A 96948-nucleotide genomic window follows, 5' to 3' on the forward strand; every position below is an offset into this window, starting at 1 on the left:
TTTATCATGATCATTTACCACCATGCAGCAAATGTCATTGTATTCAGGTAATTCATGAAAAACCTCTCCTTACAATTTAGCATTTTTTTTTCATCTTTTTCACTTATCAATTATTTTTTTATTTTTGTAAAGATTGACAGACCAATAGCATAAAACACCCAGACTAAAGAAGAAAACGAGTTCCCTTGCAGTTTTTTCTTAAAAAGTGATCAGTTGATTTCAGAAATCCGCTCCCTTTCCGCCGACTGTCTTCCAATCCTCCTCACCGCAAGCGCCGAGGAGCTCCCGGACCGCCCGCGGAAAGCGAGTGCCTGGAGAGGAAATCAACATTCTATATGAACAACCCCTAAAAAAAAATTCAGTTCATTTCTTCCATCCCATGAAACAGTATTTTATCGACAAACTGAAAAAAACACCCAAAGGGTGTTTTTTAAAAAAATTCAATTAAAGAGCACATTCTTCAATTTCAAATCCCAGGTCTTCGATGATTCCCCAATCGGCTGTGGGCTCTTGACCGGCCGTCGTTAAATAATCGCCGACGAAGATGGAATTGGCTGCATAAAGTGCCATGGGCTGCATGGAACGGAGATTGACCTCACGACCGCCGGCCAGACGGATTTCTTTACTCGGATTAACGAATCTCATCATCGAAATCAATTTCAGGCATTTAGTGGGGGTCAACTCGGAAGTTCCCTCTAGCGGCGTTCCGTCAATTGCATTGAGAAAATTACAAGGAATGGAATCTGCATCAAGGCTTCTTAAGGATAGGGCGATTTCCACCGCTTCCGCCTCAGATTCCCCCATGCCGAAAATGGCACCAGAACATGGGGACATTCCGGCATCCTTCACAGCTTCCACTGTATCTACCCGGTCTTCATATGTATGTGTCGATGTAATTTTGCTGTAGTTTTCCTGTGACGTATTCAAGTTGTGGTTGTAGCGATGAACGCCTGCTTCCGCCAGTTTGCCGGCATGTTCCTCATTCAGGAAACCTAAACAGCAGCAGATTTTAAGATCAGTCGTTTCGCGGATTTCTTTTACCGCTTCAATGACATGATCGATTTCCCTGTTGGTAGGACGCCGGCCGGACGCAACGATGCAATAAGTACCCGCTTTGCGACGAATTGATTCTTGCGCTCCCTCGACAATCTTTTCTTTAGTCAGCCAAGCATATTTATCGATCGGGGCTTCCGAAACGATCGACTGTGAGCAGTAGCCGCAATCTTCGGGACATAATCCTGACTTCGTATTGATGATCATATTCAATTTAACCTTTTTCCCATAATGGTGCTTACGTATGAGATAGGCTGCATTCAGAATTTCCAAAACCTCTTCGTCTGGGGCTTGTACAATGGATAATGCCTCTTCCTCCGTCACTTTATATCCTTTGATAACGTTTTCCGCTAACATCTTCCAATCCCTAACCAATGTTTCCAAACCTAATCCCTCTTTTCTTTTATTGTTCTATGTTCCTTCCCATGAATCATCCGCGATTAATTAGCTGAATCCTTGGACCGGATTGGATCATTTTGCACACTCAAGACATTAAAAAACAATGTGTTAACTTATATTATTTTAAGTTAACATATCGATTGAATAATAACATACAAACAAAATATTATTCAATGGTCTTTTTTCAATATTTTCCTAGTCTGCCCTTTAAATCCTAAGAAAGCTGGTATTTTATATGTTAACCGATTATATAAAATAGTTGACATATAAAATAAGATTCAGGCAAACTAATAGTGGGCATTCTGCCAGCCATTTCTAAAAAGGAGGTTAAAAACTTGAAAGCAAGGACGATTTCTTATGTGGCCCTTTTTACCGCGTTAACTGCCATTGGCGCCTTTATTAAGATACCTATCCCTTACATACCATTCACACTGCAAATTCTGGCAGTCTATTTGGCAGGCGCATTATTGGGGCCCCGGCTTGGGATGCTCAGTCAGTTATGCTACGTCTTGATCGGGCTTATCGGGGTTCCCGTTTTTGCTGAAGGCGGGGGGTTCGGCTATATATTCAAACCCACTTTCGGCTATTTGCTCGGATATATACTGGGAGCCTATGTAAATGGATGGCTGATCAACCGGTTTTCCCTCTCCACGATTCGTTCCATATTCTTTGCTAATGCCGCCTCTTTGCTGACAGTTTACTTTTTCGGCTGCATCTGGCTGTATGGTGCAATGAAATGGATTGTGGAAACGCCGCTTTCAATCAACCAAACGATTCTTTACGGCTTCTTATTACCTGTACCCGGTGATTTAATGCTATGCATTCTATGTGCTGCCATCATTCAACAAGTTCGTCCGCGCATTGCAAAATATATAAACGTAAAGGAGCTGAATCATCCATGGGCCAAGCCTACTTTATAACCGGAACTGGCACCGATATCGGAAAGACCATCGTCACGAGTGCGCTCTATCTGTCTCTTCAAACTTTGGGAAAAAGCGTCACGATATTCAAGCCATTTCAAACTGGAATCAATGAGGAGAATAATACATACCCGGATATATCTTGGTTTGAGCAAGAACTCGGTGTAAAGGAATCAGGGTTTTACACATTGGAACCTGAAACCTCCCCACATTTGGCGATTAAATTGACTGGCAGTCAAATCGATGAGAAGAAAGTCGTGGAAAGGGTTCATGAACTTGAGGAAATGTATGACATCGTATTAGTCGAGGGAGCTGGCGGATTGGCTGTGCCGCTCATTGAACGAACGGAAGGTTTCTATATGACGGCAGATTTCATTAGGGATTGCGGCATGCCTGTCCTCTTCGTATCCACAAGCGGCTTAGGCGCGATTCATGATGTCGTGACGACCCATTCTTATGCCCAAGTCCATGATATGAACGTGAAAACCATTTTATTTAATCATTACCGGCCAGAAGATCGGATTCATCAAGATAATATCGAAACCATCGAAAAGCTGACTGGACTGAATGGCCTCGCCTGCATCCCGACACTGGAAGATGCAAGAAAAGACTTGAGGAACTGCATCCTTGATTTGCTTGGTGATCAAAATTATACCCAACAACTGAAAGAGGTGTTCAAAGCATGAACAGTCAGGATTTAGAACAATGGGATAAGGAATATGTATGGCATCCGTTCACCCAAATGAAAACGTATCGGGAAAGTAAACCGCTGATCATCGAGCGCGGCGAAGGCAGCTACCTGATTGATGTGGATGGCAAACGCTACCTTGACGGCTATGCTTCTTTATGGGTGAATGTGCACGGGCATAACGAGCCGGAATTGAACGGCGCCCTGATTGAACAAGTAAATAAAGTCGCGCACTCCACGCTTCTTGGATCTGCGAATGTACCATCGATCTTACTGGCAAAAAAACTGGCAGAGATCACTCCTGGCTCTTTATCGAAAGTCTTCTATTCCGACACGGGATCTGCAGCTGTTGAAATCGCCCTTAAAGTCGCTTATCAATATTGGCAGAATATCGATCCCATCAAGCATCAGAATAAAAACAAATTCGTCTCACTTGACGAAGCATACCACGGCGATACTGTCGGAGCTGTGAGTGTGGGCGGAATGGATCTATTCCATAGAATCTTTAAGCCCCTCTTATTTCAACGGATTTCCGCCCCTTCCCCATATGCCTATCACATGACTGAATATGGGGATCAAGAAGCCGTGAAAAACCATTGCTTGAAGGAACTGGAGAAGTTACTGCAAGAACAATCAGAGGAAATTGCAGGATTAATCATCGAACCGCTGGTGCAGGGAGCAGCAGGCATCATAACTCATCCCGAGGGCTTTTTGAAAGAGGTCGAACAATTATGCAAAAAGTACAATATCCTCTTAATTTGCGACGAGGTGGCCGTAGGATTCGGCCGCACCGGTACCATGTTTGCCTGCGAACAGGAAGATGTCGTCCCTGATATCATGTGTATGGGCAAAGGGATCACTGGGGGATACATGCCACTCGCAGCCACCATCATGAACGAGCAAATCTTTCAATCCTTCTTGGGAGAACGGGAAGAACATAAAACTTTCTATCACGGCCACACCTATACAGGAAACCAGCTAGCCTGTGCACTGGCCCTGAAAAATATCGAACTGATGGAAAGCCGCACTCTCATTAAAGACATCCAGAAAAAATCTAACTATCTATCACAAAGACTGCAAGCGCTATACGAACTTCCGATCGTCGGCGATATTCGCCAGCGCGGCTTCATGATTGGAGTGGAAATCGTTAAAGACCGTGAGACAAAAGAAACGTTCACACTCCAAGAAAACGTCGTTTCCGCAATCATCCATACCGCACGGGAAAATGGCCTGATCATCCGGGAACTTGGTCCAGTCATCACGATGATGCCGATCCTTTCCATGTCAGAAAAGGAACTTGATTTCATGGTCGAAACCGTCTACCGTGCCATCCAGGAAGTTTCCATTCATAAAGGATTGATTCCAGCAGCAAACTGATTCAAAAGGAACCGGAAGAGCAGGGCTCATCCGGTTTCTTCCTTTTCCTTTCCCTTTCCGCCGACTGTCTGCCAAGCCTCATCAAAGCAAGAGTGCCGAGGGTGGTCTCCTGCGGAAAGCTAGAGGCTGGAGGCAACGTTCGACTTTTTTGTTTTCCTCCCTTACACATCGAGAAAGGCAGCTACCCCCGGCTTTCTTTTCCAATCTTTAAATAAAAGGCTATGTTAAATAATATAGTTGTTTTTTAGTCAAAAAAATGAGACCTTCTCTTATCAGGGGTCTCATAATCATTTTACTTTTTAAATTACTCGTACTCACATAGCTTTGAAACTACAAAATCGGGAAAAGTCTCGTTCTATAGCTAGAAGGAATGAAATAATACTAAAAAAGATGACCCCGTTTAATTCGGAGGTCATCTTTTTTTTGCTGCTGGCTAAGTGTTAGCGAATGCCTTTCATGTAACCTTGAATTTTTGGTGATAAGACCATAAGGATCAGTCCAAGGACCATTGAAGCAACGCCGATCACGCCAAAATAAGCCATTTCAGTTTGAGGTGTGTAGAATCTGACGATTTGTGCGTTCAGTGCTTGTGCTGCTGCACTTGCCAGGAACCAGAGGCTCATCGTTTGTGCCGAGAATGCTGCCGGAGCCAATTTTGTTGTTGCTGAAAGTCCAACAGGAGATAAACAAAGTTCTCCAAGCACTACAAGGAAATAGCTAAGTACAAGCCATAGCGGATTGACCAATGCGTCCGATCCACCGAAATAAACTGGAAGCAGGATCACCAGGAATGATAAACCGGCGAACAATAAACCTATTGAAAATTTTTGAGGAATGGTCGGCTGACGCTTTCCAAGTTTAATCCATAACCATGCGAATACTGGTGCAAGGGTAATGATGAACAAAGGGTTCAAAGATTGGAACCATGCCGGGTTTATTTCGATTCCAGCAAAATTCAACTGTGTCCGTTTGTCTGCATAGCTTGCTAATATAGTTGCACCTTGCTCTTGAATCGCCCAGAACATGACAGCTGCTATAAACAAAGGTATATAGGCAATCAAGCGTGAACGTTCAACAGAAGTTGTTTTAGGGCTGCGATACATGAAAATGAAATAAAGGGTCGGAATAACGATCCCCAGGATACCTACAAGATTAATAAAGGTTTCAATCGTTAAGATGCCTTTAGCGGCAGTGATGCCGATGATGGCAGCTAAGATAAGTGTAGCTATACCCAATTTCGTAAATACGCTTTTCTTTTCATTCTGTGATAATGGGTTCGCAGGAAGAGTTCCAGCAAGGCCCAAGTTCTTTTTCTTAGTTGCAACAAAGACGATGAGTCCAATTAACATTCCAATTGCCGCAAGTCCAAAACCAAGATGGAAGCTGTAGTCCATTCCGACTGTACCGACAACAAACGGTGAAAGGAATGCACCCATGTTAATACCCATATAGAATATACTGAAACCGGAATCCCGGCGTTCGTCATTTTCTGCGTAAATTTCACCGACAATGCTGGAAACATTCGGTTTTAATAAACCAGTACCAAGTACAATGAGTACCATGGAAACAAAGAACATGGAGAGACTGCCTGGTACAGCAAGGACAATATGCCCAAGCATGATCAAGATACCACCGTAAAATACGGCTTTGGAAGTCCCGAAGATCCTGTCGGCAAGCCATCCGCCAATTATACCTGACATATATACTAAAGATCCGTAAATGGATACAAGGGCAAGGGCTGTGGTTTCATCAAGACCTAGTCCCCCTTTAGAAACTTCGTAATACATATAGTAAACAAGAATGGCCTTCATGCCATAATACGAGAAACGCTCCCAGAACTCAGTAAAGAAAAGGGTGAATAATCCCTTTGGGTTACCAAAGAAACCTTTTTGAGGTACACTATCCACAATTTTCTGTTTATTTATTGTTGCCATACCTAGCCCTCCTTTATTATTGTATAATAACTTTTATTTTCTATATTGTAAATAAATATTTAGTATATTTAAATAATTAATTTCAAAATAAATAGAATAGGTTAACGCCCTACATGACAAATCCCGTATTTCGCAGTAAAAAACAACCCTTATAGTCTAATAGGGAGCTGCCATCAATGATATATTGCCCTAACTTCACCAATGGTATTACGTTTCATATCACTTTGGTTGCCCTGCACATGCAATGAGAATCGGAAAAATGGGGAGATCCATTTTGAAAATAAATCACTTCAACCGTTACATACACCGTATAATAGGTATTAAAAATGAGGAGGTACGATAATGTTCGGGATCATAACGGTTGTGCTGATTTTTTCCATCCCTATAATCGGCATACTGACAAGCCATTTAGAAAAACAGTCAAAGACCAAATACAATATGCTAAAGGTTGAATTGGAACTTGAAAAACTGAAGCATGAAAACTTTCTTATGGAGACGGAAAAAATGAGGCTGGAACTGGACCAGATGAAATTCGAACAAAAAAGAGACGAGCCAAGGTTACTGTAATCAAGTAACATTGGTTCGTCTTTTTAATTGGGCATTTTCCGTGTTAAAAGCTTCCCGCCCGTCATAAGAATGACAAGTAGGGCCGTTTTAATGGATATATTGATCGCCGACAAGTAGTTCTGACAGCACCTTTGTCGGGATGACGAACTCGACGGCCCCCATATATCCCGGTGCTGCTTCATAGCTGTTAAAGGCGATGACTAGCTTGCCATCTTCGTTTATATAAAAGTTTTGGTTTTCATCAATGCCTTTAAATGCAGTAAGATCATCATCTTCGACCCAATATATCTTTTCCGGATCTTCTGCCATCTGCTTCTTCATCTGTTCTTTGATGTTCTCACTGATCACCTGAAGATAACGATCATCTTTAAATAAGCTATTTAGCGTTAATAGCACTTCATTTTTCTTGTCGACTGTATCGAATTGACTTTCTGTAGAACTGGAAGCAGCAATCTTATCCGTATAACGCTGTACGGATAAGATCGTTTCATTATCCGTCAATATCACATATCCGCTTTCCACCGACATATTGCCCTTTTCCCCTTCCTTCAGTTTTGACATGGAGTCCGTGAATTCCTTATAAAGCTGCTTGCTTTCCGATAAATATTTTTCATTCAAGCTATCTTCGAGCTGTTTATTCTCCAGGCCGGATATCGCAGGTGTTTTGATTACTGCCGAGGAATTATTCGCTTCCTCATTCCATTCGACGAAGGTAATCACTTTGATGACCTTATCGACTATCGGGATTTCACTCATGGCTTTTGCCGCTGCCGGACTGATGTTTACGGAAGCTGTCACAATCAGAAGCGCTGCAGCCGCTGACATGAGGATATTCCTGCCAACCCTTGGCTTCTTCCTGGGCTTTTCATTCAAGGCCGCTTGAACGACATCATTCAATTCCTTTGGTATAGGTGTTTTAAGATATTCTTCCCGCAGATCTTTTAGTTTTTTTTCCATCTTTTTGTTTCCTCCCGTTCAGTCATGTTGATCCGCAATAGTTGCAGCGCTTTATATAATCTCGTTTTAATCGTGCTTACATTCTCTTCCAGCACTTCCGCTATCTCATCCAGCTTCAGGTCCTCGAAGAAACGGAGAACGACTACCGTTTTGTACTTGACCGAAAGTCCTTCAAGTGCCTTTTGCAAATCCAGGTCAGGGTAGTGATCTTCCTCACCGCTGCGTAAATATTCTATTGTTTCGTCATCGGTGATGGTCAGTTTCTTTTTCTTCCGCAAAACATCCAATGCAGTTCGGACGATGATCTTATATAACCAGCTATCTATAGAAGCAGCGTCTTTGATTTTACTGCTGGACGCCAGTGCTTTCCTGATTGATTCCTGCACGATATCAAGCGCATCCTCTTGGTTTTTAACATAGTAAAAAGCAAGTCTGTACAAATTTTCTTGCCGTTCGGTTATCCGGGCCGCGATTAATTGATTCATATCTTGATTTTTCATTGCATGAAAGAGCTCCTTACATTTAAATTACGTATCCTGGGTACAAAGGATAGACGTTTGTGCAGCCATAAAAGTTTGAAAATGAACAAGGAAATATATAAAAATAAAAAAATGAAATTTTTAACAAACTTTTAAGGCTTTTGGCGCGTCTATATAGTAGAATGATTATCGAGGTGGAGTACATCATGAGTAAATTAAATTATAAAAAAGTCTTTATTTTTCTATTTTGTCTAACAGCTGCTGTGGGAACGTTGGGGTTAGCCATCAAAAGCCTTGCTTTTGATAAGAAAAGAACCGTTTCGGCCTATACAACTGATAAAAATTACCCAGAAGCCGATATTCAAACGTATGTGAAAGATAATACGAAAGGCGGGTATTCAGCCAGCAGGCCCGTTCTGCATTTGGAAAATATCGACAAGCAGCTAGAAGCCTACATAAAGAAAGAAATTAAGGATTATGAACAGAAATGGAAAGCATCCGACGGAAAAGCATCCGAGCTTAACCTCACTTATACGATCCTCCATTTCAGCAACCAGACCATAACGATTTCCTTCGATAAATATGAGCAAGTGGAAGGAAAGAAGCAGTCTGGATCCCAGATCTTCACTTATGATATTCCATCTCAGCAAAAGCTCTCCATAGAAGACATCTTTGCCACGGATACTGATTATTTATCCGTTTTATCCGATATTGTTTTTGAAGAGTTAACGGAGAAGGAAGAAGAAGGCATTTCAAACAGTCTCATTAAAAAGGAAAACAAACTGAAGGCAGCCAACTTCAATTCTTTTTCAGTCTTGAAAGATACGCTTGTATTCTACGTTAAGACTGATCATTCACCTAAGATCCATACAATAGCCATCAAGAAGGAACTTTTTAAAGATAGTTTGCTAGATTCATATCAAAGTCAAGATTTGAATGCGGATCGTGTAAAGGAATGGCAGCCGAAGCATATCGTCGCCAAACTGCCCGTTCAAAATGAATGGATCGACCCTTCAAAAAAGGTGATTGCCCTGACGTTCGATGACGGGCCGCATCCAAATCATACCATGTCCATTCTTAAAGACTTGAACAAGTATGGTGGACACGCGACGTTTTTCGTGCTTGGAAGCCGCGTACAGCATTATCCGGAAGTTCTGCAAAAAATGCTGCAGCAAGGAAATGAGATTGGCAACCATTCATGGGATCATCCGCAGCTGACGCGCTTAAGCAAGAACAAAATCAAAAATCAAATCGAAAAGACCCAAGACGCTGTAGAAAAAGCTACAGGTGCTGAGCCAAATCTCGTCCGTCCCCCATATGGAGCGATTAACAATAATGTGCGTGAATACATGGAGGATATGAAAGTCACGCTTTGGGATGTCGATCCCGAAGATTGGAAAGTACGGAATGAAAAGAAAATCGTAAACAAAGTGATGAGCAAAGCCAAAGATGGCAGAATCATATTAATGCATGATATCTATCAAACTAGCGCCCAGGCTGCAGGAAAAATCATCAAACAACTGCATGACCAAGGTTATCAACTGGTCACAATTTCGGAATTGGAAAAGGTACAGAAAGAGCGTGAACTTTCCGGAATCACCATGAGTGAATAATCAAAAGAAAAGAACCTGTTCCGTGTTTCGGAACAGGCTCTTTTGCATTCAAATAAAATAAGCAGACCTTTGATCTATAGCAAAGGTCTGCTCATTTTATCATTCACCAAGATCTACATTATGATAAACTTGTTGAACATCTTCCAAATCTTCCAATGCATCAATCATTTTTTCGAATTGTGCTTGTGCATCTTCTGGAAGGGTTAAGTCATTTTGTGCAAGCATCGTAAGCTCGGCCACTGTAAAATCGCTGATTCCTGCATCCTTGAATGCTTGTTGTACAGCATGGAACTGTTCAGGTTCAGCATAAACGATGACACTTTCTTCTTCTTCAATGATGTCACGTACATCAACATCCGCTTCCATCAACAGTTCAAGAACATCATCAGCCGTCTTGCCTTCAATCCCGATGACAGCCGTTGCATCGAACATATAAGCAACAGATCCGCTTACCCCCATATTCCCGCCATTTTTCCCAAATGCGGCACGCACATCAGATGCCGTCCGGTTCACATTGTTTGTCAATGCATCCACGATGACCATTGAACCATTCGGACCGAATCCTTCGTAACGAAGTTCGTCATAGTTTTCTTCCGAGCCGCCTTTGGCTTTTTCAATCGCACGGTCAATGATCGCTCTTGGCACATTGTACGTTTTCGCACGCTCAAGTACGACCCTTAATGCCTGGTTGGACTCTGGATCTGGTTCACCTTGTTTTGCCACAACATATATTTCCCGTCCGAATTTAGCATAAATCCGACTAGTATTAGCATCTTTTGACGCTTTTTTTTCTTTAATGTTATTCCACTTACGACCCATTATATTCCACTCTCTTTCATCATTGATATATACGAATAAATTATTTAGATACGGCCCTATGAGAAAACCCACCAGGGGAATTCCTTTGAAGATAGGCTATACGATTACTAGATTATATTATACATCAATTGTATAATTTTGAAAAAGTCCTGCACATCCCTCACTGGCATTTATCGGAGCCTTGGGTATTTTCTATGAAATACTTTGGAAAACATCAGCAGTGGTATAGTATGAAGTGATTGGAAAGGAGAGATGATCCATGAAGGACAATCAAATCATTATCGGGATACCCGGTAAATGGAAGGACCGGAAAGAATTGATTCAAACGGTCGCTTCCCAAAGCGAAGGGTATCTATTAGCCGGGAACGTTTTTCATAATAGCGATAAGAACATTACTTTTCAGGCGGAGATCCACGATTATGAACCCACTTTGAAAGAGAGCTTTTCCTACGCCAGTAAAGACGCCTTTTCGGAGAAAGCATTAGAGGAGATCAATGACCATACCTTTACCGTTTATATAATAGCCGATGTATCCGATACCGGAACGGTTATCGATTTGATCGATGCCGGGGCAGCGATCCTAAGGGCAGGCGGAATGGCAGTGAAAATAGAAACGGCTGGAATTGCCCATTCAAAGGAAGATTGGCAGCATCTTCATCATAGCCCCGATATTCTCTCGGTATATGCCCATTTTGTCACGATCATCGGGGAGGAAGATTATTATTGTTCATTCGGAATGAAAGCTTTTGGTCTTCCGGATGCCGTGACACTTAACACCATGAGTCCGAAAGAGGCGGCTGCCCTGCTAAACACATTTAATTATTACCATGTAGGCGAACGTCCTCTCTTTAAAAATGGCGAAACCTTCAGCATTCAACAAGATGCACCCGACTTTATATTGACGGGCCTTCAGGACTTTAGATATGAAGAAGACCATCCCTTCTACAACCCGTTTGGATTATGGAATTTAGGGACAAGTAAATAGAGGAGCGATTTGCTCCCCCCAGACTGCAGGCAAATTCGCATAAAGCGAGTTTGCCTGCAGTTTTTTTATTTAAAATGCGATCCAGATGATATCAGAAACCCGCTCCCATGCCGCCGACTGTCTGCCAAGCCTCATCAAAGCGAGTGCCTGGAGAGGAAATCAACGGCCTGGTATGTGACCATCCCGCCCACCTTTTTGCCGATAAACTGAGTGAAGCGATTCGCTCCTCCATTTTTATTTTTCAGCCGAGTTTTTCGCGCTTTTCTTCTTCATGTTCCTTTTTCACAAGGGACATGCCGCTCGCTTGGTATTTGAGGATCTTTTGAATGACCGTGCCGAGATGCGCTCCAGCTTCAACCGGGGGAATTCCCCCTTTATGGATGTTGGAGATGACCATCCTCTCTGCTTCAATGGTGCCCAAACGTGGTTTATAACAAATATAAGCGCTCAATGATTCAGCACTGACTAGACCAGGCCGTTCACCGATCAACAAGACAATGACCTCAGGTCCAAGGATTTCACCGATATCATCCATCACGGCAACCCGGCCCTTTTCAATATAAAAAGGTGTACCCGTATCCAGACCTGCCACTGCCAAAGATTGTTTGAAAGATAAATAGACATCTTCCACATTTTCTTCGATCGCCTTGGCACTTAAGCCATCGGAAATGATGATTTGAACCGTTGGGGCCTTTATGCATTTGGCTTCTATCACCCGCTTTGCTTCATCCGAAAGCTTCCTGCCATAATCCGGACGCCGTAAATAAACTTCCTTATCATCGGCCTTCGTTTTCACCTTGAATAAATCCAAGCGTTTCAAAAGAATTTCACTGACTTCACCATATACAGCATCGACGGCCGCCGCATGGTCAAAACGGAATTTCAGCCAAGAATCCGTTTTCGGCCGGGTCCCCGACCTGCCCACCCCTATCCGCGCAGGGGTTTTGGCCATCAAGGCATCCAAATCTTCCTTTTTATTCATTCCCATATCATCCACTCCTAATGGTTAAATATCGTTGGATCACCGGCACGCTTCGTTAATTTTCCATTCTCCATAATCCCCATCTTCTCCAGCCAGGCTTCATATAATGGGGCAGGCCGCTTATCCATCGTTTGCCTCAATGTCGCTATATCGTGGTAACTCAAAGACTGGTAGTTTAACATGCAGTCATCCCCCATCGGAGTTGCGATGATGAAATTCACGCCAGCTGCCGTTAAAAGCACACCCAAATCCTCGATATCATTTTGATCCGCCTTCATATGATTCGTATAGCAAATATCCACACCCATCGGCAATCCATGCATTTTTCCCATGAAATGATCTTCTAACCCGGCGCGGATGACCTGCTTGCTGTTATATAGATATTCAGGTCCGATGAAACCGACGACCGTATTGACAATGTACGGATCAAAATAGCGGGCAAATCCATAATTCCTGGCTTCAAGCGTCACCTGATCGATTCCGAAATGCGCTTCCGCCGATAACTCGGAGCCTTGCCCCGTTTCAAAATACAGATGCTGCGGGCCAGTGCCGGTCCCATATGCCTTTGCGACCTCATTAGCTTCTTCGAGCAATTGTACGTTAATTCCAAAAGAGCGATTGGCCGCTTCCGTTCCGGCGATGCTTTGAAAAATCATATCGGCAGGCGCCCCTTGCTGTACGGCCTTGATTTGCGTGGTCACATGCGCAAGCACACAATTTTGGGTCGGGATGTTCCACTTCTGGATGACATCCTGTGTCGCATGAAGCAGCCGCTTTACGCTTTCGACCGAATCATCGACAGGGTTGATTCCAATGAGTGCATCCCCGACTCCATAGGAGAGGCCTTCTTTTAAAGAAGCCAGCATGCCATCGACATTGTCGGTCGGGTGGTTAGGCTGAAGGCGCGAAGCAAGCGTTCCTTTGTATCCGATCGTGCTATTATTCTTGGTGAGCACTTCGATTTTATTAGCTGCATGGATAAGGTCAAGGTTCGACATTAACTTGGCTGCCGCAGCAATCATTTCACTATTCAATCCCCTGCTTAATCGTTTTAAATCCTCGCCGGTCGTTTCATCACTCAAAATATATTCACGCAGCTCGGCAACGCTCCAGTTCTTCACGGATTGATAGATGGTTCCATTGATGAGACCATCTATGATCCGCGACACCTCATCCTCTTCCGGGGAGAGCAGGGGATAGTTCCTGATGTCCGACAAAGTCAATTCGCTAAGCACCGCTTTCGCCGCAATCCGTTCTTGGACCGAATCCGCTGCAATTCCCGCAAGCCTATCTCCTGATTTCTCCTCATTCGCTTTGGCCATGACTTCTTTCAACGATTTGAATTGATGGATTTCCCCAAAGTATCGAGTGGATAATTTCATCGTATGATCCTCCTTTTCCTAACTGTGAAAGGTTAGCGTTTTTACTACAACCGGAACGACCCCTGTCCGCAGCAGCCTTCCTATATCTAAATAATCACCATGTTCCACTTCTGTTTGATCGATGCAGATGACCGGCAGATCCGGTTCGTTCGCTAGAATGGCTTGACCAAGTGCCTTCCCATAATCACTATCCATGACAATGACCAGGGGCTGCTGCCGATTCGGTTTTTGCATCAAAGCCTCGGTAAAAGCGACTGCGAGCTGATGAATGTCCCGAAATGATTGATAAGGTAAATTCGTTAAATAAAAGGCAAAATTCAGCCCCTCCTTTAAAGGGTCGTATATCGTGATCGCATCCTGAACAGCTTGTGCCATTCTCACGGTCACATCATCAATTACGTCATGAAAGTCGACCCGATAGACCGGGATATTGCGAACGGGCAGATGAGAATCATTCACCTCGATGGTCGCACCGCTTATTTCAGTCGTATGTGCGCCTGCTCCTAGGACAGTCGCCCGAACTGTTTCAACTGGCTGTTCCCACTCCCATGCAGCCAATTCTTCATTTTCCTTAATAGAGGAGGCAAGCATCATGCCTATATCCCGGAAGCTTTTGTCCTCCCGTTCTTGATGATAAATGCAATCACTGACACCTCCCGAGAACATCAACACATCGATTCGTCCTGTCCATGATGGCTCCTTCCCCACTAAAAGTAGTTCATCTTCTTTTGTGAATGAACCAGCCAAAAACCTCGAAAGTACCTTCGCCATTTCATTTGTGATGATCGCCCCATCACCATTCAAAGGAGAGTGCCCCGTTGATTTCATCCATTTCCTTATTGAAGGGGCCACTTTCACCCTCGCTCCCTCCCACTCCACCAGACGGCCTCCTATATGCAGTGTGCAAGTTCCGCAAAGCATGCCGGAACGGTATACGGCAATATTCGCCGTTCCCCCGCCAATGTCTATGTTCGCTACAGTCTTTCCTGTCTTTATGGAATGTTGATGGGCACCCGATCCCTTGGCGGCAATGATTCCCTCCAAGTCCGGACCGGCTGCCGCCACAAGGAATTCCCCCGCAGCTTTAGATAACCGGTAAACCATTTCTTCCGCATTTTGTTTCGTTGCCGTTTCCCCGGTAATGATGACAGCCCCAGTTTGTATGATATCGATCGTGATCCCGGCTTGATGGTATTCACTTTCCACCAATCTTTGAACAGCAGGTATATCAATTACCGTATCGGATAAAAGCGGGGTCCTGAAAATGGGACTTCGATACAGAATTTCCTTATCGGTAATTTCGATTTTAGGCACCTGTCCGCCACCCGCCACATTCCTAAGCGAAAGCTCGCTGATGACCAGTTTCGTCGTACTGGTGCCAATATCAATTCCTGCACTGATGATTCGTTCCACCTGTTCAATCATTAAAAATCACACCCCAGTTTTACACCACTTGGATTTCATTGCCGTTTTCTTCTCCGTTTTTCGTTTTATATTCATTTACGCCGATAACTCCTGCTTCACGATCCTTTTCCTCCAATTCCAAAGCTTTCGGAACAGACAGCCAGTAAGCAAGACCGATTCCAATCGCTCCGGCAGATAGCTTGCCGACAATGATCGGCAATATCAAGGAGGGCTGAAAGTTTGCTGTGAATGATAAATGATCCCCTAATAGGAAGGCCGCACACACGGCAAAGGAAATGTTAATGACCTTATCCTTCGGCGGCATATCTTTCACAAGTTTGAACATCGCTAATATATTGGCCACCGTGGCTAATATCCCTGCACTCCCCGCTTTGCTCAGCCCGATTTTTCCGCCCATCGCTTCAAGCGGCTTGCCTGCATATTTTTGAATCAGGTAAATCATCGGAAAAGCACCTGCCAGCATGATTCCGATATACCCCGCCGTTTCCAGGGCACGGAACTGGTCCGCCTTATCGGCCATGATCGGATGGAACCCCCAAGCACCAAATACATTGGAAAACAGTCCGGTGAAAATTTCCACGATCGAAAACACGAGTACAAGTTTGATTGCGGCATCCAATATTTTTCCAAACCACATGAAACCTTTGATCATCAAATCCGGCAGGAAATAAAGACCTAACGCAAGCAAGATCACAAAAATAAGAAGAGGAGAAAGATTCAGGGCAATTTTCAAATAACTCAATGCGAATTCATATGTAGAATCCGCATTCGTGGAAATCACTTCACGGATTTTCGAATTCGTGGCCACCACCAGCACGCTTGAGATAAAAGCCCCAATCGGAATCGTCAGGATTCCTGACATGACACCAAGTGCCATGTATTTATGATCACGCTTCTCCAGCATCGCAAGCCCCATCGGAATCGAAAACACAATCGTTGCCCCAGACATGAATCCAACAATCATCGCCATGATCCAGCCTTCATAGGATTCCTGCAGCTCGGCCGCCAATTGGTACCCTCCCATATCCGTTGCCAAAATCGTTGTTGCAGCGAGGGCGGGATCTGCACCGATCGCAGCGAAAACCGGGCCGCATACTGTATCGATGAACCATGATAAATAAGGAATCGATGCCATGATTCCAGCTGCCGGGATAAATATATGGCCAACTGTATGCAGACCTTCCATGAACTGTTTGCCCAAGCCTTGTTCACTGTCCTTAATCGATGCAATTGCACCGGCAACGGCACACACCATGATGATATAAATTACGAATTTACCAACCATCTCCATACATATTCCCCCTGAATTCCGATTTGATTTGGCCTATCGTCTTTTAAAAAAGGGTATAAAAAAAGACGCCTCTTATAGCCCAAACGTAGGTTGCCCGGCAGAAATGCCTGCCTATAACCAATTTGGTCCATCAAAGCGCCATTGCTTCATCTATTTACTTGTTTTTGATCATTTGCAATGATTCGACGTGCCACCGTCTCCATGGAAAGCTGCTTATCCATACTTAATCTTCTCAACTTATTGTAAGCGATTTCTTCGGTTACATTCTTCCTTTTCATGATGATTCCTTTTGCCTTTTCAATGACTTTACGATTTGTGAGCGTTTCATCCAATTGAGCATTTCGTTCCTGATGCTTTTTTGTATTGGCTGCTTGCTGCAAAGCTATCTCCACCGCCGGAATCAAATTCGCCTCCGTAATTGGCTTCACAAGATATCCGACGATATTCGCGCGCTTCGCCTCATCGATATATTCACGCTGGCTGAATGCAGTCAAAAGCAGGACCGGAATCTGAAAGGTATTGGATATTACATCGCTAGCCTTAAGCCCATTCATTTTTGGCATTTTGATATCCATCAAAACGAGATCCGGCTGCAGTGCATGTGCCAATTCAATCGCCTTCTCGCCGTTACGGGCATGTCCTACCACATCGAATCCTGCATCCTTGAGCATGATCGTTATATCAAGCAGAACAATCGATTCATCCTCCACGACCAAAATCCTCTTGACCACTTCTCCCACCTACCTCTTGTATGGAAATCTTACAGAAGCCAGGGTACCTTCTTTAATCCGATGAATCGAAAACTCCCCATCCAAATCATTTTCCACCGTCATCCGGATGATATCCAGCCCTAAAGTCGGTTTCACTGCCGGTGAATATCCGATGCCATCATCTTTAACTTGAATTTCCAATTCAGGACCATCCTTTTGAAAGCATACGGTAATCTTCCCTTCCGTCCCTTCCTTGAAAGCATGCTTCACACAATTATGAATGAGCTCATTCACAACCAGCGCGACAGAAATGCCAATGTCGGAATCAATGGAATGAAGCTCACCGCCGCCATATTCAATGCTCAGGCTTTGACGGGCATGACCCTCCGTATGAACGATCATATCGCCAATTTTCCTAATAAGCTCCAGCAGGTCCACATGATCGACCTGACTGCTTGCCAAAATGATTTCATAAACCGACGATATGCTTAACACCCGGTTCAAACTGACCAATAAATGGGGCTTGCTCTCTTCAGGGGCGCCAATCCTCATTTGCAGCCGAAGTAAACTGGCGACTGTCTGCAAATTATTCTTCACCCTATGATGAATTTCACGAATCGCCACTGACTTGCTAATCAGCTCTCTCTCTTTATCCCGCAGTTCTGTCAGGTCCCGGATGATGATGAACGTTTCATCGGAATTCCTGTTGCCCAAATGGAATTTCTTTATTTGGAAAATCTTTTTACCAATGTTCATTTCCTTCATTAAAATGTCCTCTTTTGAAGCAAGGACATCGGTTAAGCCAGGAAAATAATCGAAAATGGTTTCACCTAAAACACATTCCGTCATACAAATATCCGATACTAGATTAATGGCAGCAGGATTCGTATAGACAAGCCGGTTTTGGTTATTAATCAGGAAAATGGACTCCTCGATAAATTCAGGAACTAAGGAATTTTGTTGATCTTGCCTGTCAAACTGTCTTGAAGTTTCAGGTTCTTCATGAATCACCTTTTCCATGATCAAAACGGCGATGACCCTATTGCATTCCCCCTTGATTGGAACGACACTTTGCTGGACCATTGCTCCCTCTTGAGTCAATGCCCGATTCACGAACATATCCTTTCCGGTCCGCAATACATAAAATACAGCCGGTTCAAAAGCCTCATAGGCAAATTTCCCGACAACCGGATGATCATAAACCGATTTCACGGAATGACCGCATGCCTCTGCGACGACAATGGCATGCTTCCTTTCGAGCACCGGACAATCAATAAACACATTCGCTTTATTCAAATCGGCTATCAACGATAAATTCGTTGATAAGTTTTCAAGAACCTGAATATCCTTGTCCAATAACTGAGTATGCACCTTACATAATTCTCGGACAGTCATTGTCCGTTCCATAGGCAAAACCCCAATAAATGTTTATTCATGGATATTATTATTGATTATTATAGATATCGTCCCTATTTTTGTCAATATTCAAAATATTCTAATGTAATGTATTCTAACATTAGATGGTGATACTTAAAGGGATATTTTCCAAACAATAAAACTGTATCGTCTGAATCCTATAGGTAGTAGGTCTGCTTCACTTTTTTGAATTCAGTTTAATTGAGTACAGGTTTTATTACTCAATTCAATCAGCTGAATCGAATCTTGACATTTCATTTTTGAAATCCAATATCTTAAAAAAATATATCCAGTGTATCGGCAAAGGGTGTCCATCTTAGAAAGGCGTAAGGAATCCTTTTTGGTTTAATTTCCGCGTTATATTTAACAGAAATTTTTGAACAGTATTTCTGAGCGATAAAAAAATGTCCTCTTTTTATAAGAGGACATTTTTCCCTTGCCATTAAATTCCTAACATTGGGTACGCTTTTATATACTTTTTATTATTTATTTGAATGACTAACTCTCTATAATCTTTATCCTCAACTCGTATTGCTGATTCGAAGATTTTTGTTCCTTTTTCTAAAACATTGGATTCCCCATGGGTATTAGGAGTGCTAGTGCTACTTATTTTCCGAATAACTTCCCCTAGATTATTTCCTATATCTTGAATCTCAACAGGTTCATCAGTAATTCTATAAGATTGTCCTTCCCAAACAATTGAAGGTGGTATATTTTCCAATAATCTCCATTTATTACTGCTAACAAAACCAACAACTAATAATATTCCAACTAGACAAAGTAAAGATATTTTTTTGGAAATTTTACCTCAATCCTTTTTACTAATACAAAATTTTTATATATGTTTTTGTAGTATGATAGTACGTTACATAAGTAGTACTTATTAGTTTTCCAGCGCCTGTATATGACTTCACTAGATATTTGGTAGCTATTAAATCTCCATAGATAGCAGGTCTACTCCATTTTTTTGCATTAGCTTTAATGGAGTAACCCGAACCTTTGGGACTATATGAAACTGAAACACTCCCATATGCCCCTCCTAAACCTACAGAAATCGAGGTACTCGAATTAGAAAAATTATAATAACTTACATTGTAATTTTTACCAGAAAAAGCTGGATGCCAACGTAAAAAAACTTTACTCTTTTCTGTCCAGCTTGACACTTTTGTATGATCCTTCCACCCAATACTGGATCGAGACGATATTTTACCATTAGTTGGTTGTATTAACTCACTATACTCAACTTTAGGTTCTTCGGTGAATAATAGTGGCGATTCAATATCCTCATAATCAAAAGTTCCAAATAAATCCTCGGACGAATAATCTAATGCATTTTCCCCTTCATTTTCAGCAGCAAAAATAAATGTTGGAATAATAGTTAAGCATATTAAAAAACCAACTAAAACTGCTAATAATTGTTTTTTCATATAGCCCCTCCTAATCTAAACCCAAAACACGCAACGTGTTTTTCTATATTTCAATTAAATCATCTGAATTGAATCATGGAGTTTCATTTTTGAAATTCAAATTCCAAAATTTGAGACACGTATATGGCGTATTTGCAAAGGTGTGTCCGTGTCCACCTTAGAAAGGGGTAAGGATCCTTTTCGGTTTAATTTCCGCGTTATATTTAACAGAAATTTTTGAAGGGTATTAATGAAGGGCTTCGAGGCGTTTCGGGTGGTGCAATGCTAGTGGTCGTGCAGGAGCAATTGATGGAATATGGTTGTGTAATGGATACATCATTCATAACTTCGTCCAGATGCTTCCTTTTTTGCATGTAGTGTCCATGCTTCTTATGATAGTTAGTCTTTTCTCCCCGTTAATGAAGTCAGATCACATGCATTACTCATGAATTTCACCTCTTCTGGTTATAGTAAAGAAGAAAATATCGGAGGAGGTACATTCCATGAAAAGTTCAAAGGAATTTGTTGAAAGCATTCAAGAGCAGCAGAAAAAGGAAGAAGGCAATTTCCGCCGTCAAGGCAATGGGAATCCCGCTCAGAAATTACCGAATAAAAAACATTAGTGGGACCCATCATCAAAAGATCCCAGCCTTAACAAAGGGCTGGGATTCTTTTCAATCCGATGTACTTTTTTTCTTCTTCATCTCTTCGATTTCTTTTGAGAATATGTCTTCTATTTCTTTTTTATTTCCATATAAAAAGAGGTTATCGCCTAATTTGATTTTGTACTCATATAACTCTTTCCTGATTTTCACTTCTCCGCTTTCAATAAATAAGATATTGATGTCCGCTCCCTGTGATATGACATCATCAGCTTTAACATCTATGAATTCAGAGTTCTCATAAATATCGATTTCCATGACCACATCTTCCTCTTCTAAAAAGAGGACCTCCTCTATCGGGTGTTCCCATAATTCATAATGATTGTACATTTCACTTTTCATCTTATTCGATATTCTATTATGCAGGAATGGAGATTTCACTAGTACGACTAAGACCAGCAGTATCCCTATAATGATGCTTAACTCCATCAAGCGCAAATCATCCGTAAGCAATGTACTGATCGATGAAATGATGACAGCAAGTGAGAAAGCGCCAAATAAAATTAAGAACATGCTTATTTTCCTTCGTACGGGATGATCAATGATGGATTTTGACTCGTCCGTTGTAAAACCAGTACCCGTCAGCATGGAGATAACCTGAAATCTGGCCACTGTGCTTTTTAATCCAGTCAATTTCATCAAGGTAACCGATATTTCAATAACAAGAACAATGATTATAAGATAAAGCAACATAAAAAGTAAATTCATCAAAATGATCACTTCCTCATCTATGGTTTACCCCAATCCCGCCAAAAGAAATCGCATTCGTCATCTTTTCAAGTTTCCATCCATATATTCGCTTACTGAAACTGCCATGACAAACAAAAAACGCAGTAAGATCCATTGGATCCTATTGCGTTTTTCACTAATATTCTAATCAAATGCATTTACCCGTTTTAAATGATGGGTGGGGGAACTTCGTTTCTCATATGGACTTCAGCAGCAGTTTTTTTAACAGCGGTGTAAATTGTTCTGGCAATTCAGCTACACTCGGAATCATTAGGCGCTCTTTTCCATAGATGTTTTTCATCGTCAATTCTTCGCTTTCCTCGATGCCTCCATCCGCTAAAAACAGGCCGATGACTTCTATGCCCTTTTTCCTGGCTTCCGAAACAGCAAGATGTGTATCAACAATGCCATTTTGGTCATAATCGCTTGCTGCCGGCTCACCATCGGAAAACACGAGCAAGAACCGGTTCTTCTCCCGCCTTTTTTCCAATTCCATTGCGGCAACCCTGATGCTGTAACCGTCCCTGTTGTCTTCCTCTGGTTCAAGCTGCATGATTTTAGCTCCTGAGTTTAGATAAAGAGAATCGGAATGGGACTGGATCACATGGAAGTAGTTCGGCTGATATCCTTCTCTCACTTCATTTGCATCTTCCCAAAATCCAACGATCGAGTGGGGGATCTTTAACTTTTTCAGTACTTCATGAAACAGGACGACCCCTCGTTTCGTTTCATCCATTTTATTATGCATGGAAGCGGAGCAATCGATCAGCAATGTGAATACGGCATCCATTTCATTTGAATCCTGGTTCTTTTTATAAAAGACCCGGGGATTTTCCTCAAAAACAAGCGGCAGTAATTTCTTCGATAAGCGGCCAAAAACCAAATCTTTTCTTGGTGCGTTCTTTTTATTTTCCAGTGTCTTTTCAATTGTACTGGAGAGTTTTCTCTTGAACGGTTCGATATCCGCAACAAATTCACGGTAGCGTTTCTCTTCCGTAAGTGTAGGTATTTTGGCTTCCTTGATTACTTGGACGACGTCTTTGTTTTCTTCACCAAATGGATGTTCACCGCTTTTGCCCATATTCGTTTGTTTCTTCTCCAGCGTTTCCTGCTGATTGTATTCCTTTTGTTTACTTTCCCCTGATGAACCCTGGATGGAAGCCAGTGCTTGGTCGGCATCTTCCGCTTCCCGTGCACCTCCGCCCATCAGACTTGTTTTCGTTCCCTGCTCCAATTCAAATTGAAGAAAAGTCGAATTACTCTCGCCGTTCTTATTCTCCCGGTGCCATGTCGAGAATTTTTCATCAATGAACTCACTTTTTTCTTCGTCGACATCTTCTGTATCATCGTTCAACAGTTCATCATTTCTTGTCAGTTCATCAAATAAGGTATTTGCCTTATACTTTTCCACATTTGCAATGGGAAAGATGAAATATTCATTCATCGTATCCTCGTATCCATCGTTCACACGGAAAACGATCTGCTCGCAAATCCTCGTGATGTCACTCGTTTTAGTGGCTTCAAAGACAGAATGGATGAACGGTTTGAGTTTCTCCAATTCTTCCAGCTGCCTTTCATTGGCCCTTGGGAAAATCGGGTCCGGCCTGTCAGATTGAAGCAGTAAATAGATGAGGCAGTATAATTCATCCAGTGCAAAACTTCTTGTGACATTCGTCGTCAATTGGCTTTCGAAATATTGTTTAAGGTAAGCCCCCCTTACCGAAAACCATTTTTTCGTGCCCGGCCTTTCCTTCTTCACCAATTCTTCCAATCGCAAGTCTTCCAGTATAGCGAATAATTGGGCTGCAAACTTCGGAAGCGAACTTTCCCCGATGATATCCTGGTACTCCTTCATGCTCTGGATCGTTGAATGATGCAGCGTACCTATCGTCCTAAGGAGCACGTCCGTTTTCAGTCCCGCTTCCTTCACTTCCTTATTGCCATTTTCCCAAAAATGGCTGGCTGTGACCTTATTCTCGATCAGATCAATGAAGGAACCATAATTGTATTCGAATTCCAGCTCAGGAATGCCGGATAAAACCGTCGAGAGATCCTGAAGCTGTAAAAAAAGAGCCGTATCTATTATTGAATCATTGAAACGGATATACTTCATGAGGCATTCTCCTAGTTAGAATAATGTGTCAGCCAAGTTCTTCACAAACTCACGCTCCCGCTCCTCGTCCAACTTATCCACTATGGAACGAAGAATCGCCCGTTTCGGCGGGATCAACACACTCAGATCGCAGGCATCAAGCAATGCCCTGATCGATGCCGCATCTTCAGCCACCTTCCCTTGATTCACGGCATTTATCAAATCACTCGACAGTTTAACGAACAATTCTATGCTTCTTGGTTCCTTCAACTTTGTATTGGTTTCTATCAATTGCTTTAACTGCTCCCCTTCGATATAAGGAACTTCAATTACGACAAACCTATTTTTTAGCGCTTCATTCAGCGGCACTGTACCGACATACCCTTCGTTGATTGCAGCAATCACATTAAAGCCATCTTTTGCCGTTATGACTTCATTCGTGAACGGATTCGTTATCGTCCTTCTGTAATCAAGCACACCATTGATAAGCGGCAGAGTTTCCGGTTTTGCCATGTTGATTTCATCTATATATAAGAAGTGACCGTGATTCATCGAATTGGTCACTGGTCCAGGTACGAATTCTATCACTTGTTTTTCCTCTTTGTAAGCCAACGTCTTGAAGCCCAATAAGCTTTCGGCATCCAAGTCGACTGAGCAGTTGACACTGAACATCGGCTGGTTGAATAAATTCGATAATGTCTCGGCAAATTTTGTCTTTCCAGCCCCTGTCGGACCCTTCAAAAGGATATTCTTCCCCATGCTTAAGGCCGTGATGGCATCCACCATCAACTCCATCTCGGGAGGCAGATATCCTCCGCTCCTGATCAATTCCTCGAATTGAACAGGATTTTTTTTGCTTGCTTGCAATATATTTGCGATTTCTATTGGTAATCGATTGATCATTGTGTTCCTACACCCCTTTCTGAACATTTTAAGGCTCTTTCCCATTAAAAACAAACACTAAGAAAAGGAGCTGTCATCAAGACAGCTCCCAGACTGCAGGCAAACTAGAAGAAAAGCTACTTTGCCTGCAGTTTTTTATTTTAATAGACGCTCCAGTTGATTGGAACGGTAGGTACGAGTCTCCTGCTTAGAAAAGCGCGTCCAAGGGAGAGACCGCGGAAAGCGATTGCCTGGAGCAACGTTATTCGAAGTTCATTCTGATGATCCTTAATAGGCTTCTTTAGGGCCACCTTTCATAAGGTATACGATATAGCCCAATACACCGCCGATGATGGCAGGAATCACCCATCCCACCCCTACACTATATAGTGGGAGGTATTGAGTGAAAAGGTCTGAAACAGCTTCCAATTTAATGCCTGATGCCACTATTCCATCCATTATGCTGATGACCGCCGTTAATAATAAGCTTCCTAAATATACCTCCGATTTTCCTTTGAAAAAGGAATGGAAGAATGTTAGAACAATCAAAACGATCGCTACGGGATAAAGAGCCGTTAACACAGGCACTGTAATGGAAATGAGCTTGGTCAAACCTACATTGGCAACAGCTGCACTAAAAACAGAGAAGATGACGACATATGATTTATACGATACAGCAGGCAGTATTTTATTGAAATACGTAGCACAAGCCGTTATCAAACCGATGCTTGTCGTTAGGCATGCAGCAATCACAATCAGCCCTAATAACACGGCGCCAGCCGATCCGAAAAAATGATTCGAGGCTTGGGCCAAAACGTCTCCTCCATTACTGAGCTGACCGAGCTTTTCCACACTTGTTGCCCCGACATAAGTTATGGACGCATAAACGATCACCAACAAAGTGGCAGCTATTAAGCCGGCCTTCATACAAAATCCTAACACTTCTTTTCTTGATGTTATCCCTTTATCTTTGATTGCGTTGATGACTATGATACCGAATGCAAATCCGGCCAGCGTATCCATAGTCAAATATCCTTCTTTGAATCCCTTAAAGAAAGAATTATCTGAATAATCAACCGATGGTGACTGGATTTCACCCATTGGATTGATGATGGCGACCACAATGAGGATCCCGATGAAAATCAATAATAATGGTGTTAATATTTTCCCGACGATATCCAGCATTTTTGATGGATTAATGGATAATAAACAGGCAATTCCAAAGTAAATGATCGTGAATATCAGCAATGGCAAAAAGCTGACATCATTAGAAAGGAAAGGTTTAATCCCTATTTCATAGGATACACTCCCCGTTCTGGGAAGCGCGAAAAGCGGTCCCAAAGACAAATAAAGAACGACTGTGAAAATGATGCCGAATAACGGGTGTGCCCGGCTTGCAAGCGATTGAACATCATTTTTTCCCGAAAAACCAAATGCCAATATTGTAATGAATGGCAAACCCACCCCAGTAATGATGAATCCTAAACTGGCTGACCATAAATTAGTCCCGGCTGATTGTCCGAGCATGGCAGGGAAAATTAAGTTACCTGCACCAAAAAACAAAGCAAAAAGCATTAACCCTGTTACAATGATAAAAGAAAGTGGTGCTTTCTGTGTCATATAGAGCCCTCCATTGTGTTGATTATCTTAACGAAGAAAAGAGTTGTCCATCAATTTCCCGTAAAAAAGTGACAAGAACTGAGGAACGCATTCTACCTATCTGTTAACATGTACCTTCATGAAACTATCAATCATCTATAACTCTCCTTACTATAAAATCAGGCGGAAAGTTTGTCAAAGTTATTTCATTAATTATTCGGAAAAATCTTTCTTTTCTTACTTCTTTTTTTAGAAAATAAGCTAGGCATCCTGATTTAATAGAAATGTTGAGTAAAAAGTACTGCAATTTATTTTGCAGGAAAAATATTTTAATATCAGATAAAATCTTCTAAAAACCAAGAAAATAGGAGGAATTAACATGAATACGGAAAAAGAAAAAATGGTGAGCGGGGAACCCTACATGGCCGCTGATCCGGAATTAGTTCGAGATAGGGAAAATGCCAGAAGGTTGACCCGGTTATACAACCAGACAACGGAAACCGAAGGAGATGTACGAACTGCCCTGCTGAAACAGCTTTTAGGTTCCACTGGGCTAAATGTATATATGGAACCCACTTTCCGTTGTGATTATGGATACAACATTTCTGTCGGGGAAAATTTTTATGCTAATTTCGATTGTGTCATTTTGGATGTTTGTGAAGTGAAAATTGGCAGGGACTGCATGTTGGCTCCAGGAGTGCATATCTATACAGCCACACATCCGCTGGATCCCTTTGAACGCAGTTCTGGAGTGGAATATGGAAAACCGGTTACGATCGGTGATCATGTTTGGATTGGCGGCGGGGCCATCATCAATCCTGGCGTAACGATTGGGAATCATTCCGTCGTCGCTTCTGGGGCAGTCGTAACAAAGGATGTTCCTGAAGGCGTTGTTGTCGGTGGAAACCCAGCGAAGGTCATCAAGCATATTGAAGGACTTAAATAAGGCAGGACCCACTCCCCCCTGAGTGGCCCTGCCTCCTTTTTTCGTTAAATTTTCCTTAATGCTTCCTCGATTGCAGTTTCACCAGAGATTAAATCAAATGAACGCTTGTAGGTACTTTCTTCGCTTAAGGAAGCAAGGATCGTCCGAGCCACATCTTCACGTGCGATCTGACCCCTTTCCAATTCTTCGGCGGCGGCCACTTTGCCCGTCCCCGGTTCATTCACCAAACCGCCTGGCCTAATGATCGTATAATTTAAATCGCTTTGTAACAATGCCCTGTCCGCATAGTGCTTGGCCACATAATACGGTTTGATGGCTTCATTCCAGTTTTCACGATTATTGGCCTGAAATGCGCTTACCATGATGAATCGGTTGATTCCCAAGTTTTCTGCCGCTTCGACCGTTTTGACAGCACCATCCAAATCGATCAACAGCGTTTGATCAGCACCTGTGCTTCCTCCGGATCCTGCTGTAAACACGATGGCATCGCAGCCTTTTGCCGCACTCGCAATCTCTTCCACCGATCCAGTTAAGCTCACGACGGCAGATTCAATTCCATTTTTCTCTAAATGCTTACTTTGTTCCTCTTTACGAACCATTGCCCGTACACTATGTTCCGGACTATCTTTTAATAAATCCACAAGATATTTACCGATCTGCCCATTTGCCCCAACTACGAATACTTTCATAAAGGTCAGCTCCCATAATGGTTAGTTTGGTTTCCATTCAAATTATTTCATGGACTCTGTACATTATCAAACAATCAGCCCGCCGAGTCTTCTTTAACATTGGAAAAAGTTTGGCAACCACCCTTATATATTTTATAATAAGAACAATACCTGTTCTTCAGGGACACAACGGGGAGGTGTAAAAGATGGCAATAAGAATGTTAATGCCACCTTCTGCAGCATCTCATGCAAAGCCTAGTATTGGAGGCGATACTTTGCATGGGGTTGAATTAAGCTAAACTAATCGCCCGCCTTATCATTTCTAATATTCGGCTTTGCACCTTATTTCATTTAAAAAAGAATAAGGGGCTGGCAGAAATGAAATATGTAAAAGCGACGTCCGTTTTGCCTGAAAAACTGATCGTTGAAATTCAAAAGTATGTGCAAGGTGAAACCATATATATCCCTAAACCTGAAAAGGCCCATCACAAATGGGGAACCCGTTCGGGATCAAGGGAATTGATCGATGACCGCAATGCCTCTATAAAGTATGCATTCAAAGACGGTCATACCATCCATCAATTAGCCGAGGAACATTTTCTCTCTGCGGAAACCATCAAGAAAATCGTTTATTCCAAATAAGATTTCATGGGTAGCACTGATAATGATATCAGTGCTATTTGTATGCCGAGTATGTTTCTTAGTCGTTTTCCCCCTTTTAAAGCAGATGCGATTTCTGTAAAGTAAAGAGAAACGGTATCATGTGACAAGTAACGAGCAACAGAAACAGGAGTGAAGAAAATGGAACCTTTTATCAGGAGCGAGCAGTATAACTTCATAAAATCCCAAACACAGATCCTCATAAATGGACACGCGACGGCCAACGATAAGGATGTGATCAACACCCTGAAAACAGTCGCCAAAGAACGAGTATTAAGCTTGTTCAGTGACTTGAGCGAAGAGCAAAAACAACTGCTTGACCCAGTGGATACCATTAAAGAGCCCGCACAAGCCGAGGTCTTTCTCTTACAGGTGAAGCCATTTGTGATCCCATTTAAGGAAGTAAACGAAAAAACGATAAAAAAATTATTTCCTAAAGCAAAGAAATTAAAAGCCCCTTTGCTGGAAAACATTGATTTGAGGGAGATTTCATACCTGGGATGGGATGATGTCGGTTCCGGAAAGAAATTCATCATTGCACCCCATCATAATAAACTCACCGGATTGCATGGAACCATTAAACCTGCCAACAAAAAAGGGATCTGTGCCATCTGCAGCCGCTTTGAAGAAGTAGGGATGTTCATGTCTGAAACAAAAGGAACCGTCCAAGGGACATTCATTAAAAAAGGGAATTATATTTGTCTGGACAGTATGAAATGCAACCAGAACGTAACCACCTTGGATAAAATGACCGACCTAATCGAGCGGCTGAAATAATAAGGAAAAGCACCGAAGCGGTCCTTTTAAAAAATTATCATTTCTTTGAACAATACTTGCCATCTGGTATGAAATAATAAACAACACGCTTATGATTTCTCCTAAGCGTGTTGTTTTCCTTTGCATTTATATCATGAATCCCTCATGTATTTATACGGCAGTAATTCACCGATTTTCACCTTGACCGTTTTCCCATTAACATTCAGTATGACAAAGCACTCATTTGCATAATCCGAAATTAATTCCCGGCACATCCTACACGGGCTAACCACTTTTAAAATTCCGTCTTCATCATCGGAATAGGGATGCTTCCCGCCACGATGGTATCGAATCCCTTCTCTTCCAATATTTCATTCAGGGATTTTTTTTAACACTTCTAAAGCCAATAAGCGGAAATAAGATGCAGCTGAAAAAAGTGCCGTTTCATCAACTATAAACTTAGGATGATGCAGGTCATACGGACCGCCAGACCCTATCATTACGAATGCACCTGGTATTTTTTCTTGGTAAAATGCGAAGTCTTCCCCTATGGAGCTAGCTTCCAGGATCTTTGTCGTGTAACCTGCTGTTTCTCCAACCTGAAGCGCCAAATCTGCCCATTCAGGCGTATTATCAACTGATGGGGGGCCGGGATGCCAGGATAATTCAACATTTGCATTGAAAGTTTCACTTATACCATGCAGGACCTGTTCCATACGTTTCTGGATGAACTCTCGTTGAATTTTACTGAAAGTGCGGACGGTTCCTTCCAAATATGCACGATCCGGGATAACATTCCACGTTGAGCCGCTATGAATTTGAGTGATGCTCAAAACCGCGGACTCTTTTGGTGCCACATTGCGGCTGATGATGGTTTGCAACGTTGAGATAATATGTCCCGTTATGATAATCGGATCATTTCCCTCTTCCGGTTTGGCCGCATGTGAACCAGTTGCTTTTACATGCACTTCAAAGCGATCGACTCCCGCTGTCAGTGCGCCATGTTTTGTCCCTAATTCCCCAACTTGCAATGTCGGATCATTATGAAGGCCAAAAATCACATCCACATCATTCAGCACACCGGTTTCCATTAAAGCACTTGCACCATGTCCCGTTTCCTCCGCAGGCTGAAAAATCAAGAGAATCGTACCGGAAAGGTCCCTTTCTTCTTTTTTTAATAAAAAAGCAGTCCCCAAAATGACGGAAGTGTGAAAGTCATGACCACATGCATGCATCACGCCGATGTGCCTTGAAGGAAAGTCCACTTCAGATTGCTCTAAAATCGGTAAAGCATCAATGTCGGAGCGAAGTGCTATCGTAGGCCCCGGCTTACTCCCTTTTATCTCAGCTACGACACCAGTTTCCAATGGAAAATCAAGTATTTTAATATCTTGCGATTGAAGCGCTTCTTTAATTTTTTTAGTCGTTTCAAATTCTTGGTTTGATAATTCAGGTGTCATATGAAGATCGCGCCTGAATTCCAATAGATATTTTTCCAATTCTGCATTGCTTATGTTCAACGGTTGTCCATCTCCTTAAAAATCCGAATAGTGAAGCGGCTATCAAATAAGCTATTCGATAAACGTATAAAGAATGCGTTCCATTTCAGGTAGATTCATGGCATCATAACAATGAATGAAGAGTGTGTTTATTCCGAATATTTAACATTGACAAATTATTATATTAGATGCTACCATTTGATTTAATTTCTATATTCTATTAACGTACCAATCCAACAAAGGATTCAATTTCTAATAGAAAAAGTACGGAAATACATGGTCGGAAGGAACCCTCTTCTTAACTGGAAGCGGGTTTTATTTCAGCATTAATTCATAGTAAACCAGTAAGGATATTTACATTATAAATCCCCTGCGTTTAAAAGTGAAGACATAAAGGAGCAATTGACACATGAAAAAGAAAACAGTAAAGCTTGGTGTATTTTTGGCCGGAACGGGACATCACGTTGCTTCTTGGAGGCATCCTAACGCCAATCCTAAAGCTAATATGAGCATCGATTATTTTAAGGGGTTGGCCCGAACTGCCGAAAAAGGTTTATTTGATTTATTATTTTTGGCAGATAGTTTGTCAGTTGCAAAGGACTCGCATCCTAATATTCTGACTCGCTTCGAGCCATTGACCTTGTTATCTTACCTAGCCTCGGCGACTTCCAATATTGGTTTGGTTTCAACGGCCTCCACCACTTACGAAGAACCCTTTAATGTTGCTAGGAAATTCGCTTCTTTAGATCATATTACCTCCGGCCGTGCTGGCTGGAACGTAGTCACGACGTCCCTTGCCTCCACTGCAGTAAACTTCAATAAATCAGAACATTTAGAACATGGTCTACGTTATAAAAGGGCTACTGAATTTGTTGAAGTTACCAAGAAGTTGTGGGACTCATGGGAAGACGATACATTGGTCATCGATAAAGGAACAGGCCAATTCATTGATGAAAGCAAGTTTCATGAAATCAATCATCAAGGTGAGTTTTTCAACGTAAAAGGACCATTGAATATTTCCCGCTCCCCTCAGGGGCATCCGGTCATTGTACAAGCAGGCTCTTCTGGTGCTGGGCAATTGCTTGCAGCAAAGCACGCAGAGGTTGTCTTTACTGCCCAGGAGAACAAGGAGGACGCGGTTTCCTTTTACCATGAGTTAAAAGGGCAATTGGCCGCTTATAACCGGGAGAAAAGCAGCTTGAGCATCATGCCTGGTTTGTTCCCGATTGTGGGACAGACCGAGAAGGAAGCCCAAGAAAAGTACGAGGCATTGCAGGAGCTGATCATTCCCGAAATAGGATTGGCTGTTATGGGTAGGTATTTTGGAAATGTGGATTTTTCGAACATTCCTTTGGATACGCCGTTTGCTGATATTTCGCTACCAGAACAAGTAGATGGCATCCAAAGTAAATATGATTTGATCGTTAAACGGGCGATCAATGAAAATTTGACGTTACGTCAGACATATCAGTGGGTTGCAGGATCACGCGGACATCATATCGCAATTGGAACACCTACGCAGATTGCCGATAAGATTGAAGATTGGGTGAATGGAAATGCGGCTGACGGCTTTAATATCATGCCGGCCCTCCTGCCTGATTCTTTAACGGATTTTGTAGAACTGGTTGTCCCTGAACTGCAATCAAAAGGAATTTTCCGTACGAAATATGAAAGTAACACATTACGAGGGAACCTTGGCCTTAATAAACCGGCCAACCAATATTCCCATAAGCTTTAAACACCTTACAACTGGCTGATAGTTTTCAAAAACGGAATCACCATCCGATGATGAATGAACTCGATAGAGTATAGGAGGCGCAAGATGAGTCAAATATTTCGTGAAGTATGTATAGAAGATGTGGATAAATTCCTCCAATTAACATTGGATGCTTATGCGAGTATAAGAGAGCTGGATATTCACTTCTCTGCGGCAACCGCCACGAGAGAGGAAGCGATTAAGCATATATCCGAAAATAAGGTATATGTCCTGGAGGAAAATGGAACATTCATTTCGACCGTATCGATTCGGTTGCCTTGGGGCCCTAATCCTGGCCCGCTCGTATTGCCACACATAGGCTGGTTCGCTACAAATCCTGCATATAAACGCCAAGGCATCGGCAAAAAAGTGCTGTCATGGCTCGAAGAAGAAATTTTGAAGAAGCAGCTGAGAGCCCCCGCTGTGACGCTCGGAACCGCGGATAATCATCCATGGCTAAAGGAAATGTACGAAAAAAGTGGCTTTGAAGTGATCGGGCAAAAAGATTTAGGCAAAGGTCATCTCACAATCTATTTGAGGAAAGTCTTACAGCCTGGACAATATCAAGCTTGGACTGAAAAACATAAACAAACCATTTAATAATAGGAGGAAAATAATGATGAAAAAAATTCTATCACTTGGACTCTCTTTACTTTTCATATTAGTGCTTGCAGCATGTGGCAATTCAAAACAAGAGAATGCTGCCAATGATTCCGAACAAAAAACAATTAAAGTGGGGTCCACTGGCCAAAGCTATCCAAATGGTTATCAAGAGGATGGTAAATTAATAGGTTTTGACGTAGAACTTACAGAACGCATCGCCAAGAATTTAGGATACAAGGTAGAGTGGGTCACTTCTGATTTCAGCGGGATAATGGGGCAATTGGGATCAGGTAAATTGGACACCGTTGCGAATGCCGTTGCAATAACACCGGAACGCCAAGAGCAATTTAATTTTACAGAGCCGTATAGTTATTATGGTGCACAAATTGTATCAAGCACAAAAAACGAGGATATTAAAAGTTTGGATGATCTTAAAGGCAAAACCGTTTCCGGTGTGCTTGGGTCAAATAACGTAGCAAACCTAGAAAAATATGATAAAAACGGCGATATCAAAATACGAACTTATGAAACCCGGGATGGCGCGATGCAAGATGCCATTAACAATCGTGTAGATGGATATATCAATTCCCGCCCAATCCTAGTTGCAGAAATAAAGAAAAATGATCTTCCGTTAAAACTAGTTGGTGATCCAGTGGCCTATGAAAATGTAGGATATCCATTTCCCAAAACAGAAAAAGGCAAAAAATTAAATGATGAATTCACGGCAGAAATCAAAAAACTTAAAGAAGATGGTACATTGGCGAAGCTGTCCAAAAAATATTTTGGTGAAGATATCACCACGAATTCCGGCGAATAAGCATAGCGGAGGTTTTAAAGCATTATGAATTTTGATTTACAATATATGTTGGAAATTTCCCTGCAAATCGCAAAATTTATTCCAATCACTCTGGTTTTAGCCATCATTTCGATGGCTTTAGCCATTATTATCGGACTTGTAGTAGCCTTAATAAGGAATAGCAATATTTTTGGAATCACCCAATTGGCAGGTTTATATATCTCTTTATTCCGGGGCATGCCAACATTGGTACAATTATTCATCATTTATTACGGTTTACCACAGTTATTCCCGTCGTTGTCAACGATGGAAGCAATGACGGCGGCGATCATTGGATTCAGTTTGAAAGAATCCTCTTATTTAGCAGAAATTTTCCGGGCTGGATTGAATTCCGTGGACAAAGGGCAGATGGAAGCGGGCCTTGCAACAGGCATGAAAAGAGTGCAGATTTACTCGCGAATCATATTACCCCAGGCTGCTTTAAATGCATTGCCAGCAACAGGGAATACATTCATATCTTTGATTAAAGAAACGTCCCTTGCCTTTACGTTAGGAATTACGGAACTATTTGCAGAGGGAAAAATTATTGCATCCGCTAACATGCGCTTTTTCGAGACGTATTTGGTGGTTGGCTTGATTTACTGGCTATTGGTTATTCTTTATTCTTGGATACAACAATACCTGGAAATTTGGCTCAGCAAACCACTTAGAAGGTGATCATATGATAAAAGTTAGAAACTTATCTAAATATTTTGGTGATAAACAAGTGTTGAACGATATTAACTTGGATATAAGAACCGGGGAAGTTGTCGCCATAATCGGCCCTTCAGGTTCTGGAAAATCAACGTTATTACGCTGTCTGAATCTGTTGGAAAAGCCCAACAGCGGCACCATCGAAATCAAGGATGTAAAATTGGATACCCAAAAATATAAAGAGAAAGACGCATACCAATTAAGGCAGCAAACAGCGATGGTATTCCAACACTATAACCTTTTTAAAAATAAAACGGCCCTAAAAAACGTGATTGAAGCTTTGCTTGTCAGCAAAAAGATGAAAAAAGAAGAAGCCATTCAAATCGGCATGGATCTATTGAAACGGGTTGGCTTGGAAACACAAGCCAAACAATACCCCGTTACCTTATCCGGCGGACAACAGCAGCGTGTCAGCATCGCTAGAGCATTAGCTGTGAAACCACATGCCATTTTATTCGATGAACCTACCTCCGCTCTAGATCCCGAATTGGTTAATGAGGTTTTACAAGTAATACGGGAGTTAGCGAAAGAGGATACCACAATGGTGATCGTGACGCACGAAATGCAATTTGCGAAGGAAGTTGCTGACCATGTCATATTCATGGCAGACGGACATATTATCGAACAAGGCACCCCAGAACAAGTGATTGAGCATTCCCTTAATCCGCGAACTCAGCGTTTTTTACGGCAAATGGGAGATGAAACGGACGGACCTGCTGGGCAAAAAAGGAAGTGAAGTGCATGAACACGGAAAGGTTATCCGAAATGATTTATCATTCCAATCCGTTGGTAAATGAAAAGGTATTACAGGCTGCAATCGAAGGTCTTCTTGATTATCTTGCTGTTTCCTATCAAACGAAATCCGAAAAGGAAATTACGATTTTAAAGCAAATCATTTTGGAAGAAGGCGGAAATGGGACGAGTTACTTGATTGGGAGTCACATACATGCAACAAGATCCCAAGCAGCCCTCTTCAATGGCTTTCAAGCTCATTTACTAGATTATGATGATGTACATTCAGATGTAAGAGGTCATCCAAGCGCAGTCATTTTGTCAGCATTGTTAGCAGTTGGAGAACCTGAAATGACCGGGAAACGTTTTTTAGCTGCATATGTGGTTGGTGTGGAAATCATGGCTCGTTTTGGGGAAGCTATGAATCCCTATCATTATACAAAAGGTTGGCATAATACGGCTACACTTGGCGTAATAGCTGCAGCTGGTGCGGTTGCGTATTTACGTGAATACTCACCACGCTTAATAGCTGAAACCATGAGTCTTGCCGCTACCCAATCGGCTGGTTTACGACTCCAATTCGGCACTGTCATAAAGCCGCTCCATGCAGGGATTGCCGCTAAAAACGCTGTGGATTCCGCAGATTGGATTCGGATGGGATTACATAGCAACCCCGACTTTTTAAATGATAAGAATGGGTTCTTTGAGGTATATGCAGAAAATGGAGTTCCCGATTTGACAGTGAATTGGGGAAAGACATGGCGGATCGAAACCCCAGGATTATGGTTTAAACAGTACCCTTTCTGTTCTGCTGCGGCACATGGCGCTGATGCAGCTGTCTTTTTGCATAAGACGTACGATTTGTCGGAAGAAGATATTGAATCGGTGAATGTTTGCTTTCCTCCAAATGGTGATTCCGCTTTGATTCACCTTAACCCCTCGACTGGTGAAGAAGGAAGATTTTCGATTGAGTATATTGTATGGCTCGCGCTTACTGGCAAACCCCTGACCTTTTCTTCTTTTGAATCGAAACCCATTCCCCATTCATGGAGGGAATCCTTTCAAAAAGTAACTAGGGAGACGGATGCAACGATCAAGCCTTCCAAAGCGGCACTCCCAGTGGGACGATTTACCATTGTGACGGTGACCACAACGAGCGGGGATGTACTATCGAAACGAATCGATACACCTAAAGGAAGTCCTGGGAATCCATTAACAAAATCCCAGCTAATAGAAAAATTGCATAAAGCCGTAGGAGATGAAATAGAGACAGAGAAAGTATTAGCAGCTGTCTATAAACTGCATCACACATCACTCGGCGTTCTTCAAGAAGCTGACTATAGAAGCTGACAAATTAGGCGAACAGTACTTATATACTGCTCGCCTAATTTGTTTACCAGTATCTTTACACTTGAATATGGGTCATTTACTCGTGAGTTTCGGACATTTACTCTGGATTCGGCGCTTTACTCGTGAGTTCGGGCCATTTACTCGTGAATTCCATTTTTCCCACCATAAAAAAAGGAAGTGCCATTATGGCACTTCCTTTTCTTGCTATTAAGGCAATACCGTTGCGCCCATCAAGTAGCGGTCCACTTCCCGCGCCACTTCACGGCCTTCATTGATTGCCCAAACGATGAGGCTTTGCCCTCTCCTTGCATCTCCGGCAGCAAAGACCCCTTCGACATTCGTTTTGTATTCGCCATAGACGGCATCAATTTTTTGATTTACTGTTTCTACGCCAAATTGAGTTAATAGCGGCATTTCAGTTCCTTCAAATCCGATTGCGATGAAAACGAATTGTGCAGGCCATACTTTTTCAGTTCCTGGAACTTCCCTGAAAATGTACATTCCGTCTTCGCCTTTGATTTTTTCCATTGAGATTGTGTGCAGTTCTTTAACGTTGCCATTTTCATCGGCTACGATTTTTTTTGTTTGGATTGAATATTGACGCGGATCTGCACCGAATTTCGCTTCCGCTTCTTCATAGGCATAATCAAGGGAAAATACATTCGGGTAGGCTGGCCACATATTATCAGATGTACGGGCCGTCGGAAGAATTGGATGCTTCCCGAATTGCACGACGCTCTTACATTCCTGACGAAGGGCAGTTGCGACACAGTCAGCTCCTGTATCCCCGCCGCCGATGACGATGACGTCCTTCCCCTTAGTGTCTATAAACTTGCCGTCTTCAAAATTGGAGTCCAACAGGCTTTTAGTCGAAGTCGTCAAGTAATCCATTGCAAGGTGAATGCCTGTTGCCCCGCGTCCTTCAATTACCAAGTCACGCTGCTTTTGGGCACCTGTGCAAAGGATGACTGCATCATATTGATCTTGCAGTTCTTCGGCTGTTATATCCTTGCCTACTTCTGTATTGGTAATGAAATCGATGCCTTCCTGGGTCAATAATTTAATTCGGCGGGCAACGACATCCTTTTCAAGCTTCATGTTCGGGATGCCGTATGTCAACAGCCCGCCTGCACGGTCTGAGCGCTCATAAACCGTGACCGAATGACCTGCTTGATTCAACTGGTCGGCACTCGCCAATCCTGCAGGGCCTGAACCGATGATAGCAATTTTCTTGCCGGTCCTGCTTTCAGGGATGCGAGGCGTGATCCAGCCATTTTCAAATCCTTTGTCGATGATGGTCCGTTCAATGTTCTTGATGGTAACGGCAGGATCGCTAATCCCTACTGTACAAGACCCTTCACAAGGGGCCGGGCAGACGCGCCCGGTGAATTCAGGGAAATTATTCGTTTTCGATAAACGGTCCAATGCTTCTTTCCATCTGCCGCGGTACACCAAATCATTCCACTCCGGGATCAGATTATGAATCGGACAGCCTGTTGTGACCCGGTTCAATTCCATGCCCATATGGCAGAAAGGGGTGGCGCAGTCCATACACCGCGCTCCCTGTGTACTTAACTTTTCATCAGAGAAAGGAGCTGTATATTCTCTCCAGTCGCTTAAACGAGTGAGAGGATTCCGGTCTTTTGGTTTTTCTCGCGGGTAATCCATAAATCCTGTTGCTTTTCCCATCTTTCTCTCCCCTTCCTTATTGCATCACAGCTTGTTTAGTGATTTTTTTATCTTGAACGGCATTTGCTTGAAATGCACTCATGATCGCTTCTTCATCCGTTAGCCCTGCACGCTTCTGCTCATTGATGCTTTTGATCATCCGTTTGTAATCTTTCGGAATGACTTTTACGAATTTATTGGCGAAATCCGCCCAGTTTTCCAGTACATACGTTGCTTTGGCACTTTCTGTATAATGAACGTGGCTGTAGAGCATTTCCTTTACTTCGTTTGCATCATCGATATCATCCAGCGTCTCGAATTCTATCATTTCACCATTGCATAATGCATTGAATTGTTCTGCATCATCAGCAAGTACATAAGCGATGCCGCCTGACATGCCTGCCGCAAAGTTTTTGCCGACGTCACCCAGAATGACCACGCGTCCGCCTGTCATATACTCACAGCCATGATCTCCAATTCCTTCAACGACGACGTTGACTCCGCTGTTCCGTACGGCAAATCGTTCTCCTGCACGGCCATTAATGTATGCCTCACCGCTTGTTCCGCCGTATAAGGCGATATTTCCGGCAATTACATTGTCCCCAGCCTCAATCTGATTGCCAGCAGGTGCCGTGACAATGATCTTTCCGCCAGATAAGCCTTTCCCAACGTAGTCATTGACATCACCAGTCAAATACATCGACATCCCTTTTGGAATGAACGCACCGAAGCTCTGGCCCGCCGATCCCGTAAAACGGAGTGTGATCGTATCTTCTGGCAGCCCTTCTTCCCCATACCGTTTGGATACTTCACTGCCGACAACCGTTCCGACCACACGGTTCACGTTTGTAATCGGGAAGCTGACATCCACCTGGGTTTGATCAATCAAAGCAGGCTCCACAACCGGTAAAATCTCACGGATATCCAGGGATTCATCAATTTTATGGTTTTGAGGAAGTTGATACGTACGTATCCCCTCCGGTTGGAAAAGAAGTGTCGTCAAGTCCAGATGCTTCGCTTTCCAATGGTTTTGCGCACGCTCGCTCACTTGTAAAACATCAGTGCGGCCGACCATTTCTTCCAGAGTTCTAAATCCAAGCTCAGCCATCGTTTCCCGCACTTCCTCAGCAATGAAGCGCATGAAATTCACGACATGATCCGGATCTCCAGTGAATTTATCGCGAAGCTCAGGGTTTTGAGTAGCTACCCCGACTGGACATGTATCCAAATGGCAAGCACGCATCATGACACAGCCAAGAACCACAAGCGGTGCTGTAGCAAAGCCGAATTCTTCCGCTCCAAGGATAGCTGCCATGACCACATCGCGGCCCGTCATTAGCTTTCCATCCGTTTCAAGAACTACACGGCTGCGCAAGCCATTCAGCATCAATGTTTGGTGTGCTTCTGCAAGGCCCAGCTCCCAAGGAAGGCCTGTATGTTTGATACTTGTTTTTGGTGATGCCCCCGTACCGCCATCATACCCGCTGATAACGATGACATCTGCGGCACCTTTAGCCACACCTGCTGCAATCGTGCCTACGCCTGCTTTTGACACAAGCTTTACGCTGATCCTGGCATCACGGTTCGCATTTTTCAAATCATGGATCAGCTGTGCCAGATCTTCAATCGAATAGATATCATGATGCGGAGGCGGTGAAATCAGGCCGACACCCGGTGTGGAACCGCGGACCTCAGCGACCCAAGGATATACTTTGTTCCCTGGCAGCTGGCCGCCTTCACCCGGCTTTGCACCTTGCGCCATTTTGATTTGCAGTTCATCTGCATTAACAAGGTAATGGCTTTTCACTCCAAAACGGCCGGATGCAATTTGTTTAATTCCGCTGCGGCGGTCATCGCCGTTTTCATCCAGTTGGTAACGGCTAGGATGCTCCCCGCCTTCTCCGCTATTGCTTTTTCCGCCTAAACGGTTCATCGCAATCGCTAATGTTTCATGTGCTTCCTGACTCAATGAACCGAATGACATCGCGCCCGTCTTGAATCGGCTGACGATGGATTCCACGGATTCCACTTCATCTATGGAAATGCTTTGGCGTTTTTGATCGAACGAGAATAAATTCCTTAAAAACCCGAGTCTCTCTTCATTCGCCAAGTTTGAATATTGCTTAAATAAATTATAGTCGCCTTTCCGGCAGGCCCATTGCAGTGTATGGATCGTTTTAGGATTGAAAGCATGATGTTCCCCTGTTTTTCTCCATTGAAAATCACTTCCGCTTTCAAGAGTTTGGTCAAGGGAATCTGCTGCAGCCTTCCTATGGCGAATCAACGCTTCATCTGCGATCGTTTCCAAATCGATCCCACTAAGCTGCGATGCCGTACCGCTGAAATAGCGTTCGATCACTTCAGCACCGATTCCGACCGCTTCGAAAATTTGTGCGCCGCGATAACTTTGAATCGTTGAAATCCCCATTTTCGACATCACTTTTACGATGCCTTCTGTCAACGAGCGTACATATTTCCTTACCGTTTCTTCATATCTGATGGATAAACTGCCTTCCAATATCGCCTGCTTATATGTTTCATAGGCAAGGTAAGGGTAAATCGCATCCACTCCATACCCGATCAGGGACGCATAATGATGGACTTCCCTTGCTTCCCCCGATTCAACGATAATGCTCACTTTCGTACGGTTCCCATGACGGATCAGCTCTTGATGAAGGGCACTCGCGGCCAGCAGGGAAGGAATCGCAGCTTTTTCTTTGCTCATATCCTTGTCAGATAATATCAAAAGGCTGACACCATCAGCGATCGCTTGTTCCGCTTCACGGCAGATGCGATCGAGCTCACTCTCTAAATCTTCTGAAAATAGAGTGTGAATGACTTTGCTCTTGAATTCAGGATAGGCATTTTCTTTCAACTGCTGCATTTGACCTGGCGTCAAAACAGGTGAATCCAATTGGATGCGGCGGCTGTTCGTTTCATCCGGTTTCAGCAAATCTCCTTCCGCACCAAGAAATGTCATCGTTGACGTGACGATCTGTTCACGAAGCGAATCGATTGGCGGGTTGGTTACCTGTGCAAAGGATTGCTTGAAATAGTTGAATAGCGATTGCGGCCGATCTGATAAGACCGCTAATGGAATGTCATTCCCCATGCTGCCCAGTGGATCTTTGCCTTCGTTAATGACCGGCAGTAAATATTTTTGGACATCTTCATACGTGTATCCGAACGCTTTTTGCCTGAATAACAAATCACTCAATGGCTCCCCTTCGAGCACAGGTTCTTCGTCACGTAATTGAACAAGCTGTTCGTCCAGCCATTGCTGGTATGGTTTTTCCTGAGCCATTTCAGACTTGATCTCTTCATCGGAAACAATGCGGCCTTCCTCTAAATCTATTAAAAGCATTCTGCCTGGGCTTAAACGATCTTTATATAATACATTCTCCGGCTCCACATCGATCACGCCGACTTCGGATGAGAAAATGATGTAATCATCTTTTGTCACATAATACCTTGCCGGCCTTAAACCATTTCGATCAAGGATGGCACCGATTTGCTTGCCATTCGTAAAGGATATGGCCGTCGGACCATCCCATGGCTCCATGAGCATGCTATGATATTCGTAAAATGCCTTCTTTTCCTTCGTCATATGCGGGTTCTCCGTCCACGGTTCGGGAATGAGCATCATCGCCGCATGTGCCGGTTTACGCCCGGCAAGCACGAAGAATTCAAGTGCATTATCAAGGATCGAGGAATCACTGCCGTCTATATCGAGAATAGGCAGGACCTTTTGCAGGTCATCCCCGAATGCTTCCGATACAAATTGCTGCTCACGCGCTTTCATCCAATTCACATTGCCTCTAAGCGTATTGATTTCGCCATTATGGATCAGGTAACGGTTTGGATGTGCCCGTTCCCAACTTGGAAAAGTATTCGTGCTGAAGCGGGAATGCACTAAAGCGAAAGCCGAAACGAAAGATTCCTGCTGAAGGTCAAGATAAAAAGCATCCACCTGCTCTGGCGTCAATAAACCTTTGTATACGATCGTAGCACTTGAAAGGCTGGCAAAATAAAAGCGATTGCCGCGTTCACGTGCCCAGTTTTCAGCTTGTTTTCTGATAATGAACAATTTACGCTCAAAAGCTAAATCATCTGTCAGTCCTTCGCTTGCCCCGATGAACACTTGGCGGATCGTCGGACATGTCTCCTTGCCGACCTCCCCGATTTTCGTTGCATCAACAGGAACCGTTCTCCAGCCTAATAGCGTTTGGCCCTCTTGTTCGATAAATGCATTCAAACGAGTTTCGATTTCATTCCGTTCATCATCATTGTTAGAGAAAAAGAGCATGCCTACGCCATAGCGTCCTTTTGCTGGCAAGTTCATTTCCGGGCATGCCAGCCTGAAATATTCATCAGGGATCTGTACCATTAATCCTGCGCCATCTCCTGTAAGGGGATCGCTGCCTTGTCCGCCGCGATGATCTAATTGGCACAGCATATTCAGTCCTTGTTTGACGATGTCATGTGTAGCAAGCCCTTTTAAATGAGCGTATAAACCGATCCCACATGCATCATGTTCAAATTCAGGATGGTAGAGCCCTTGTGCTTTTGGTATTTGATTGTATGTCATATTAATCGCCCCCATCGTATTCTTCCACCGTTATGTCACTTACATTTATTCTAGGTTTTCAAATCGATATAAACAATATATAATTCTAGTAGAATCTATCTCAGTTTGAGATGAATGCCTGGAGGATGAATAAATGGAACTACGACAATTACGTTATTTTGTTGAGGTCGCCGAGAGGGAACATGTCTCTGAAGCCGCGGAGCACCTGCATATTGCACAATCAGCAATCAGCCGGCAAATCTCCAGACTGGAAGATGAGCTTGGCGTTCTTTTATTCGAGAAAGTCGGCCGGAATATCCAGTTAACTCCAATTGGTAAGATTTTCTTAATCCATGCAAAAACGGCGATACAGGCGATAGAATATGCCAAATATCAAATTGATGAGTTTTTGGACCCTGAACACGGAAGCATTAAAATCGGGTTCCCGACCAGCCTTTCCACCCATTTGCTGCCTACCGTCATTTCCGCTTTTAAAGATGAGCAGCCGAATATCGGCTTCCACTTAAGACAGGGATCTTATTCCTCGTTAAAGGAAGCTGTCAAAAGTCGCGAAATCGGATTAGCCTTCCTTGGACCGATCCCGACAGACGATCCAGATATCGACGGTCATATCCTGTTCACGGAAAACATTTCCGCTTTACTGCCGATAACGCACCCATTGGCCGAAAGGAAAAGTCTGCGTCTAAGTGATTTGCGAAATGATCCCTTCGTCTTGTTTCCAAAAGGATACATCTTTCACACTATCGCTCTCGAAGCGTGCAAAGCGGCCGGTTTCGTACCGAACATCGCCTCGGAAGGTGAAGACATGGATTCCATAAAAGGGCTCGTATCTGCCGGAATCGGAGTCAGTCTGCTCCCTGACAGTACCTTTTATGAAGTCATCCCAAGACTGACTGTCAAAATACCGATCGATACACCCGAAGTCAAACGGACTGTAGGCATCATCACTCCCAAAAACAGGGACTTGGCACCATCAGAAAAACTTTTTTACCAATTTGCCAAAAAGTTCTTCTCTGTTCTCGAGCAATATCAATAAAACATGACGATCCTCCTGAACTGTGAATGTGAAGCAAGATGGGACAGCCTTTTCCACAAACAATTTCACTATACAACTTACCTATAGCCCATTGTTCGAATAACATATCAAGATTATTCGTTCAGGAGGAATCTACATGAAACCCACCCATTCTCATCTTGCTTGGCATGAAACACTCGAGCTTCATGAATTGGTCGCAGCCCAGTCCCATGCCCTTATGAAATTTAAAAAAGCTTATCCGAAAATAAAAGACCCCATTTTAAAAACGATATATAGGCAAACGATCGATTCCCTTACCCAAAACATCATGGATCTGCTGCAATTTTACCCATTGACGCCTAAGACGGGCCGGGATGACGATGTAACAAGGGATGACGCATCGGCCGCGGCTGCCGGGGAATTGCTGGGCTTTGCAAAATCATCCATCAAAAGTTATGCAGGTGCCATTACTGAAACAGCCACCCCTTCCCTTCGAAAATTATTTAGGAAACATTTAAATGGAGCCATCGATACTCATGCCAAGATATTCCACTACCTTTATGAAAGAAACCTCTATCCTGCATATGACTTGAACCAATTGCTTCAAAATGACGTCGATGTTGCCAATAAGGCTCTTTCCCAACCATTCTAAATGCAGCAAAAAGGCAAGCATAACGATTGCTTGCCTTTTTGCCGCGTTCCGATTCCGTTTTTCATTATAATGTTATAATATATAAGAATTGGTTTTAATTAGGTAAATAGTATTCAAGAGGTGAAAATCATGAAAAAGATCTTTTTATCCACCATCCTATCCCTGATCTCATTTTCGTTAGTCGCCTGTAAGGCTGATGAGCCTATATCCGGGAATAACCTTTCCGTTCCTGAGTTGACAGCAAGGGAAAAAGCCATCCTCGAGAATTCTAGTGAACATTCCTTCCTTATCGATTTCAATGTTGATGATACATACAAGGAGATGTCCGTCTGGGTCGAAAAATATGAATTTGGCAAACTTGTCGAACCTGAAATGGGACGCATGACAACTGCCGTCAAAGATAAGGGAACGATCATCTTTACGACTTCCAAAACGGCTGCTGATCAAAAACGATCGATGTTCAACATCAGCATTCAAAACGGCGATGGTACCGATACAGCTACTTATCCCGAAACCATTGATGAAATGGATTCAAGCGTATGGGGCAGTGCTGGCAAACTCAAAATAAACAGCACAAACAAGCTTGCATTGGCGAGTATTTGTTATTCAAGCGGAAATGAAGGCATACATTCACTCTCCAATGATTTTTATGGTGATAGTGATAGCCATATGGACGAGTTGAAGAAATATGATGTCGTCTATCTCCTGAGAAGTGAATTCACTAAATGAGCTGACAAATGCAGGGGCAAGTAAAATCGAACTTGCCCCTGCATTGTTTTTTTCATTCAGCCCCATTTACCGCATCAAGACCTCCCCTTTCAGTCATCTCCCTAGCCTTACAGCCGACGGAAATACATATATCTAGAGCAATTCAAGATAGAAGTGGTGGAATTTTCACAACTAAAAGCGAATGAGAGCCCTCAAAAAGCTGACTCCCATAAATTCACAACCTTGATACATTAGGTTAATTAATTCGACATCCATAAAAAGGGGGTTGAAGGAAGAGGCATTTGGGTGTAATCTTTAAAAATAAAAAAACGGAAAGAAGATATTTAATTGAAGAAAATCATCCTCCTCTTCGCAGCAGTAGTCATTGCGAGCTCTCTCGGACATCAAATAAACGGCGGATATGTCGACCCTCGAAAATCCCGACCTAGGCATATACATTTAAAATAAGGAATCCGCCATTTTTGAGCTTGATTCCTTATAAATTAGGTAGTATTAAATCCCATAAAATTAATCACTTTCATTATTCCTCTCAAATATCAGGTCACCCTCATTTGATATATAACCTTCTTTTTCCCTTTTTTCTATATACACGTTATACCCATTTTTCAGTTCAACTTCAGTTGGCTTCTTTACTTTTTCACCTATTTCCCATTGAATCGTTTGCAAACTTCCTGCTTTTGTTCCATCTCTTATATCGACAAATACTCGGATCTTATCGGATGTCCGTGATAGTACATAATTCCCCGCTTGTATTTCTTCACCGACTACATAATAACCAGGTTTTTCAAGGATGTATTTTTGACCCTTTCTCTCTACTTTTTCAAATTCTGAAGGATTGAATTCGAACTTCCCTTTAATCGAGAAATTCACATTAAGGTCCAAAGGTATTGCATGCACAACCGCATTTTTGTGCATTTTCTCACCGTGATGTTCCGCTTCATTATCCAGGGCTTTGATATCATAAAAGCCCGGAGCGATATCTTTACCAACAATGATTTTTTGTGATTCCAAAACCTTATAGGATGCTGCATTATTTTCATTATTTCTATTATCTGCACTAATTGCTGATGAAACAAAGTACACTTTATATATAAGGTAACCGCCAAATAATACTAGTAAGCTTAATGCTGCCATACTTTTATTTAGAGTCAAGGACGATACCTCCATTATCCATCTTTACATACTCATCGGCTAATGCCTCCAGGTCCTGTTTATGATGGCTTGTCAACAGAATGAGGGCGCCGCGCTCTTTTTCTTCCTTCAAGATCTGATAAACTAGCGTAACACCTTCTTCATCGATGGCATTTGTCGGTTCATCCAACAATAAAATGTCCGGTTTTTCAAATATCGCTTGGGCGACGCTTAAACGCTGCTTCATTCCTAACGAAAATTTTCCAACCTTCATTTTTGATTCCGGATCAAGGCCGACTCTTTTTATATTCAGTTTAATATCTTCATCAGTAGCGATGTTCCTGATTTTTGCTAATATTTTCAGATTTGTATAAGCGTCATATTGGTGCAGCAGCGAAGTGTTTTCAATAATGACACTAATATTAGCAGGAAAGGATATATCTTTATGAAGAATTTTTTCGTCTATGGCAATTTCTCCTGAGCTTGGCATGATTAATCCTGCAATCGCTCTAAGCAGCATCGTTTTACCGGAGCCATTCCTTCCATACAAACCATATATTTTCCCGCCGCTAAACTCATAATTAATATCATGTAAGAGCGTCTTCTTCTTCATCTTTTTATTTAAAGAGCTAATTTGTATTTTTGTCATTGTGCACCTCATTAAGTTAAATCCATTTTCTTTAATCGTATACAAGATAAAACACATAAAATGATTGTTATTATAGTTAAAACCATAAAGGCAAGTACCGGTGATATTCCACCTGATTCAGGTACATGCACCCTTTCATACATTCCGAAGTTGGGAATCAAAAAATATAAAATCCACGTCAGCTTTTGTACTGATAAAAGAACTCCGCCTGAAGTGACCGAAAAAAGCACATAAACATTTATCAGCAATAAAGATACTTGTTCTGTCAGGTAAAGCTCGAGTGCCATTTGAATGAAAACAAGGACAAAATTGGACATCATATAAAGACTTGCTATACAAATCAATGATTGAAAATCATCATAAAAAAAGGCCTGACCCACATTATTTATAAAAGCGAACACGATAGAGAAAAGAAGCTGAATTAAAGATAATCCAAATATAAGGATCATTAACTTCATGATTCTGCTAATCCCTAGTTTCACCCTGCTTTTTTCCCTGATCATCAGGCAGACCCCATAACCGGAAATATATTGCCGCAAATAACCTAACGACAAAAAACTCAATCCAGAAAAAAACATATACCATGTTCCCAATACAACAAACTTATTACTGATGGGAACTCCGCTAACGATCATATATCCGGTAAGATCGGCTTTAGAGCCATCAAAATAATCAAATAATAAAATTTGCATCAAAATGACGATCAACATCGTTAAGAAGATTCGTTTAGTCATCAGAAACACCAGACATGAAATCTTTTTTCTCGATCGCGAATAGCCCAAGTAAAACCATCACGAGAGATAAAAATAATTCTTTTCCAATCATGATTAGTGAATAATATCCTGTAATTCCGCTGCTTAATATAGGATCGATAACATTTGCGGAACTGGCAGGACCCCAATCCATATTCAGCTGACTCTTTATCACATATAAGAGAAAACAGATACAAAAGGTCGCTGCCGTCGCAATGATTGAATTGGAATAATCAAAAATGAAATAATAAAGCAGGCCAATCGAGAAATAAATACACGTTAATAGCGCTAAATTAAGAAGAGATAAGTTCCAATAATTTGATGATATAAAGTGAAATCTATCGAATAAGAAAACAGCTGCGAAATTAATCAATAAAATGATGAACGCAAAGATAAACGAACTTATAAAAACTTGGATGCTCCGTCTCCGATGCATGTCAATTCTTGATGTTAAGCGAACGATAATGTGTGGATGCTCATCTTCAATAAAAAAACGATAAAATAGTAACAAAGGAATCATATATGTGATCAATAAATTTTTAACCGAGAGATAGCCTTCTACACTCGCACTTACATCACTGATCAATAGATACGCTGGGTCTAGCTGCTTAATTTTTAAATAATGAATATTATAGGTCATCCATAAACATCCAAATAACAGAACAAGCAGCAGTGATACATATACCTTTTTTTGATTAGACTTCATCACTTTTCACCTTATACATGAACCCTAACGTTATGATCGCTAAAAAAAGGATTGTAGATTTAAAGAAAATAAAAAAGAAATCCCCAAAATCCACTTCGTTAAAGGGTTGAAAAATCATCGCTAATGAATGATTCAACCCTAAAATTTGTGAGAACCAAATAACAAAGCTTAATGGATACGTATACTTTATATCCGGGAAACACCAACTAAGGACAGTCGCCATCCCTGCGCATAAACTAGTGAAAAAACCAAAAATGATGATATAAACAACATTACTAACAGCAGGCATTACATTGGCTAGTGTATACAAAGGATTTTCCGGGGATAAATCTGGGGTCAACCCTTTGTCAAATTCACCATTCATGAACACCAAATAGACAATGAGCATATTTAACAGCAAGCAACCAACCATCACTAAAAAGGAAAATGACATACTTCCCAATAACATCGTTTTATAATAAGAATATCGCCCTTTTTTGGTCGCTACGATATATCGGCAGCCTGTTTTATAGTCTTGGATATAGCTGTCGGCACACAAGATCAATAGAAAAATGGGCAAAAACCATATTAGGATCATTTGCATCATATGGCCTAAAGAACTTCCCGCCAAAAAAGTGGCTAAATGGGGAACGATCCATGAAGATGAAACATTTCCGATCAAGATAAATATGTCAATAATAACAATCGCCACAATACAGAACACTATGATCTTTGTTTTTTTATTATTTGTTAATCGATAATAATAACTATTCATTTTGTCTCCCTTTATAAGGCCACCTTGAGTCAACAATCATTCAAGATGGCATATTCATCATTTTTTATTTATTATATTCCGTGGTGTAAAATTCTTTATACTGTCCGGGTAATATTCTCCCTGTCTCTTCATCCCAATACCTGCTTACCGAATAGGTGCTAGAGCTATAATTATTATTTTCTGCCGTTAATCTTACCTCAGTGGCATTAGCACCCGAATTGCCTTTAATATAATAATTACGCCCACTATTTAAACCGCTACTCCCTGCCTTAACATCTACCGCAGGAGATACATTCGTTCCATTGCTTTTCTCCAGCCAATAAGTCGTATAGGTATTAGTTCCTTCTTGCGAATAATACATTCTCACTTTCCATGTGTTCCGCTCCGTAGTCGTCTGGCGATACTTTGTACCTGTATATTCATTGCCTTGCTCTTTCTTAATGTTAAAGGAATATCCCGAATTCTCATTCCCAGCCTCAACCGAAAGCGTTCCTAACCCAATTGAGCAAGCTAAAATAGTCCCTAAAGCTATTACTCTTCCTTTTTTCATCATTATTGTTCCTCCTTAAATTTGGTATTTGATTTCTCTACATGGGGTAAGGGGTACTAATTGTAAATTGCACCTATAATCAGCCTTAAGCAAAGTTATTTTAATTATGTAAAGCAAACGCAAAATAAGAACTTACCAGCAACACAACATTGCTATCACTGTAAGAATCGTTGCCATTGTTTTTTCTTGCATTTTCATTCTCTCCTCTCCTTTTCTCTAATAAAGATTTATAGTACAAGAAAAAAGAGTACGTTCTATTTCAGAATTAAAACGCGAAACTCCAGATCTGAAATCATGAAATGACAAATATTGAAAAAAACGCCGCTCATCGGTCGGTGTTTTCATTCGTTTTCCCACAAAAAAAGCCGTTTAACATGTAAGTTAAACGACCTTCACTATTATTTAGATTTTTTAACGGTTACTTTTGTTGCTTTACCTGTATTGCCCGCTTTGTCTTTTGCTGAGACGTATAATGCGGATCCTGCTTTTTTCTTGCTGATTTTGATGGAGAAGTTCCCCTTACTGTCAGCTTTTGCCGTTCCGATGTTTTTATTGCTGTACTTCACGGTTACACTTGAACCGATTTCCGCTTTACCAGTTACTTTTGTTGCTTTGTCGTTTACTTCATTCACTTTCGGTGCACCTGGAGCGGTTTTATCTTTAACCGTTACTTTTGCCGCTTTTCCTGTATTGCCCGCTTTGTCTTTTGCTGAGACGTATAATGCGGACCCTGCTTTTTTCTTGCTGATTTTAATGGAGAAGTTTCCTTTACTATCAGCTTTTGCCGTTCCGATGTTTTTATTGCTGTACTTCACGGTTACACTTGAACCGATTTCCGCTTTACCAGTTACTGATGTAGCTTTATCGCTTACTTCATTCACTTTCGGTGCATCTGGGGCTGTTTTATCGAGAACCGTCACGGTTGCCGCCTTGCTTTCACGTTTCGCTAAGTCTGTAGCTGTGACTGAAAGTTTAGTGCCGGCTTTTTGCTTGCTGATTTTCACTTTGAAATTCCCTTTGCTGTCCGTGTTACCTGAACCGATCACTTTTTTTGCGCTATTTTTGATTGAGATTTTCATGTCCGCTTGTGATTGACCCGTTACATACGTATCTTTGTCACTTACAGCTTTAACAGTTGGTTTGTTAGGGGTTGCACCCTTATTCACGAATACTTTGATTGAAGATACTGCCAGTTTGGAAGAATCAGAGATAATCACAGTAAGCTGCTGCGCAGCTTTTTGAACCGGAATCGTAACGGTGAACGTTCCGTTAGCTGCCGCCGTTCCTTTACCGAGCGTTTTGCTTCCGCTTTTCACTTCGATAACTGAACCTTTTTTAGCTGAACCAGTCAGTTTTGTTTGTGTATCCATCACAAGATTGACTTTAGCTTGTAAATCCACGGCACTAAGAGCGCTGTACGCATTCAGCCTTCCATATCCAGATACTAAATCTTTTCCGGCAGGCAGTTCTTCTTCAGGTATTATGATTTCCCCATCTTCCGGAATATAGTCCTCATAAGGGTCTGCATTATCTTCTTCTTCAAAAGCGACATATTCCGATGTCTCATGAAGGATTTCCCTTACTTCATCCACTTTCAACCCAGGGTTTCCGGATAATAACAGAGCAGTAGCTGCCGCAACATGCGGAGTTGCCATTGATGTGCCATCCATGTAGGTAACATTCCCATTAGGCACAAGGCTCGGGATGCCTGTCCCTGGAGCGACCATGTCCAATTTCGAACCATAATTGGAATAATCGGATACTAAATCAAGCGCATTGGTTGCACCGACGGATATAGCGTATTTAGATGATGCAGGATAAGAAAGGCCCTCCATCCCATCATTACCGCTTGCTACGACTACCATTACATTCTTGGCAGCGGCATGTTTCAAGGCATATTCAATCGTCCTGCTGTATTCTCCGCCCAAGCTAAGGTTTATGACCTTTGCACCGTGATCCACGGCATATTTAATGCCTAGTGCAATTTTCTCATTGTCTCCAAATCCTGAAGAGTCCAAGACCTTCACAGGCATGATTTTGGCTACCGGATTGATTCCTTGCATGGAATATCCATTATCCGCTTTGGCAGCGATGATTCCGGATACATGTGTACCATGGCCATTGTCATCGATTGCTTTTTCTTTCTTATCGATGAAGTTCTTACCTGACTCCATATTAACGACACCCTGCAGATCTGCAAGTGAATCATCGACACCCGTGTCGATGACCGCTACCAATGTATCTTTTAAATTACGTTTTTTAATAAGGTTCTGCAGTTTTTCGTTATCGATGTCCGCTCCCTTTACGCCTTCTTCCCCACCGGCGTTATCCAAAGACCATTGATACGGTGATTGAATGTCGGCAGAAAATGCTTTGTACGTTTTTACCGGTTCGATATATTCCACTTCTGGAAGTTTTTCGATACCGGATAGTGCTGCTGTGCTCATTTTAGCCTGGTTCTTTAACTCTACTACATACATATCATCATACAGGGCCTCTTGTTGCTTAGGTGCCGATAATGTTCCATATCCTTTTCCACTTATCTTGGATTGGACAGTGCTTAATGACTTCCCTGGTTTAAGTTTGACGATATATTTGTTCTTTACATTTTTCGAAGCAGGAAGTTCGATTCCCGCTTTGCTTGCGATATCGATGATTCTTTCACCCGCAAGCTTATCAAGATTGACTTTCTTTGCAATGGCATCCATATCCTTTTTCAAACCGGCTGGAGCGACGTCTGTCGACTTTTTGAATAAGGCCTTAATCGCTTCTTGCTGCTTGTTGCTAATGACTGCCGTACTGCTTGCTCCATTTTCATTAAGATCCTCTATAAGGGGCTTAATCTCGACTAAGTGATTATAAACGGCTTCCCTTGCCGTTTTATTCCCGGCAAGATGAAGAGCCAGGAATGGCGAAGCTTTATAGTATAAAGAGGAAAGGGTGCGTCCCTCAGGCGACTTCGTGAGAACTTCATCTCTAAACACGCGAAGTGTTTTCAACATGGATTCTCCCGTTTTCTTATCGTTCACACTCACTTCAACCGGGCATGATTCAAGATCCTCCCCTTCGTCCCCGGCAGATGGCGGCAATGTTACTGAATGCGCATTGATGGAGTATTCAGCTACATTTTCCGCATCCGGGATCGGATTTCCCTCATCATCCGTATCGCCGAAATATTCAACTTTAACATAATATGTACCTTCCCAAGCATAAGGGAAATCGACTACGGCTTTTTCATCAGGATAAGAAGAGACCATATAATTGCTCTCATCTTTTTCGGCTTTTTCTTTATCTTGATATACGGAGATATTCAAGATTTTGTCCGAATCGACTTCGAATTCAATATGGGAGAACTTTTGTATTTCTTCTGTTGTGGGACTGATTTGATACCATTGAACAGCCGGTTTTTCAAACTTTCCGTCCAAAGTGTCCCCATTTTTGATCGTTTTTACATTTTCAATGGGTGTTACAGATGCAGCTTGAGAATTTAGCGGAATCATCAAGCTGAAAATCAGTGCAAAAATTAGTACACACGCCGTAATTCGACTCACATTCTTAATTTTCACGGTTTCCCCTCCAATAATTGGTTAAAAAATAACAGTACTATACCAAACTATCATACTGTAAAATTTTATCAACCAATTTTTTCCCTTTTTTATGTCAAATGCTTGATTTATTTGTCCATCAAGCCGGAAAATGATTCGCATGTACCAATTAAGCAAGATATTTGAGTTCCGATGGTCACCCCATGACAATAGTCGTTGCCAATATTCGATAGATTCAAATCGGTGAAAATCCTAACATGACCTAGTTCCTACAGCCTGCCAATGACTGCCAAAAAAAGCTGCCCCAGCAGTAAAAGTATGCGGGACAGCTTCCAATCATTTTTATTTAGTTTGCGACGATATTGACTAATTTGCCTGGTACGGCAATCACTTTACGAATGGTTTTCCCATCGATTTGTTCTTTGATGGAATCATCACCCATCGCGATTTCTTCCAGCTTTTCTTTCGTAGTGTCAGTCGGCACCATTAATTTCGTTTTGACTTTTCCATTGATTTGGATGACGATTTCGACTTCGTTATCCACTAACTTCGCTTCGTCGAAAGCCGGCCATGTTCCGTACGTGATGCTTTCGGAATGGCCCAGTTTAGACCAGATTTCCTCGGCGATGTGCGGTGCAACAGGTGCAAGCAGCTTTACGAAGCCCTCGATATATACTTTAGGAAGCGAATCCGCTTTATAAGCATCATTAATGAATACCATCAATTGTGAAATCGCCGTATTGAATTTCAATTCCTCATAGTTCTCGGTCACTTTTTTAACCGTTTGATGATAGACTTTTTCGAGCTTGCCCGTGTCATCCGTTTCTGTCATCTTATCTGTGATCGTACCGTCATCGTTGACCAATAAACGCCAAATACGGTCAAGGAATCTGCGAGAACCGTCCAATCCGTTTGTGGACCAGGCAATCGAAGCATCCAATGGCCCCATGAACATTTCGTACATGCGAAGCGTATCGGCACCATGGCTTTCAACGATATCATCCGGGTTCACGACATTCCCTTTGGATTTACTCATTTTTTCATTATTCTCGCCAAGGATCATTCCTTGGTTGAATAGGTTTTGGAATGGTTCCTTCGTTGGCACGACACCGATATCGTACAGGAATTTATGCCAGAAACGAGCGTAAAGCAAGTGAAGCACCGCATGCTCGGCACCGCCGATATAAATGTCGACCGGCATCCATTCTTTTAGTTTTTCAGGATCTGCAAGTGCTTCCTTGTTGTCAGGATCGATATAACGCAGGAAGTACCAGCTGCTGCCTGCCCACTGTGGCATCGTATTTGTCTCACGGCGCCCTTTTCGTCCGTTTTCATCCGTAACATTCACCCATTCCGATATGTTCGCAAGTGGTGATTCTCCTGTACCTGAAGGCTTGATGTCCGTAGTTTTCGGTAAAATCAATGGAAGATCTTCTTCCTTCATCGCAGACATCGTGCCGTCTTCCCAATGGATGATCGGAATCGGTTCACCCCAGTAACGCTGACGGCTGAATAACCAATCGCGAAGGCGGTATGTTATTTTCTTCGTGCCGATTTCTTTTTCTTCCAGCCATTTGATCATGGTGGAAATGGCTTCTTCTTTATTCAATCCATCAAGGAATTCCGAATTCACATGAAGTCCATCGCCTGTGTATGCTTCACTTGTCACATCTCCGCCAGCTACGACTTCCTTGATCGGCAAGTCGAACTTGACCGCAAATTCATAATCACGCTCATCATGGGCAGGAACGGCCATGATCGCACCTGTTCCGTAGCTGATCAACACGTAATCGGCAATCCAGATCGGCATTTTTTCGCCGTTTACCGGATTAATGGCATAAGCCCCCGTGAACACGCCTGATTTATCCTTTGCCAAGTCGGTTCTTTCCAAGTCGCTCTTATGTTTCACTTCATCTAAATAGGCCTCGACTGCCGCCCTTTGATCAGCCGTCGTAATTTTATCGACAAACTGATGTTCAGGTGCCAATACGGCATATGTTGCACCGAATAACGTATCCGGACGAGTCGTGAACACCGTGAATGTTTCATCGAATCCATCGATATTGAATGTAACCTCCGCCCCCTCGGAACGGCCAATCCAGTTACGCTGCATATCCTTGATGTTTTCCGGCCAATCCACATCATTCAGATCGTCGATTAAGCGGTCTGCATACGCCGTGATACGAAGCATCCACTGTTTCATCGGACGGCGTTCGACCGGATGGCCCCCGCGCTCACTTTTCCCATCGATGACTTCTTCGTTAGCCAGCACCGTGCCAAGGGCCGGACACCAGTTAACGGCCACTTCATCAATATAGGCAAGGCCCTTTTCATATAATTTCAAGAAGATCCATTGCGTCCATTTGTAATAGTCGGGATCTGTCGTGTTTATTTCGCGATCCCAGTCATAAGAAAAACCAAGGGATTTGATTTGGCGGCGGAACGTGTTGATGTTGTGCTCCGTGAATTCAGCCGGATCATTTCCAGTATCGATCGCATATTGCTCCGCAGGAAGTCCAAAAGCGTCCCAGCCGATCGGGTGCAATACATTATACCCCTGCGCCCGTTTCATCCGTGCCAGGATATCGCTTGCCGTATAACCTTCCGGGTGCCCGACATGAAGACCGGCCCCAGAAGGATACGGGAACATATCCAGCGCGTAGAATTTGCGTTTGCCGCTTTCTTCACCCGTTTTGAATGTCTTATTGCCTTCCCAATACTTTTGCCATTTCGTTTCTATGCTTCTATGGTCAAAGCTCATATGATTTCCTCCTAATTTCCGTATAAAAAAACAATAAAAAACCCCTCATCCCAAAATAGGGACGAGAGGATTATGTATATCTTCCCGCGGTACCACCCACATTGGCGATAGCTAAAATCCGCCCAGCTTAAAACATCCGTAACATGGATTGAAACGCCAGGCATTACTTTTCCCCTTCACACCCGGGACTCCAAGGCGAGTTCACGACCATCCCAGGTTGACTTGCACCACCCGTCAACTCTCTTTACTGGTTTAAACCGCTACTATTCCTCATCATAGTCTTTATGAGAATATTGATTTTATTTCATTCTAGTCAATTTCACCGATAATTGCAATAGCCGTACATAAACATTATCGACAGGTTTTTCATTATATATGCGAATTCAAGAAGAATTGTGCAAAAAAAGGGAGCTATAATTTCATAGCCCCCTTTGCTTCCCTCTAATGTCGCAGTAAAATCATTTCATTCCTCATTTGATCCAACTGCTGCTTCATCCGCGAAAGCATTTCCCGTTGCTGGTCATTCGAACTGGCATACAATCGCTCCATATCCGTCAAAGCCTCTTCGATATACCTTTGCGAATTTTGAAATTGTTCATCATCATAATGCTCCTGCCGTGAGGCCTCGTTAAATTCATACTCTGCAAAATGGAGAGCCCCTTCACATTGCTCTAAAAAATGATCGACGGATTGTCTGGTTGCCATTTCAAACCCTCTCCTTCGCGTCTCATTTGGATGATTCGGAATCATCTTGTCTAGTTTGAGCAAATAACGGCTGGATTATCATTTTTTTTGAGCAATCAACCTTTATCCCAAAACTTCTCACCTTGATGGGAAATGAACTGCTCGATCCATTCGGCAAAGCCCATATGGAGTTTCTCTCCTTCTTCAAAATCATCGATATGGCCTTTTACCATTAAATACTCCTTATCGCCTTTTGCGACGGCTTCCCCATCGATGACGATATTATCTTGATATATGCAGGCCACTTTATAGCATCCCTCGTAAGAATTTTCATATGTGTAATTAATGATATCATCCAGACTGTATAAATCATTTTCCCCGCCCGATTCCACATGATCGAACAGACGGCATCCATTGGTTATTTTTAAAAATTCCTTATAATCCTCGGGCAGAAGCAATCCGGTTTTCTTTTCAAAGGAATGAATTTGTTCATCCGAAGCAGGTGAATTGAAGGTGCAAGTGGCTTTGTATATGAACCCATCTTCATTGACTTCGATCACCTGATTATTTTCGGCTAATTTCTTTTTCATTTGATTAATCGCTTCTTCAACTTGACCGGTCATGTCCATCAGCTCCCGATTGGATATAGTCATTCAAAGATATACTGGAAATAGCAGCAAAATGTTTAGCCTTCAAGTATACAGTATACGCTTATTTTTCAAAAAAAGACCTAGCTGCGAGAATGTTGTATAATATATGTTGCTCTTTAATTTATTTAGGAGGTTGCTGATTTGAATCAAGCAAACCCGTTTATATATGCAACGGATAACAAACGATATCATACATGGAATTACCACCTTAGGGAACATTTTGGACATAAGGTCTTTAAAGTTGCCCTGGATGGCGGTTTTGACTGTCCGAACCGTGATGGCACCGTCGCACATGGCGGCTGTACCTTCTGCAGTGCCTCAGGCTCTGGTGACTTTGCGGGAAACAGGATTGAACCCCTCGACGTCCAGTTTAAGAAGATTAGCGAACGGATGCATCATAAATGGAAAGATGGAAAATATATGGCCTATTTTCAAGCGTTCACGAATACGCATGCACCCGTGGCAGAGCTTCGTGATAAATATGAAAGTGTATTGACCCAGGAAGGTGTCGTCGGACTCTCGATCGCGACACGCCCGGATTGCCTTCCAGATGATGTAGTCGAATATTTAGCTGAATTGAACGAACGCACCTACCTTTGGGTGGAGCTTGGTCTCCAGACGGTTCATGAAAAGACCGCAACGATGATCAACCGTGCCCATGACTTCGATTGCTACAAAGAAGGCGTCGATAAACTGCGAAAACACGGTATCCGCGTATGCTCCCATATCATCAATGGCCTTCCTCAGGAAGATTACGGCATGATGATGGAAACAGCTCGTGAAGTCGCCAAACTCGATGTGCAGGGGATAAAGATTCATTTGCTTCATCTATTAAAAGGGACACCGATGGTCAAACAATATGAAAAAGGCCTGCTCGAGTTTCTTGACCGTGACGATTATGTCAGCCTTGTATGTGATCAGCTCGAAATAATCCCCCCAGAAATGATCGTTCACCGCATTACGGGTGACGGTCCGATCGATTTGATGATCGGTCCAATGTGGAGCGTCAATAAATGGGATGTCTTGAATGCCATTGACGCCGAATTGAAACGCCGCAACAGCTGGCAAGGAAAAAATCATCACTCGGAGGTACAATCATGAAGCTTGATCGAATTTTGCCATTCGCCAGGATTCTGCTGGAAAAAGCGGTCCGCCCCGGGGATATAACCATAGATGGCACGATGGGCAACGGTTTTGATACGGCCTTTCTTGCAGGGCTTACAGGTGTAAACGGACATGTCTATAGTTTTGATATTCAGAAAGAAGCGCTCCAAACCACAGCGGCTAAACTGAACGCCGAGAATTTACAAGAGCGCTGCACCCTCATTCACGATGGGCATGAACATTTAAGCAAATACATCAGGAAAGAACATTCCGGAAAGGTCACAGGTGCCATTTTCAACCTAGGCTACCTTCCTGGCGGAGACAAATCAATCATCACCCAAGCCGGCACGACGATATCAGCCATTGAACAGCTGTTCGAACTGCTGGCGCCTGAAGGCATCATCATCCTCGTCATTTACCATGGTCATCCGGGGGGCTCGGAAGAACGGGATGCATTGATGGATTTTGTAGAAAACTTCCCTCAACAGAAAGCCCATATCCTGAAATACGGGTTCATCAACCAAGCAAACAATCCGCCATTCATTGTCGCGATTGAAAAGAGATGATGACTTTTGACACCGTTCGCAACGAACGGTGTTTTTTCATTCCCAAGCTGCAGTTACCAATTATAATTTTTTGAATTTTTCGCCTATTATGATTATAATGATAGAAAATAGATAAGAGGGTGCAGAAAATGCAACATTTGCCTACTTCAATACTGACCGATATATTGACTGAAAAAATCAAAAGGGATACAAGTGAGCAATACGGGGATTTTGTCAGCTCGCTTAACTCGTTGACAGAAAAGCAAAAGACTACGGAGGACCTCAAACAATTCGATCATCATTTTGATAAGTTCCTTCCACAGCTCGATTTAATGATTTCCACCCAAAACCATGAAGCAGTCATGAATATGAAAGCGACGCTGTTGGACCTATTCGCCAATGACTTGACCTTCAAATCCATTTATCTTCTATCGACCGCATTATCCAATAAAAAAGAACTTACACATTTAAACCAATTTATGTATCCGGTTTCTTTCTGGGCACCGGTCATCAAATCGAACGAAATGCTAAAAAACGCAGGCTGATCCAAATAAAAAAAAGCTGCCGAGACGAACTTCGGCAGCTTTTTCATTTCATTTATCGTGAAGGTATGTACCGATCAAACGACATACCCTAATATCTTTAAACGGTTTTCAACAAAACTCAGCGCATATTGAAATACATCATCACGCTCTGGTTCATTGAAGATTTCATGATAAAGCTTCGGCCATTCCTTATATTGCTTTTCACTGGCCAAATTATAATTAAACCACTCACGAACCGCCTTCTTATTCACGATCCGGTCATCTCCGCCCTGCATGACCAAAAGCGGCACATCCTGAAATTCAGGAATCTCTTCAAAAGCATCCTTCATGGCCTGTGCAAGCTCACGATACCAGCGAACCGAAACCTTTGTGATATATAATGTATCGTTTCTATCGGATTCACGAATTTCCGCACTTCTCGTCGCCATTTCAGGTGTCAATCCGGAATCTACCCTGAACATCGGCATCACGATGTTCAAACCATGCGAAATGGTTGTAAGGAACTTCGGCGGCTTCGTCACGAGGCCCAAGCATGGAGATGAAAGAATCACCCCTGCAATGTCCCATTCCTCTTCCTGAAGAAGGCGTATCGAAATCAAACCGCCCATGCTGTGTCCAAGCAAAAAGACAGGCAGCGAATATTCGTAAGCCTCTTCTATCCAGCTCTTCACTTCGTCCAAATACTCATCAAAGGAATCGATATGTCCCCGATAGGCACGAGTTGTCATACCCTGCCCAGGAAGGTCGCCCATGACGACATGGTATCCAGCTGAAAGCCACATTTGTGTTACCCACTTATAACGTCCGTGATGTTCCATTGCCCCATGAATGATGACAATGACGCCTTTTGCGTCTCCTTCTGTCTCCCATTTCCACATACGAAATCCCCCTTTCGCTTTTCACTTGTTGTGTACGATCCATGATAGTCAAAATAATATATATAAATTATAACCATATTCGTGATTTTCGACAAAAAAGAAATCTAACAAGTTGTACATTGCTATTATAAATAGCCAAGTGTATTTGCATACGGTATATTAAAATAATACATAAAAACATTCACTTCGGAAAGGAAATGATTGAAAATGATTATTTATCCGTATAAAGGCAAAGAACCTGAAATCGCTGAAAGCGCTTATATTGCTGAAAATGCTGTCGTGACAGGTGATGTCAAAATCGGCGACGAAACATCCATTTGGTTCAATTCCGTCATTCGCGGTGATGTATCCCCGACCATCATTGGGAAAAAAGTCAGTATACAGGATAACAGCGTCCTGCACCAAAGCCCAAATAATCCATTGATCATCGAGGATGAAGTGACCATTGGCCATCAGGTCATTTTACATAGCTGTAAAATCCGCAAAGGAGCTTTGATCGGCATGGGAACGATCGTACTTGACGAAGCCGAAATAGGCGAAGGGGCCTTCATCGGTGCCGGCAGTCTCGTTCCCCAAGGTAAAGTCATCCCACCGAACATGCTGGCATTCGGACGTCCAGCTAAAGTCATTCGCGAAATCAACGAAGAAGATCGCCAGGATATGGAACGCATCGTACGTGAATACGCCGAAAAAGGCCAATACTATAAAACGGCGGAACGAATAAAGTAACTCAAGATCAATTGACTGAAAGTTACGAGTATTGTACTGAAACTCACGAGTATTTGTTACAAACTCACGAGTAAATGGCTCTATTTCACGAGTATTTGCTACGAACTCACGAGTAAATGGCTCGTATCCACGGGTAGTTGACCCAAACAAACGTGTAAACGCCCCCGTCTCACGGCTTAATGCACGTTTGTTGAATTTATTTGGGATTTCTTGAATTATTCCCGCTGACGGCAAAATTAATCCATCATATAAAAAAGGTGCCCCGCTGATTGCGGGACACCTCTTTTTATATGAATTACGCTTGTGCTTTTAGTGTTTCTGCTTTGTCCGTGCGTTCCCATGGAAGATCAACATCTGTACGGCCAAAGTGTCCGTATGCAGCTGTTTGTTTGTAGATCGGGCGACGAAGGTCAAGCATTTTGATGATACCTGCTGGGCGAAGGTCGAAGTTAGCACGAACTAGGTCAACAAGGACTTCTTCGCTAACTGTACCAGTTCCAAACGTATCAATTGAGATAGATACTGGCTTTGCCACACCAATTGCGTATGCCAATTGAACTTCCGCTTTGTCGGCAAGGCCGGCTGCCACGATGTTTTTCGCAACGTAACGAGCAGCGTATGCAGCAGAACGGTCAACTTTAGTAGCATCCTTACCAGAGAATGCACCGCCGCCGTGACGAGCGTATCCGCCGTAAGTATCAACGATGATTTTACGTCCAGTAAGACCAGCATCCCCTTGAGGTCCGCCAATTACGAAACGGCCAGTCGGGTTGATGAAGTATTTAGTATCGGCATCGATCAATTCAGCTGGAACGACAGCTTTGATCACATGTTCTTTTAGATCGGCTTGAATTTGTTCAAGCGTAACTTCTGCATCATGCTGTGTAGAGATAACGATCGTATCTACACGTACAGGAACGTTATTTTCATCATATTCCACAGTTACCTGTGTTTTACCATCAGGGCGAAGGTAAGCAAGAGTTTCATCTTTACGAACTTGAGTCAAGCGGAATGAAAGTTTATGCGCCAATGAAATCGGAAGCGGCATAAGCTCTTCTGTTTCATTACAAGCAAATCCGAACATAAGACCTTGGTCCCCTGCACCGATTGCGTCGATTTCTTCCTCTGACATGTTTCCTTCACGAGCTTCCAATGCTTTATCGACACCGGCTGCGATATCGGCAGACTGCTCATCAATGGAACTCAACACGGCACAAGTTTCAGCATCGAAACCGTATTTCGCACGTGTGTAGCCTATTCCTTTAACCGTATCACGAACGATACGCGGAATATCCACGTAAGCGGACGTTGTAATTTCACCAGCAACAAGTACAAGACCTGTAGTTACGCTAGTTTCACACGCAACACGTGCATTTGCATCCTTAGCTAGGATAGCATCTAAAATGGAATCTGAAATCTGGTCACAAATTTTGTCCGGATGGCCCTCTGTAACAGATTCAGAAGTAAATAGACGTTTCTTTGACATCATATTTCCTCCTTGGAAGTTAGTATGTTGCAGGCAAAAGCCTGATTTTTACGGAACTCGTTTCCCTCATTAGTTTCAACTATAGACACAGAATTACTTATGAAAAACACAAAAACCTTCCCTGGCAAATGAGGAAAGGTTTAACATTCTGTCTTCTATCCTTTCACTCTTATCGTTCAAGGGTTTTTTACCTTGCTCAGGTTAGCACCATCACCACTATTCCTTGAAGACCTTCGCTTTATTTTCGGCGATCGATCTTGGAGTCAAGTTCAATATGGCAGGTTGCTGGGTTTCAAAGGGCCTGTCCCTCCACCAACTCGGGATAAGAGAATCCGTACAATTTAAGATATTATCGTATCTGGCTGGAATTTGTCAATGCTTTTCTAAAAAGAACATCTCCACCCAGAATGGCATTCATTTAAAAAAACATGTTGATACAACGTCCTAGAAGGGTTTACAATGCAAAATACGAATAGAAATGTTGTAAATTGCCATTAATAATAAAGTAATGAGCAGCCGAAATGGAACGACACCCTGACTTTCCCTTTAGACATATATTGCTTACTTACTTCCTATTAAAATAAAATTTTCTTCATGAAAGTATATGCGATAATCCTGATTCGGTTCCTGTCGGATTAAAATGATTAACGCAACCATCTGAAAATAATCACAAATTAAAAGAAATAGTATAGACTAATTAAATGAATGTGTTATACTAATTGTAATCTAAAAACTTAAACAAAGGAAGGTACCTCATATATGAATTCTGTAGACGTTTCTAATGAGTTACACCAATTATTAACAGGAAATAATGTGCAAACTCAACTTTCAGTTCCACAATTGGTCGAAAAAGTTTTAAGCAGAAAAGAAGGCGTTCTAACATCAACCGGTGCGGTAAAAGCTGAAACTGGCAAATATACAGGTCGTTCACCTAAAGATAAATATATCGTGGAAGAAGCATCCGTTAAAGATAAAGTCGATTGGGGTTCAGTGAACCAGCCAATTTCCGAAGATGTGTTCAATAAACTATATAATAAAGTAGTTGACTACCTAAAAGCAAAAGAAGAGATCTTTGTTTTTAAAGGTTTCGCTGGTGCAGACGAATCATCACGTCTTCCTATCCGCGTTGTTAATGAATATGCTTGGCATAACCTTTTCGCCCATACTTTGTTCATCCGTCCAAACGAAGAGGAACTGAGAGGTCACGAAGCTGAATTCACAATCCTTTCTGCACCTAACTTCAAAGCAGACCCGGAAGTGGATGGTACTTCATCTGAAACTTTCATCATCGTTTCGTTCGAACGCCGTACCATTCTGATTGGCGGAACGGAATATGCAGGAGAAATGAAAAAATCGATCTTCTCGATCATGAACTACTTACTTCCAGAGGCTGGAATCCTTCCAATGCATTGCTCTGCTAACGTAGGACGTGAAGGGGACGTCGCTTTATTCTTCGGACTGTCCGGTACAGGCAAAACAACTTTATCTGCAGACACTAGCCGTAAACTGATTGGCGATGACGAGCACGGCTGGTCTTCTAACGGCGTATTCAACATCGAAGGCGGCTGCTATGCGAAAACGATCAACCTTTCACGTGAAAAAGAACCACAAATTTTCGATGCGATCCGTTTCGGTGCCGTACTGGAAAACGTTGTTGTTGATCCGGATACACGTGAAGCGAACTATGATGACAGTTCATTGACTGAAAACACTCGTGCTGCTTACCAAATGCAAGCGATCGATAACATCGTGAACCCAAGTATTGCAGGACACCCAAATACCATCATTTTCTTGACAGCTGATGCTTCAGGCGTTCTGCCTCCAATCAGCAAGCTTTCCAAAGAACAGGCAATGTTCCACTTCCTAAGCGGATACACTAGTAAATTGGCTGGTACTGAAAGAGGCGTAACTTCTCCGGAAGCTACATTCTCCACTTGCTTCGGTTCACCATTCTTACCGCTTCCTGCTACACGCTATGCCGAGATGCTTGGTGATAAAATTGACGAGCACAATGCAAAGGTATACCTTGTCAACACTGGTTGGACTGGCGGAGCATACGGAACTGGAAGCCGTATGAAACTTGCTTACACTCGTGCAATGGTACAAGCGGCACTTGAAGGGGAATTGGCGAACATCGAAACGATCAAAGATGATATCTTCGGTTTGGATATCCCGCTTCATGTTCCTGGTGTTCCTGATGAAGTGCTTCAACCAATCAAGACCTGGGCGGATCCTGCAGCTTATGAAGAAGCAGCAACAGCCCTTGCCGCTCAATTCCGTGCAAACTTCAAGAAATTCAAAAGCGTTCCAAGTGAAATCGAGGAACTTGGCGGACCGACAGCATAATAAATTGTAAACAAAAGGACCAAGCTCTTGCTTGGTCCTTTCAGTTTGTCGACAAGAAATGTCACTTCGCGAACCATGATTTTAAATCAAGACTAAGCCAGTGGGTGAAAAATGGCGACCGCGGTCGATTGTAGTGCTGGATATGGCGAAAGACGGCATCTGCAGTCGAATTACCAGCTGGCCTGGACCCCCTTCAGATGCCCGCGGCGTAGAGGGGTGGCGCGAATTCTGAAACCAGCTGGAACGTTTCTAAAGTCTAAAAGGACCAAGTTCTTGCATGGTTCTTTTCTTCATTGGAAAAAGGGACACTGTCATGGACAGCCCCCCCTTTTATCCTTATTCCATTATCGATGTTTGTCCAAGTTTTTAGATGATCGCTTTATTCCTGGCTTTTTTCATGGACATCGTTTTGTATTGGTATATATTGCCCAGGTTGGCAACAGGGACATCCGTTTTAGTGGCATCAATGCAATTACGTGTATCCAAAATCAATTTATTGCTCATGAGATTCGATAGCTTATCATAATCCATCTGTTTAAATTCATCATGGTCAGTCAGGACTAGTATCAAGTCGGCATCATTTACAGCGTCTTCGACAGATACGACTGGCATCTTTCCAGATTGGACATGCGGATCATGCAAGGCTACATCCATGTTGTCCATCCCCATCAAGATATTGACGACATCAATGGCGGGACTTTCGCGAATATCATCTACATTTCCCTTGTATGCAAGACCGAAAACAGCTACTTTCGGCTTCCGGATCCCCTCTAGCATCATCCTTACGGAATTAACGATGTAATAAGGCATCGATACGTTGGTATCACGGGCCAATTTAATGATTCTCGCATATTCTGGTGCCTTTGCAACGACGAAATACGGATCGACCGCTAAACAATGGCCGCCAACCCCTGGTCCTGGTTGGTGTATATTGACACGAGGGTGTTTGTTTGCCATCGATATGACATCCAGAACATTGATGTCCAGCTCGAAACAGATTTTCGTCAGTTCATTCGCAAGGGCGATATTGACATCCCTGAAGGTGTTTTCCATCAGTTTGGACATTTCAGCCGTTTTCGCATCCGTCTGAATGATCTCCCCTTGAACAAAGGTTTTATAAACAAGACTTCCTTTATATGAGCATGTTTCCGTGATGCCCCCGACGATACGGTTATTATGAACCAACTCTTCAAGAATCCTTCCAGGTAAAACACGTTCCGGACAATGAACGAGGAAAATGTCTTTTCCGATGGTAAGGCCCGTCCTCTCGATCATCGGTTTAATATGATCATCCATACTTCTCGGCGCTATCGTCGATTCGATAATGATGACATTCCCTTTTTTGATAAAAGGAAGAATGTTGGAGGTTGCATCCATGACATGAGTTAAATCACATGATTGATGTATGTCCTTTTTATTGGGTGTAGGCACCGCGATAATGAAAACATCCGCATGTTCCGGGTTTAACGAAGCTCGGAACTTATTGGAGATAAGCACTTCCTGCAATACCTCTTCCAAACCTGGTTCTTCGATATGGAGCCTGCCGCTATTCAAATTGGAAATGATCTCAGGATGGATATCCACGCCGACAACATCGGCACCGTGTTTCGCAAACATTAAAGAAGTTGGAAGTCCTATATAACCAAGTCCGATTGTACAAAGTTTCATATAAACCACTCCTATCTATTTTTCTGCTACACTCACATTTGTTAGGCTGTTTGATAGATTTCGATAAAGATTTCCTTCTCTTGTTTCCAATTGTACTTTTGTCGCGCCTTCAGGCAGTTATTGCTCATTTCCGCCCTTTTTTCAGGATGTTTCAATAAGTAATTGACGCCTTCGGCAATTGATTTTGGATCATGTGAATCGACACACACACCGATTTTTTCCGTATCGACAACCTTTTGAATTTCAGGAAAGCTGCAGGCAACCACAGGCACACCGCTCATCATGTATTCAAACAATTTATTTGAAGATGCGGAGTAGTGATTAAAGCAGACATTATTCAATATCTGAAAACCTAAATACGCATTTTTGGTATAATGGAGCAGCTCGTCGACCGGAACCTTCGGCAGGAACTTCACACGATGCTCCAGATTCATGTCGCTTACTTTTTTCATTAATTCATCCTTGATCCTTCCATCCCCGATAAAAACTACCGTCCCACCTTCGATCATCGGTACAGCATCAACCAATTGCTCTAACCCTCTTCCCATTTGCACGCCGCCTTGGTATAACAATATCGGTTCATTCGCTGGCAAATCGAGCAGCTCATGCAAATTCACAGCCGTACTTTCCTCAGGATTGGTAGGAATCGGGTAGTTATGGACCACCTTGGGATACAGACCATACAAGTCTTCGTTATACTTAGCTCTCGTATGGTTTTCGGCAATCATTTCATCGACGAACATTAATAGGAATTTCTCCATCATCCCGTAAATTCGGCTATTATATCCCGTTCTGCTCGTTTGCACCTCATGTGAGTCATAAATCAGCTTTTTCCTTCTCAACCATTTACTGCTGATCGCTCCCTGCATGAGCGTATTCAAGTCATTGGAATGATAAAAATCATATTTCCTTTTCCGGCCATGATAGATCATTTGACCAAAAATATAGCTCCTCGTTAATAGGGTCGGCAGCTTCGTTTTAGTGATGATCATGGTGCCCATCGCAAGGAGTGCAAGGGAACCGAACAGTATCCCCGATCCAAGCCAGCCGTTGATCAAGTTCAAGTTCCACAACGTATTCCAGACCAATAAGGCCAATAGAACGATTTCAAACTTCTTTTTCTTCACTTTGCCTACGATCCTGAGAATCCTATGAAGCGCCTCCCAGCGGTTATTCACCCTTGTGACGGAGAAACCATTTTGGTGTTTCTCCTTTTTGGGCATATCCTTGATCTTCCAGTTATGAATGGCAATTAAATCGACTTCATAACCCGCTTCAGTAAGTGCTGTGCATTCCCTTAGAACCCTTGCATCGTTTGTAAAGTGATTCCACACGAACATACATACTTTCTTCGCCATGTTGTCCTCCACTTCCGGATTTTTCAGCCTGACGCTTCCATCACATTGATGAGACCTTTAATATTTTTAGACCATTGAAAATGTTGTTTGGCATACCGATGACCGTTTTCCCCCAGTTCTTCACGAAGGGCAGGGTCTAAGGCCATGGTCAAGATATGCTGACATATTTCATCAACATTCCTGCTCTCTGCCACCAACCCGCATTTCACCTCTTTGAGCATCTTCTTGGCCCTGCCGTCCACATCACCGACAATCGGTTTTCCGACACACATATAATCGATGATTTTACCGGGCAAAACCTTATTGAAGACTTCTTTTTCAACCAAGCTCACATAGGCAATATGGGATGTTGAAACTTCATGAAGGGTCACTCTTCGATTCATTGCATTAATCATCTTGATATTAGTCAGCCCTCTAGAGCTTATCTCCTTCTCCACTTCGGATATCCGATATCCATATCCAATCATCGAGAACTCGATATATTTATGGGCCCTTAGCTTTTCAGCCACGGTTATCAGTTTTTTCAAGTCCTGAGCCAGTCCGATATTCCCCGCATAAACGACCTTGATTTTGTCTTCCGATACGGGTGTAAGCAAATTCTTTAACGTCAATTCATCCGCAGTAAGCGAATTAGGGATGAATTGGATGGCCTCTTCCTTGACTCCCTTTGCAACGATATAATCCCTGAAGCCAGGACTATTGATGATAATAAAATCCGAATGCCGATATAGCTTCCTTTCCAGGAAGAAAGCGATTTTCAAAACCCACTTATTATTGAATACCCCAACTCCTATCAACGATTCCGGCCATAAATCCCTGACATCGGTAATGAGTTTCGCCTTCATCTTCTTCTTTGCGATCAACGCCGCAAATGTCGGGAAGATCGGCGGGGTCGTGGCAAACACATAATCATATTTTTTTTCGAGACGGATGATTGTATAAATGAAAAGCCACATCGCTTCAAGATAATGAAGCAACCGCTTCCCCATATTGCTTGTATACCTCTTCACTTTGTCCGGTTTAATCCTGATGACATCTTCCTCAATGCTTTCTTCATCCCAAAACTTTGTATCTTGATATAAACTTTGATTAGGATAACTCGGCTTCAATGTGATGACCGTTACCTCAAATCCGTTTCTTTTCAAATGGAGATATATATTTTTCATTCTATTTCCCGCACTTCCGATTTCCGGATAAAAGTTTTGTACGATCATCAGGACGCTTTTCATAGTCGCCTATCACCTCTATTCTGCTTAGCTATGCTTCCTGCTTTATATTGTAAATGCCAGATATTAACTGAAGGTTAAAGAAATATAAAGTCCTCATTAATATTGTAAAAATTCTGTTAATTATTGTTTCACTTTTAAATATCCCATGAACTTCCCGTTATAATGGGGGAGACATTCAGAAGAGGAGGAAAAGAGCATGCCTAAACAACGTATAAAGGTCATGACCGTATTTGGTACAAGACCAGAGGCTATCAAAATGGCACCAGTCGTTTTGGAACTGAAAAAGCATCAAGAAGAAATAGAAACCATCGTGGTGGTCACCGCCCAGCATAGGGAAATGCTCGACCAAGTCTTGCAATGTTTTCAAATAAAGCCAGATCACGATTTGGATATGATGAAGGATAGACAAACATTAGAAGAGATTACAACACGGGGGCTTGAAAAATTAAGTTCGCTCATGAAAGATATAAAACCGGATATCGTCCTTGTTCATGGGGATACAACGACAACTTTCATCGCAAGCTTGGCCGCTTTCTATAATAAGATACAGATTGGTCACGTTGAAGCTGGTCTCCGTACTTGGAATAAGCAATCACCGTTCCCTGAAGAAATGAATCGACAGTTGACCGGAGTCTTGGCTGACTTGCACTTTGCGCCTACCAAGAGGGCAGCTGAAAATCTCCTAGCGGAAAACAAAAACAATGATTATATCCATATTACCGGCAACACTGTCATCGATGCCTTGAAAACAACGATACAAAAAGACTACATGCATCCGATTCTCTCCGGGTTGAATGGTGATAAAATGCTATTAATGACCGTACACCGCCGTGAAAATATCGGAAAACCCATGGAAGGAATCTTCCGTTCCGTAAAACGGCTTCTTGATGAACACGGGGATATCCAAGTTGTTTTCCCCATTCATAAAAACCCAGTCGTTCGCGAAATCGCCCATGAGATTTTCAACGATAATGATAGGCTGCATATAATAGAACCTTTAGAGGTGATTGATTTCCATAATTTCGCGGCACGATCACATCTTATCCTGACAGATTCCGGAGGTGTGCAGGAAGAAGCCCCATCACTAGGAGTTCCCGTTCTCGTGCTGCGCGATACGACCGAACGTCCGGAAGGAATCGACGCTGGCACTCTTTTATTGGCAGGGATTGAAGAAGATCGGATTTACCAATTGACCAATAATTTGCTTACAAGCGAAGAGGCCTACAGGAAAATGGCGACAGCTTCCAACCCATATGGAGATGGTTTCGCTTCACAGCGGATTGTCGAAATCCTGTTAAAGCATTGCGGAATGAAATCCCCCCTTCCTTTATGATAAAGCACAAGAAAATAATGAAAAAAGCCTGTTACCTACGCGGCAGGCTTTTTCTATTAAGCAAGATTAAAGCAAGCAAGAATTACAACCTATTTATATTTGAAAATGTTAGATACCTATGTGATAGTTTGGGTAGTTCAATACCTTTAATTGTCTGGGAGGTGTTTAGATGTTCGGGGAGGATCCCAAGTGTGTTAAATGTGGTAAAGAAATTAAGGGGGACGAAGTCGTTCTTGTGAAAATGCGTTATCCGAAGCGGAAAGGGATGACTGAAATAAAGGCATATTTAAGAAATGAAGGAAGCTTCGTATGCGAAGCTTGTTTTGATTAGGAGGATAAAACCTCCCTGCCGAATTGATAGTCATGACACAGTTAGTCCCCTCTAGCTAAGTATGGTAAGTTCAAATGTAAAAATGGCCGCAAATACGCTTTGTATCTCCGGCCATTTTTAATAGGAACCATCCCTCAAAACACATGAAAATAATTAAGGATATTTTTCCCGATCAATAAGATCGTGACGCAAATGAATAATATCCGAACATATGAAGCACCTTTCTTAATTGCGAAGTTCGTTCCTACCAATGCTCCTGCGACCATTGCCAGACCCATCGGAATTCCATAGGCAAAATTGACGGTCCCAAGGGATAAGAAAATAATAAGTGCGGCAATATTGCTTCCGAAATTCAATATTCTTGCATTCCCGGCAGCCTGGACAAAATCAAACCCGATGATCAAAAATGAAAACAATAAAAAGGAACCTGTGCCTGGTCCAAGAAAACCATCATAAAAACCAATCGCAAATATGATGACTATCAAAAGAATCATTTTTTTCCTTTTCAGCCCTTTATACTTTGCATCTTTACCCCAATCCTTTTTTACCAACGTATAAATCGCGACAATGACCAGCAAAATCAAAATGAGGGGCTTCAGTATCTCTGCGGAAACGAAATGGACAACATATGCTCCTAACGCCGCTCCAATCACTGTAATCGGAAACAGCTTGATGACGAATTTGAAATCCACTTTACCAGCCCGAATGAATGAAATCGTACTCGTTAAAGACCCCATTGTACCCGCCAGCTTGTTGGTGGCAAGTGCAGCTGAAGGCGAAATCCCCGTGAACAATAAAGCCGGAATGGAAATTAATCCGCCCCCGCCCACAACCGAATCGATGAATGCGGCAATAAAACCCGCAAGTACTAAAAATAGCAAAGTATAAAGATTGATATCCTCCATGTATTCCCCTTCTTTCAAAAGCACTATCTATAATGCCTTACTCATTTTTCATCGGAATAACCTTTCCTCTGAAATGACCGTGAATCCATGCCGCCTAAGCAAAGCCGCGGTCACTCCATTCCCGACCTTCTTCTCCCCCTTGAATTCCCCATTATAAATCGTGGCACTTCCACAGGATGGACTATTTTCTTTTAAAACGACTAACGTCGCCCCTACCTCCTGGGCTTTCAATAACGTAAGGTTCGCTCCCTTTATGTACAATTCCGTTACATCCCTGCCCGACTTTTCGATGATCTTCGCTTTTCCATCAAGGACATCCCCACCTTCACCGCCAACTATCTCAGCAGGTTCCCTCGGTGTCGAAAAACCGCCAAGCAGCTCTGGACAAACCGTTATAGCCTTTTTCTCCTTCACTAATTCCATAATGCCATCATCCAAGCTATGTGTACCATTGTATCTTACCTCAAGACCCGCTAAACAAGAACTCACCAATATCATCAAATCACCCAACCTCATCCGCTTTACACCATTTTACCATTCTTTTTATGACAATCATTGATTGAATCCACCAGGGATTTTGCGCGGATAAGATGCCGGGTTTATTTGTTGGACAACTTGTCTAATTATGCAACGAATAAAAAAAAGCGCTTGCTTCGAGATGAGTCCCGGCAAGCGCTTGTCTATTTAGTTAGTTGAGTTCAGTGATAGTAGTTGGTAAGTAATGATGGTCTTTTCACTGGTCCATTCAATTTTTTGGATAACGGCTGTTCCGCTTGAGTCAGATTGGATCGTCTTGCGGACATCGATTGGAATATCGATAGGGTATAACCTGTAACCATCTTTCGACAGCCGAAAAATGTTTTCTTCTTCACGGGTTTCGTTCCCTTTTGTTACGATCATGGTATTTAGCTCCATAGGCATGCCCATGTGTATCTCCTCCTCTTGCCAATATATACTTCATTCTATCATTTTTCGGTTTTACTTTTCATCCAAGATGTTAAATCTTCGACTACTTTTCTGTTCACGGCCGGTGGGAAGTAATGCGTGAATTGAGGGAAATACCAGCTTTCGACCTCTTTGTCGTGCATTTTCAACCTTTTTTCCAACCGGTACGCGTGTTCAATGGCGACATTGTCATCTTTTTCACCATGAATGATCAGAACGGGTACATTCAACTCTTCAATCGCAAACAATGGTGTACGGTATTCATACTGATCGGGGCATTTTTTAGGTGTTCCGCCAATGACCCGCTTCATCATCCGGCGCATATCGACACGTTCGACATATGTTAAAAACATATCCGACACACCTCCCCAAGTGACGATCGACGCTGCATTCCTGCAGTATATCCCAGTCCAAAGCGCCATGATGCCGCCACGGGAAAATCCGAGGATATGGATGTGATCCTTGTTCACCCGGGGGTGCTGTTCAAGAAGATTGAATCCTGCTATCGCATCGAATCGATCTTCGCCCCCAAAATCCTCATCTCCCTCCCCGCCTTGATTTCCACGGTAAAAAGGGGCAAAAACGATGAAGCCTTCTACAGCATACTGCACGATCCTCGCCGGCCTCACCTTGCCGACATTTTTTATCCCGCCGCGTAAATATAGGAAAGCGTCATGTATCTCGCCATCAACCGGTTCAGCTAGGAGCCCCTTTACCTTCAGGCCTTGTGATATGTATGTGACTGAATAAAGATGGATTCGTGGATGCGGTGATGGAAACCGCTTTTTTGAAATAATCGTTCCGTTCTCCAATTTCCACTCTCCTTTCTCTTTATTCTTATTGTAAAACATCCGCTTGTTTTTATCCCCTGAGAGGCATTCACATTTTTTTCTTCCGTTCATACGATAAAGTAGGCAAAATACCTATATATCAAGGAGGAAGGAATTTTGAAAAAATGGTGTAAAGCAGGTGTCGTATTTTTACTTCTGTGCATGCTGGTGATCCCGCTTGGAGCATGCGGCAACAAGGAACAGGAAACAACGAAAGTCAGGGTTGCCGAAGTAACCCGCTCCCTTTTCTATACACCGCAATATGTAGCGATTGAAAAAGGATTTTTTAAAGATGAAGGTCTCAGCATTGATTTGAAAACGACGGCAGGCGGCGACAAGACGATGACCGCGCTTCTGTCCGGTGGGGCGGATATTGCTCTCGTTGGCTCTGAAACATCGATCTACGTGCAGGCACAGGGTTCGAACGACCCGGTCATCAACTTCGCTCAATTAACACAGACGGACGGAACGTTTCTTGTTTCACGTGAAAAAATTGACAACTTCAATTGGGATATGCTGAAAAACTCTACATTCCTAGGCCAGCGAAAAGGTGGAATGCCGCAAATGGCCGGCGAGTTCGTATTGAAAAAACATAACATAGACCCGAAAAAAGATTTGAACCTCATCCAGAATATTGATTTTGCCAATGTCGCCACTGCCTTCGCTTCCGGAACCGGTGATTTCGTTCAACTGTTCGAACCAACGGCAAGTGTGTTTGAACAGGAAGGGAAAGGCTATATCGTCGCTTCTTTCGGCTCCGAGTCCGGGCATCTTCCCTATACTGTTTATATGGCTAAGGAAAGCTATTTGAAAGAAGATAAAGAGACTGTCGAAAAATTCACGAGGGCATTGAAGAAAGCACAGGATTGGGTTCAGGAAAATGACGCTGCCGAAATTGCCGAAGTCATTCAGCCGTATTTTGAAGATACCAATATCGAGACGATGGAAACAGTTATCAACCGCTACAAAGAACAAGGATCCTTTGCCACAGACCCCATACTGGATGAAGAAGAATGGAACAATCTGCAAAATATCATGGATGAAGCAGGAGAGCTGCCTTCACGTATAAGCCATGAAGAGCTGGTCAATACGGATTTTGCAGAAGAAGTCACAAAATAGCATAACTAAAGGTAAGGAGGATGTCCGATGAGCTTTTTAAAAATCCAAGACATTCACCATACTTATTTTTCAAATCAGACGGCAGCGACCGCACTAGCGGACATTTCCCTCGACATTGAAAAAGGTGAATTCGTCTCTTTTCTAGGTCCGAGCGGCTGCGGAAAAACCACCCTGCTTTCCATCATCGCCGGGCTATTTCCGCCCACTGCAGGAAAAATCCTGCTCGAAAACAAACCGCTGAAGGCCAACAGTGACCTTTCAATCGGCTATATGCTGCAACAGGATTATCTATTTCCATGGAAGACGATAGAAGAAAATATATTATTAGGATTGAAACTGATAAAAAAAGATGAAGGCATTGAAAGAATAAAAGCGCTGAAACTTTTAAGTGACGTTGGATTGGGAGGCACCGGAAAATCATATCCGCGCGAACTCTCGGGAGGAATGAGGCAAAGGGCCGCACTGGCACGGACACTGGCGGTCGACCCAAAAATCCTTTTGCTTGATGAACCCTTTTCGGCTCTTGATTATCAAACGAAGCTGAAGCTGGAAGACCTTGTTTTTGAAACCCTGAAATCCTTCGGAAAAACAGCCGTGCTCGTCACCCATGATATCGGTGAAGCCATTGCAATGAGTGACCGCATCTATCTGTTTTCCGCGAACCCGGGAAGCGTGCACAAAATTTTCAAGGTGCCCGATGAACTGCGTGAACTCACGCCTTTCCATGCACGAAACCATCCACAGTATCCGATGTTATTCCAAACGATATGGAAGGAGCTTGAGAGCCTTGAATATTGAACAGCTTCATAACCAATATAAAACCTCATTAAAAAAAGAAAACAGGCTCATCCGCTTTTATCAGATCCTGATTTTCATCGTTTTTTTCAGCAGTTGGGAACTTTTATCCCGGATGGAAGTGATCGATCCGCTCATCTTCAGCTCCCCAACTAAAGTATGGCATCTTTTCATACAGAAACTAGGGGATGGAACACTGCTATCCCATTCCGGTGTGACGCTATTCGAGACCGTTCTCGGATTTATCATTGGGACACTGCTTGGAACGATCCTAGCATCCCTGCTTTGGTGGTCGCCAAGATTATCCAAAACGCTTGACCCCTATCTCGTCATTTTAAATGCCATGCCGAAAGTGGCACTCGGCCCCATCATCATCGTAGCATTCGGCCCTGGCTTTCCATCCATCATCTCGATGGGGGCGATCATCTCCATCATCATCACCACCATCGTCGTCTACACAGCATTTCGCGAAGTCGACCCGAACTACCTCAAGGTACTCCAAACTTTTGGCGCCACAAGAGCACAAGCCTTCCGGGAAGCCATCTTACCCGCCTCCTTCCCAACGATCATCTCGACATTGAAAGTGAATGTCGGCCTCTCCTGGGTCGGCGTCATTGTAGGGGAATTCCTTGTTTCCGCCAAAGGACTCGGCTACCTCATCATTTATGGCTTTCAAGTTTTCAACTTCACACTCGTAATGCTTGCCTTGATGATCATTGCCGTCTTTGCCACAATCATGTATCAACTAGTCGAACTGCTTGAACGAAAATTAATCAAAGACTAACCAAACTGCCGATAAGCCTCGGCAGTTTTTCACTTTGAATTTAGTTGCGTTTTGGCGGATTAACTTGTGAATTTGGGCGATTTACTCGTGAGTCGGGCTTTTACGCGTGAATTCCGGCCTTTTACTCGTGAATTCCAGCGGATTCACTCGTTACTCAGCAAAATGGCTTCATCGAGTCTTGATAAGCTTAATGGTACAATCTCGTCCTTCATGATGAAGCTAAACTCCTCACCGAGTTCTTCCGGCAATGCTTCCAAAAAGATCGGGCCTTCCGTTTCCAGGTAATTCTGTTTTTTCTCTATTTCACGCAATGCAGCAAAGTATATGGATTTAACGAATGGCTTCAATGGATCATGTACTTTGTATTGTCCCAAAAATTGCAGCTGGCCCACCAAGCCTCCTGTTTCTTCATACACTTCCCTTATGGCCGTTTCTTCAATCGATTCCCCTTCTTCCCGCTTTCCTCCGGGAAACTCCAATCCCCGCTCTTTGTGTTTGGTCAATACCCACCTGCCCTTATATCTGCTTAGCACAAAAACATGCCAAGATTCTCCAAAGACGGGATCTTCGGAGTATTCCACCTTATATCCGTTCTTATCAAGAAAATGTTTCATTTTTCCCCTTCTCTCCGTATAAGAAATAATGCTATGTCCCTTCTCTCATTATATGGGTAAAAAAAAACACTATCCAGCCAGAATCTGCAGTACATCAAAAAAACGATGGACCCTCAATATTCGAGGCCATCGTCTGTTGGTTTCGCCTGTAAAATCCCCATGCTTTCTATATGCCGTCTTCCTTCTTCAGTACCTAGATCATAAATCATCTCGTAAATTTTTTGGAGCGTGATATCCTGTTTATCATTTTCACGGTCAAAATGGTATTGAAGGTATGGGACATGTGCACGGTAAAAATTTTCTTCGCCTGCAGAATAATTATAATCAAATAATTCACGTAACTTGATGATTTCATTATCTGTCGCTTCGATTTCGAAATTCCATGGAGAACTTTCCCTATCTTGTGTTATCTGCCCATTCGGAAGCCAAATGTAATATTTTTTCCTGTTTTCAGACACATTCATCCACCCTTTCCCTATATCCTACGCTTATTTTTCACGTATTTCTCTACTTCATACAATGGAAAATTTTGTTTACAGAAGAACAAAGATGTTAAATAATAGATTAAAGTATCTTTCAAAGGGTAAAACATATAATAAGCCCAAGCATCCCTTAAGATTTTTATATGCACCCAGAGTTTTTTTTGATAACCTACATATAAAGAGATAACGGATTCTAATAAATGTGAGGTGAGAGTTTTGAAGTTAATTGAAGAATTATACAATATGTACCGCGATAAGATGACTGGTGATGAAGAAGATATTGATATGCTTACTTTTGCGGTTCTGGAACAGCTTGACCGCAAGGAAATTTTCGAATTGCTTCAAGAGATGGATGATCAAGAACTGACCAATTTAATGGGCCTTTACATTATTGAAACGTTAAAAGGGAAGTTCGCCCAAAATAGTATGGATGATACGAAACCTACACATTTTCCTCCTAGGAATATTCATTAATACATACCTTGTCCGGTGTCCCTCTTTTGATGGATGCCTTTTTTATTGTTTAATCCAAAAAAAGCCCTGCCGAAGCAGGGCTTTTCCTATATCTTAATGTCCTAAATACGCACGCAGCATCCAAGCATGTTTGTTCAGGCTTTTCTTCATGCCTGTCAGCATATCAGCCGTAACGGGATCTTCTTCTTCGGCAACTGCGATGATTTCCAGGTACTCTTCGGAAAGTTTCTCAAAATCACTGATTAAGCTTTGAACCATATCTTCTGTATTTTCATTACCTGTCGCTTCTTCGATCGTCGTTAATTCCAAGTACTCTTTAAGCGTAGCGACCGGTTTTTCACCAATGGCCAATAACCTTTCAGCCAATTCATCATAGTTGGATGTCACTTCTTTATATAACTCTTCCAATTTTTGGTGAAGTTCAAAGAAGTGCGGTCCATTAACGAACCAGTGGTAATTATGAATTTTCGTATAAAGAACACTGAAGTTTGCAATTTCCTTATTCACTAAAGTTCCCAATTTTTTCTGAGCCATAAATATCTACCTCCGTAAGTTGGTTATACCTTTATAATTCCCTCTATTCGAAAATTGAAACATTATCTGATACGGTTCTTATGCTAAAATGAATCTAAATTGTGAACGTTAGGAGCTGTGATGCATGATTACGGTTTTAGTCATCTCCATTATAGTGATCCTGATTGTATTGGCCTTATCGGTCCTAACAATCGGAAAAGGGTACAGCTACAAGCATACAGTGGATCCAATCGATCCTTTGCCTGAGGATGAAGGAAAAAAAGAAGAACCCGAAAAATGAAAAAAGTTCCTGTCACAATAGGACAGGAACTTTTTTTATTAACCGAAAACTTTATGAAGATCTTCTTTATCTTGTGCAAGCCAGAAATTCATTAATTTCTTAGCCCCTTCAAGATCATGCAATTTTGCTTGACCGCATTGTTTTTCGTTTGCAGCTGGAATTTCAGTAATTGTAACAGCATCCTTGAATGTATCTTCAAGAACATCGATGATTTCCGTCACTGTCGGCTCACCGCTGACAACAAGGTAATACCCTGTTTGACATCCCATTGGCGAAATATCGATTATATCAAAATGATCGTAGCGCTCGGAATGCTTACGGATATTGAATGCAAGCAAGTGTTCCAGAGTATGGATCGTATCCGGCTTCATCGCTTGTTTATTCGGCTGGCAAAAACGGATATCAAATTTATTAACAACACCGTCTGTTCCTACCTTATGGACACCGCAATGTCTAACATATGGGGCTTTAACAGCATTATGATCTAATTCAAAGCTTTCAACTGAAGGCATTTAATTCACTCCTTAATTGTATGTCATTTCTATTTTACCTTGAATAACAATATATTTCATCCTTTAAAATTAATTCTTATTATATCAATCGGATTAACTTTATCCTTATTCCTTTTTTACCCTTATTGGAAATTCAGAAAATATGTTATAATGAAGGGTAGTGAATTTACTCGAAAAGAGATGAAAGCATTGTGTTGAAAAAAATATTAATGGGAATCATCCGTTTTTACCAAGTTGCTATTTCTCCATTAAAACCGCCTACCTGCCGTTTTTATCCAACTTGTTCCCATTATGGTTTGGAAGCGATCCATCGTTTCGGACCTATAAAAGGAAGCTGGTTAGCACTCATCCGGATACTTAAATGTCATCCGTTCCATCCAGGGGGCATTGACCTTGTTCCTGAAAAAAAAGAAAAAAGTGAGGACTAATAAAAAAACCTTGCTTTCTTTTGCAATCTTTTGTATCATACAGAAGTCAAATCGTAATCATTTCGTTTTTACCACATATTATTCAAATCGTAATCAATACGAATTATAAAGGAGCATTTCATATGAAAATCCGAGCATTGCTCTCACTTTTCCTTGTTACAGCGGTATTTTTGTCTGCCTGCGGCAACTCAAAGGGAGAATCGAGTAAAAAAGAAACCAAGGATGCCTTAGATATATATACGACGGTTTACCCTTTACAGTACTTCACGGAGGCCATTGGCGGGGAGTACGTAAATGTCGAGACAGTTTATCCTCCCGGAACGGATGAACACTCATTCGAACCCTCTCAAAAAGATATTGTAAAGATGGCTGAGTCAGACCTATTTTTCTATATTGGCTATAATCTTGAAGGCTTTGTAACCAAGGCTGAACCAATTTTAAGCAAAGAAGGCGTCCGTACGATCGCTGTGGGCGAAACGGTTCATCTTGAGGAAGATGAGCATGCACATGAAGAGGAACATGCACATGAAGAAGACGGTCATGACCATGGGGGCGTTAATCCGCATTTGTGGTTAGATCCCATCTATTCCATTGACATGGCTAAAACCATTAAAGACGAATTAACGAAAAAAATGCCGGAACAGGAAGAATATTTCAACAATCATTTCAACGAGCTTTCCGAAAAGCTTGAGGCACTTGATGAAAAATTCGCGACGACGGTCGAGTCAGGCCGTACCAATAAGATCATCGTTTCCCATTCTGCGTATGGGTATTGGGAAGAACGCTACGGATTGGAACAAATTGGCGTCACAGGACTAACGTCTTCAAACGAACCTTCTCAAAAGGAACTGGGGAAAATCGTAACCATGGCTAAAAAAGAAGACTTGAACTACGTCATCTTTGAGCAGAATATCAGTTCTAAACTGACCGAGATCATCCAAAAGGAAATGGGAGCGAAATCACTTGAACTCCATAACCTTTCCGTGTTGACGGATAAAGATATCGAAGCCGGTGAAGATTACTTCAGTTTAATGGAAAAGAATATCAAGACACTGCAAACTGCATTGCAATAGGAAAAAGAGCGGGTCATTGGGTCCGCTCTTTTTTTGTCCCCCACTATTCGTTATTCCTTTAAATGCTTCTCACGGATTTTTTCCATTTTCGTCATCAATTCGGCTCCAATGGTTGATTCGAATTCCGGATAGATGACGGTCATCTCATCCATCCATTCTTTCTTTTCTTCATCTGACAGTGTGTAGATGTCGATATTCGATTTTTGCTGGATTTCCTTAAGCTGTTCCTGATTCAATTCATTTGATTTGATCCATAGCCATTTCGTTGTATCATCCATCGCCCGTTGGACTTGCTGCTGAATGTCCAACGGGAGTTTGTTCCAAAACGGCTTATTTATCATGACGACATACCCTAAATAGCCATGATCACTGATCGTTAAATATTTTTGCACCTCATATAATTTCTTGGAATAGATATTCGAGATCGTATTTTCTTGGCTGTCCGTTTCATTGATTTCAAGGCTTTTAAACGTTTCATTAAACTCCAGTACAGAAGTTGTCGCCCCAAAATGCTTGAATTGCCTTTCCAGGACTGCACTTGGCATGATCCTAAAATTCTTTCCTGCAAAATCACTTGGATGCCGTATCGGTTTACTGCTTGTAATCTGTTTATAGTTATTCGACCAAAATGCGAGTCCCTCGATATCGATGGTGTTCAGCTGCTTAAGCAGCTCTTCCCCCACTTCCCCATTCAATGCTTCCTGCAAGGCAGCGTCCGTTGGAAAGACGTACGGAAGGTCCAATAGCATCCATTTCTTTGATAGGCTCGTAATTTTAGATGTAGTTGGAGCAATCATCTGCACCTTGTTTTCCTGTAGTGCTTCGATTTCTTCATGATCACTATATAATGACTGATTAGGATAAACTTCAATTTTGACACGATGATCTGTATATTCATCGACAAGTTGGGCAAACCGGTTCGCAGCTAGCCCTTTAGGTGTATTTTCGGCAACGACATGACTGAACTTAATCACGATTTGATCCTTCATCCCCACCTGCTCCTCATCCTTCGGCAAATTGAAACCAAAGCTTGTAAAGAACGATTGAAATGATATATACACTGCTATCAACAGCCCCAGGCCAATTAATAATAAGTACCCCCATAATGCACGCATACCGACAACTCCTCACCGCTCACTTCACATTATCACTATTCTATCACAGCTTTTCACTGTCGTAATACAATGCGGAAAAAATAGCGAAATGTGATAGAAATTCTGTTACTATAAAGTATAGAAGTAATGGAGGAAAAACAATGGATAAATCCTTTCATATGCCCATTCAAATTAAAATCACCCTGCTATCATTCGTAATCGTCGCTTTCTCGATACTAATAGGCGGGATTTTTATATTCGGAAACATCGTTTCAGTCAGGGAAGATGAAATCGGCAAACGCTCCATGATCACTGCCCATACCATTGCCGAACTCCCTGAAGTGCAAAAATTAATCCGTGAGCCCGAAGGCTGGACGGAGCTCAATCCGATTATTGAAAACTTAAGGAAAATCCATCAAGCCGATTATATCGTTGTACTCAACAATCAACATATCCGTTATTCCCATCCGGTGTTCAGCCAATTGGGGACCCCTTCGAAAAGCAGTGATGAAAGCGCTGCGTTCGCTGAGCACGAGTATCTTTCAAAGGCGGCTGGCGAACTTGGCATTTCCGTCCGCGCCTTTGTCCCGGTCCTTGATAAAAATAGAGAGCAAATCGGCGTCGTTCTGGTAGGGAATATCCTGCCAACGATACCAGAATTAATCAAAGATCTGAAAGGCGAAATCGCGATTATCCTGGTCCTTACACTTCTTTTCGGTGTATGCGGCTCATGGCTCATGGCTAAAAGAATAAAAAAAGAGACCTTCCAACTTGAGCCACATGAAATATCACGGATGTTGGTTGAAAGGACAGCCGCATTCAATGCGATGCATGAAGGGGTCATCGCCATAGATAATAATGAAACGATCACGATTTTCAATGAAAAGGCTAAGCAAATATTCAATATCAACGGTGAAGTCATAGGCAAGAATATCAATGATATTATACACGACACCCGTCTACCGGAAGTGCTCGACCGGACATCTCCCATCTTCAATCAGGAAATCTCCGTTCAAAACAGGAATATTGTAAGCAACCGGGTACCGATAAAGATTGCGGATAAAACGATCGGTGCCGTGGCCATTTTCCAGGATCGCACCGATGTGACGAAGCTAGCGGAAGAGTTGACTAGTGTCAAAGCATTTGTTGAAGCCCTGCGTGTTCAAAACCATGAACATATGAACAAGCTTCATACGATAGCCGGATTGATCCAGCTAGGTAATCTTGACGAAGCGCTGCATTACATTTTTCAGATCACGGAAGAACAAGAGGAATTGACCAGGTTTTTAACGAAGCACATTCACGATGATAATTTAGTGGGGCTGATATTAAGCAAGATCTCATTGGGACGGGAACTTGGAATCGAGCTCATCATGGACAAGCACACGAAATTGGACCGCTTCCCCGTTGATTTGGATCATCACGATTTTGTTTTGATAATCGGAAACCTGATCGAAAACTCATTCGCAGCGCTAAAGCATTGTTCTGAGGAAACAAAACAAGTTTATTTATCCATCTACCAGGATGAACGTCATTGTCAAATCGTGCTTGAGGATAATGGACCCGGTATTCCCGAGGACATTCATAAAGATATATTCGAGTATGGTTTCACAACAAAAGGTGCGGAAGGATCAGGAATTGGTCTTTATCTAATAGACCAAATTGTAAAAAAAGCAAACGGCGAAATGAAATTCACGACACGCCCCAACGAAGGAACAAGCTTTTTTCTTTCTTTTCCGATGCACGATATAGAGGAGAACCAAAATGACTAACGAAATTCGTGTACTTTTAATTGAAGACGACCCAATGGTCCAAGAGGTCAACAAACAGTTCATCGAGCGCCTGCCTGCCTTTAAAGTCGTTGATACAGCTTCAAATGGGCTTGAAGGTCTGGAAAAAATCAGGCAGTCTAAACCCGACCTTGTCATTTTGGACATCTTCATGCCTTCATTAAATGGGGTTGATACACTTTATCAAATCAGAAAAGAGCAAATTGATGTGGATGTCATCATCATTTCAGCGGCAAATGATCAAAAAACGATCCGAAAAATGATGCAGAACGGGGCTTTTGACTATTTAATCAAGCCATTTAAATTCGATAGGCTGAAACATACGCTGGAACAATACTTTGCTTTTCGGATGGAGGTTGAGCCTGACCATCAAATTTCCCAAACCCAGCTCGACCGGATTCTCTTTCAAAATAAAACACATTCTGATGCGAGTCCAAAATATGATGTTCCCAAAGGATTGAATGGCGCGACTCTTGAGCAAGTGACGAAGTTCGTAAAGACCCAGCCTGGGTCGCTATCTGCAGAAGAAGTGGCTGATGGGATCGGTATCGCCAGAGTTACAGCAAGACGCTATCTTGAATACTTGCATGGCGAAGAGGTCCTTCAGCTTGACGTACAGTACGGCAGCATAGGCCGCCCTGTCAATAGGTACCGGCTTAAAAAAACTTAAAATCCACGGGGGACCGGCTCGGAACGGTTCCCTTTTCACTTTCATTCTTCACGCACCTGTCTTCCGGTCATAGAGGCCCCACTTTCTCTTCAAAAGAAACAGCTCACACTCCTCCAAAGCCGTCACTTCTTTTATGACATAGTCAGGCATGCCTCTTCTCAGTAGAATTTCCGCAATTAGGTACGGTTTTTTCATACACTCCCCCCTCCTTTCCCTTGGTTGCCTTTTTTTCATTATACAAAATAATCCAATAAAGAAAAAATAGACAAAACCCCATTTTCCGAGAAAAAAATGGTTTATCCGTCCATTTAAATGATTTTCCTTCTCTAAAATCCCGTTTTATAAACTGAAGATAAAAAAATAGTTGCAGACTCTAAACGACTAAAAAACATTCCAGTTGATTGGAACGCAGGGTTCGAAATCCCGCGGGTCTAGCCAGTTATCCCAATTTTCCTTTTAAAAATCATGGTTCGGGGGATGCCCAGCGAAACCTCAAACTGATATTTGTTATTTATCCTATTAAAATCATTTACCAAAAGGGTGGGATTCCTGTCCAAAAAAATACTAATTGGGTGAGTTACATGACCGTGGGAGGTAAAAAGGAGGATGATCAATATTTGATCAAAAGAGGCGGTATTTCACCTCTTTTCATGTTTTCACTTGTACAGTTTACTGTATGTAGTCAATTCCTTTAGCCGCTTTTCATTGATGGCAAAACCGATTCCAGCTTTATCGGGAACTTTTATCATGCCATTTTCGACAATGACTTCGGGATCGATGATATCCTCTTCCCAATAACGGGATGAAGATGATATATCCCCGGGAATCGTGAACCCTTGTAATGTGGCAAGTGCGATATTATGTGCACGTGAAATGCCAAATTCAATCATACCGCCGCACCAAACGGGCACACCATTACGCAGGCATAGATCATGGATTCTTATGGCTTCCATCCAGCCGCCGACTTTTGCCATCTTAATGTTGATCACCCCACAGCTCTGGAGCGACAGCGCACTTTTGGCATCATGAAAGGAATTTATGCTTTCATCAAGGCAAATGGGTGTTTGCAGCTGTTTCTGCAAAAATGAATGTTCCACAATGTCGTCATGTCCCAGCGGCTGCTCAATCATCATCAGCTTAAACACATCAAGCTTCTGAAGATGTGGGATGTCATCAAGGCTGTACGCTGAATTGGCATCTGCCATTAACGGGATATCCGGATAGGCCCGACGTATTTCCCCTAAAAACTCCAGGTCGTTTTGAGGATTGATTTTTATTTTATAACGCTGATAACCAGATCCGGAAAAATACTCGATCTGGCGCATCGTGTCTTCTATATCATTGGATGCAATGACTACACCAGCGGCCACTTCACTTCGGTCGCCGCCAAACAGACGTCCGAGGTAAACTCCTTTCTGCTTCGCATATAAATCGAGGATTGCCTGCTCTAAAGCTGACTTCGCCATCGCATTGCGTCTGATTCCGCTCCATAAGTCCGGCAGCTCATCAGGGTGACTGATCTGACTGGCCAATGTCAGCGGGATTAAGAAGTCATCCAACATATGAAAGCATGTCTTGATCGTTTCCTCTGTATACCAAGGACTTGTAAAAGGGACAGCTTCCCCGTATCCAATCAATCCGTCATCATCCATGGCTTCGACAATGATGACTTCCCTTTCGTTTACCGTTTCGAGATGCGTCTTGAATGGCCGCTTTAAAGGGGCCTTAATGAGCTTAAGGGAAATGGAGGATAGCTTCATTGCCATTCCCCCATTTCCTTCTTCAGTTCCCGTCTCAAAAGCTTGCCTGCGCCATTCCGGGGAAGCTCTTTACAAAAAATCACGTTCCGGGGAATTTTATAAGATGCCAAATATCCCCTGCAAAAGTCCAGCAGTTCGCTCTCACCAAGCTCTGCGCCTTGATGCAAGACGACAAAAGCAAGTGGGACCTGTCCCCATTTTTCATCGTCACTCCCCGTCACTCCCGCTTCGAAAACATCAGGGTGCTTACTAAGGACATTTTCAATTTCGGCCGGGTAGACATTTTCACCGCCGGAAATGATTAAGTCCGAGCGTCGGTCAAGCACATATAAAAAGCCTTCCTCATCGAGATAACCAAGATCCCCAGTATAAAGCCAGCCATCGGTAATGGCCTGCTGTGTAGCGTCCAGACGATTAAAATAGCCTTTCGTCACATTCGGACCTGAAACCACGATTTCGCCCACTGCACCCGGTTCACACATCGTGCCGTCTTTCTCGATCCGTAACTGCGAAGGAAACAATGGCTTTCCCGCCGATCCGATTTTTGTCATGCTATACTCCGGTGCCAGCGTCACAATCTGTGAAGACGTTTCGGTCATCCCATATGTTTGATAGACGGGAATCCCTTTCTCTTTACATACCTCAAGTAAATGGACGGGTGCAGGGCCGCCGCCCAACAGAAAACAGCGAAACGTTTTCGGATAGCTTGTTCCCGCCATCTCCTGCACCATCCTATTCAACATCGCCGTCACGACCGAAATGATCGTCACGCCATTTTCCTGGATGCTCCGGTTTGCCTCCCTTTCATCGAAACGTTCTGCCAAAACAACTTTCATTCCATAAATCACATTTTTCATAAGGATGGATAAACCGCTAATATGAAAGATGGGAACCGCACAATACCACGAATCCTCCTCATGCAATCCAAGGTTCAGAACAGACCCGACGGCACTCCACCAATGGTTGCCGAATGTTTGGAGCACCCCTTTTGGGTTTCCTGTCGTACCTGATGTATACATGATCGTCGCGGTATCCTCAAGGTAAAACTCTTGTAGTATTTCAGCAGTGCCATCCGGCAATTCTTCCATTAAATGAAGGTTCAATTCCGGGAGAATTTCACCAATATCGGAGAGTTTGCCGGAGAAGGAGCCTTCTGAAACCAAAAAGGCAGTTTCACTATCCCCGATCTGCCAGGACAGCTCTTTTGCCGTTAGCTTATTATTCAGCATCACAATCTTCACACCAAGATAAAGTAGTGCATGGATAACGACAACACCATCAATATGGTTACGGAGCAAAACCGCACATGAATCGCCAGCGCCCAGACCAATGCTTCCCAGCTTACCAGCCATTTTCTCCGATAATGTATGCAGTTCAAGAAAGCTATACGTACGACCTTCAAACTCAATTGCCGGACGATCCGGAGAAAGATGCGCCCGATTTTTCAGCCAGTTCGGCAACTTTTCTTCTGCCATTGCTGCTTACCCTCTTCCGTTTTGATATAGAAAACAGCCCGGCGATTTTCCGCCAAGCTGTCAGTTTCATCGATTCACACGTTTCATTAAGGGAAACGAGGGAATTGCCCAAAGTCCGGAGTGCGTTTTTCTTTGAATGCATCGCGGCCTTCTTTTGCTTCTTCTGTTGTATAGTATAAAAGTGTAGCGTCACCAGCCAATTGTTGAAGACCTGCAAGGCCATCCGTATCAGCGTTCATTGCCGCTTTCAAGAAACGAAGTGCAGTCGGGCTCTTCTCAAGCATTTCTTCACACCATTTAACCGTTTCCGTTTCCAATTCGTCCAAAGGTACAACCGTGTTGACCAATCCCATTTCCAATGCTTCCTGTGCATTGTATTGACGGCATAGGTACCAGATTTCGCGCGCCTTTTTATGACCCACGATACGTGCAAGGTAGCCAGAACCATAACCAGCGTCAAAGCTTCCCACATTCGGTCCAGTTTGTCCGAAAATTGCATTGTCAGCAGCAATCGTCAAATCACATACAACGTTCAAGACATTACCGCCACCAATTGCATATCCTGCAACCATGGCTACGACCGGTTTTGGAATTACGCGGATCAATCGTTGCAAATCAAGAACATTTAGACGCGGAATGTTATCTTCACCTACATATCCGCCATTTCCGCGCACTTTTTGATCTCCGCCTGAACAGAATGCTTTGCCGCCTACACCCGTTAAAATAATGACACCAATGCTTGAATCATCACGGGCCCTTGCGAATGCATCAATCATTTCAGCAGTCGTTTTTGGCGTGAATGCATTATGTACATGTGGTCGGTTGATGGACACTTTTGCAATCCCATTATATTTTTCATACAAAATTTCATCATACTCACGTATTGTTTCCCATTGTATCGTCATCTTAATTCCTCCTTTTATTTCTCTTTAAAAACTCACTTATTATTTTACCAAACTTTTCTCCAACTTCCACATGAATCGCATGTCCCGCATCATTTATTATTTTCCATTCGGCCCGCTTCAGCTTTCTCATCATTGAATCCGCAATATCACAAAACTTACGGTCAAGTTCACCGGTTACAAGGAGCACAGGGAAATCAAGAGTTTGCAGTTGTTCCCAGTATGAAGCCTGACTGCCTGTCCCCATACCAAGAAGGCTATTGGAAAGGCCGGCAGGGTCATTTGCCAACCGCTGCTCCCGAATGGCCGACCTTTTTTTGGCCGGCAACCGTTTTTGACTTTCAAACAGCGGGATGTTTTCCCATTGATCCACAAACGCTTCCACGCCATTTAAAAGAATCCGTTCGGCAAGCTTCCTATCATTTTCCCTTCTGATTTCCCGTTCCCCTTCTGTTAAAAGGCCTGGTGAAGCGCTCTCCAATATTAGTGTATCAACATACTCAGGATACAAACAGGCAAATCCCAATCCGAGCCTTCCGCCCATCGAGTATCCAAGGATATGGGCTTTCGGGAAATGTAACACATCCAAAATATACTTGATATCCTCAGCCACACGTTCCATCTCATACCTACGATGATCGGCTGGTGACGCAGACATGCCATGACCGATGATGTCGACCATTATCATGGTATACCTGTCACTCAGCAGCGGAATGAGGAACTTCCATGTATCCCGATTTCCCGTAAATCCATGTAAAAGTACAAGAGGATCTCCATTTCCCGTTATTTCAACAGCATAATCGACATCCTTGCTGACAATATTCATGATATTTCCCTGTCTAACACCATTTTTATTTCCTGGGAAACAAAGCTCCACAAATTTCGGTGCTTTTGTAAATTGGACTCTCTTTCTGTCGGAACTTCGATGATTTTCAGACCTTGTATTTCGAATGACTCCGTAAATGCCTTCTCAAACTCATCCCAACTGTGCACCTTGTTGTATTTACCGCCATAAAGCTGGGAAGTATGGGAAAAATCAAGCCCATGAGGCGTGCCGAATAGCGTTTCGAAATGTTCCCTCTCATTCGCCTGCGGCAAGAAGGAGAATATGCCGCCGCCATCATTATTAACAAGCAATATCGTGATATTTTGTTTTTGAAGTTTTGCCGCAAGCAAGCCATTCATATCATGGAAAAAGCTTAAATCCCCGATGGCCAGCACTGTATTTTTCGATACCGTGCTTACGCCAAGAGCAGTGGAAACGACACCATCGATTCCATTCGCACCGCGATTTGCCATGGTTTTGATTCCTTTCCCATTATTCAAAAAGAACGTATCCAAATCCCGTATCGGCATGCTATTCCCGACAAAAAGAGTCGATTCCAATGGCATCATATCAGCAAGCAGGGCGAACAGTTTGCCTTCACTTAACTCCGATTCATCCCTGACTGAGGCCAGGGCATCCTTCGTCGCTGCGTTGACGGTCTGCCATAAGCGAAGCCATTCATCATCAGGGGAAGAAATAATTTTATCAGCCATTTTCAAACAAAAATCTTTCTCTTCGCTGTAAATCATATTCGTTGCCAATCCGGCTGGTTCACGCCAGCCTGCTCCGCCATCGACGACTAAAGTGATTGCCTGTTTTTGCTTTTTCATGAATAACAATAAGGGTTTAGAAACAGGCATTGGTCCGAAACGCAAGATCACGTCAGGCATGAAAGCCGCTTTTGCCGTTTCATCGCGCAGGAATGTATCGTACGCATCGATTATGACGGCTTTATCGTGACTTCCGCTCCTTAACTGGGAAAGGGGATCAGCCAGTATAGGGAAAGCAAGTTTTTCCGCTAATGCGATGATGGCTTCCTTCATCTCTGGATGCGGTAATTCGCCACATATAATCATACCTTGCTTAGCTTGTGACAATGTAGTTGCAACAGCATCTATTTGTGATGCGGACAGTGACCGTTCTCCACTGTCAATCAACACTGCAGGCGTCAGTTTATTTTGCCTGTACTCCTTTGCTTTCTCCAGATCCGGAATCAGTGGTTCACGAAGCGGGAAATTCAAATGTACAGGCCCTGCAGGTTCAGCTGCCGCTGTGGCCACTGCCCTTGCACCGACCGTTCTGGCATACCGCATCATCCCATCCGTGCTTTCAGGAAGTGCCATTTCGACAAACCATTTTACATGTCTTCCGTAAAGATGTATCTGATCGATCGCCTGCGGGGCTCCGACATCACGCAATTCATGCGGGCGGTCAGCGGTAAGTACAATTAGCGGCACTCTTGAGTAAAAGGCTTCAATGACGGCTGGGTAATAGTTTGCTGCGGCTGTACCGGACGTACAAAGAAGTCCTACAGGTTCTTTTAAGGCCTTAGCCAAACCAAGGGCAAAAAAAGCAGCCGAACGCTCATCCACATTAATATGAATTTTGATATCAGGATGTTCCACTAGCAACAATGCCAGGGGCGTGGATCGTGAACCAGGGCTCACCACCACATGCTTCACCTCATTTTGTGCCAGCTCATCGACTAATGAAGCAGCATACGCTGTCAATGCATCTTGGTCATTCATTAAGATTTCCTCCTAAAGCACTTAACATCGGATTGAATTTAATCCCTGTTTCCCGGAATTCGCTTTCGGGAGTCGAATCTTCCACTACCCCGCATCCGGCAAAGAGGGATGCCTCATTGTTCTGTATGAGGGCAGAACGTATCCCTACAGCGAATTCCCCGTTTCCATAAGTATCCACCCATCCTAAAGGACCCGCATAAAAGCCGCGTTCAAGACCTTCCATTTCCCGAATCCGGACAACGGCCTTTTCTTTTGGAAGACCGCCCATAGCAGGAGTTGGATGGAGGTTCTCGACGAATTCAAAAATCGTGACACCTTCCTTGGATATACCGCGGACCGGTGTGTACAAATGCTGGATATGACGGTTTTTCATAAGTGTCGGTTCGGCCGGAACCATCACCTTTTCGCATACAGAATCAAAAGCATTGGTTATCATCGATACAACATATTGATGCTCTTGTAAATTCTTTTGGTCATGAAGCAATTCTTCACCAAGACAAACATCTTCCTGCTCATCTTTCCCTCGCCTCATCGATCCGGCAAGACAGGTTGAAAAAACTTCATTTCCCTGTTTCTTAATTAAACGTTCAGGAGTGGCACCTACAAAACAGTCTCCGCCAGCCTCCAAACTGAAAATATAGCTTAATGGCTGCTCAGCAATCAATTGTTCAAGCACTTTTCCTGAATCGATGGAACGTTCAAAAACAAGTCGAAGCTCCCTTGCCAAAACGATCTTGTCGAGATCTGTCGTCTTGATCTCCTGAACAGCTTTTTCGACCGTCCGCTTCCATTCCTCAGGTTCGACTTCCCTTTGCACAACCAGGGAATTAGCACCCGATCCATTGCCATCCAAGCTTTCGAAAAGGAAAGCTTCCCGTTCATTTATCATATCTATGAAGAGTTTTTCTGAATCATCAGGCGAACAAAGTAAGTTTGTCGTTAAGTAAGCTTGAGTCCCCACTATTGTCAGCATGAAGGCAGGTATATAAAACAGGTTGTCCCCGAACTGATTCCACAGGAGCGTACTGTCAGTTTCATAATCAAAAGAAAAGCCCCCAAACAGTAAAGGACCTGTCGCTTCTACATCGGTCACTCCTGTTTTGACAGCAGCATTCTGCAGATTGATCCAGCTCTTTTCGACTTCTCTATAACGTTCGGCATTCGATGCCGCTTTGAGTTTCTTAACATTGCCTAAACCGGTGATGGTTATTTCCTTTGCAGGGTCCTCCCAGAAAAAGCGTTCACCCGCGTACCGTTCTCTTCCAGCTTGATAAAATGAAAGGGGGTTGTTGTAATTAACTTTCTTAATATGACTGAATAGAACTTGATGATTCAAGTCCTTCGCCTTTTGTATAGCTGAAGCCAGTCCCTGAAACTGTTCAGTTTCCTCTGAGATAGCCAAAAAAAATCCCCCCAAATGTACATTTTAAAAGCTTTTTTACCTATTTAAAGATACACCTCCCTTGAACCTCATGTCAATAAAACGCCCCTTTGCCGAACGATTGTTTCCTGTTTTTTTCCTTATTATATGAATCTTAGCGAATGTAGAGAAATATCCTTGATTTTGGAAAAGCATCATCCATGAATCCCAAATATCACCCTTACCCACTTTTCCTGCATGAATTTGGATAACCTTTTGTGCAACATTTCAATATTTGTTATAATTTCGATAGAACCAATAATGATTTTGAGGAGAGAAACAATGCAAACAGAATACGACGGACTTCCCCTTAAACGGACTTGGAAGATTTGGTGGGAGTTAATTCGTCCACATACACTAACCGCAGCTTTTGTCCCAGTCTTGCTTGGAACTGTAATTGCACTTTTGGAAGATGGAGTGAATTGGTTACTATTCGCTGCCATGATGATTGCAAGTATCCTGATTCAAGCTGCAACCAATTTATTCAATGAATACTATGATTTCAAGAGAGGCTTGGATACAAAAGAATCCGTAGGCATCGGCGGCGGGATCGTCCGTCATGGGATGACCCCTAGACTAATCATGAACTTGGCCCTTGGCATGTATGCCATCTCCTTGATGATTGGAATCTATATCTGTGCCGCATCATCTTGGTGGCTTGCTGCAGTAGGACTGGTTTGCATGCTTGTCGGGTATCTTTATACAGGCGGCCCCCTGCCCATTTCCTATACACCATTCGGGGAACTTTTTTCTGGATTGTTCATGGGCTTTTTGATAATCCTGATCGCCTATTTCATTCAAACCGGTGATGTTTCTTCAACAGCCATCTTAATTGCCATTCCAAGTGGAATATTGGTCGGGTTGATCAACTTATCCAATAACCTACGTGATCATGACGGAGATAAGGCACATGGCCGCAAAACGATGCCGGTAGTCATGGGCCGGAAAAACGCCCTGACCTTCATGGCAATCATGTTCGCCTTCTCTTATCTATGGCTAGTTGGGCTAGTCCTTACCGGAAGCGTAACGGCGTGGATTCTCCTTGCCTTCCTAAGCATCCCGAAAGCCCTGGCCGCAATCAAAGGCTTCGTAGGTAAAACGCAGCCAATCACGATGGTGCCAGCAATGAAAGCCACGGCCCAAACGAACACCTTCTTTGGCTTACTCATGGCCATTGGATTATTCATCAGCTATCTTATATAATCTCCGAGGACTGAGCTCATCCGCTCAGTCCTTTTTTTCTATCATCCGTTTCATATTGTTTTCCTATACACCGATTCGGGTAATAGATAATACAACCATCCTACCATTATAAAATGAGATGCAGAATTTAGAAGGAGTGAATCCGATATGGCAACGAAACAACAAACGCAAAAACTCAAAAAAGAACTGCTTCAAGAAAAAAATGAACTAAGTAATAGAATTCAAAATGATGAACAATCCGTTCTGGAGAAAAGCCAGACCGAATCCGTAGGGGAATTATCAGCCTATGATAATCATCCTGCTGACCTAGGAACCGAATTATTCGAGATGGAACGCAATCAAGCACTCGATGAGCATGCACAATCCGAAATGGAGAAAATCGATGAAGCTTTGAAAGCCATGGAGAAAGGTTCGTATGGCTATTGTAAAACATGCAATAAGGAAATCCCCATCGAGAGGCTTGAAGCGGTTCCAAGTACCCTCTACTGTGTCGAGCATGCCCCAGAACGGTCAATTTCACAAGACCGGCCTGCCGAAGAGGATATACTGATTCCATCCAAGGGTGATCATTTTGAAAATCGTCACGGAATCGAAATGGTGGATAAAGAAGATAGCTTTGGTGAAGTTGCCAAATTCGGTACATCCGAAACACCATCCGATTACACAGGCGATCATGACAATTATCAGGATCTTTATAAAACCGAGGATGAAACGAACGGGTTTCCAGAGGACTATGAAGGATTTGCCGCAAATGATATCGAAGGAAAGAATAGGGTGAATATACCGAACAAAAAGCAAAAGGAATATGAAGATACATTGGAGGAAGAAAAAATAGAATCCAATCTTGGAGACATTCCCTATAAACAAAAAGATAGTTATATAAATGAAAAGAAATGAAAAAAAGAAGCATACATGAATGTATGCTTCCTTTTTTGTTATGACCCGTACGGGATTCGAACCCGTGTTACCGCCGTGAAAGGGCGGTGTCTTAACCGCTTGACCAACGGGCCAACTGGCGGAGAAGGAGGGATTTGAACCCTCGCGCCGCTCGCGCGACCTACACCCTTAGCAGGGGCGCCTCTTCAGCCTCTTGAGTACTTCCCCATGGCTCCGCAGGTAGGACTCGAACCTACGACCGTTCGGTTAACAGCCGAATGCTCTACCACTGAGCTACTGCGGAACAATGAATATGGTGGGCCTAAATGGACTCGAACCATCGACCTCACGCTTATCAGGCGTGCGCTCTAACCAGCTGAGCTATAGGCCCATATTTGGAGCGGGTGAAGGGAATCGAACCCTCATCATCAGCTTGGAAGGCTGAGGTTTTACCACTAAACTACACCCGCGAAATGGGGCGACTGATGGGAATCGAACCCACGAATGCCTGAACCACAATCAGGTGCGTTAACCACTTCGCCACAATCGCCGTAATTTTTTGAAATATGGTGGCTCAGGACGGAATCGAACCGCCGACACAAGGATTTTCAGTCCTTTGCTCTACCGACTGAGCTACTGAGCCACATATGTATTGAATTTAAAGAATGGCGGTCCCGACGGGAATCGAACCCGCGATCTCCTGCGTGACAGGCAGGCATGTTAACCGCTACACCACGGGACCTAATGATTGCGGGGACAGGATTTGAACCTGCGACCTTCGGGTTATGAGCCCGACGAGCTACCGGACTGCTCCACCCCGCGACGGTAATAATGAAACGATTTGCATCAAGTTTTCGTGTATATCGTTTCGTCCGCATCCTTTATGTAAGGGTGTTTCAAAACAACTTGCTGCTTTTTTGAAAAAATGGAGGAGGTAGAGGGATTCGAACCCCCGCGGGATTTGACTCCCCTGTCGGTTTTCAAGACCGATCCCTTCAGCCGAACTTGGGTATACCTCCATGGCTTTAAAAAAGTGAATATGGTGGACCTTGTAGGACTCGAACCTACGACCGGACGGTTATGAGCCGTCTGCTCTAACCAGCTGAGCTAAAGGTCCTTATATTTATTGGTAGCGGCGGAGGGGATCGAACCCCCGACCTCACGGGTATGAACCGTACGCTCTAGCCAGCTGAGCTACACCGCCAATATAATATAAGTATCTGATTGAAAAATGGTGGAGCCTAGCGGGATCGAACCGCTGACCTCCTGCGTGCAAGGCAGGCGCTCTCCCAGCTGAGCTAAGGCCCCATTCATTAAAAATCACGTGGTCGGGAAGACAGGATTCGAACCTGCGACCCCTTGGTCCCAAACCAAGTGCTCTACCAAGCTGAGCTACTTCCCGCAATAAAAACATGGTGCGCCCGGCGGGAGTCGAACCTACAACCTTCTGATTCGTAGTCAGATGCTCTATCCAATTGAGCTACGGGCGCATATTATGATGGTGCCGAGGACCGGAATCGAACCGGTACGGTAGTCACCTACCGCAGGATTTTAAGTCCTGTGCGTCTGCCAGTTCCGCCACCCCGGCACATACGATAAGTGGAGCGGAAGACGGGATTCGAACCCGCGACCCCAACCTTGGCAAGGTTGTATTCTACCACTGAACTACTTCCGCATGTAAGATGCGGGTGAAGGGACTTGAACCCCCACGCCTTGCGGCGCCAGATCCTAAGTCTGGTGCGTCTGCCAATTCCGCCACACCCGCATATGAAATGGTGAGCCATGAAGGATTCGAACCTTCGACCCTCTGATTAAAAGTCAGATGCTCTACCAACTGAGCTAATGGCTCGTGCTTGTACTATCTTAAAATGGTGCCGGCAAGAGGACTTGAACCCCCAACCTACTGATTACAAGTCAGTTGCTCTACCAGTTGAGCTACACCGGCAGGTGTAAAATGGTGGAGGATGACGGGATCGAACCGCCGACCCTCTGCTTGTAAGGCAGATGCTCTCCCAGCTGAGCTAATCCTCCATATGAAACCTGCTTGGCGACGTCCTACTCTCACAGGGGGAAACCCCCAACTACCATCGGCGCTGAAGAGCTTAACTGCCGTGTTCGGAATGGGAACGGGTGTGAC

At 42.9% G+C, this 96948-nt stretch carries 89 protein-coding genes, 21 tRNA genes, 1 rRNA gene, 1 pseudogene, 1 riboswitch and 1 other annotated feature; of the genes and pseudogenes, 37 read left to right on the top strand and 75 right to left on the bottom strand.

Annotated elements, in window-relative coordinates; genetic code table 11:
- Positions 1-444: 444 nt before the first annotated feature.
- Entirely contained in the window at positions 445-1410 is a 966-nt protein-coding gene (bioB, locus tag ACQKNS_RS23275; RefSeq protein ID WP_063234977.1) for a biotin synthase BioB, read from the bottom strand.
- A gap of 377 nt (positions 1411-1787) precedes the next feature.
- On the opposite strand from bioB, the gene ACQKNS_RS23280 reads away from it, so the two are divergent.
- Genes ACQKNS_RS23280 through bioA form a run of 3 tightly spaced genes read left to right on the top strand, consistent with a single transcriptional unit; the run spans position 1788 to position 4437 of the window.
- The gene (locus ACQKNS_RS23280) at positions 1788-2372 is read left to right on the top strand and encodes a biotin transporter BioY (protein ID WP_377400058.1); all 585 of its coding nucleotides are present in this window, start codon (positions 1788-1790) and stop codon (positions 2370-2372) included.
- Positions 2351-3058 carry a dethiobiotin synthase gene (gene bioD / locus ACQKNS_RS23285; protein WP_427645650.1) on the top strand — a complete coding sequence of 236 codons (708 nt, stop codon included), beginning with the start codon at positions 2351-2353 and terminating at the stop codon, positions 3056-3058. The genes ACQKNS_RS23280 and bioD overlap by 22 nt, the downstream gene beginning before the upstream one ends.
- The gene (bioA, locus tag ACQKNS_RS23290; RefSeq protein ID WP_427645651.1) at positions 3055-4437 is read left to right on the top strand and encodes an adenosylmethionine--8-amino-7-oxononanoate transaminase; all 1383 of its coding nucleotides are present in this window, start codon (positions 3055-3057) and stop codon (positions 4435-4437) included. Before bioD ends, bioA begins: the two co-directional genes overlap by 4 nt.
- A 440-nt stretch (positions 4438-4877) precedes the next feature.
- On the opposite strand, the gene ACQKNS_RS23295 is transcribed toward bioA, so the two are convergent.
- The gene (locus tag ACQKNS_RS23295) at positions 4878-6371 is read right to left on the bottom strand and encodes a peptide MFS transporter (protein WP_427645652.1); all 1494 of its coding nucleotides are present in this window, start codon (positions 6369-6371) and stop codon (positions 4878-4880) included.
- Positions 6372-6713: 342 nt separating this feature from the next.
- On the opposite strand from ACQKNS_RS23295, the gene ACQKNS_RS23300 reads away from it, so the two are divergent.
- Positions 6714-6938 (top strand): hypothetical protein, encoded by a 225-nt coding sequence (locus ACQKNS_RS23300; RefSeq protein WP_427645653.1) that lies wholly within the window; start codon positions 6714-6716, stop codon positions 6936-6938.
- An 87-nt stretch (positions 6939-7025) separates the two neighbouring features.
- Here the strand turns inward: ACQKNS_RS23300 and ACQKNS_RS23305 are convergent, their stop codons facing one another.
- The gene (locus ACQKNS_RS23305) at positions 7026-7895 is read right to left on the bottom strand and encodes an RsiV family protein (RefSeq protein ID WP_427645654.1); all 870 of its coding nucleotides are present in this window, start codon (positions 7893-7895) and stop codon (positions 7026-7028) included.
- Positions 7880-8395, bottom strand: a complete 516-nt coding sequence (locus tag ACQKNS_RS23310) for a sigma-70 family RNA polymerase sigma factor (protein ID WP_427645655.1) — start codon at positions 8393-8395, stop codon at positions 7880-7882. Before ACQKNS_RS23310 ends, ACQKNS_RS23305 begins: the two co-directional genes overlap by 16 nt.
- Before the next feature lie 185 nt (positions 8396-8580).
- Here ACQKNS_RS23310 and ACQKNS_RS23315 point away from each other — a divergent pair, with 185 nt between their 5' ends.
- Complete coding sequence (locus ACQKNS_RS23315) at positions 8581-9987, top strand: polysaccharide deacetylase family protein (protein ID WP_427645656.1); 1407 nt, start codon at positions 8581-8583, stop codon at positions 9985-9987.
- Between the two features lie 99 nt (positions 9988-10086).
- On the opposite strand, the gene ACQKNS_RS23320 is transcribed toward ACQKNS_RS23315, so the two are convergent.
- On the bottom strand, positions 10087-10806 hold the full coding sequence (locus ACQKNS_RS23320) for a YebC/PmpR family DNA-binding transcriptional regulator (protein WP_053536610.1): 720 nt from the start codon (positions 10804-10806) through the stop codon (positions 10087-10089).
- A gap of 259 nt (positions 10807-11065) precedes the next feature.
- On the opposite strand from ACQKNS_RS23320, the gene ACQKNS_RS23325 reads away from it, so the two are divergent.
- Entirely contained in the window at positions 11066-11791 is a 726-nt protein-coding gene (locus tag ACQKNS_RS23325) for a DUF4261 domain-containing protein (RefSeq protein ID WP_427645657.1), read from the top strand.
- 91 nt (positions 11792-11882) lie between these two features.
- Here the strand turns inward: ACQKNS_RS23325 and ACQKNS_RS23330 are convergent, their stop codons facing one another.
- The 9 genes and pseudogenes from ACQKNS_RS23330 to ACQKNS_RS23370 all read right to left on the bottom strand — a co-directional run bounded on the left by ACQKNS_RS23330 (position 11883) and on the right by ACQKNS_RS23370 (position 20424).
- On the bottom strand, positions 11883-12023 hold the full coding sequence (locus tag ACQKNS_RS23330; RefSeq protein WP_427645658.1) for a hypothetical protein: 141 nt from the start codon (positions 12021-12023) through the stop codon (positions 11883-11885).
- A 9-nt stretch (positions 12024-12032) separates the two neighbouring features.
- Positions 12033-12758: pseudogene (gene eutC / locus ACQKNS_RS23335) on the bottom strand (ethanolamine ammonia-lyase subunit EutC); the annotation flags it as partial.
- Positions 12759-12790: 32 nt separating this feature from the next.
- The gene (locus ACQKNS_RS23340; RefSeq protein WP_427645659.1) at positions 12791-14155 is read right to left on the bottom strand and encodes an ethanolamine ammonia-lyase subunit EutB; all 1365 of its coding nucleotides are present in this window, start codon (positions 14153-14155) and stop codon (positions 12791-12793) included.
- 18 nt (positions 14156-14173) lie between these two features.
- On the bottom strand, positions 14174-15580 hold the full coding sequence (locus tag ACQKNS_RS23345; protein ID WP_427645660.1) for an ethanolamine ammonia-lyase reactivating factor EutA: 1407 nt from the start codon (positions 15578-15580) through the stop codon (positions 14174-14176).
- Between the two features lie 19 nt (positions 15581-15599).
- Entirely contained in the window at positions 15600-16871 is a 1272-nt protein-coding gene (eutH, locus tag ACQKNS_RS23350; protein WP_427645661.1) for an ethanolamine utilization protein EutH, read from the bottom strand.
- A gap of 146 nt (positions 16872-17017) precedes the next feature.
- Positions 17018-17602, bottom strand: a complete 585-nt coding sequence (locus ACQKNS_RS23355; RefSeq protein ID WP_192206791.1) for an ANTAR domain-containing response regulator — start codon at positions 17600-17602, stop codon at positions 17018-17020.
- Positions 17603-17611: 9 nt separating this feature from the next.
- Positions 17612-18988, bottom strand: coding sequence for a histidine kinase N-terminal domain-containing protein (locus ACQKNS_RS23360; protein WP_427645662.1), 1377 nt, complete (start codon positions 18986-18988; stop codon positions 17612-17614).
- 451 nt (positions 18989-19439) lie between these two features.
- A complete protein-coding gene (locus ACQKNS_RS23365) occupies positions 19440-19718 on the bottom strand; it encodes a hypothetical protein (RefSeq protein WP_427645663.1) in 279 nt (92 codons plus the stop codon).
- Between the two features lie 100 nt (positions 19719-19818).
- Positions 19819-20424 (bottom strand): hypothetical protein, encoded by a 606-nt coding sequence (locus ACQKNS_RS23370; RefSeq protein WP_427645664.1) that lies wholly within the window; start codon positions 20422-20424, stop codon positions 19819-19821.
- A 482-nt stretch (positions 20425-20906) separates the two neighbouring features.
- On the opposite strand from ACQKNS_RS23370, the gene ACQKNS_RS23375 reads away from it, so the two are divergent.
- Positions 20907-21026, top strand: a complete 120-nt coding sequence (locus ACQKNS_RS23375; RefSeq protein ID WP_061465287.1) for a DUF4023 family protein — start codon at positions 20907-20909, stop codon at positions 21024-21026.
- 51 nt (positions 21027-21077) lie between these two features.
- Here ACQKNS_RS23375 and ACQKNS_RS23380 read toward each other — a convergent pair whose 3' ends face one another.
- The 4 genes from ACQKNS_RS23380 to brnQ form a co-directional block, all read right to left on the bottom strand.
- Complete coding sequence (locus tag ACQKNS_RS23380; RefSeq protein ID WP_427645734.1) at positions 21078-21773, bottom strand: TrkA C-terminal domain-containing protein; 696 nt, start codon at positions 21771-21773, stop codon at positions 21078-21080.
- Between the two features lie 217 nt (positions 21774-21990).
- Positions 21991-23907: a vWA domain-containing protein gene (locus ACQKNS_RS23385; protein ID WP_427645665.1), complete on the bottom strand. Its 1917-nt coding sequence runs from the start codon at positions 23905-23907 to the stop codon at positions 21991-21993.
- A 15-nt stretch (positions 23908-23922) separates the two neighbouring features.
- On the bottom strand, positions 23923-24789 hold the full coding sequence (locus tag ACQKNS_RS23390) for an AAA family ATPase (RefSeq protein ID WP_427645666.1): 867 nt from the start codon (positions 24787-24789) through the stop codon (positions 23923-23925).
- 267 nt (positions 24790-25056) lie between these two features.
- A complete protein-coding gene (gene brnQ / locus ACQKNS_RS23395) occupies positions 25057-26388 on the bottom strand; it encodes a branched-chain amino acid transport system II carrier protein (RefSeq protein ID WP_427645667.1) in 1332 nt (443 codons plus the stop codon).
- Positions 26389-26746: 358 nt separating this feature from the next.
- Between brnQ and ACQKNS_RS23400 the strand changes: the two genes are divergently transcribed.
- On the top strand, positions 26747-27313 hold the full coding sequence (locus ACQKNS_RS23400; protein WP_427645668.1) for a sugar O-acetyltransferase: 567 nt from the start codon (positions 26747-26749) through the stop codon (positions 27311-27313).
- A 44-nt stretch (positions 27314-27357) separates the two neighbouring features.
- Here the strand turns inward: ACQKNS_RS23400 and ACQKNS_RS23405 are convergent, their stop codons facing one another.
- The gene (locus ACQKNS_RS23405; RefSeq protein ID WP_427645669.1) at positions 27358-28002 is read right to left on the bottom strand and encodes an SDR family oxidoreductase; all 645 of its coding nucleotides are present in this window, start codon (positions 28000-28002) and stop codon (positions 27358-27360) included.
- A 357-nt stretch (positions 28003-28359) separates the two neighbouring features.
- On the opposite strand from ACQKNS_RS23405, the gene ACQKNS_RS23410 reads away from it, so the two are divergent.
- On the top strand, positions 28360-28623 hold the full coding sequence (locus ACQKNS_RS23410) for a CD3324 family protein (protein ID WP_427645670.1): 264 nt from the start codon (positions 28360-28362) through the stop codon (positions 28621-28623).
- A gap of 159 nt (positions 28624-28782) precedes the next feature.
- A complete protein-coding gene (locus ACQKNS_RS23415; protein WP_427645671.1) occupies positions 28783-29418 on the top strand; it encodes a FusB/FusC family EF-G-binding protein in 636 nt (211 codons plus the stop codon).
- Positions 29419-29768: 350 nt separating this feature from the next.
- Here the strand turns inward: ACQKNS_RS23415 and ACQKNS_RS23420 are convergent, their stop codons facing one another.
- On the bottom strand, positions 29769-30917 hold the full coding sequence (locus ACQKNS_RS23420) for an amidohydrolase (protein ID WP_427645672.1): 1149 nt from the start codon (positions 30915-30917) through the stop codon (positions 29769-29771).
- Positions 30918-31305: 388 nt separating this feature from the next.
- Between ACQKNS_RS23420 and ACQKNS_RS23425 the strand changes: the two genes are divergently transcribed.
- From ACQKNS_RS23425 to ACQKNS_RS23450, 6 genes are all read left to right on the top strand, one after another.
- Positions 31306-32634 carry an LLM class flavin-dependent oxidoreductase gene (locus tag ACQKNS_RS23425; RefSeq protein ID WP_427645673.1) on the top strand — a complete coding sequence of 443 codons (1329 nt, stop codon included), beginning with the start codon at positions 31306-31308 and terminating at the stop codon, positions 32632-32634.
- Positions 32635-32718: 84 nt separating this feature from the next.
- On the top strand, positions 32719-33252 hold the full coding sequence (locus ACQKNS_RS23430; protein WP_427645674.1) for a GNAT family N-acetyltransferase: 534 nt from the start codon (positions 32719-32721) through the stop codon (positions 33250-33252).
- A 16-nt stretch (positions 33253-33268) separates the two neighbouring features.
- Entirely contained in the window at positions 33269-34072 is an 804-nt protein-coding gene (locus ACQKNS_RS23435) for a transporter substrate-binding domain-containing protein (protein ID WP_427645675.1), read from the top strand.
- Between the two features lie 24 nt (positions 34073-34096).
- Complete coding sequence (locus tag ACQKNS_RS23440; protein ID WP_076370064.1) at positions 34097-34768, top strand: amino acid ABC transporter permease; 672 nt, start codon at positions 34097-34099, stop codon at positions 34766-34768.
- A 4-nt stretch (positions 34769-34772) separates the two neighbouring features.
- Positions 34773-35540, top strand: coding sequence for an amino acid ABC transporter ATP-binding protein (locus ACQKNS_RS23445; RefSeq protein WP_427645676.1), 768 nt, complete (start codon positions 34773-34775; stop codon positions 35538-35540).
- A 5-nt stretch (positions 35541-35545) separates the two neighbouring features.
- Complete coding sequence (locus ACQKNS_RS23450; RefSeq protein ID WP_427645677.1) at positions 35546-36886, top strand: MmgE/PrpD family protein; 1341 nt, start codon at positions 35546-35548, stop codon at positions 36884-36886.
- 207 nt (positions 36887-37093) lie between these two features.
- Here ACQKNS_RS23450 and gltD read toward each other — a convergent pair whose 3' ends face one another.
- Positions 37094-38575 (bottom strand): glutamate synthase small subunit, encoded by a 1482-nt coding sequence (gltD, locus tag ACQKNS_RS23455; protein ID WP_427645678.1) that lies wholly within the window; start codon positions 38573-38575, stop codon positions 37094-37096.
- Between the two features lie 16 nt (positions 38576-38591).
- Positions 38592-43142 (bottom strand): glutamate synthase large subunit, encoded by a 4551-nt coding sequence (gltB, locus tag ACQKNS_RS23460; protein WP_427645679.1) that lies wholly within the window; start codon positions 43140-43142, stop codon positions 38592-38594.
- Between the two features lie 133 nt (positions 43143-43275).
- Here gltB and ACQKNS_RS23465 point away from each other — a divergent pair, with 133 nt between their 5' ends.
- The 3 genes from ACQKNS_RS23465 (at position 43276) to ACQKNS_RS23475 (ending at position 45538) form a co-directional block, all read left to right on the top strand.
- A complete protein-coding gene (locus ACQKNS_RS23465) occupies positions 43276-44178 on the top strand; it encodes a LysR family transcriptional regulator (protein ID WP_427645680.1) in 903 nt (300 codons plus the stop codon).
- Between the two features lie 136 nt (positions 44179-44314).
- Positions 44315-44809 (top strand): spore coat protein, encoded by a 495-nt coding sequence (locus tag ACQKNS_RS23470; protein ID WP_427645681.1) that lies wholly within the window; start codon positions 44315-44317, stop codon positions 44807-44809.
- A 129-nt stretch (positions 44810-44938) separates the two neighbouring features.
- A complete protein-coding gene (locus ACQKNS_RS23475) occupies positions 44939-45538 on the top strand; it encodes a hypothetical protein (RefSeq protein WP_427645682.1) in 600 nt (199 codons plus the stop codon).
- 507 nt (positions 45539-46045) lie between these two features.
- Here ACQKNS_RS23475 and ACQKNS_RS23480 read toward each other — a convergent pair.
- The 10 genes from ACQKNS_RS23480 to ACQKNS_RS23525 form a co-directional block, all read right to left on the bottom strand.
- On the bottom strand, positions 46046-46690 hold the full coding sequence (locus ACQKNS_RS23480) for a hypothetical protein (RefSeq protein WP_427645683.1): 645 nt from the start codon (positions 46688-46690) through the stop codon (positions 46046-46048).
- Positions 46677-47318: an ATP-binding cassette domain-containing protein gene (locus ACQKNS_RS23485; RefSeq protein ID WP_427645684.1), complete on the bottom strand. Its 642-nt coding sequence runs from the start codon at positions 47316-47318 to the stop codon at positions 46677-46679. The genes ACQKNS_RS23480 and ACQKNS_RS23485 overlap by 14 nt, the downstream gene beginning before the upstream one ends.
- Positions 47319-47329: 11 nt before the next feature.
- Entirely contained in the window at positions 47330-48052 is a 723-nt protein-coding gene (locus tag ACQKNS_RS23490) for a DUF2705 family protein (RefSeq protein WP_427645685.1), read from the bottom strand.
- Positions 48045-48776 (bottom strand): WxPxxD family membrane protein, encoded by a 732-nt coding sequence (locus tag ACQKNS_RS23495; protein ID WP_427645686.1) that lies wholly within the window; start codon positions 48774-48776, stop codon positions 48045-48047. Before ACQKNS_RS23495 ends, ACQKNS_RS23490 begins: the two co-directional genes overlap by 8 nt.
- Positions 48766-49530: a hypothetical protein gene (locus tag ACQKNS_RS23500; protein ID WP_427645687.1), complete on the bottom strand. Its 765-nt coding sequence runs from the start codon at positions 49528-49530 to the stop codon at positions 48766-48768. Before ACQKNS_RS23500 ends, ACQKNS_RS23495 begins: the two co-directional genes overlap by 11 nt.
- Before the next feature lie 64 nt (positions 49531-49594).
- Complete coding sequence (locus ACQKNS_RS23505) at positions 49595-50083, bottom strand: DUF2712 domain-containing protein (protein WP_427645688.1); 489 nt, start codon at positions 50081-50083, stop codon at positions 49595-49597.
- A 395-nt stretch (positions 50084-50478) separates the two neighbouring features.
- Positions 50479-53646: an Ig-like domain-containing protein gene (locus tag ACQKNS_RS23510; RefSeq protein WP_427645689.1), complete on the bottom strand. Its 3168-nt coding sequence runs from the start codon at positions 53644-53646 to the stop codon at positions 50479-50481.
- Between the two features lie 325 nt (positions 53647-53971).
- Positions 53972-56386 (bottom strand): leucine--tRNA ligase, encoded by a 2415-nt coding sequence (gene leuS / locus ACQKNS_RS23515; protein ID WP_427645690.1) that lies wholly within the window; start codon positions 56384-56386, stop codon positions 53972-53974.
- Between the two features lie 54 nt (positions 56387-56440).
- Positions 56441-56672, bottom strand: a binding site (T-box leader).
- Positions 56673-56827: 155 nt separating this feature from the next.
- Positions 56828-57091 carry a DUF2524 family protein gene (locus tag ACQKNS_RS23520; RefSeq protein ID WP_427645691.1) on the bottom strand — a complete coding sequence of 88 codons (264 nt, stop codon included), beginning with the start codon at positions 57089-57091 and terminating at the stop codon, positions 56828-56830.
- Between the two features lie 95 nt (positions 57092-57186).
- The gene (locus ACQKNS_RS23525) at positions 57187-57693 is read right to left on the bottom strand and encodes an SMI1/KNR4 family protein (protein WP_427645692.1); all 507 of its coding nucleotides are present in this window, start codon (positions 57691-57693) and stop codon (positions 57187-57189) included.
- A 168-nt stretch (positions 57694-57861) separates the two neighbouring features.
- Between ACQKNS_RS23525 and ACQKNS_RS23530 the strand changes: the two genes are divergently transcribed.
- The 3 genes from ACQKNS_RS23530 (at position 57862) to ACQKNS_RS23540 (ending at position 59914) form a co-directional block, all read left to right on the top strand.
- A complete protein-coding gene (locus ACQKNS_RS23530; RefSeq protein WP_427645693.1) occupies positions 57862-58821 on the top strand; it encodes a TIGR01212 family radical SAM protein in 960 nt (319 codons plus the stop codon).
- A complete protein-coding gene (locus tag ACQKNS_RS23535) occupies positions 58818-59390 on the top strand; it encodes a class I SAM-dependent methyltransferase (RefSeq protein ID WP_427645694.1) in 573 nt (190 codons plus the stop codon). Before ACQKNS_RS23530 ends, ACQKNS_RS23535 begins: the two co-directional genes overlap by 4 nt.
- A gap of 128 nt (positions 59391-59518) precedes the next feature.
- Positions 59519-59914 (top strand): hypothetical protein, encoded by a 396-nt coding sequence (locus tag ACQKNS_RS23540; RefSeq protein WP_427645695.1) that lies wholly within the window; start codon positions 59519-59521, stop codon positions 59912-59914.
- A 74-nt stretch (positions 59915-59988) separates the two neighbouring features.
- Here ACQKNS_RS23540 and ACQKNS_RS23545 read toward each other — a convergent pair whose 3' ends face one another.
- Positions 59989-60792: a lysophospholipase gene (locus ACQKNS_RS23545; RefSeq protein ID WP_427645696.1), complete on the bottom strand. Its 804-nt coding sequence runs from the start codon at positions 60790-60792 to the stop codon at positions 59989-59991.
- Between the two features lie 210 nt (positions 60793-61002).
- On the opposite strand from ACQKNS_RS23545, the gene ACQKNS_RS23550 reads away from it, so the two are divergent.
- On the top strand, positions 61003-61521 hold the full coding sequence (locus tag ACQKNS_RS23550; RefSeq protein ID WP_427645735.1) for a gamma carbonic anhydrase family protein: 519 nt from the start codon (positions 61003-61005) through the stop codon (positions 61519-61521).
- A gap of 295 nt (positions 61522-61816) precedes the next feature.
- Here ACQKNS_RS23550 and metK read toward each other — a convergent pair whose 3' ends face one another.
- Positions 61817-63010, bottom strand: coding sequence for a methionine adenosyltransferase (gene metK, locus ACQKNS_RS23555; protein ID WP_427645697.1), 1194 nt, complete (start codon positions 63008-63010; stop codon positions 61817-61819).
- Between the two features lie 163 nt (positions 63011-63173).
- A riboswitch (SAM riboswitch) is annotated at positions 63174-63336 on the bottom strand.
- A 430-nt stretch (positions 63337-63766) separates the two neighbouring features.
- Between metK and pckA the strand changes: the two genes are divergently transcribed.
- Entirely contained in the window at positions 63767-65353 is a 1587-nt protein-coding gene (pckA, locus tag ACQKNS_RS23560; RefSeq protein ID WP_427645698.1) for a phosphoenolpyruvate carboxykinase (ATP), read from the top strand.
- 366 nt (positions 65354-65719) lie between these two features.
- Here pckA and ACQKNS_RS23565 read toward each other — a convergent pair whose 3' ends face one another.
- From ACQKNS_RS23565 to ACQKNS_RS23575, 3 genes are read right to left on the bottom strand one after another with little or no spacing between them, the layout of a single operon-like run.
- The gene (locus ACQKNS_RS23565) at positions 65720-67021 is read right to left on the bottom strand and encodes a nucleotide sugar dehydrogenase (RefSeq protein ID WP_427645699.1); all 1302 of its coding nucleotides are present in this window, start codon (positions 67019-67021) and stop codon (positions 65720-65722) included.
- Between the two features lie 41 nt (positions 67022-67062).
- Positions 67063-68379: a glycosyltransferase gene (locus tag ACQKNS_RS23570; protein WP_427645700.1), complete on the bottom strand. Its 1317-nt coding sequence runs from the start codon at positions 68377-68379 to the stop codon at positions 67063-67065.
- A gap of 23 nt (positions 68380-68402) precedes the next feature.
- Positions 68403-69608 carry a glycosyltransferase family 4 protein gene (locus ACQKNS_RS23575; RefSeq protein ID WP_427645701.1) on the bottom strand — a complete coding sequence of 402 codons (1206 nt, stop codon included), beginning with the start codon at positions 69606-69608 and terminating at the stop codon, positions 68403-68405.
- Positions 69609-69804: 196 nt separating this feature from the next.
- On the opposite strand from ACQKNS_RS23575, the gene wecB reads away from it, so the two are divergent.
- The gene (gene wecB / locus ACQKNS_RS23580) at positions 69805-70941 is read left to right on the top strand and encodes a non-hydrolyzing UDP-N-acetylglucosamine 2-epimerase (protein WP_427645702.1); all 1137 of its coding nucleotides are present in this window, start codon (positions 69805-69807) and stop codon (positions 70939-70941) included.
- A 169-nt stretch (positions 70942-71110) separates the two neighbouring features.
- Positions 71111-71272, top strand: coding sequence for a Fe3+ hydroxamate ABC transporter substrate-binding protein (locus ACQKNS_RS23585; protein ID WP_427645703.1), 162 nt, complete (start codon positions 71111-71113; stop codon positions 71270-71272).
- A gap of 134 nt (positions 71273-71406) precedes the next feature.
- On the opposite strand, the gene ACQKNS_RS23590 is transcribed toward ACQKNS_RS23585, so the two are convergent.
- The 4 genes from ACQKNS_RS23590 to ACQKNS_RS23605 all read right to left on the bottom strand — a co-directional run bounded on the left by ACQKNS_RS23590 (position 71407) and on the right by ACQKNS_RS23605 (position 73934).
- Positions 71407-72177: a sulfite exporter TauE/SafE family protein gene (locus tag ACQKNS_RS23590; RefSeq protein ID WP_427645704.1), complete on the bottom strand. Its 771-nt coding sequence runs from the start codon at positions 72175-72177 to the stop codon at positions 71407-71409.
- 48 nt (positions 72178-72225) lie between these two features.
- Positions 72226-72675: a DUF523 domain-containing protein gene (locus ACQKNS_RS23595; RefSeq protein ID WP_427645736.1), complete on the bottom strand. Its 450-nt coding sequence runs from the start codon at positions 72673-72675 to the stop codon at positions 72226-72228.
- 186 nt (positions 72676-72861) lie between these two features.
- A complete protein-coding gene (locus ACQKNS_RS23600; protein ID WP_076370015.1) occupies positions 72862-73104 on the bottom strand; it encodes a DUF2584 domain-containing protein in 243 nt (80 codons plus the stop codon).
- A 38-nt stretch (positions 73105-73142) separates the two neighbouring features.
- Positions 73143-73934 (bottom strand): alpha/beta hydrolase family protein, encoded by a 792-nt coding sequence (locus ACQKNS_RS23605; RefSeq protein WP_427645705.1) that lies wholly within the window; start codon positions 73932-73934, stop codon positions 73143-73145.
- 135 nt (positions 73935-74069) lie between these two features.
- Here ACQKNS_RS23605 and ACQKNS_RS23610 point away from each other — a divergent pair, with 135 nt between their 5' ends.
- From ACQKNS_RS23610 to ACQKNS_RS23620, 3 genes are read left to right on the top strand one after another with little or no spacing between them, the layout of a single operon-like run.
- Positions 74070-75071: an ABC transporter substrate-binding protein gene (locus ACQKNS_RS23610; RefSeq protein ID WP_427645706.1), complete on the top strand. Its 1002-nt coding sequence runs from the start codon at positions 74070-74072 to the stop codon at positions 75069-75071.
- Positions 75072-75098: 27 nt separating this feature from the next.
- On the top strand, positions 75099-75869 hold the full coding sequence (locus tag ACQKNS_RS23615; protein ID WP_427645707.1) for an ABC transporter ATP-binding protein: 771 nt from the start codon (positions 75099-75101) through the stop codon (positions 75867-75869).
- On the top strand, positions 75859-76650 hold the full coding sequence (locus tag ACQKNS_RS23620) for an ABC transporter permease (RefSeq protein WP_427645708.1): 792 nt from the start codon (positions 75859-75861) through the stop codon (positions 76648-76650). The genes ACQKNS_RS23615 and ACQKNS_RS23620 overlap by 11 nt, the downstream gene beginning before the upstream one ends.
- Positions 76651-76793: 143 nt before the next feature.
- Here ACQKNS_RS23620 and ytkD read toward each other — a convergent pair whose 3' ends face one another.
- Complete coding sequence (gene ytkD, locus ACQKNS_RS23625) at positions 76794-77264, bottom strand: RNA deprotection pyrophosphohydrolase (protein ID WP_427645709.1); 471 nt, start codon at positions 77262-77264, stop codon at positions 76794-76796.
- A gap of 113 nt (positions 77265-77377) precedes the next feature.
- The gene (locus tag ACQKNS_RS23630; RefSeq protein ID WP_427645710.1) at positions 77378-77728 is read right to left on the bottom strand and encodes a hydrolase; all 351 of its coding nucleotides are present in this window, start codon (positions 77726-77728) and stop codon (positions 77378-77380) included.
- A gap of 225 nt (positions 77729-77953) precedes the next feature.
- On the opposite strand from ACQKNS_RS23630, the gene ACQKNS_RS23635 reads away from it, so the two are divergent.
- On the top strand, positions 77954-78220 hold the full coding sequence (locus ACQKNS_RS23635; RefSeq protein ID WP_396020578.1) for a DUF6154 family protein: 267 nt from the start codon (positions 77954-77956) through the stop codon (positions 78218-78220).
- A 93-nt stretch (positions 78221-78313) separates the two neighbouring features.
- Here ACQKNS_RS23635 and ACQKNS_RS23640 read toward each other — a convergent pair whose 3' ends face one another.
- Positions 78314-78754 (bottom strand): Dps family protein, encoded by a 441-nt coding sequence (locus tag ACQKNS_RS23640; RefSeq protein ID WP_427645711.1) that lies wholly within the window; start codon positions 78752-78754, stop codon positions 78314-78316.
- A gap of 124 nt (positions 78755-78878) precedes the next feature.
- Here ACQKNS_RS23640 and ytzI point away from each other — a divergent pair, with 124 nt between their 5' ends.
- The gene (ytzI, locus tag ACQKNS_RS23645; RefSeq protein ID WP_081108936.1) at positions 78879-79034 is read left to right on the top strand and encodes a YtzI protein; all 156 of its coding nucleotides are present in this window, start codon (positions 78879-78881) and stop codon (positions 79032-79034) included.
- A 38-nt stretch (positions 79035-79072) separates the two neighbouring features.
- On the opposite strand, the gene ACQKNS_RS23650 is transcribed toward ytzI, so the two are convergent.
- The gene (locus tag ACQKNS_RS23650) at positions 79073-79546 is read right to left on the bottom strand and encodes an S-ribosylhomocysteine lyase (protein WP_137019600.1); all 474 of its coding nucleotides are present in this window, start codon (positions 79544-79546) and stop codon (positions 79073-79075) included.
- A gap of 209 nt (positions 79547-79755) precedes the next feature.
- Here ACQKNS_RS23650 and yidD point away from each other — a divergent pair, with 209 nt between their 5' ends.
- Entirely contained in the window at positions 79756-79974 is a 219-nt protein-coding gene (gene yidD, locus ACQKNS_RS23655) for a membrane protein insertion efficiency factor YidD (RefSeq protein WP_427645737.1), read from the top strand.
- Positions 79975-80096: 122 nt separating this feature from the next.
- A complete protein-coding gene (locus ACQKNS_RS23660) occupies positions 80097-81047 on the top strand; it encodes a metal ABC transporter solute-binding protein, Zn/Mn family (protein WP_427645712.1) in 951 nt (316 codons plus the stop codon).
- 50 nt (positions 81048-81097) lie between these two features.
- Here ACQKNS_RS23660 and ACQKNS_RS23665 read toward each other — a convergent pair whose 3' ends face one another.
- Positions 81098-82162 (bottom strand): DctP family TRAP transporter solute-binding subunit, encoded by a 1065-nt coding sequence (locus tag ACQKNS_RS23665; RefSeq protein ID WP_427645713.1) that lies wholly within the window; start codon positions 82160-82162, stop codon positions 81098-81100.
- A 140-nt stretch (positions 82163-82302) separates the two neighbouring features.
- Here ACQKNS_RS23665 and ACQKNS_RS23670 point away from each other — a divergent pair, with 140 nt between their 5' ends.
- Together ACQKNS_RS23670 and ACQKNS_RS23675 are read left to right on the top strand one after the other, a co-directional pair.
- Positions 82303-83913, top strand: coding sequence for an ATP-binding protein (locus ACQKNS_RS23670; protein WP_427645714.1), 1611 nt, complete (start codon positions 82303-82305; stop codon positions 83911-83913).
- On the top strand, positions 83906-84601 hold the full coding sequence (locus ACQKNS_RS23675; protein WP_427645715.1) for a response regulator: 696 nt from the start codon (positions 83906-83908) through the stop codon (positions 84599-84601). The genes ACQKNS_RS23670 and ACQKNS_RS23675 overlap by 8 nt, the downstream gene beginning before the upstream one ends.
- A 48-nt stretch (positions 84602-84649) precedes the next feature.
- Here the strand turns inward: ACQKNS_RS23675 and ACQKNS_RS23680 are convergent, their stop codons facing one another.
- The 7 genes from ACQKNS_RS23680 to ACQKNS_RS23710 all read right to left on the bottom strand — a co-directional run bounded on the left by ACQKNS_RS23680 (position 84650) and on the right by ACQKNS_RS23710 (position 92714).
- Positions 84650-84796, bottom strand: coding sequence for a hypothetical protein (locus ACQKNS_RS23680; RefSeq protein ID WP_156319616.1), 147 nt, complete (start codon positions 84794-84796; stop codon positions 84650-84652).
- Between the two features lie 461 nt (positions 84797-85257).
- Positions 85258-86361, bottom strand: a complete 1104-nt coding sequence (gene menC / locus ACQKNS_RS23685) for an o-succinylbenzoate synthase (protein ID WP_427645716.1) — start codon at positions 86359-86361, stop codon at positions 85258-85260.
- Entirely contained in the window at positions 86358-87836 is a 1479-nt protein-coding gene (locus ACQKNS_RS23690) for an o-succinylbenzoate--CoA ligase (RefSeq protein ID WP_427645717.1), read from the bottom strand. The genes menC and ACQKNS_RS23690 overlap by 4 nt, the downstream gene beginning before the upstream one ends.
- Positions 87837-87922: 86 nt before the next feature.
- Positions 87923-88741, bottom strand: coding sequence for a 1,4-dihydroxy-2-naphthoyl-CoA synthase (gene menB / locus ACQKNS_RS23695; RefSeq protein WP_427645718.1), 819 nt, complete (start codon positions 88739-88741; stop codon positions 87923-87925).
- A gap of 1 nt (position 88742) precedes the next feature.
- Positions 88743-89564 carry a 2-succinyl-6-hydroxy-2,4-cyclohexadiene-1-carboxylate synthase gene (menH, locus tag ACQKNS_RS23700; RefSeq protein ID WP_427645719.1) on the bottom strand — a complete coding sequence of 274 codons (822 nt, stop codon included), beginning with the start codon at positions 89562-89564 and terminating at the stop codon, positions 88743-88745.
- Positions 89561-91312 (bottom strand): 2-succinyl-5-enolpyruvyl-6-hydroxy-3-cyclohexene-1-carboxylic-acid synthase, encoded by a 1752-nt coding sequence (menD, locus tag ACQKNS_RS23705; RefSeq protein ID WP_427645720.1) that lies wholly within the window; start codon positions 91310-91312, stop codon positions 89561-89563. Before menD ends, menH begins: the two co-directional genes overlap by 4 nt.
- Complete coding sequence (locus ACQKNS_RS23710; RefSeq protein WP_427645721.1) at positions 91305-92714, bottom strand: isochorismate synthase; 1410 nt, start codon at positions 92712-92714, stop codon at positions 91305-91307. The genes menD and ACQKNS_RS23710 overlap by 8 nt, the downstream gene beginning before the upstream one ends.
- A gap of 300 nt (positions 92715-93014) precedes the next feature.
- On the opposite strand from ACQKNS_RS23710, the gene ACQKNS_RS23715 reads away from it, so the two are divergent.
- Both ACQKNS_RS23715 and ACQKNS_RS23720 read left to right on the top strand, forming a co-directional pair.
- Positions 93015-93935, top strand: a complete 921-nt coding sequence (locus ACQKNS_RS23715) for a 1,4-dihydroxy-2-naphthoate polyprenyltransferase (RefSeq protein ID WP_427645722.1) — start codon at positions 93015-93017, stop codon at positions 93933-93935.
- A 147-nt stretch (positions 93936-94082) separates the two neighbouring features.
- Positions 94083-94832 (top strand): TraR/DksA C4-type zinc finger protein, encoded by a 750-nt coding sequence (locus tag ACQKNS_RS23720; protein ID WP_427645723.1) that lies wholly within the window; start codon positions 94083-94085, stop codon positions 94830-94832.
- A gap of 41 nt (positions 94833-94873) precedes the next feature.
- On the opposite strand, the gene ACQKNS_RS23725 is transcribed toward ACQKNS_RS23720, so the two are convergent.
- The 22 genes from ACQKNS_RS23725 to rrf all read right to left on the bottom strand — a co-directional run.
- A tRNA-Glu gene (locus ACQKNS_RS23725) sits at positions 94874-94945 on the bottom strand.
- 3 nt (positions 94946-94948) lie between these two features.
- Positions 94949-95039, bottom strand: a tRNA-Ser gene (locus ACQKNS_RS23730).
- Position 95040: 1 nt separating this feature from the next.
- Positions 95041-95115 (bottom strand) — tRNA-Asn (locus tag ACQKNS_RS23735).
- A 10-nt stretch (positions 95116-95125) separates the two neighbouring features.
- Positions 95126-95202 (bottom strand) — tRNA-Ile (locus ACQKNS_RS23740).
- Between the two features lie 5 nt (positions 95203-95207).
- Positions 95208-95281, bottom strand: a tRNA-Gly gene (locus ACQKNS_RS23745).
- Positions 95282-95285: 4 nt separating this feature from the next.
- Positions 95286-95361, bottom strand: a tRNA-His gene (locus ACQKNS_RS23750).
- A gap of 17 nt (positions 95362-95378) precedes the next feature.
- Positions 95379-95454 (bottom strand) — tRNA-Phe (locus ACQKNS_RS23755).
- Between the two features lie 23 nt (positions 95455-95477).
- Positions 95478-95553: transfer RNA gene (locus tag ACQKNS_RS23760), tRNA-Asp, on the bottom strand.
- 6 nt (positions 95554-95559) lie between these two features.
- A tRNA-Met gene (locus ACQKNS_RS23765) sits at positions 95560-95633 on the bottom strand.
- 104 nt (positions 95634-95737) lie between these two features.
- A tRNA-Ser gene (locus tag ACQKNS_RS23770) sits at positions 95738-95830 on the bottom strand.
- A 21-nt stretch (positions 95831-95851) separates the two neighbouring features.
- Positions 95852-95928, bottom strand: a tRNA-Ile gene (locus ACQKNS_RS23775).
- A 10-nt stretch (positions 95929-95938) separates the two neighbouring features.
- Positions 95939-96015: transfer RNA gene (locus ACQKNS_RS23780), tRNA-Met, on the bottom strand.
- Positions 96016-96043: 28 nt separating this feature from the next.
- Positions 96044-96119 (bottom strand) — tRNA-Ala (locus ACQKNS_RS23785).
- Between the two features lie 17 nt (positions 96120-96136).
- Positions 96137-96213, bottom strand: a tRNA-Pro gene (locus ACQKNS_RS23790).
- An 11-nt stretch (positions 96214-96224) separates the two neighbouring features.
- Positions 96225-96301: transfer RNA gene (locus tag ACQKNS_RS23795), tRNA-Arg, on the bottom strand.
- A gap of 9 nt (positions 96302-96310) precedes the next feature.
- Positions 96311-96399, bottom strand: a tRNA-Leu gene (locus tag ACQKNS_RS23800).
- 12 nt (positions 96400-96411) lie between these two features.
- A tRNA-Gly gene (locus ACQKNS_RS23805) sits at positions 96412-96486 on the bottom strand.
- An 8-nt stretch (positions 96487-96494) separates the two neighbouring features.
- Positions 96495-96576: transfer RNA gene (locus ACQKNS_RS23810), tRNA-Leu, on the bottom strand.
- 8 nt (positions 96577-96584) lie between these two features.
- Positions 96585-96660, bottom strand: a tRNA-Lys gene (locus tag ACQKNS_RS23815).
- 20 nt (positions 96661-96680) lie between these two features.
- Positions 96681-96756, bottom strand: a tRNA-Thr gene (locus ACQKNS_RS23820).
- Positions 96757-96766: 10 nt separating this feature from the next.
- Positions 96767-96842 (bottom strand) — tRNA-Val (locus ACQKNS_RS23825).
- Positions 96843-96853: 11 nt separating this feature from the next.
- Positions 96854-96948 (bottom strand): 5S ribosomal RNA (gene rrf, locus ACQKNS_RS23830); the annotation flags it as partial.

It is taken from the genome of Peribacillus sp. NPDC094092, assembly GCF_050279365.1.
Lineage (GTDB): Bacteria > Bacillota > Bacilli > Bacillales > DSM-1321 > Peribacillus.

Bases quoted from the DNA above. Each gene is read 5' to 3' on its own strand.
- ACQKNS_RS23305 (WP_427645654.1), bottom strand. From the start codon at position 7,895: ATGGAAAAAAAACTAAAAGATCTGCGGGAAGAATATCTTAAAACACCT.
- metK (WP_427645697.1), bottom strand. From the start codon at position 63,010: ATGATGTCAAAGAAACGTCTATTTACTTCTGAATCTGTTACAGAGGGC.
- ACQKNS_RS23375 (WP_061465287.1), top strand. From the start codon at position 20,907: ATGAAAAGTTCAAAGGAATTTGTTGAAAGCATTCAAGAGCAGCAGAAA.
- brnQ (WP_427645667.1), bottom strand. From the start codon at position 26,388: ATGACACAGAAAGCACCACTTTCTTTTATCATTGTAACAGGGTTAATG.
- ACQKNS_RS23490 (WP_427645685.1), bottom strand. From the start codon at position 48,052: ATGACTAAACGAATCTTCTTAACGATGTTGATCGTCATTTTGATGCAA.
- ACQKNS_RS23535 (WP_427645694.1), top strand. From the start codon at position 58,818: ATGAAGCTTGATCGAATTTTGCCATTCGCCAGGATTCTGCTGGAAAAA.
- ACQKNS_RS23500 (WP_427645687.1), bottom strand. From the start codon at position 49,530: ATGAATAGTTATTATTATCGATTAACAAATAATAAAAAAACAAAGATC.
- ytkD (WP_427645709.1), bottom strand. From the start codon at position 77,264: ATGAAACATTTTCTTGATAAGAACGGATATAAGGTGGAATACTCCGAA.
- menC (WP_427645716.1), bottom strand. From the start codon at position 86,361: ATGAAGCTATCCTCCATTTCCCTTAAGCTCATTAAGGCCCCTTTAAAG.
- pckA (WP_427645698.1), top strand. From the start codon at position 63,767: ATGAATTCTGTAGACGTTTCTAATGAGTTACACCAATTATTAACAGGA.
- ACQKNS_RS23380 (WP_427645734.1), bottom strand. From the start codon at position 21,773: ATGAATTTACTTTTTATGTTGCTTTATCTTATAATCATTGTTCTTGTT.
- ACQKNS_RS23665 (WP_427645713.1), bottom strand. From the start codon at position 82,162: ATGCGTGCATTATGGGGGTACTTATTATTAATTGGCCTGGGGCTGTTG.
- ACQKNS_RS23330 (WP_427645658.1), bottom strand. From the start codon at position 12,023: ATGGAGGAGCGAATCGCTTCACTCAGTTTATCGGCAAAAAGGTGGGCG.
- ACQKNS_RS23505 (WP_427645688.1), bottom strand. From the start codon at position 50,083: ATGATGAAAAAAGGAAGAGTAATAGCTTTAGGGACTATTTTAGCTTGC.
- ACQKNS_RS23545 (WP_427645696.1), bottom strand. From the start codon at position 60,792: ATGTGGAAATGGGAGACAGAAGGAGACGCAAAAGGCGTCATTGTCATC.
- ACQKNS_RS23445 (WP_427645676.1), top strand. From the start codon at position 34,773: ATGATAAAAGTTAGAAACTTATCTAAATATTTTGGTGATAAACAAGTG.
- ACQKNS_RS23310 (WP_427645655.1), bottom strand. From the start codon at position 8,395: ATGAAAAATCAAGATATGAATCAATTAATCGCGGCCCGGATAACCGAA.
- ACQKNS_RS23690 (WP_427645717.1), bottom strand. From the start codon at position 87,836: ATGGCAGAAGAAAAGTTGCCGAACTGGCTGAAAAATCGGGCGCATCTT.
- ytzI (WP_081108936.1), top strand. From the start codon at position 78,879: ATGATTACGGTTTTAGTCATCTCCATTATAGTGATCCTGATTGTATTG.
- ACQKNS_RS23345 (WP_427645660.1), bottom strand. From the start codon at position 15,580: ATGATTGAACAGGTGGAACGAATCATCAGTGCAGGAATTGATATTGGC.
- ACQKNS_RS23390 (WP_427645666.1), bottom strand. From the start codon at position 24,789: ATGATCAATCGATTACCAATAGAAATCGCAAATATATTGCAAGCAAGC.
- ACQKNS_RS23675 (WP_427645715.1), top strand. From the start codon at position 83,906: ATGACTAACGAAATTCGTGTACTTTTAATTGAAGACGACCCAATGGTC.
- ACQKNS_RS23300 (WP_427645653.1), top strand. From the start codon at position 6,714: ATGTTCGGGATCATAACGGTTGTGCTGATTTTTTCCATCCCTATAATC.
- ACQKNS_RS23465 (WP_427645680.1), top strand. From the start codon at position 43,276: ATGGAACTACGACAATTACGTTATTTTGTTGAGGTCGCCGAGAGGGAA.
- ACQKNS_RS23670 (WP_427645714.1), top strand. From the start codon at position 82,303: ATGGATAAATCCTTTCATATGCCCATTCAAATTAAAATCACCCTGCTA.
- ACQKNS_RS23485 (WP_427645684.1), bottom strand. From the start codon at position 47,318: ATGACAAAAATACAAATTAGCTCTTTAAATAAAAAGATGAAGAAGAAG.
- bioD (WP_427645650.1), top strand. From the start codon at position 2,351: ATGGGCCAAGCCTACTTTATAACCGGAACTGGCACCGATATCGGAAAG.
- ACQKNS_RS23680 (WP_156319616.1), bottom strand. From the start codon at position 84,796: ATGAAAAAACCGTACCTAATTGCGGAAATTCTACTGAGAAGAGGCATG.
- ACQKNS_RS23360 (WP_427645662.1), bottom strand. From the start codon at position 18,988: ATGGAACGGACAATGACTGTCCGAGAATTATGTAAGGTGCATACTCAG.
- ACQKNS_RS23400 (WP_427645668.1), top strand. From the start codon at position 26,747: ATGAATACGGAAAAAGAAAAAATGGTGAGCGGGGAACCCTACATGGCC.
- gltB (WP_427645679.1), bottom strand. From the start codon at position 43,142: ATGACATACAATCAAATACCAAAAGCACAAGGGCTCTACCATCCTGAA.
- ACQKNS_RS23370 (WP_427645664.1), bottom strand. From the start codon at position 20,424: ATGAAAAAACAATTATTAGCAGTTTTAGTTGGTTTTTTAATATGCTTA.
- ACQKNS_RS23525 (WP_427645692.1), bottom strand. From the start codon at position 57,693: ATGACCGGTCAAGTTGAAGAAGCGATTAATCAAATGAAAAAGAAATTA.
- wecB (WP_427645702.1), top strand. From the start codon at position 69,805: ATGCCTAAACAACGTATAAAGGTCATGACCGTATTTGGTACAAGACCA.
- ACQKNS_RS23540 (WP_427645695.1), top strand. From the start codon at position 59,519: ATGCAACATTTGCCTACTTCAATACTGACCGATATATTGACTGAAAAA.
- ACQKNS_RS23650 (WP_137019600.1), bottom strand. From the start codon at position 79,546: ATGCCTTCAGTTGAAAGCTTTGAATTAGATCATAATGCTGTTAAAGCC.
- ACQKNS_RS23315 (WP_427645656.1), top strand. From the start codon at position 8,581: ATGAGTAAATTAAATTATAAAAAAGTCTTTATTTTTCTATTTTGTCTA.
- ACQKNS_RS23715 (WP_427645722.1), top strand. From the start codon at position 93,015: ATGCAAACAGAATACGACGGACTTCCCCTTAAACGGACTTGGAAGATT.
- ACQKNS_RS23575 (WP_427645701.1), bottom strand. From the start codon at position 69,608: ATGAAAAGCGTCCTGATGATCGTACAAAACTTTTATCCGGAAATCGGA.
- gltD (WP_427645678.1), bottom strand. From the start codon at position 38,575: ATGGGAAAAGCAACAGGATTTATGGATTACCCGCGAGAAAAACCAAAA.
- ACQKNS_RS23600 (WP_076370015.1), bottom strand. From the start codon at position 73,104: ATGGGCATGCCTATGGAGCTAAATACCATGATCGTAACAAAAGGGAAC.
- ACQKNS_RS23405 (WP_427645669.1), bottom strand. From the start codon at position 28,002: ATGAAAGTATTCGTAGTTGGGGCAAATGGGCAGATCGGTAAATATCTT.
- ACQKNS_RS23415 (WP_427645671.1), top strand. From the start codon at position 28,783: ATGGAACCTTTTATCAGGAGCGAGCAGTATAACTTCATAAAATCCCAA.
- ACQKNS_RS23450 (WP_427645677.1), top strand. From the start codon at position 35,546: ATGAACACGGAAAGGTTATCCGAAATGATTTATCATTCCAATCCGTTG.
- ACQKNS_RS23425 (WP_427645673.1), top strand. From the start codon at position 31,306: ATGAAAAAGAAAACAGTAAAGCTTGGTGTATTTTTGGCCGGAACGGGA.
- bioA (WP_427645651.1), top strand. From the start codon at position 3,055: ATGAACAGTCAGGATTTAGAACAATGGGATAAGGAATATGTATGGCAT.
- leuS (WP_427645690.1), bottom strand. From the start codon at position 56,386: ATGAGCTTTGACCATAGAAGCATAGAAACGAAATGGCAAAAGTATTGG.
- ACQKNS_RS23630 (WP_427645710.1), bottom strand. From the start codon at position 77,728: ATGAATGTGTCTGAAAACAGGAAAAAATATTACATTTGGCTTCCGAAT.
- ACQKNS_RS23470 (WP_427645681.1), top strand. From the start codon at position 44,315: ATGAAACCCACCCATTCTCATCTTGCTTGGCATGAAACACTCGAGCTT.
- ACQKNS_RS23435 (WP_427645675.1), top strand. From the start codon at position 33,269: ATGATGAAAAAAATTCTATCACTTGGACTCTCTTTACTTTTCATATTA.
- ACQKNS_RS23590 (WP_427645704.1), bottom strand. From the start codon at position 72,177: ATGGAGGATATCAATCTTTATACTTTGCTATTTTTAGTACTTGCGGGT.
- ACQKNS_RS23475 (WP_427645682.1), top strand. From the start codon at position 44,939: ATGAAAAAGATCTTTTTATCCACCATCCTATCCCTGATCTCATTTTCG.
- ACQKNS_RS23325 (WP_427645657.1), top strand. From the start codon at position 11,066: ATGAAGGACAATCAAATCATTATCGGGATACCCGGTAAATGGAAGGAC.
- ACQKNS_RS23660 (WP_427645712.1), top strand. From the start codon at position 80,097: ATGAAAATCCGAGCATTGCTCTCACTTTTCCTTGTTACAGCGGTATTT.
- ACQKNS_RS23495 (WP_427645686.1), bottom strand. From the start codon at position 48,776: ATGAAGTCTAATCAAAAAAAGGTATATGTATCACTGCTGCTTGTTCTG.
- menB (WP_427645718.1), bottom strand. From the start codon at position 88,741: ATGACGATACAATGGGAAACAATACGTGAGTATGATGAAATTTTGTAT.
- ACQKNS_RS23340 (WP_427645659.1), bottom strand. From the start codon at position 14,155: ATGAAATTATCCACTCGATACTTTGGGGAAATCCATCAATTCAAATCG.
- ACQKNS_RS23320 (WP_053536610.1), bottom strand. From the start codon at position 10,806: ATGGGTCGTAAGTGGAATAACATTAAAGAAAAAAAAGCGTCAAAAGAT.
- ACQKNS_RS23565 (WP_427645699.1), bottom strand. From the start codon at position 67,021: ATGAAACTTTGTACAATCGGACTTGGTTATATAGGACTTCCAACTTCT.
- ACQKNS_RS23440 (WP_076370064.1), top strand. From the start codon at position 34,097: ATGAATTTTGATTTACAATATATGTTGGAAATTTCCCTGCAAATCGCA.
- ACQKNS_RS23570 (WP_427645700.1), bottom strand. From the start codon at position 68,379: ATGGCGAAGAAAGTATGTATGTTCGTGTGGAATCACTTTACAAACGAT.
- ACQKNS_RS23295 (WP_427645652.1), bottom strand. From the start codon at position 6,371: ATGGCAACAATAAATAAACAGAAAATTGTGGATAGTGTACCTCAAAAA.
- bioB (WP_063234977.1), bottom strand. From the start codon at position 1,410: ATGTTAGCGGAAAACGTTATCAAAGGATATAAAGTGACGGAGGAAGAG.
- ACQKNS_RS23720 (WP_427645723.1), top strand. From the start codon at position 94,083: ATGGCAACGAAACAACAAACGCAAAAACTCAAAAAAGAACTGCTTCAA.
- menH (WP_427645719.1), bottom strand. From the start codon at position 89,564: ATGAATATTGTCAGCAAGGATGTCGATTATGCTGTTGAAATAACGGGA.
- ACQKNS_RS23385 (WP_427645665.1), bottom strand. From the start codon at position 23,907: ATGAAGTATATCCGTTTCAATGATTCAATAATAGATACGGCTCTTTTT.
- ACQKNS_RS23410 (WP_427645670.1), top strand. From the start codon at position 28,360: ATGAAATATGTAAAAGCGACGTCCGTTTTGCCTGAAAAACTGATCGTT.
- yidD (WP_427645737.1), top strand. From the start codon at position 79,756: ATGGGAATCATCCGTTTTTACCAAGTTGCTATTTCTCCATTAAAACCG.
- eutH (WP_427645661.1), bottom strand. From the start codon at position 16,871: ATGGAGATGGTTGGTAAATTCGTAATTTATATCATCATGGTGTGTGCC.
- ACQKNS_RS23615 (WP_427645707.1), top strand. From the start codon at position 75,099: ATGAGCTTTTTAAAAATCCAAGACATTCACCATACTTATTTTTCAAAT.
- ACQKNS_RS23640 (WP_427645711.1), bottom strand. From the start codon at position 78,754: ATGGCTCAGAAAAAATTGGGAACTTTAGTGAATAAGGAAATTGCAAAC.
- ACQKNS_RS23595 (WP_427645736.1), bottom strand. From the start codon at position 72,675: ATGATATTGGTGAGTTCTTGTTTAGCGGGTCTTGAGGTAAGATACAAT.
- menD (WP_427645720.1), bottom strand. From the start codon at position 91,312: ATGAATGACCAAGATGCATTGACAGCGTATGCTGCTTCATTAGTCGAT.
- ACQKNS_RS23585 (WP_427645703.1), top strand. From the start codon at position 71,111: ATGTTCGGGGAGGATCCCAAGTGTGTTAAATGTGGTAAAGAAATTAAG.
- ACQKNS_RS23520 (WP_427645691.1), bottom strand. From the start codon at position 57,091: ATGGCAACCAGACAATCCGTCGATCATTTTTTAGAGCAATGTGAAGGG.
- ACQKNS_RS23430 (WP_427645674.1), top strand. From the start codon at position 32,719: ATGAGTCAAATATTTCGTGAAGTATGTATAGAAGATGTGGATAAATTC.